Origin of the sequence: Polynucleobacter ibericus, from assembly GCF_018687955.1 — a bacterium.
Lineage (GTDB): Bacteria > Pseudomonadota > Gammaproteobacteria > Burkholderiales > Burkholderiaceae > Polynucleobacter > Polynucleobacter ibericus.
Map to the genome: position 1 here is coordinate 171,079 of NZ_CP061309.1, position 113,383 is coordinate 284,461.

General features: G+C 45.6%; 119 protein-coding genes and 3 pseudogenes (2 of these 122 running past the window's edge). 73 read left to right on the plus strand and 49 right to left on the minus strand.

Features of this window, described 5'->3' with window-relative positions:
- Window positions 1–306 carry the 3' portion of a peroxiredoxin gene (locus AOC20_RS00945; RefSeq protein WP_215360704.1) on the plus strand. Its footprint begins 195 nt before the window's first position, so the window shows 306 of its 501 coding nt (coding positions 196–501); its start codon lies beyond the left edge, outside the window; the stop codon is at window positions 304–306.
- A 49-nt stretch (window positions 307–355) separates the two neighbouring features.
- Window positions 356–1,270, plus strand: coding sequence for a UDP-3-O-acyl-N-acetylglucosamine deacetylase (gene lpxC / locus AOC20_RS00950; RefSeq protein WP_215360705.1), 915 nt, complete (start codon window positions 356–358; stop codon window positions 1,268–1,270).
- Between the two features lie 21 nt (window positions 1,271–1,291).
- Here lpxC and AOC20_RS00955 read toward each other — a convergent pair whose 3' ends face one another.
- The gene (locus AOC20_RS00955; protein ID WP_215360706.1) at window positions 1,292–1,789 is read right to left on the minus strand and encodes a hypothetical protein; all 498 of its coding nucleotides are present in this window, start codon (window positions 1,787–1,789) and stop codon (window positions 1,292–1,294) included.
- Window positions 1,790–1,842: 53 nt separating this feature from the next.
- On the opposite strand from AOC20_RS00955, the gene secA reads away from it, so the two are divergent.
- The 4 genes from secA (at window position 1,843) to AOC20_RS00975 (ending at window position 7,207) form a co-directional block, all read left to right on the plus strand.
- Entirely contained in the window at window positions 1,843–4,608 is a 2,766-nt protein-coding gene (gene secA, locus AOC20_RS00960) for a preprotein translocase subunit SecA (RefSeq protein WP_215360707.1), read from the plus strand.
- Window positions 4,609–4,669: 61 nt separating this feature from the next.
- A complete protein-coding gene (argJ, locus tag AOC20_RS00965; protein ID WP_215360708.1) occupies window positions 4,670–5,905 on the plus strand; it encodes a bifunctional glutamate N-acetyltransferase/amino-acid acetyltransferase ArgJ in 1,236 nt (411 codons plus the stop codon).
- Between the two features lie 15 nt (window positions 5,906–5,920).
- Window positions 5,921–6,778 (plus strand): ATP-binding protein, encoded by an 858-nt coding sequence (locus AOC20_RS00970; RefSeq protein ID WP_433915459.1) that lies wholly within the window; start codon window positions 5,921–5,923, stop codon window positions 6,776–6,778.
- A 12-nt stretch (window positions 6,779–6,790) separates the two neighbouring features.
- On the plus strand, window positions 6,791–7,207 hold the full coding sequence (locus tag AOC20_RS00975) for an NUDIX domain-containing protein (RefSeq protein ID WP_215360709.1): 417 nt from the start codon (window positions 6,791–6,793) through the stop codon (window positions 7,205–7,207).
- On the opposite strand, the gene zapD is transcribed toward AOC20_RS00975, so the two are convergent.
- Genes zapD through AOC20_RS01005 form a run of 6 tightly spaced genes read right to left on the minus strand, consistent with a single transcriptional unit; the run spans window position 7,204 to window position 12,517 of the window.
- Entirely contained in the window at window positions 7,204–7,956 is a 753-nt protein-coding gene (zapD, locus tag AOC20_RS00980) for a cell division protein ZapD (protein WP_215360710.1), read from the minus strand. The genes AOC20_RS00975 and zapD overlap by 4 nt on opposite strands.
- A 35-nt stretch (window positions 7,957–7,991) precedes the next feature.
- Window positions 7,992–8,654, minus strand: coding sequence for a dephospho-CoA kinase (gene coaE / locus AOC20_RS00985; protein WP_215360711.1), 663 nt, complete (start codon window positions 8,652–8,654; stop codon window positions 7,992–7,994).
- On the minus strand, window positions 8,609–9,109 hold the full coding sequence (locus AOC20_RS00990; protein ID WP_215360712.1) for a prepilin peptidase: 501 nt from the start codon (window positions 9,107–9,109) through the stop codon (window positions 8,609–8,611). Before AOC20_RS00990 ends, coaE begins: the two co-directional genes overlap by 46 nt.
- A complete protein-coding gene (locus AOC20_RS00995; RefSeq protein ID WP_215360713.1) occupies window positions 9,109–10,155 on the minus strand; it encodes a type II secretion system F family protein in 1,047 nt (348 codons plus the stop codon). The genes AOC20_RS00990 and AOC20_RS00995 overlap by 1 nt, the downstream gene beginning before the upstream one ends.
- Window positions 10,146–11,225, minus strand: coding sequence for a GspE/PulE family protein (locus AOC20_RS01000; RefSeq protein ID WP_215360714.1), 1,080 nt, complete (start codon window positions 11,223–11,225; stop codon window positions 10,146–10,148). The genes AOC20_RS00995 and AOC20_RS01000 overlap by 10 nt, the downstream gene beginning before the upstream one ends.
- A complete protein-coding gene (locus AOC20_RS01005) occupies window positions 11,222–12,517 on the minus strand; it encodes an HlyC/CorC family transporter (protein ID WP_215360716.1) in 1,296 nt (431 codons plus the stop codon). Before AOC20_RS01005 ends, AOC20_RS01000 begins: the two co-directional genes overlap by 4 nt.
- A 118-nt stretch (window positions 12,518–12,635) precedes the next feature.
- Here AOC20_RS01005 and AOC20_RS01010 point away from each other — a divergent pair, with 118 nt between their 5' ends.
- Window positions 12,636–13,148, plus strand: a complete 513-nt coding sequence (locus tag AOC20_RS01010) for a methylated-DNA--[protein]-cysteine S-methyltransferase (RefSeq protein WP_215360718.1) — start codon at window positions 12,636–12,638, stop codon at window positions 13,146–13,148.
- A gap of 6 nt (window positions 13,149–13,154) precedes the next feature.
- Here AOC20_RS01010 and AOC20_RS01015 read toward each other — a convergent pair whose 3' ends face one another.
- Window positions 13,155–14,129: a squalene/phytoene synthase family protein gene (locus tag AOC20_RS01015; protein ID WP_215360719.1), complete on the minus strand. Its 975-nt coding sequence runs from the start codon at window positions 14,127–14,129 to the stop codon at window positions 13,155–13,157.
- Window positions 14,130–14,247: 118 nt separating this feature from the next.
- Here AOC20_RS01015 and AOC20_RS01020 point away from each other — a divergent pair, with 118 nt between their 5' ends.
- Both AOC20_RS01020 and AOC20_RS01025 read left to right on the plus strand, forming a co-directional pair.
- Window positions 14,248–15,663: a high affinity choline transporter 1 gene (locus AOC20_RS01020; protein WP_215360720.1), complete on the plus strand. Its 1,416-nt coding sequence runs from the start codon at window positions 14,248–14,250 to the stop codon at window positions 15,661–15,663.
- A gap of 100 nt (window positions 15,664–15,763) precedes the next feature.
- Window positions 15,764–16,783: a 2-dehydropantoate 2-reductase gene (locus AOC20_RS01025; protein WP_215360721.1), complete on the plus strand. Its 1,020-nt coding sequence runs from the start codon at window positions 15,764–15,766 to the stop codon at window positions 16,781–16,783.
- An 84-nt stretch (window positions 16,784–16,867) separates the two neighbouring features.
- Here the strand turns inward: AOC20_RS01025 and AOC20_RS01030 are convergent, their stop codons facing one another.
- Window positions 16,868–17,635, minus strand: a complete 768-nt coding sequence (locus AOC20_RS01030; RefSeq protein WP_215360722.1) for a fumarylacetoacetate hydrolase family protein — start codon at window positions 17,633–17,635, stop codon at window positions 16,868–16,870.
- 56 nt (window positions 17,636–17,691) lie between these two features.
- Here AOC20_RS01030 and AOC20_RS01035 point away from each other — a divergent pair, with 56 nt between their 5' ends.
- A complete protein-coding gene (locus AOC20_RS01035) occupies window positions 17,692–18,627 on the plus strand; it encodes a hypothetical protein (protein WP_215360723.1) in 936 nt (311 codons plus the stop codon).
- On the opposite strand, the gene AOC20_RS01040 is transcribed toward AOC20_RS01035, so the two are convergent.
- A complete protein-coding gene (locus AOC20_RS01040; protein ID WP_215360725.1) occupies window positions 18,624–19,628 on the minus strand; it encodes a polyprenyl synthetase family protein in 1,005 nt (334 codons plus the stop codon). The genes AOC20_RS01035 and AOC20_RS01040 overlap by 4 nt on opposite strands.
- A 75-nt stretch (window positions 19,629–19,703) precedes the next feature.
- Here AOC20_RS01040 and rplU point away from each other — a divergent pair, with 75 nt between their 5' ends.
- The 4 genes and pseudogenes from rplU to proB form a co-directional block, all read left to right on the plus strand.
- Complete coding sequence (rplU, locus tag AOC20_RS01045) at window positions 19,704–20,015, plus strand: 50S ribosomal protein L21 (RefSeq protein WP_011902040.1); 312 nt, start codon at window positions 19,704–19,706, stop codon at window positions 20,013–20,015.
- A gap of 19 nt (window positions 20,016–20,034) precedes the next feature.
- The gene (gene rpmA, locus AOC20_RS01050) at window positions 20,035–20,295 is read left to right on the plus strand and encodes a 50S ribosomal protein L27 (RefSeq protein WP_011902041.1); all 261 of its coding nucleotides are present in this window, start codon (window positions 20,035–20,037) and stop codon (window positions 20,293–20,295) included.
- 87 nt (window positions 20,296–20,382) lie between these two features.
- Complete coding sequence (obgE, locus tag AOC20_RS01055; protein WP_215360726.1) at window positions 20,383–21,471, plus strand: GTPase ObgE; 1,089 nt, start codon at window positions 20,383–20,385, stop codon at window positions 21,469–21,471.
- Between the two features lie 21 nt (window positions 21,472–21,492).
- Window positions 21,493–22,263 (plus strand): annotated as a pseudogene (proB, locus tag AOC20_RS01060) (glutamate 5-kinase); the annotation flags it as partial.
- Window positions 22,264–22,283: 20 nt separating this feature from the next.
- Here proB and AOC20_RS01065 read toward each other — a convergent pair.
- Both AOC20_RS01065 and AOC20_RS01070 read right to left on the minus strand, forming a co-directional pair.
- The gene (locus AOC20_RS01065; protein ID WP_215360729.1) at window positions 22,284–22,850 is read right to left on the minus strand and encodes a CNP1-like family protein; all 567 of its coding nucleotides are present in this window, start codon (window positions 22,848–22,850) and stop codon (window positions 22,284–22,286) included.
- Window positions 22,851–22,852: 2 nt separating this feature from the next.
- Complete coding sequence (locus tag AOC20_RS01070) at window positions 22,853–23,446, minus strand: RNA pyrophosphohydrolase (RefSeq protein WP_215360730.1); 594 nt, start codon at window positions 23,444–23,446, stop codon at window positions 22,853–22,855.
- 48 nt (window positions 23,447–23,494) lie between these two features.
- On the opposite strand from AOC20_RS01070, the gene AOC20_RS01075 reads away from it, so the two are divergent.
- Window positions 23,495–25,237, plus strand: a complete 1,743-nt coding sequence (locus AOC20_RS01075) for a proline--tRNA ligase (protein WP_215360731.1) — start codon at window positions 23,495–23,497, stop codon at window positions 25,235–25,237.
- Window positions 25,238–25,273: 36 nt separating this feature from the next.
- Here the strand turns inward: AOC20_RS01075 and ffh are convergent, their stop codons facing one another.
- Complete coding sequence (ffh, locus tag AOC20_RS01080; protein ID WP_215360732.1) at window positions 25,274–26,656, minus strand: signal recognition particle protein; 1,383 nt, start codon at window positions 26,654–26,656, stop codon at window positions 25,274–25,276.
- A gap of 20 nt (window positions 26,657–26,676) precedes the next feature.
- On the opposite strand from ffh, the gene AOC20_RS01085 reads away from it, so the two are divergent.
- The 5 genes and pseudogenes from AOC20_RS01085 (at window position 26,677) to AOC20_RS01105 (ending at window position 33,584) form a co-directional block, all read left to right on the plus strand.
- Complete coding sequence (locus AOC20_RS01085) at window positions 26,677–27,525, plus strand: cytochrome C assembly family protein (protein WP_215360733.1); 849 nt, start codon at window positions 26,677–26,679, stop codon at window positions 27,523–27,525.
- A 3-nt stretch (window positions 27,526–27,528) separates the two neighbouring features.
- Window positions 27,529–28,347: a 1,6-anhydro-N-acetylmuramyl-L-alanine amidase AmpD gene (gene ampD, locus AOC20_RS01090; RefSeq protein ID WP_251373114.1), complete on the plus strand. Its 819-nt coding sequence runs from the start codon at window positions 27,529–27,531 to the stop codon at window positions 28,345–28,347.
- A gap of 331 nt (window positions 28,348–28,678) precedes the next feature.
- Window positions 28,679–31,603 (plus strand): ribonucleoside-diphosphate reductase subunit alpha, encoded by a 2,925-nt coding sequence (locus tag AOC20_RS01095; RefSeq protein WP_433915466.1) that lies wholly within the window; start codon window positions 28,679–28,681, stop codon window positions 31,601–31,603.
- Window positions 31,604–31,647: 44 nt separating this feature from the next.
- Window positions 31,648–32,826: a ribonucleotide-diphosphate reductase subunit beta gene (locus AOC20_RS01100; RefSeq protein WP_215360735.1), complete on the plus strand. Its 1,179-nt coding sequence runs from the start codon at window positions 31,648–31,650 to the stop codon at window positions 32,824–32,826.
- A gap of 321 nt (window positions 32,827–33,147) precedes the next feature.
- Window positions 33,148–33,584: pseudogene (locus AOC20_RS01105) on the plus strand (histone H1-like repetitive region-containing protein).
- Between the two features lie 98 nt (window positions 33,585–33,682).
- On the opposite strand, the gene AOC20_RS01110 reads toward AOC20_RS01105, so the two are convergent.
- The 7 genes and pseudogenes from AOC20_RS01110 to AOC20_RS01135 all read right to left on the minus strand — a co-directional run bounded on the left by AOC20_RS01110 (window position 33,683) and on the right by AOC20_RS01135 (window position 39,373).
- Entirely contained in the window at window positions 33,683–34,642 is a 960-nt protein-coding gene (locus tag AOC20_RS01110) for a carbohydrate kinase family protein (RefSeq protein WP_215360737.1), read from the minus strand.
- Window positions 34,643–34,684: 42 nt separating this feature from the next.
- A complete protein-coding gene (locus AOC20_RS09710; protein WP_251373169.1) occupies window positions 34,685–35,197 on the minus strand; it encodes a DUF3426 domain-containing protein in 513 nt (170 codons plus the stop codon).
- Between the two features lie 96 nt (window positions 35,198–35,293).
- Window positions 35,294–36,214, minus strand: a pseudogene (prmA, locus tag AOC20_RS09715) (50S ribosomal protein L11 methyltransferase); the annotation flags it as partial.
- Window positions 36,215–36,232: 18 nt separating this feature from the next.
- Window positions 36,233–37,597, minus strand: a complete 1,365-nt coding sequence (gene accC, locus AOC20_RS01120; protein WP_215360739.1) for an acetyl-CoA carboxylase biotin carboxylase subunit — start codon at window positions 37,595–37,597, stop codon at window positions 36,233–36,235.
- Window positions 37,598–37,662: 65 nt separating this feature from the next.
- A complete protein-coding gene (accB, locus tag AOC20_RS01125) occupies window positions 37,663–38,130 on the minus strand; it encodes an acetyl-CoA carboxylase biotin carboxyl carrier protein (RefSeq protein ID WP_215360740.1) in 468 nt (155 codons plus the stop codon).
- Window positions 38,131–38,167: 37 nt separating this feature from the next.
- On the minus strand, window positions 38,168–38,617 hold the full coding sequence (gene aroQ, locus AOC20_RS01130; protein ID WP_215360741.1) for a type II 3-dehydroquinate dehydratase: 450 nt from the start codon (window positions 38,615–38,617) through the stop codon (window positions 38,168–38,170).
- A 228-nt stretch (window positions 38,618–38,845) separates the two neighbouring features.
- On the minus strand, window positions 38,846–39,373 hold the full coding sequence (locus tag AOC20_RS01135; protein WP_215360742.1) for a TlpA family protein disulfide reductase: 528 nt from the start codon (window positions 39,371–39,373) through the stop codon (window positions 38,846–38,848).
- 26 nt (window positions 39,374–39,399) lie between these two features.
- Here AOC20_RS01135 and mpl point away from each other — a divergent pair, with 26 nt between their 5' ends.
- The 6 genes from mpl to mtgA are packed head-to-tail and all read left to right on the plus strand — an operon-like array spanning window position 39,400 to window position 46,209.
- Window positions 39,400–40,800 carry a UDP-N-acetylmuramate:L-alanyl-gamma-D-glutamyl-meso-diaminopimelate ligase gene (mpl, locus tag AOC20_RS01140; RefSeq protein ID WP_215360743.1) on the plus strand — a complete coding sequence of 467 codons (1,401 nt, stop codon included), beginning with the start codon at window positions 39,400–39,402 and terminating at the stop codon, window positions 40,798–40,800.
- A 36-nt stretch (window positions 40,801–40,836) separates the two neighbouring features.
- Window positions 40,837–41,571 carry a 3-oxoacyl-ACP reductase FabG gene (gene fabG, locus AOC20_RS01145; RefSeq protein WP_215360744.1) on the plus strand — a complete coding sequence of 245 codons (735 nt, stop codon included), beginning with the start codon at window positions 40,837–40,839 and terminating at the stop codon, window positions 41,569–41,571.
- Window positions 41,572–41,573: 2 nt separating this feature from the next.
- Window positions 41,574–43,625, plus strand: coding sequence for a ribonuclease catalytic domain-containing protein (locus tag AOC20_RS01150; protein WP_215360745.1), 2,052 nt, complete (start codon window positions 41,574–41,576; stop codon window positions 43,623–43,625).
- Complete coding sequence (locus AOC20_RS01155) at window positions 43,609–44,496, plus strand: energy transducer TonB family protein (RefSeq protein ID WP_215360746.1); 888 nt, start codon at window positions 43,609–43,611, stop codon at window positions 44,494–44,496. The genes AOC20_RS01150 and AOC20_RS01155 overlap by 17 nt, the downstream gene beginning before the upstream one ends.
- 54 nt (window positions 44,497–44,550) lie before the next feature.
- A complete protein-coding gene (gene aroE / locus AOC20_RS01160) occupies window positions 44,551–45,456 on the plus strand; it encodes a shikimate dehydrogenase (RefSeq protein WP_215360747.1) in 906 nt (301 codons plus the stop codon).
- Window positions 45,457–45,465: 9 nt separating this feature from the next.
- Entirely contained in the window at window positions 45,466–46,209 is a 744-nt protein-coding gene (gene mtgA, locus AOC20_RS01165) for a monofunctional biosynthetic peptidoglycan transglycosylase (protein WP_215360748.1), read from the plus strand.
- Window positions 46,210–46,226: 17 nt separating this feature from the next.
- Here the strand turns inward: mtgA and pyrF are convergent, their stop codons facing one another.
- Window positions 46,227–47,072: an orotidine-5'-phosphate decarboxylase gene (pyrF, locus tag AOC20_RS01170; RefSeq protein WP_215360749.1), complete on the minus strand. Its 846-nt coding sequence runs from the start codon at window positions 47,070–47,072 to the stop codon at window positions 46,227–46,229.
- 73 nt (window positions 47,073–47,145) lie between these two features.
- On the opposite strand from pyrF, the gene corA reads away from it, so the two are divergent.
- Window positions 47,146–48,111 (plus strand): magnesium/cobalt transporter CorA, encoded by a 966-nt coding sequence (gene corA / locus AOC20_RS01175; RefSeq protein WP_215360750.1) that lies wholly within the window; start codon window positions 47,146–47,148, stop codon window positions 48,109–48,111.
- 28 nt (window positions 48,112–48,139) lie between these two features.
- On the opposite strand, the gene AOC20_RS01180 is transcribed toward corA, so the two are convergent.
- The 3 genes from AOC20_RS01180 to thiL are packed head-to-tail and all read right to left on the minus strand — an operon-like array spanning window position 48,140 to window position 50,211.
- The gene (locus AOC20_RS01180) at window positions 48,140–48,619 is read right to left on the minus strand and encodes a CinA family protein (RefSeq protein WP_215360751.1); all 480 of its coding nucleotides are present in this window, start codon (window positions 48,617–48,619) and stop codon (window positions 48,140–48,142) included.
- Window positions 48,620–48,628: 9 nt separating this feature from the next.
- The gene (locus AOC20_RS01185) at window positions 48,629–49,189 is read right to left on the minus strand and encodes a phosphatidylglycerophosphatase A family protein (RefSeq protein WP_215360752.1); all 561 of its coding nucleotides are present in this window, start codon (window positions 49,187–49,189) and stop codon (window positions 48,629–48,631) included.
- Window positions 49,186–50,211 carry a thiamine-phosphate kinase gene (gene thiL / locus AOC20_RS01190; RefSeq protein WP_215360753.1) on the minus strand — a complete coding sequence of 342 codons (1,026 nt, stop codon included), beginning with the start codon at window positions 50,209–50,211 and terminating at the stop codon, window positions 49,186–49,188. The genes AOC20_RS01185 and thiL overlap by 4 nt, the downstream gene beginning before the upstream one ends.
- A 109-nt stretch (window positions 50,212–50,320) precedes the next feature.
- Here thiL and AOC20_RS01195 point away from each other — a divergent pair, with 109 nt between their 5' ends.
- The gene (locus AOC20_RS01195; RefSeq protein WP_215360754.1) at window positions 50,321–52,642 is read left to right on the plus strand and encodes an NADP-dependent malic enzyme; all 2,322 of its coding nucleotides are present in this window, start codon (window positions 50,321–50,323) and stop codon (window positions 52,640–52,642) included.
- 128 nt (window positions 52,643–52,770) lie between these two features.
- Window positions 52,771–53,391, plus strand: a complete 621-nt coding sequence (locus AOC20_RS01200) for a barstar family protein (RefSeq protein WP_215360755.1) — start codon at window positions 52,771–52,773, stop codon at window positions 53,389–53,391.
- A 33-nt stretch (window positions 53,392–53,424) separates the two neighbouring features.
- On the opposite strand, the gene AOC20_RS01205 is transcribed toward AOC20_RS01200, so the two are convergent.
- Window positions 53,425–54,186: a 16S rRNA (uracil(1498)-N(3))-methyltransferase gene (locus tag AOC20_RS01205; RefSeq protein WP_215360756.1), complete on the minus strand. Its 762-nt coding sequence runs from the start codon at window positions 54,184–54,186 to the stop codon at window positions 53,425–53,427.
- A gap of 43 nt (window positions 54,187–54,229) precedes the next feature.
- Here AOC20_RS01205 and tkt point away from each other — a divergent pair, with 43 nt between their 5' ends.
- The gene (gene tkt / locus AOC20_RS01210) at window positions 54,230–56,221 is read left to right on the plus strand and encodes a transketolase (protein WP_215360757.1); all 1,992 of its coding nucleotides are present in this window, start codon (window positions 54,230–54,232) and stop codon (window positions 56,219–56,221) included.
- Between the two features lie 41 nt (window positions 56,222–56,262).
- Complete coding sequence (gene gap, locus AOC20_RS01215; RefSeq protein ID WP_215360758.1) at window positions 56,263–57,291, plus strand: type I glyceraldehyde-3-phosphate dehydrogenase; 1,029 nt, start codon at window positions 56,263–56,265, stop codon at window positions 57,289–57,291.
- A gap of 136 nt (window positions 57,292–57,427) precedes the next feature.
- On the opposite strand, the gene fur is transcribed toward gap, so the two are convergent.
- Window positions 57,428–57,871: a ferric iron uptake transcriptional regulator gene (fur, locus tag AOC20_RS01220; RefSeq protein WP_215362070.1), complete on the minus strand. Its 444-nt coding sequence runs from the start codon at window positions 57,869–57,871 to the stop codon at window positions 57,428–57,430.
- A gap of 139 nt (window positions 57,872–58,010) precedes the next feature.
- On the opposite strand from fur, the gene AOC20_RS01225 reads away from it, so the two are divergent.
- The 10 genes from AOC20_RS01225 (at window position 58,011) to hemL (ending at window position 68,658) form a co-directional block, all read left to right on the plus strand.
- On the plus strand, window positions 58,011–58,649 hold the full coding sequence (locus AOC20_RS01225) for an outer membrane protein assembly factor BamE (protein WP_251373117.1): 639 nt from the start codon (window positions 58,011–58,013) through the stop codon (window positions 58,647–58,649).
- 71 nt (window positions 58,650–58,720) lie between these two features.
- Complete coding sequence (dapB, locus tag AOC20_RS01230) at window positions 58,721–59,521, plus strand: 4-hydroxy-tetrahydrodipicolinate reductase (RefSeq protein ID WP_215362072.1); 801 nt, start codon at window positions 58,721–58,723, stop codon at window positions 59,519–59,521.
- A gap of 42 nt (window positions 59,522–59,563) precedes the next feature.
- Window positions 59,564–62,236, plus strand: coding sequence for a leucine--tRNA ligase (leuS, locus tag AOC20_RS01235; RefSeq protein WP_215360761.1), 2,673 nt, complete (start codon window positions 59,564–59,566; stop codon window positions 62,234–62,236).
- Between the two features lie 22 nt (window positions 62,237–62,258).
- Window positions 62,259–62,786 carry an LPS-assembly lipoprotein LptE gene (locus tag AOC20_RS01240; RefSeq protein WP_215360762.1) on the plus strand — a complete coding sequence of 176 codons (528 nt, stop codon included), beginning with the start codon at window positions 62,259–62,261 and terminating at the stop codon, window positions 62,784–62,786.
- Window positions 62,787–62,803: 17 nt separating this feature from the next.
- Entirely contained in the window at window positions 62,804–63,865 is a 1,062-nt protein-coding gene (holA, locus tag AOC20_RS01245; protein ID WP_215360764.1) for a DNA polymerase III subunit delta, read from the plus strand.
- A gap of 32 nt (window positions 63,866–63,897) precedes the next feature.
- Window positions 63,898–65,175 (plus strand): glutamate-5-semialdehyde dehydrogenase, encoded by a 1,278-nt coding sequence (locus AOC20_RS01250; RefSeq protein ID WP_215360765.1) that lies wholly within the window; start codon window positions 63,898–63,900, stop codon window positions 65,173–65,175.
- Window positions 65,176–65,197: 22 nt separating this feature from the next.
- Window positions 65,198–65,623: a CopD family protein gene (locus AOC20_RS01255; protein ID WP_215360766.1), complete on the plus strand. Its 426-nt coding sequence runs from the start codon at window positions 65,198–65,200 to the stop codon at window positions 65,621–65,623.
- 43 nt (window positions 65,624–65,666) lie between these two features.
- Window positions 65,667–67,109, plus strand: coding sequence for a THUMP domain-containing class I SAM-dependent RNA methyltransferase (locus AOC20_RS01260; RefSeq protein WP_215360767.1), 1,443 nt, complete (start codon window positions 65,667–65,669; stop codon window positions 67,107–67,109).
- A gap of 65 nt (window positions 67,110–67,174) precedes the next feature.
- The gene (locus tag AOC20_RS01265; RefSeq protein ID WP_071464595.1) at window positions 67,175–67,345 is read left to right on the plus strand and encodes a rubredoxin; all 171 of its coding nucleotides are present in this window, start codon (window positions 67,175–67,177) and stop codon (window positions 67,343–67,345) included.
- Window positions 67,346–67,356: 11 nt separating this feature from the next.
- Entirely contained in the window at window positions 67,357–68,658 is a 1,302-nt protein-coding gene (gene hemL / locus AOC20_RS01270; RefSeq protein ID WP_215360768.1) for a glutamate-1-semialdehyde 2,1-aminomutase, read from the plus strand.
- A 26-nt stretch (window positions 68,659–68,684) separates the two neighbouring features.
- On the opposite strand, the gene AOC20_RS01275 is transcribed toward hemL, so the two are convergent.
- Window positions 68,685–69,524, minus strand: coding sequence for a symmetrical bis(5'-nucleosyl)-tetraphosphatase (locus AOC20_RS01275; RefSeq protein WP_215360769.1), 840 nt, complete (start codon window positions 69,522–69,524; stop codon window positions 68,685–68,687).
- 39 nt (window positions 69,525–69,563) lie between these two features.
- The gene (locus AOC20_RS01280; RefSeq protein WP_215360770.1) at window positions 69,564–71,036 is read right to left on the minus strand and encodes a cryptochrome/photolyase family protein; all 1,473 of its coding nucleotides are present in this window, start codon (window positions 71,034–71,036) and stop codon (window positions 69,564–69,566) included.
- Between the two features lie 76 nt (window positions 71,037–71,112).
- Here AOC20_RS01280 and AOC20_RS01285 point away from each other — a divergent pair, with 76 nt between their 5' ends.
- The 8 genes from AOC20_RS01285 to AOC20_RS01320 all read left to right on the plus strand — a co-directional run bounded on the left by AOC20_RS01285 (window position 71,113) and on the right by AOC20_RS01320 (window position 77,459).
- Window positions 71,113–71,922, plus strand: a complete 810-nt coding sequence (locus AOC20_RS01285; RefSeq protein ID WP_215360771.1) for a YdcF family protein — start codon at window positions 71,113–71,115, stop codon at window positions 71,920–71,922.
- Between the two features lie 127 nt (window positions 71,923–72,049).
- Window positions 72,050–72,589: a YqgE/AlgH family protein gene (locus AOC20_RS01290; protein ID WP_251373170.1), complete on the plus strand. Its 540-nt coding sequence runs from the start codon at window positions 72,050–72,052 to the stop codon at window positions 72,587–72,589.
- On the plus strand, window positions 72,582–72,998 hold the full coding sequence (gene ruvX / locus AOC20_RS01295; protein WP_215360775.1) for a Holliday junction resolvase RuvX: 417 nt from the start codon (window positions 72,582–72,584) through the stop codon (window positions 72,996–72,998). Before AOC20_RS01290 ends, ruvX begins: the two co-directional genes overlap by 8 nt.
- A 27-nt stretch (window positions 72,999–73,025) precedes the next feature.
- Complete coding sequence (gene pyrR / locus AOC20_RS01300; RefSeq protein ID WP_215360777.1) at window positions 73,026–73,526, plus strand: bifunctional pyr operon transcriptional regulator/uracil phosphoribosyltransferase PyrR; 501 nt, start codon at window positions 73,026–73,028, stop codon at window positions 73,524–73,526.
- A complete protein-coding gene (locus AOC20_RS01305; protein ID WP_215360778.1) occupies window positions 73,526–74,473 on the plus strand; it encodes an aspartate carbamoyltransferase catalytic subunit in 948 nt (315 codons plus the stop codon). Before pyrR ends, AOC20_RS01305 begins: the two co-directional genes overlap by 1 nt.
- Before the next feature lie 15 nt (window positions 74,474–74,488).
- Window positions 74,489–75,829, plus strand: a complete 1,341-nt coding sequence (locus AOC20_RS01310) for a glycosyltransferase family protein (RefSeq protein ID WP_251373118.1) — start codon at window positions 74,489–74,491, stop codon at window positions 75,827–75,829.
- Between the two features lie 8 nt (window positions 75,830–75,837).
- A complete protein-coding gene (locus AOC20_RS01315) occupies window positions 75,838–76,740 on the plus strand; it encodes a DUF6492 family protein (protein WP_251373119.1) in 903 nt (300 codons plus the stop codon).
- Window positions 76,740–77,459, plus strand: coding sequence for a glycosyltransferase family 25 protein (locus AOC20_RS01320; protein ID WP_215360779.1), 720 nt, complete (start codon window positions 76,740–76,742; stop codon window positions 77,457–77,459). The genes AOC20_RS01315 and AOC20_RS01320 overlap by 1 nt, the downstream gene beginning before the upstream one ends.
- Window positions 77,460–77,476: 17 nt before the next feature.
- Here the strand turns inward: AOC20_RS01320 and AOC20_RS01325 are convergent, their stop codons facing one another.
- Window positions 77,477–78,535 carry a hypothetical protein gene (locus AOC20_RS01325; RefSeq protein WP_215360780.1) on the minus strand — a complete coding sequence of 353 codons (1,059 nt, stop codon included), beginning with the start codon at window positions 78,533–78,535 and terminating at the stop codon, window positions 77,477–77,479.
- Between the two features lie 3 nt (window positions 78,536–78,538).
- Window positions 78,539–79,483: a glycosyltransferase family 10 domain-containing protein gene (locus tag AOC20_RS01330; RefSeq protein ID WP_215360781.1), complete on the minus strand. Its 945-nt coding sequence runs from the start codon at window positions 79,481–79,483 to the stop codon at window positions 78,539–78,541.
- 21 nt (window positions 79,484–79,504) lie between these two features.
- Between AOC20_RS01330 and AOC20_RS01335 the strand changes: the two genes are divergently transcribed.
- From AOC20_RS01335 to waaC, 6 genes are read left to right on the plus strand one after another with little or no spacing between them, the layout of a single operon-like run.
- Window positions 79,505–80,278, plus strand: coding sequence for a glycosyltransferase family 2 protein (locus AOC20_RS01335; RefSeq protein ID WP_215360782.1), 774 nt, complete (start codon window positions 79,505–79,507; stop codon window positions 80,276–80,278).
- A gap of 57 nt (window positions 80,279–80,335) precedes the next feature.
- Complete coding sequence (gene rfbB / locus AOC20_RS01340; RefSeq protein WP_215360783.1) at window positions 80,336–81,394, plus strand: dTDP-glucose 4,6-dehydratase; 1,059 nt, start codon at window positions 80,336–80,338, stop codon at window positions 81,392–81,394.
- Between the two features lies 1 nt (window position 81,395).
- Window positions 81,396–82,361: a dTDP-4-dehydrorhamnose reductase gene (gene rfbD, locus AOC20_RS01345; protein ID WP_215360784.1), complete on the plus strand. Its 966-nt coding sequence runs from the start codon at window positions 81,396–81,398 to the stop codon at window positions 82,359–82,361.
- A 26-nt stretch (window positions 82,362–82,387) separates the two neighbouring features.
- Window positions 82,388–83,314 carry a glucose-1-phosphate thymidylyltransferase RfbA gene (gene rfbA, locus AOC20_RS01350; protein ID WP_215360785.1) on the plus strand — a complete coding sequence of 309 codons (927 nt, stop codon included), beginning with the start codon at window positions 82,388–82,390 and terminating at the stop codon, window positions 83,312–83,314.
- Window positions 83,314–83,880, plus strand: a complete 567-nt coding sequence (gene rfbC, locus AOC20_RS01355) for a dTDP-4-dehydrorhamnose 3,5-epimerase (protein ID WP_215360787.1) — start codon at window positions 83,314–83,316, stop codon at window positions 83,878–83,880. Before rfbA ends, rfbC begins: the two co-directional genes overlap by 1 nt.
- Before the next feature lie 43 nt (window positions 83,881–83,923).
- The gene (waaC, locus tag AOC20_RS01360) at window positions 83,924–84,985 is read left to right on the plus strand and encodes a lipopolysaccharide heptosyltransferase I (protein ID WP_215360788.1); all 1,062 of its coding nucleotides are present in this window, start codon (window positions 83,924–83,926) and stop codon (window positions 84,983–84,985) included.
- A 17-nt stretch (window positions 84,986–85,002) separates the two neighbouring features.
- On the opposite strand, the gene AOC20_RS01365 is transcribed toward waaC, so the two are convergent.
- Window positions 85,003–86,628 carry a TolC family protein gene (locus AOC20_RS01365; protein ID WP_215360790.1) on the minus strand — a complete coding sequence of 542 codons (1,626 nt, stop codon included), beginning with the start codon at window positions 86,626–86,628 and terminating at the stop codon, window positions 85,003–85,005.
- Between the two features lie 120 nt (window positions 86,629–86,748).
- Here AOC20_RS01365 and AOC20_RS01370 point away from each other — a divergent pair, with 120 nt between their 5' ends.
- Genes AOC20_RS01370 through trmB form a run of 4 tightly spaced genes read left to right on the plus strand, consistent with a single transcriptional unit; the run spans window position 86,749 to window position 89,872 of the window.
- Window positions 86,749–87,594: an undecaprenyl-diphosphate phosphatase gene (locus AOC20_RS01370; protein WP_215360791.1), complete on the plus strand. Its 846-nt coding sequence runs from the start codon at window positions 86,749–86,751 to the stop codon at window positions 87,592–87,594.
- A 35-nt stretch (window positions 87,595–87,629) separates the two neighbouring features.
- A complete protein-coding gene (locus AOC20_RS01375; protein ID WP_215360792.1) occupies window positions 87,630–88,088 on the plus strand; it encodes a DUF2721 domain-containing protein in 459 nt (152 codons plus the stop codon).
- Between the two features lie 36 nt (window positions 88,089–88,124).
- Window positions 88,125–89,060, plus strand: coding sequence for a UDP-glucuronic acid decarboxylase family protein (locus AOC20_RS01380; RefSeq protein ID WP_215360793.1), 936 nt, complete (start codon window positions 88,125–88,127; stop codon window positions 89,058–89,060).
- 5 nt (window positions 89,061–89,065) lie between these two features.
- Window positions 89,066–89,872 carry a tRNA (guanosine(46)-N7)-methyltransferase TrmB gene (gene trmB, locus AOC20_RS01385; protein WP_215360794.1) on the plus strand — a complete coding sequence of 269 codons (807 nt, stop codon included), beginning with the start codon at window positions 89,066–89,068 and terminating at the stop codon, window positions 89,870–89,872.
- Window positions 89,873–89,896: 24 nt separating this feature from the next.
- Here the strand turns inward: trmB and AOC20_RS01390 are convergent, their stop codons facing one another.
- From AOC20_RS01390 to ribBA, 4 genes are all read right to left on the minus strand, one after another.
- Window positions 89,897–91,369 carry an NAD-dependent succinate-semialdehyde dehydrogenase gene (locus AOC20_RS01390; protein ID WP_215360795.1) on the minus strand — a complete coding sequence of 491 codons (1,473 nt, stop codon included), beginning with the start codon at window positions 91,367–91,369 and terminating at the stop codon, window positions 89,897–89,899.
- Between the two features lie 102 nt (window positions 91,370–91,471).
- Window positions 91,472–91,981: a transcription antitermination factor NusB gene (gene nusB / locus AOC20_RS01395; RefSeq protein ID WP_215360796.1), complete on the minus strand. Its 510-nt coding sequence runs from the start codon at window positions 91,979–91,981 to the stop codon at window positions 91,472–91,474.
- A gap of 5 nt (window positions 91,982–91,986) precedes the next feature.
- Window positions 91,987–92,502: a 6,7-dimethyl-8-ribityllumazine synthase gene (gene ribH, locus AOC20_RS01400; protein WP_215360797.1), complete on the minus strand. Its 516-nt coding sequence runs from the start codon at window positions 92,500–92,502 to the stop codon at window positions 91,987–91,989.
- A 47-nt stretch (window positions 92,503–92,549) separates the two neighbouring features.
- The gene (gene ribBA, locus AOC20_RS01405) at window positions 92,550–93,680 is read right to left on the minus strand and encodes a bifunctional 3,4-dihydroxy-2-butanone-4-phosphate synthase/GTP cyclohydrolase II (protein WP_215360798.1); all 1,131 of its coding nucleotides are present in this window, start codon (window positions 93,678–93,680) and stop codon (window positions 92,550–92,552) included.
- Window positions 93,681–93,802: 122 nt separating this feature from the next.
- Between ribBA and AOC20_RS01410 the strand changes: the two genes are divergently transcribed.
- The 6 genes from AOC20_RS01410 (at window position 93,803) to AOC20_RS01435 (ending at window position 97,367) form a co-directional block, all read left to right on the plus strand.
- Window positions 93,803–94,120: a hypothetical protein gene (locus AOC20_RS01410; RefSeq protein WP_215360799.1), complete on the plus strand. Its 318-nt coding sequence runs from the start codon at window positions 93,803–93,805 to the stop codon at window positions 94,118–94,120.
- Window positions 94,056–94,706 carry a hypothetical protein gene (locus AOC20_RS01415; RefSeq protein WP_215360800.1) on the plus strand — a complete coding sequence of 217 codons (651 nt, stop codon included), beginning with the start codon at window positions 94,056–94,058 and terminating at the stop codon, window positions 94,704–94,706. The genes AOC20_RS01410 and AOC20_RS01415 overlap by 65 nt, the downstream gene beginning before the upstream one ends.
- A gap of 71 nt (window positions 94,707–94,777) precedes the next feature.
- A complete protein-coding gene (locus AOC20_RS01420) occupies window positions 94,778–95,032 on the plus strand; it encodes a hypothetical protein (RefSeq protein ID WP_251373120.1) in 255 nt (84 codons plus the stop codon).
- Window positions 94,980–95,603 (plus strand): GspH/FimT family pseudopilin, encoded by a 624-nt coding sequence (locus AOC20_RS01425; protein WP_215362078.1) that lies wholly within the window; start codon window positions 94,980–94,982, stop codon window positions 95,601–95,603. The genes AOC20_RS01420 and AOC20_RS01425 overlap by 53 nt, the downstream gene beginning before the upstream one ends.
- A 17-nt stretch (window positions 95,604–95,620) precedes the next feature.
- The gene (gene ribD, locus AOC20_RS01430; protein WP_215360803.1) at window positions 95,621–96,736 is read left to right on the plus strand and encodes a bifunctional diaminohydroxyphosphoribosylaminopyrimidine deaminase/5-amino-6-(5-phosphoribosylamino)uracil reductase RibD; all 1,116 of its coding nucleotides are present in this window, start codon (window positions 95,621–95,623) and stop codon (window positions 96,734–96,736) included.
- A 16-nt stretch (window positions 96,737–96,752) separates the two neighbouring features.
- The gene (locus AOC20_RS01435; RefSeq protein ID WP_215360805.1) at window positions 96,753–97,367 is read left to right on the plus strand and encodes a riboflavin synthase; all 615 of its coding nucleotides are present in this window, start codon (window positions 96,753–96,755) and stop codon (window positions 97,365–97,367) included.
- 217 nt (window positions 97,368–97,584) lie between these two features.
- On the opposite strand, the gene queC is transcribed toward AOC20_RS01435, so the two are convergent.
- From queC to tolQ, 7 genes are all read right to left on the minus strand, one after another.
- Entirely contained in the window at window positions 97,585–98,328 is a 744-nt protein-coding gene (gene queC / locus AOC20_RS01440; RefSeq protein ID WP_215360807.1) for a 7-cyano-7-deazaguanine synthase QueC, read from the minus strand.
- Window positions 98,329–98,337: 9 nt separating this feature from the next.
- Window positions 98,338–99,069, minus strand: coding sequence for a tol-pal system protein YbgF (gene ybgF, locus AOC20_RS01445; RefSeq protein WP_215360808.1), 732 nt, complete (start codon window positions 99,067–99,069; stop codon window positions 98,338–98,340).
- The gene (gene pal, locus AOC20_RS01450; RefSeq protein WP_215360810.1) at window positions 99,070–99,576 is read right to left on the minus strand and encodes a peptidoglycan-associated lipoprotein Pal; all 507 of its coding nucleotides are present in this window, start codon (window positions 99,574–99,576) and stop codon (window positions 99,070–99,072) included.
- 152 nt (window positions 99,577–99,728) lie between these two features.
- Window positions 99,729–101,033, minus strand: a complete 1,305-nt coding sequence (gene tolB, locus AOC20_RS01455; protein WP_433915467.1) for a Tol-Pal system beta propeller repeat protein TolB — start codon at window positions 101,031–101,033, stop codon at window positions 99,729–99,731.
- A 6-nt stretch (window positions 101,034–101,039) separates the two neighbouring features.
- Window positions 101,040–101,858, minus strand: a complete 819-nt coding sequence (gene tolA, locus AOC20_RS01460; RefSeq protein WP_215360813.1) for a cell envelope integrity protein TolA — start codon at window positions 101,856–101,858, stop codon at window positions 101,040–101,042.
- Between the two features lie 26 nt (window positions 101,859–101,884).
- The gene (tolR, locus tag AOC20_RS01465; RefSeq protein WP_068320508.1) at window positions 101,885–102,304 is read right to left on the minus strand and encodes a protein TolR; all 420 of its coding nucleotides are present in this window, start codon (window positions 102,302–102,304) and stop codon (window positions 101,885–101,887) included.
- 6 nt (window positions 102,305–102,310) lie between these two features.
- Complete coding sequence (gene tolQ, locus AOC20_RS01470) at window positions 102,311–102,967, minus strand: protein TolQ (RefSeq protein ID WP_215360814.1); 657 nt, start codon at window positions 102,965–102,967, stop codon at window positions 102,311–102,313.
- A gap of 76 nt (window positions 102,968–103,043) precedes the next feature.
- On the opposite strand from tolQ, the gene glyA reads away from it, so the two are divergent.
- From glyA to AOC20_RS01490, 4 genes are all read left to right on the plus strand, one after another.
- Window positions 103,044–104,288, plus strand: a complete 1,245-nt coding sequence (glyA, locus tag AOC20_RS01475; RefSeq protein ID WP_215360816.1) for a serine hydroxymethyltransferase — start codon at window positions 103,044–103,046, stop codon at window positions 104,286–104,288.
- Between the two features lie 28 nt (window positions 104,289–104,316).
- On the plus strand, window positions 104,317–104,763 hold the full coding sequence (nrdR, locus tag AOC20_RS01480; protein ID WP_215360817.1) for a transcriptional regulator NrdR: 447 nt from the start codon (window positions 104,317–104,319) through the stop codon (window positions 104,761–104,763).
- Window positions 104,764–105,053: 290 nt separating this feature from the next.
- Window positions 105,054–105,356, plus strand: a complete 303-nt coding sequence (locus AOC20_RS01485; RefSeq protein ID WP_215360818.1) for a type II toxin-antitoxin system RelE/ParE family toxin — start codon at window positions 105,054–105,056, stop codon at window positions 105,354–105,356.
- Window positions 105,357–105,659 carry an addiction module antidote protein gene (locus AOC20_RS01490; protein ID WP_215360819.1) on the plus strand — a complete coding sequence of 101 codons (303 nt, stop codon included), beginning with the start codon at window positions 105,357–105,359 and terminating at the stop codon, window positions 105,657–105,659.
- Between the two features lie 43 nt (window positions 105,660–105,702).
- Here the strand turns inward: AOC20_RS01490 and adk are convergent, their stop codons facing one another.
- The 6 genes from adk to AOC20_RS01520 form a co-directional block, all read right to left on the minus strand.
- The gene (gene adk / locus AOC20_RS01495) at window positions 105,703–106,368 is read right to left on the minus strand and encodes an adenylate kinase (RefSeq protein WP_215360820.1); all 666 of its coding nucleotides are present in this window, start codon (window positions 106,366–106,368) and stop codon (window positions 105,703–105,705) included.
- 124 nt (window positions 106,369–106,492) lie between these two features.
- The gene (kdsB, locus tag AOC20_RS01500) at window positions 106,493–107,257 is read right to left on the minus strand and encodes a 3-deoxy-manno-octulosonate cytidylyltransferase (RefSeq protein ID WP_215360821.1); all 765 of its coding nucleotides are present in this window, start codon (window positions 107,255–107,257) and stop codon (window positions 106,493–106,495) included.
- A gap of 21 nt (window positions 107,258–107,278) precedes the next feature.
- Entirely contained in the window at window positions 107,279–107,458 is a 180-nt protein-coding gene (locus AOC20_RS01505; RefSeq protein WP_215360822.1) for a Trm112 family protein, read from the minus strand.
- A gap of 61 nt (window positions 107,459–107,519) precedes the next feature.
- The gene (gene lpxK, locus AOC20_RS01510; RefSeq protein WP_215360823.1) at window positions 107,520–108,611 is read right to left on the minus strand and encodes a tetraacyldisaccharide 4'-kinase; all 1,092 of its coding nucleotides are present in this window, start codon (window positions 108,609–108,611) and stop codon (window positions 107,520–107,522) included.
- 25 nt (window positions 108,612–108,636) lie between these two features.
- The gene (locus tag AOC20_RS01515) at window positions 108,637–109,104 is read right to left on the minus strand and encodes an ExbD/TolR family protein (protein ID WP_215360825.1); all 468 of its coding nucleotides are present in this window, start codon (window positions 109,102–109,104) and stop codon (window positions 108,637–108,639) included.
- Complete coding sequence (locus tag AOC20_RS01520) at window positions 109,101–109,748, minus strand: MotA/TolQ/ExbB proton channel family protein (RefSeq protein WP_215360826.1); 648 nt, start codon at window positions 109,746–109,748, stop codon at window positions 109,101–109,103. The genes AOC20_RS01515 and AOC20_RS01520 overlap by 4 nt, the downstream gene beginning before the upstream one ends.
- Before the next feature lie 313 nt (window positions 109,749–110,061).
- On the opposite strand from AOC20_RS01520, the gene xseA reads away from it, so the two are divergent.
- From xseA to AOC20_RS01535, 3 genes are read left to right on the plus strand one after another with little or no spacing between them, the layout of a single operon-like run.
- A complete protein-coding gene (xseA, locus tag AOC20_RS01525; RefSeq protein WP_215360828.1) occupies window positions 110,062–111,273 on the plus strand; it encodes an exodeoxyribonuclease VII large subunit in 1,212 nt (403 codons plus the stop codon).
- A 59-nt stretch (window positions 111,274–111,332) separates the two neighbouring features.
- Window positions 111,333–111,575, plus strand: a complete 243-nt coding sequence (locus AOC20_RS01530) for a type II toxin-antitoxin system Phd/YefM family antitoxin (protein ID WP_215360829.1) — start codon at window positions 111,333–111,335, stop codon at window positions 111,573–111,575.
- The gene (locus AOC20_RS01535; RefSeq protein WP_215360831.1) at window positions 111,572–111,835 is read left to right on the plus strand and encodes a Txe/YoeB family addiction module toxin; all 264 of its coding nucleotides are present in this window, start codon (window positions 111,572–111,574) and stop codon (window positions 111,833–111,835) included. Before AOC20_RS01530 ends, AOC20_RS01535 begins: the two co-directional genes overlap by 4 nt.
- Window positions 111,836–111,839: 4 nt before the next feature.
- Here the strand turns inward: AOC20_RS01535 and murB are convergent, their stop codons facing one another.
- Window positions 111,840–112,877 (minus strand): UDP-N-acetylmuramate dehydrogenase, encoded by a 1,038-nt coding sequence (gene murB, locus AOC20_RS01540; RefSeq protein ID WP_215360832.1) that lies wholly within the window; start codon window positions 112,875–112,877, stop codon window positions 111,840–111,842.
- A gap of 132 nt (window positions 112,878–113,009) precedes the next feature.
- Here murB and AOC20_RS01545 point away from each other — a divergent pair, with 132 nt between their 5' ends.
- Window positions 113,010–113,383: the 5' portion of a YajQ family cyclic di-GMP-binding protein gene (locus AOC20_RS01545; RefSeq protein ID WP_215360834.1), read on the plus strand. The gene runs 112 nt beyond the window's last position; 374 of the gene's 486 nt are visible here — the first part of the coding sequence; it begins with the start codon at window positions 113,010–113,012; the stop codon falls past the right edge of the window.

Consider the following 113,383-nt stretch of genomic DNA (forward strand, 5'->3'; position numbering starts at 1 on the left):
CACTACGATGCGATTAAAGCAAAGGGCGTTGATGAAATTTGGTGCGTTTCCGTTAATGATCCATTCGTAATGGGTGCATGGGGACGTGATCAAAAGGTAGGTAATAAAATTCGCATGCTAGGTGATGGTAGTGCTGAATTTACTAAAAAGCTTGGTTTGGAATTGGACTTAACTGCTCGTGGCTTAGGAGTTCGCTCAGATCGCTACGCTATGATTATTGAAGATGGTGTTGTGAAGTCGCTAGACCGTGAAGCACCTGGCAAGTTTGAGGTGAGTGATGCCGCTTCTATCTTGAAGAAGCTGTAATACGAATTTACTCAATAACTAATACCCCTCTGAATTTAGATATCCAAATATGATGAAGCAACGCACTATCGCTACTCCGGTTAAGACCGTGGGGATTGGCTTGCATTCTGGTCGCAAGGTGACGATTTCTATCAAGCCTGCACCAGTTAATTCAGGGGTTCAGTTTGTTAGAGTGGATACGCCTGAACAGTCGGTTGTACCTGCAACCGCCTTGGCAGTCTGCGATACAAGACTAGCCTCGGTAATTCAAAAAGATGGTGTGCGTGTTTCGACTGTAGAGCATTTACTCTCTGCCTGCGCCGGTCTTGGTCTGGATAATTTATTGATCGAGCTTGATGGCGAAGAAGTGCCCATCATGGATGGTAGTGCCGCCTCATTTTTATTCTTAATTGAATCAGCTGGTATTGCTGAACAAGAAGCAGCCCGTCAATTTGTCGTGATCAAAAAACTAGTTGAAGTTCGTGAAGGCGATAAGCTTGCACGCTTAGAACCCTTCTTTGGTTTTAAGTTGGATTTCACGATTGATTTCAAACATCCAGCGGTAGATAAAACTGGTCAAAGATTTGTTGTAGATTTCGCTGAGCATGCATACCGTAGTGAGATTGGTCGTGCACGTACCTTTGGATTTGCGCACGAAGTAGAGGCTTTGCGTGAAATGGGTTTAGCACGCGGCGGTAGTTTGGATAATGCGATTGTTTTGGATGAGCACCGCATTTTGAATAACGAAGAGCTTCGTTATGAAGATGAATTTGTGCGTCACAAAATCTTGGATGCTATTGGCGACCTCTATCTCATTGGCCATCCTATTGTTGGGGCTTATGTTGCCGAGAAGTCAGGCCATGCCCTCAATAACGCACTTTTACGCAAGCTCTTGGATGATCCAAGTGCTTATGAAATTAGCTCTTTTGCCGAAAATAAGGCTCCCGGAGCTTACTCTCAGGAAAATCAGCCCCTCTTTTTCTAAGGGCATCTGAGGCGGTCTTAACTACTTTGGTTTGTTTTTGAGTAGCTTTTCGATTGAGGATCGCAAGCCTGAATCTGGTCCCAATTTCTCCAATAGAGACTCCCAGGACTTTTTTGCGACCTCATTAAGTCCTTTTGGTTTCTCGCGGACCTCTAAACGGGGCTTTACCTCCCAGGCAGATGGAGCCGGTTTAATCCTCACTTTAATGGTTTTACAAGGTAAGCCAGATATAGCTAACTCATTGATTAAGCTAGGTAATATTTGTTGTAGGCGGGTAGCAATACTGGCGCTGTTAACAAGTAAAAAAAGCTCATCTTGGGACCCAGAGCGCCATCCAGCCTCTATTTTTGAGCTTAAGTGTCCTAAATCGAGCTTGGTCAGGGCTAAATTGATTACGACCTTGAGTTTGGCTAGGTCCTCGGTTTTTGCCAGAATTCCCCCAAGACCATCAGATTCTCGTAAGTAATCCATCCAGTCGTGAGCTGAACGCTTGCGTGGTGGTTTGGGGTTAAAGTTCATAAAAATGGGGTTGCGGGTGATAAACTCAAGGACTTAATTTTCTTCAATATCCCATGGTAATCGGTCTTCTTAAAACCCTGGTCGGCAGTCGTAACGACCGCCTCTTAAAACAGTATCGCAAAGTCGTTGCCAAGGTTGGCTCTTTTGAAGCTAGCCTGCAATCTTTGGATGATGCTGCTCTTGCTGCAAAAACTGCAGAGTTCAAGTCTCGTCTTGCTGCTGGAGAGTCTTTAGACGATATCTCTGCGGAAGCCTTTGCGGTAGTTCGCGAGGCAAGTACACGTGTGATGAAGATGCGTCATTTTGATGCGCAGATTCTGGGCGGCTTGGCACTGCATCAAGGCAAGATTGCTGAGATGGGTACTGGTGAAGGAAAAACCTTAACAGCAACCCTGCCGGTCTATTTGAATGCGCTGACTGGTAACGGTGTGCACGTTGTAACGGTCAATGATTATTTGGCGCAGCGTGATGCCGAATGGATGGCTAAGTTATATAACTTCTTGGGTATGAAGGTGGGTGTGAATTTATCCCAAATGGATCACACCACAAAACAAGAGGCTTATGCTGCCGATATTACTTACGGCACCAATAACGAATTTGGTTTTGATTACTTGCGTGACAACATGGTTCAAGATTTGGGCCAGCGAGTACAACGTGGTTTAGCTTACGCAATTGTTGACGAAGTTGACTCCATTCTGATTGATGAAGCTCGTACACCGTTAATCATCTCTGGTCAGGCCGAAGATCATACGGATCTGTACATCAAGATTAATGCCCTACCATCCCATTTAGAACGCCAAATTGGCGAGGAGAAGGCTGATGGTACTGGTGTAGAAAAGCCGGGTGACTATTGGGTTGATGAAAAGTCCCAGCAAGTGTATTTGACTGAACAAGGTCATGACAAGGCTGAAACTGTTTTAGTTCAGTTAGGAGCGCTCAATGATGGCGACTCTCTTTATGCACCGCAAAATATTACTTTGATGCACCACGTGTACGCAGCTCTGCGTGCACACTCTCTGTATCACCGCGATCAACATTACGTTGTTCAAAATGGTGAAGTCATCATTGTGGATGAATTTACTGGCCGTTTGATGCAGGGCCGTCGTTGGTCCGATGGATTACATCAAGCAGTTGAGGCTAAAGAAGGTGTGCAGATTCAGAATGAGAATCAAACTCTAGCTACCATCACATTCCAAAATTATTTCCGCATGTATGGCAAGTTGGCTGGTATGACTGGTACTGCTGATACAGAGGCTTATGAGTTTAAGGAAATTTACAACTTAGAAACCGTTGTAATTCCACCAAATCGTATTAGCCAAAGAAAAGATAAGCAAGATCAGATTTACAAGTCTTCTCGTGAGCGTTATGACGCGGTGATCAAAGATATTGAAGATTGCTATGAGCGTGGTCAGCCAGTATTGGTTGGCACTACTTCAATTGAAAATTCTGAGTTGATCGCAAACTTACTAGATCAACGTAAATTGCCGCATCAAGTCTTAAATGCAAAGCAGCATGCGCGTGAGGCGGAGATTATTGCTCAAGCCGGTCGTCCAAAAATGATCACGATTGCTACCAATATGGCGGGTCGTGGTACTGACATTGTCTTGGGCGGTAACGTTGGTAAACAGTCATCCCTGATTGAGGCTGATAGCGCTCTTGCCGAGGCAGAAAAAGCAGCCAAGATTAAGCAATTGCAGGATGAGTGGCAAAGTATTCATGACCAAGTGCTGGCAGCTGGCGGTTTGCACATTATTGGTACTGAGCGTCACGAGAGTCGCCGTATTGATAATCAGTTAAGAGGTCGTTCAGGCCGTCAGGGTGATCCAGGTTCTTCCCGTTTTTACCTGTCATTGGATGATGCGCTTCTGCGCATTTTTGCGGGCGATCGTTTGCGTGCCGTGATGGACCGACTCAAGATGCCAGATGGTGAGCCGATTGAAGCTGGCATGGTGACCCGTTCGATTGAGTCTGCTCAACGTAAGGTTGAGGGGCGTAACTTTGATATTCGTAAACAGCTCCTGGAATATGACAACGTTGCGAATGATCAGCGTAAAGAAACGTATCGCCTCAGAAACGAAGTGCTTGAGAGTGTTGATATTGGCGACTTGATTGCCAATTTGCGTGAAGACGTTTTGCGCTCTGTTTGCGCGGTCTATGTGCCACTGGAGTCTATGGAAGAGCAGTGGGACCTGGTTGGACTGGAGAATGTTCTCGCTAGCGAGTGGGGTCTTACGGTTGATCTGCGGAATTGGGTTGAACGTGCCGATACCGTAGAAGATGCAGAAATTGTTGAGCGTGTATTACAGGCTGCTAAAGATGCCTACGATGCAAAGGTAGAGCTCTCTGGACGTGAATCCTTTGCTGGTTTTGAGCGCTCAGTTTTGTTGTACAGCTTGGATAGTCATTGGCGCGAGCACTTGGCCGCGTTAGATCATTTGCGTCAAGGTATTCATTTGCGTGGTTATGCTCAGAAGGATCCGAAGCAAGAGTACCGCCGCGAAGCATTTGAGTTGTATGGTGAATTACTCAATGTCATTAAGAATGATGTTGTGAAAAATATTATGTCCGTACAGATTCGTAGCGCAAGCGAGCTGGATGAAGCCTCCGAGGCAATGAATGATGACTTGGCGAAGCTTTCCGACGTTCAGTATCAGCACGCCGATCCAGACAAGGAAGTAGCAGGCTCAACTGGTGACCGCGGCGCTGCAATTGATATTCAGCCGGCTCCTATTCGCACGGGGCCTAAAGTCGGACGCAATGATCCCTGTACTTGCGGCAGTGGTAAGAAATATAAAAACTGTTGCGGTGCACTAGGTTAACGTTTTGTACAGGGATGTTGCATAAGCATCCTTGTAACCGCTCATCTACAATTGTCAAACTATGACAGTTAACTTACCCCTCCCCCAAAAAGCCGAACTCAAGCCTGTAAAAGGTTTTGAAATGGGCATCGCCGAAGCTGGTATAAAAAAGGCAAATCGTAAAGATTTATTGGTCATGACTTTAGCTCCTGGATCACAGGTGGCTGGCGTTTTTACCTTAAATCGATTTTGCGCTGCCCCTGTACAGGTTTGCCGTGAGCACTTGGCACAAGAGGGCCGTAACGGTGAAATTCGAGCCCTGGTAGTGAATACCGGTAATGCCAACGCTGGGACAGGTGAATCAGGTATGAAGCATGCCTTAGAAACCTGCGCAGCTTTGGCAAAAGATCTGAAGATTAATCCTGAGCAAATTTTGCCTTTTTCAACTGGCGTGATTTTGGAGCCGCTCCCAATTGAAAAAATTATTAGTGCTTTACCAAAGTCGGTAGCTAACCTAGGTGAAGACAATTGGTTTGATGCCGCTGAAGCGATTATGACTACGGATACGCAGCCAAAAGCCACATCAGCGACAGTAGATACGCCTATGGGTAAGGTGACTATTACTGGCATTTGTAAAGGCGCCGGCATGATTCATCCCAATATGGCAACGATGTTGGGCTTTATCGCTACTGATGCTGGTTTTGCCCCAGGTCTCTTGAGTAACCTTACTCGTGAGATCGCCGATCTCTCATTTAATGCCATCACCATTGATGGCGATACCTCTACTAATGACTCTTTCATCATCATGGCGACGGGTCAGTCAGCGGTACAAATTAAATCAGTCAATGATCCTAGTTATGCCATCCTGCGTGAGGCATTAATTGCTCTAGCTAGAAAACTGGCACAAATGATTGTGCGCGATGGCGAGGGTGCTACTAAATTTATGACGATTGAGGTTATTGGCGGCAAGACTTCTGAAGAGTGCCGCTTGGTTGCTAAAGCAGTTGCGCACTCACCTTTAGTAAAGACAGCGTTCTTTGCTAGCGATCCCAATTTAGGGCGCATCCTTGCTGCGATTGGTTACGCGGGTATTACTGACTTAGATGTTGGCCGTGTACAAATGTGGTTAGGTGATGTGTGGGTTGCCAAGAATGGTGGGCGCAATCCTGACTATCAAGAGGCTGATGGCCAGCGAGTAATGCAGGCTCCAGAAATTACAGTGAAGATTGATTTGGGTCGGGGTACTGCCGCACAAACTATGTGGACTTGCGATTTATCACATGATTACGTATCTATTAATGCCGATTACCGCTCATAAAAGATTGTCAGAAATATGAATGAAAAACTAGACCGTCTTTTAGATCATCTTGATACATTTTTACCAAAGCCTTTAACTGAGGAACAGTGGAAATCCTCTACCGCATTTAGATGGCGTCGTCGCGATAGTATTTTCGGTAGCATCGGTTTTTTGCAGCCAGTAAAGCACGTATCCGATATTACCTTCGAGGATTTGCAGAATATTGACCGTCAACGTGACGCGATACGTGACAACACTAAAAACTTTATTCAGAAAAAACCTGCCAATAATATTTTGCTTACGGGTGCCAGGGGAACTGGAAAGTCTTCCTTGATTAAGGCGAGTTTGCATGAGTTCGCGAGTCAAGGTTTACGCCTAGTTGAGGTTGAAAAAGAGTACTTGGCTGATTTAGCTGATATTACTGAGTTGTTGGCTGAGCGCCCAGAGCGCTTCATTATTTTTTGCGATGACTTGTCATTTGAGGATGGGGAATCTGGCTATAAGGCTATGAAATCCGCCTTAGATGGCTCTGTTTCTGCCCAAGTCGACAATATCTTGATTTACGCCACCTCCAATCGTCGTCATTTACTACCTGAGTACATGAAGGATAACGAGAGCTATGTGCATAGCGATGATGGGGAAATTCATCCTGGTGAGGTGGTTGAAGAGAAGATTTCTTTATCGGAGCGATTTGGTCTTTGGTTGTCTTTTTATCCACCAAAGCAAGATGAGTATCTGGCAATCGTGGCCCACTGGTTGCAGCATTTTGGTTTGAATGCTGAGCAAATTGAAGCTGCTCGTTCTGAAGCTTTAGTGTGGGCACTGGAGCGTGGCTCACGCTCTGGCCGTGTTGCTTGGCAATTTGCTAAACACTGGGCCGGCTCAAAGTCATAAGACTCTTTATTGATGAGTGAAATACAACGCCCTATTACTGTTGTTGCTGCTGGAATATTGATTGATGCTGAGGGTCGCTATCTCTTGGGACAGAGGCCAGAAGGAAAACCTTATGCCGGATACTGGGAAGTTCCTGGTGGAAAAGTTGAGCAAGGTGAAACAGTTTTTCAGGCGCTTCAACGTGAGCTACAAGAAGAACTCGGTATCGATATTCACTCTAGTGAAGAGTTAACAGTTCTGGAACATGACTATCCACATGCTTATGTGCGTTTGTATGTAAGCATCATTAGGGAATGGACTGGTACCCCTAAAGGATGTGAAGGCCAGGCCTTATCTTGGGAGTTAATTAATGCAGAATCACCTAGCGTAGAACCTTTGTTACCGGCCGCATGGCCAATGCTGGAGTGCCTCCGGAGGGCTTTGGCTTAAAGCTGACAGAGGGTTAATTTGAACGGTACATCGGCATTTACCAATTGTGCCTTTTTATCCCGTTCGGACTTTAAGAAGCGCACAGAGAGTAAATATTTATTAGCGCTAATTTCTGAAAATAAAGAGTCATCTTCGACGGCAATACGCATTAACTGATATATCTTCCCAGAAGGAGCTTGCTGGAAAGACCCATTGTGCGCAACGACATCCTTAGCTTCACCCGATTGGCGAAGTAAACGTAAAAATAATTGACAGGCCTCCTGCCATGGCAGGAGTGGACCAATATATTTCTCTAGTAACTCGCGACGCTCAGTAGTAGGACTATTTTTCCAGGCATGATAACTTGGTAAATCAATCGGACTAGTACCTCCTGGAATATTTAATCTAGTACGAATAGCATTTAGCCATTCACTCTCAGTAATGACTGAGTTAGGCCTACCCGCAGATTGATTGATGCTGCTAGCAACGACATCAATTTCAGTAAGAGTTTGGGTGAGCGCCTCTTGGTCAACTTTTTGTGATGACTTTAATCCATTGAGTGCATATTTTTGACGTTCAAATTCTTTGAGCAGAAGAGATTTAATATCGCCACGAGCACCAATGTCACCAAGATCGAACAAGATAGAGATTGCATTGTGGTGTAACTCAGGGTCATCCGAGCGAACAAAGTGGTTGAAGCGGGCGAACAAATACTCCAGTCGAAGCATGCTTCGAACTAATTCATTGAAGGGGTATTCGTAGACAATCACAAGCCCATATTCTATGACGAACTCGTGAGATCTTTCTAAATCTGTAAGATTTTTTGGTGCAATTTCAATACATCTGCTTTTAAGTCATCCAGGCTACCTTGGTTTTCGATCACCATATCCGCATGAGCAATACGCTCTTGTCTGCTGGCCTGAGCCTGAATGATTCCTTCAACTTCATTTCGGGATAAATTGCTGCGGTGCATCACGCGCTCAATTTGAGCTTCCTCCGGACAATCAACTACCACGAGGTAGTCCAAGAAAGATAACCAGTTGCCGGACTCAATTAACAAGGGAACTACAAAAACAAGGTAAGGAACCTTTGCCTCTATTAGTCCTTTGGCCTGGCTGATGGTTTTTTCCCGAATGAGTGGGTGGGTAATTGTCTCTAAGGCTTTTCTTGCCTCTGGATTGGAAAATACTAGGCTACGCATCTTCACTCTATCCAGCGCTCCACTAGGGTCAATAAACTCTGTGCCGAACTGTTTTTGAATGGAGGGAATTGCCGAACCATTTGGTGCGGTGATCTGATGGGCAATCAGATCAGTATCAACAACACCCGCACCCAATTGAGCGAGCTGATCACTGACAGCGGTTTTCCCGGAGCCAATGCCACCAGTAAGGCCTACAAAGGGCGCATGCCCTTTAAGTGTGCCTAGGCTAGATTGCTCAGAAGAAGGGTTTGTAGGGTCTGTGGCCATAACAACTCAATGATGCCAGCAATAGCAAGAAAGGGGCCAAACGGAAATGCAGAACGATGATTTTGTTTATTCCATTTCAACCAAATGAAGCCCCCAATTAGCCCAACTAAGGATGCCATCAGCAAAATGCCGGGCAAGGCAAACCAGCCAAGCCATGCTCCCAAAGCTGCCAACAGTTTGGCGTCCCCCATACCAATGCCATCCTGCTTTTTGGCTAATCGATAAAGAGAGTTTAAGAGCCAAAGGGAGGCATAGCCTAAGGTTGCCCCAATGAATGAGTCCTGAAAAGAGACAAATCCTTGGTTGGATAGGCCGCTTACCAATAGACTAGATAGGATTAAGGGCAGCGTGATGACATCTGGCAATCGGAAGGTGCGTAGATCTATATAGGCTAAATACATCAAGACTGGGATGAGGACTATTTGTATCCAGTTCAGAAAAACAATGTTGCCCATTAAACAATCTGTCCTAGGTTAAAGATCGGGAGATATAAGATTATGACTAGACTTCCAATAATGAGCCCAACAAAAATAATTAATAGGGGTTCCAAGCTTTGGCTTAAGGTGTTGAGTCGATTGCTTAATTGGGCGCCTAATGTTGATGCGCGTTTTTGTAGCATTTCAGCGAGGGTGCCACTTTCAGACGCTATACGCAAGAGTTGTAATGTCTCCAAATCAAATAGTAGACGTTTGGGATCTGCTCTCACCATGGCATCTCCGAGAGGCCAGCCACGGGTTACTTGCTTGAAGATTTCAGCACTCAGGTCATGGCTAAGCCAGTGGTTAGAAGATTGCGCAGTGACTCGAAGTGCATCTGGCAGGGGTAAGCCTGATTTCAGTAAATGACCAAATGTCCGACACCAATAGGTGAGGGTTGCTAATCTCAGTAGCTGGCCAATGATGGGGATGCAAAAGCTGATTCGATCACACCGTTTTTGTAGGTTAGGAAGTTTTATCCACGCAAGACCAAAGAGACCTGCAAAGCTAGTCAGACACACTACTATCGCAATATAAAATTTTTCAAACCATGAGGATGCCTCAATTAATGCCTTGGTGGGAGTTGGCAGCTCCGCTTGAAAATGGGCAAAAACATCCTTAAAAACGGGTACAACCCAAATCATCATGACGATGATGAGCAGGCAAGAGCTCGTAAGGGTGACGATGGGATAACTCATTGCCTGTTGAATTTTTCGACGCAATTCAATTTGAGCCTCAAGTTGCTGGCAAATCGTTTTCAAAGCTAGATTGAAGTCCCCAGTTCTCTCACTTACACGAATGAGGTTGATAAACTCCATTGAGAATGCATTTTTTTGGGCGCGTAGGCATTGAGAAAAACTTTCTCCCTTTTTGAGTTGCGTGTAGATGCTCTTAACCCAAGAAAGCCAGGCTTTGGGAGCGCTTGAATAAATGAGTTCAATTGCGTTTAAGAGGGGTAGACCCGCCTCCAATAGCGTCACGAGTTGCTCAGCAAAATGAAGTTGATCCTGCTTGCTTAATGCCATGTACCCACTTCTGCATCCAAGGCTGCTTGATTAATGAGGCCTGCATGCATTTGAATGAGCCCAGCGTCTCGCATACTGAGGTGCGAAGCAGATGGGTTAAATAAATTATTCTTACTCAATACTTCATGAATACCAATACGCCCAAAGTAACCGCTACCTTTACAGGCTTGGCATTGAGTCTTGAATGCTTCATTTTGCTTGAGACATTCCAAACAAGTCTTACGTACTAAACGCTGTGAACTTACGCTTAAGAGACAGGACTCGATAGACTCCTGATCAACCCCAAGATTTTTGAGTCTGGGAACTGCGCCAGAGGCATTGCGAGTATGTAATGTGCTCAGTACGAGATGTCCAGTCTGCGCTGCCTGAATAGCTAAATGGGCAGTGGCGGTATCCCGTATTTCTCCAATCATGATGACATCAGGATCTTGCCTCAATAGGGCGCGAATAATAGTTGGAAAATCTAAACCCGCCTTTGGGTGGTAGGCCACCTGGTTCACTCCCGCAAGACGAATTTCAACAGGATCTTCTATAGAGCAAAGATTGCGATGATCTTGATTGAGTTGACGAAGGCAGCTATAGAGCGTTCGTGTCTTGCCGCTACCAGTTGGTCCTGTAACTAAGATGAGTCCATTAGATTGGACGAGCGCTTGCTGAAATATCTCTAGCTGGTCTGAAAGAAGTCCAATTTCTTCAAGATTTAGATCGTCTACGCAACTTGGCAAAATTCGTATAACTGCCTTTTCTCCATGAAGCGTTGGCAAAATCGAGACACGGCAATCAATATTGGGCTTGGAGAAGTCATGACCAATACATAGGCGCCCATCTTGCGGAAGACGTTTTTCTGCAATATCTAGGCGGGCAAGAACCTTGATGCGTGTAATGAGACGGTCATGAAACTCAATGGGATAGTGCGACTGAATTTGCAGTAAACCATCTACCCTAATACGAATCAGGGTAGCCAGTGTTCCTGCCTCTATATGAATATCACTTGCTCTAGCATCCAGGGCATGTGCAGCAATTTCATACCAAGTGCGAATGATTAGTGAGTCATCAGCAACAATGCTCAATCTTGCGCTGGAGTTAGATTGCTGTTGGGACGATAAAGCTTCACTGTTTTGACACCATGCTCATCAAACTGCACGATTTCCATAACGATTCCAGCAATACGAATACTGACATCATGATCTGGAATGGCCTCAAGTTTTTCGAGAATGAGCCCATTCAATGTGCGCGGCCCATCCAGGGGAAGATTCAGATTTAGGAGTCGATTAAGGTCCCTGAGAGAAGCACTTCCAGTTGCCAGGTAGGTGCCATCAGAAAGCCAACGGGGATCGGTTGAAAGATTAGAAAAAGAGGTGGTGAACTCACCAATGAGTTCTTCCACAATATCTTCAAATGTCACCAAACCTAGAACCTCGCCATACTCATTTACTACCAGGCTTAAACGCTGTTGGTTATCTTGGAAAAATTGCATTTGCTGTAAGACAGGCGTACCGCTGGGGATAAAGTAGGGCTCATTCAATAGGGATCTAAAGTCTTCATGTTTTAGATCGGTATCACCCAATAAGGACAATGCCTTTTTGACAGAGAGGATGCCAACAATACGTTCAGAATCTCCATCGCAGACTGGTAATTTATTGTGATAGCAGGTTTCTAGCTGCTGAATGACTTCATCAATCGGTCTTGAAAGATCCAAAACTTCAATCTTGGCTCTCGGTGTCATCACATCATCAACAGTAATGTTTTCGAGGTTAAACAGATTCAGCAAAATATTGCGGTGATGATTGGAAACAAAGCGATTTGATTCCAACACAAGACTGCGTAACTCTTCTTTGCTCATCGCCCTACTATCCGAAGAGGATTGCAATCCAGAAACCCTCATCAGGCCGGAGACAAAGCTATTAATAAACCAAAGCAAAGGTTTAAGAACAAAAGTAAGCGGCAAAATAAACCAGCCGACACTGGAGGCGATCTTTTCGGGGAATGCAGCACCAATCACTTTGGGAGTAATTTCACTAAAGATGATGATGAGCAAGGCAACTACTAAAGTCGCAATCGAGAGAACGAGGCCACTGTCACCAAAAATATGCAGGGCAATGCCCGTTACTAGAATGGGTAAAACGGTATTAATCAGATTATTGGAAATCAGTAGTACTGATAGCAGGGAATCAATGCGCTTTAAGAGTCTTTCGGCGAGCGCTGCACCTGCATTGCCACCATTGGCCATGGCGCGCAGGCGATGGCGATTGGAGGATAGCATGCTGGTTTCTGCCATAGAGAAAAAACCAGAGAGTGCAAGTAAAAATAGGACTAGAGCAACTTGACCATAAAAGGGCCAATCGTCAAAAAAGTTGTCCATGGAGTCTGCCTGAAAAAAGTAAGGATGAGTCAATATAGCAAAGTGGCATATGACAGGCTATAGCTATAGAGTAAAGGACTGTCATCTGTCTTGTTTAATTGTGTCAGAATCAATCGCTATGGCTAGATCATTCCCTTTAAAGCTCGCTGAAGGCGCTAGCTATTGCGTCGTGGAGGCACCTTTTGGGTGTCTTGGAATTTTGACGGAATTGGTTGAGGGCAGTTTGATGATTTCTAGGATTGATTATTTGCCCGCCAATACGGCTTTGATCTCTCCGCAGAACCAATTAGCCAAGGAGGTTGTGCGGCAGTGTAAGGCCTACTTTAAGACCCCTCATTGGCAATTCGATTTACCCACTAAACCAGCCGGGACTGTCCATCAGAGAAAAGTTTGGGCCAACATTCAAGAGATGCCTGCAGGTAAGACGAAAACTTATGGTGAGTTAGCTAAGGAAATTAAAAGTGGGGCAAGAGCGGTAGGTACGGCATGCGGCGCGAATCCTTACCCCATAATTACACCGTGTCATAGAGTGGTGTCAGCCCAGGGAATTGGTGGCTTTATGAAAGAAAACTCCCCTGGTCTTTATCGCCAAATTAAGCTTTGGCTTCTTAAGCACGAAGGTGCTTTATAGGCTTGCTTATTTAGCGAGTGATCTGCTGGTGAAATAGAAAAAACTTTTCATCAGTAAATCACTTCTGACAGCCCACCGTGTGAAGCTATAGAAGCTCATAACAGAGCTTCTTGAGAGCTTTACCTCATCCTTGTTATCAAATTGCTTTTGATTGGCAATCTTCGACAGCGTCATTACCGCTAAGCCAAAGGCTAAAAAACAAAAGCGTCTCATACCCTGTTCTTGTTTGGGGATCAACAGAATGTAATCTAGCGAGTCTTGTAGTTTTTGATAAGCAATGTTCAGGAGGTCTGCCTGACTTACATTCACTGGCTTCCAGGATACGCCGCGCGCTTTATCCTCAGGAGAGTCTTTGAGAATATTGGTCATTTGAAGTGCTTGACCAAATGCGATTGCCAGGTTTTCATGCCCCGCTATTCGGGCTTTAAAGTCAGGGGAGTGATTGCTAAAGATTGTGGTTAGTAGTTCTCCAACGACGCCTGCAACTACATAACAATATTGTTCAAACTCAGCGAGGTCTTGAAGGCCGGTTTGATTCTGTTTTCCATGAAAGTAGGACATACCTTCAGACATGATGGAAACGCAGCGACTCACTGCTTCCTGGTCATGGTTAGAGCAGGTATGCAAAATACGCAAAACAGTTGGCGTATGGGCAATTAAATCTAACTCATCTCGGTTACTGTAATTCTCTAACGCTTCTAAACAAGGCTGAACAAACGTTTCTACAGGGACCTTTTCTAGCACCGCATCCAGAAAGAGCGCCGATAGTGATTGCTTAGCCTGCGCACTTAAGTCTGCCGCATCCTCAATAGTGTCAACAATACGGCAGAGCAAATAGGTATTGCCGACGACCTTTTCGATGTTTGGCGGCAGTAACGGGATAGTAAGGGCAAAAGTGCGTGATACGGAACCTAGAATGGCTTTTTGATAAGCCACGTCGGCGGATTGGCCTGATATCAGGGGTTTTTTAGGGGCTCTCACTCTTGAATTATGTCAGACCGGCGTCTTTTATGGGGTGCTCCAACGAGATGCTTTTTGTTATCTACTAAAAGTGACAAAGCCATATAATTTCATCAAATTTCAGAAGGAGTAATTAGGCGTGCTCATTTGGTTCGTCGTTATTTACTGGGTTATCTCAGTTGGCATTGGCTTGTGGGCTGCCCTTAGAGTCAAAAATACTGCTGACTTTGCTGCAGCTGGGCACAGCCTTCCTTTGCCGATTGTCACTGCCACTGTTTTTGCCACTTGGTTTGGCTCTGAAACTGTTCTTGGAATTCCAGCTACTTTTCTAAAAGAGGGACTAGGGGGCGTAGTCTCCGATCCATTTGGATCTTCCTTATGCTTGATTTTAGTTGGCCTCTTTTTTGCCCGTCATTTATACAACCGCCGCATGCTCACTATTGGCGACTTTTTCCGTGAGAAGTATGGCCGCACTGTAGAAGTTTTAGTAACGCTCTGTATTGTGGTTTCTTATCTGGGTTGGGTGGCTGCACAAATTAAAGCACTTGGGCTCGTATTTAACGTGGTGTCAGACGGTAGTATTTCTCAAACAGGCGGCATGTTGATTGGTGCAGGTAGCGTATTGATTTACACCCTCTTCGGTGGGATGTGGTCAGTTGCTATTACTGACTTTATTCAAATGATCATTATTGTGATTGGCATGCTTTACATCGGCGGCGAGATGACCATGCAGACTGGCGGCGTCGGCGTAGTGATTGAGCATGCGGCGGCTGCTGGTCAATTTAGTAACTTCTGGCCGGATATGAATTTAGCTTCGATCTTGGGCTTTGTAGCTGCTTTGTGCACCATGATGTTGGGATCTATTCCTCAGCAAGACGTCTTCCAGCGGATTACTTCATCCAAAAACGTCAATATTGCAGTGCAAGCAGCCTTACTCGGTGGCGTACTCTATTTTATTTTTGCTTTTGTACCAATGTACTTGGCCTATTCAGCAACCTTGATTGATCCGGATTTGGTGAAGACGTATCTCAACACAGATCCTCAAATGATCTTACCTAAACTGATTCTTAATCACGCTCCACTGATTGCGCAGGTGATGTTCTTTGGCGCGCTTCTATCGGCTATCAAAAGTTGTGCCAGTGCCACCTTATTAGCGCCATCAGTTACTTTCGCCGAAAACATTGTGCGGGGATTTTTTAAGCATTTGTCCGATCATGATTTGCTAAAAGTCATGCGAATTACAGTCTTATGTTTTGCAGTGGTAGTAACTTTCTTTGCTGTGAACTCCGAGCTTTCTATTTTTAAAATGGTGGAGAGTGCCTACAAAGTAACCTTAGTTGCCGCTTTTGTACCCTTAGCGTTTGGGGTGTATTGGTCGCGAGCCAACTCCTTAGGTGGATTGCTAGCAGTGGTGGGGGGATTAAGTATTTGGATTAGCTGTGAAATTTTGGCTCCAAATGCTATTTTGCCGCCCCAATTAGCCGGTTTATTAGCAAGTATTGCCGGAATGATTTTGGGTAGTTTGGTGCCAAAAGATTCATTAAAGGGCATTTGAGGTATTAATTGCTTAAAAATTAGGCAATTAAAATTGCTGCAGCGCAAAATCCCAATTAAAATAGATCTAATTCAAAATTTTTAGTTCTTATGGAGTTCCTATGAAAATCTGTGTGATCGGTGGGGGTGGCGCTATTGGCGGCTACTTAGCTGTCATGTTGGCGCGAGCAGGTAATGATGTAACGGTTGTTGCACGTGGTGCCACTTTGGCTGCAATCAAAGAGCGTGGCCTCGCCTTGATTATGGACGACCAACCAGAACCTTTGGTTGCTCAAGTGAAAGCTGTAGAAAAAATTCGCGATGCGGAAACTCCAGATGTTGTCATTCTGGCAGTGAAGGCCCATCAAGTTGAGCCGATCATCGATGATTTGGCTGCCATCATGGGTCCTGAAACAATTTTGATCCCAATGCAAAACGGAATCCCTTGGTGGTATTTCCAGAAGTTGGGTGGCGAGTATCAAGATCACTCAGTTGAAACAGTGGATGTTGGTGGTGTAGCTAAGAGCTCCATTAATCCAAACAACATCATTGGTTGTGTGGTGTATCCAGCAACGTTTACTCAAGCTCCTGGCGTCATCCGTCACGTTGAAGGTAATCGTTTCCCATTGGGTGAATTGGATGGTAAAACTACCGATCGTATTCAAAAGATGTCTGAGATGATGGGTGCAGCTGGATTCAAATCTCCTATTTTGGAAGACATCCGTTCTGAGATCTGGCTCAAGCTTTGGGGCAACATGACTTTCAACCCAATCAGCTCGCTGACACATGGTACCTTGGAGGGCATCTGCCAATATCCATTGACCAAAGAGTTAGCGCGCAACATGATGGCTGAAGCTCAAACTATCGCAGAGAAGTTGGGCGTGACCTTCCGCGTTGACATTGAGCGTCGTATCGCTGGCGCAGAAAAAGTCGGTAAACATAAAACTTCTATGTTGCAAGACTTAGAGGCTGGTCGCAGCTTAGAGATTGACGCTTTGTTGGGCTCAGTAATCGAGCTTGGTAAGATTACTCAAACTCCAACACCTTGCTTAAACACCGTATTTGCTTTGACTAAATATTTGGATGAAAATGTCCAAGCCTCCAAAGGCAGCCTTGCATTGCCTTCTGTATCCGGTTATTAAACAGTAAATTTAAAGCAACAAAAAACCCTTGCTACTTAACATAGCAAGGGTTTTTGTTTTAAAAGCCGTCAGTTATTGAAGGTGTTATTCGAAGCGATTATCAAGACGGCCTACACCATCAATGATGATGCTCACGTTGCTGCCAGGCTTCATCGAGCCAACGCCAACTGAGGTACCGCAAGCAATAATGTCACCAGCTTCAAGTGGAACATCTTGAGAAATTAAGCTCACTAGTTTTGCGGGCGAGAAAATCATATCTGCAATCGGGTAATTTTGACGTTCTTGATCATTCAGGATCGTCTTAATCGTGAGCTTGCTTGGGTCTACATCGGTAGTAATGTAAGGGCCAAATACACCAAAGGTATTAAAGCTCTTTGCGCGGGTCCACTGTGCGTATCCGGGATCACGATTCAGGATCTCAATAGCGGTGACATCGTTGATGCAGGTGTAGCCAAAGATCGCTTTGCCTGCTTCAGTCTCATCGACTTCATGACAACGCTTTCCAATGACTATGCCAAGCTCCCCTTCATAAACTACTTTTCCAGAGTAAGACTTTGGCGTCCGAATGACTTGGTTTGCTGCCAAGAAAGAATTATTTCCCTTGAGGAAGTACAAAGGCTCTGCTGGCACAGCATGCTCAAGCTTGGTTACCAATGCATGAAAGTTATCCACCATGGCAACCATTTTTGAGGGGGTGCAAGGGATGTCGATAGTGACGTCGGCTAGTTGGAGAGTTTCGCCGGTAGCCTTCGGTCCTTTGAATAAATCCCCCTCATATACGGCGATTTGCTTCCCCTGCACTTGCCCTAAACCACTTTTTCCTTGATGCTGAAATCTAAGCCACTGAGCCATAATGAGTTCCTATGAAGTTAAATATTTGATATGCAATATCTTACAGGGGTGGATTGATGTTTAAGACTTCTGAGCTTGCATTTGCACCAGAACAGGATCAGCCGGTTCGTTACATGGAGCGAACCCGTAGCTATTACCTCGGCTTGGGCTATGAGAATCCATATGTATGGGCCCACTTCATTGATGTGCCATTTACCCCTCTTAAGAAGTCACTTTCTCAGTCTGTGTTGGGCTTAATTACCACCGCTGTTCCCTATAACTCGGAAAAGGGGGATCAAGGCCAGGGGGCGCCTTATAACGCATCAGCAAAGTTTTATCAGCCTTATCAACTCTCGATCGATGGCAATATTGATTTACGAATCGCTCATGTTGGAATTGATCGTCAGAATGCCAATATGACAGATGCCAATTGCTGGTTTCCGTTGGAAGCAGCGAAGAGGGTAGTTACTGCAGGTAGGGTAAAGATGCTTTCACCAAACTTGTATGGATTGCCCACTAATCGTAGTCAACGCCACACTCTGGAGATTGATGCCCCTCTTGTGTTGGAAATGCTTCAAGCGGATGGTGTGGATGTGGCCGTATTAATCCCAAACTGTCCGATATGTCATCAGAGCCAAAGCTTGTTGGCACGATATTTAGAGGCTGCAGGAATTTCTACAGTAGTGATGGGTGCTGCTAAAGATATTGTTGAGTATTGTGGTGTGCCGCGATTTTTATTTAGTGATTTTCCATTAGGTAATGCAGCTGCAAAGCCAAACAATATTCCATCACAGGACTTCAATTTTGACTTAGCCTTGCGCTTGCTAGAGTCAGCTCCCGCTGCGCGTACGACTATTCAATCCCCGTTGGTATGGTCAGTTGATCCATTGTGGAAATTGGATTACTCAAATCTAGAGAACTTATCTGCGCAAGAAATGATGCGTTTACGTGAAGAGGCAGAACAGGCGCGGATTACTGCGCGTGAGCTCAGGGCAAGCAGTTTGGGGACTTAAGTTTGTCTTGTAAGAGAGTAGGCACATAGTGCTTTTAGTGCCGCACTTGCTTCATTCTCTGGAAACTCTTTCAGGCAGTCTAAAGCCAAATCTGCTTCACGTTTTGCGGCTGCTTGCGTGTAGTCTAAGGCACCAGAGTTTTGTACGGCAGCCAGAATTTGTGCAAATACATCATCTGGTAAATCTTGGTTTTGTTCAATCGCTGCACGAACAAGAAGACGTTCCTCATTGCTGCCATTTTCGAGCAAGTAAATCAGTGGCAGTGTCGGTTTTCCTTCGCGCAAATCATCACCTGCATTTTTCCCCATCTGCGCAGCATTGGCTGTGTAGTCGAGTAAATCGTCCATGAGCTGAAAAGCGGTGCCGATATGACGGCCGAATGCAGCGGCTTGTTCTCGATGTGCATCGCTAGCATTTGCCAGAATGGCGCCAAGTTCTGTAGACGCCTCAAATAATTTAGCGGTTTTATAACGGATGACTTGTAGGTAGCTAGCTTCATCTACCTCTGGATCGTTCATATTCAGAAGTTGTAAGACTTCGCCTTCGGCAATCGTATTAGTTGCGTCGGACAAAATTTGCATAACCCTCAGATCATTTGGACCCACCATCATTTGGAAAGCTCTGGAATATAGGAAGTCACCCACTAAAACGCTAGCCGCATTACCAAAAGCAGCGTTTGCGGTCTCGCGACCTCTTCTGAGGGTAGATTCATCGACGACGTCATCATGAAGCAGGGTAGCCGTGTGAATAAATTCGACGACAGCGGACATTTCTAGGGTGTGGGGTATCTTCTTGCCATTAGCCAAGGCTTTGGCTACCAGCATCAACAGGGCAGGTCTTACCCGTTTGCCCCCAGCCTGGATGATGTAGCCCGAGATTTGGTCGATTAAGGCAACTTTTGAGGCCAAACGCTGACGGATAACCTCGTCTAAAGCCTTGAAATCTAAGGAAATTGGGGCCAGAATTTGGCTTAAGTCATTGATTTTGACAGTGCTCGGCATGCAAGATATAATAATGGGCTTAGCTGGTCCAGGGTGGATTAGCTTAAATGTAGATATTAATTGAGGTTTCAAACCATGTACGCGGTCATAAAAACCGGTGGCAAACAGTATAAAGTTGCTGCAGGCGAAAAATTGAAAATAGAACAGATACCAGCGGAAATCGGCAGCGAAATCACTCTTGACCAAGTCCTCGCCGTTGGCGAAGGCGCTTCACTGAAATTAGGTGATCCATTGGTTAATGGTGCAGCTGTGATGGCCACTGTCGTCTCCCAGGGACGTCACGATAAAGTGACAATCTTTAAGATGCGCCGTCGCAAGCATTATCAAAAGCACCAAGGCCATCGTCAGAATTTCACTGAAATTTTGATCAACACGATTAAAGCCTAATTCAGGGTAGGAGAAAGATATGGCACAGAAAAAAGGCGGCGGCTCAACACGAAATGGTCGCGACTCAGAATCGAAACGCTTAGGCGTTAAGGTATTTGGCGGCGAGCATATTAATGCTGGCAGCATCATCATTCGTCAACGTGGCACACGTGTACATCCAGGTGCTAACGTTGGTATTGGTAAGGATCACACTTTGTTCGCCTTAATTGACGGCCAAGTGGAATTCGGCGTTAAGGGTGCTTTGAAGAAGGCCCAAGTTTCAGTCTTGCCTCGTTCATAAGGCGCCTGACTGAGACACGTTTGATTCAGATTTACTCCGAATTTAACTCTTAGGAACAGGCCTCGCTAAGCGAGGCCTTTTTTATTCATGAAATTTATAGACGAAGCACGTATCGAAGTGATTGCCGGACAAGGCGGTGCCGGAAGCGCCTCTATGCGCCGTGAAAAGTTCATTGAATTTGGCGGCCCTGATGGTGGTGACGGTGGTAAGGGTGGAAGCGTATGGGCGATTGCCGATCGCAACATCAACACCTTGATTGATTACCGTTATGCCAAAACGCACACCGCAAAGAATGGTGAGCCTGGACGTGGTGCCGATTGCTATGGTCGCGCAGGTGATGATATTGAACTGCGCATGCCGGTAGGTACGATCATTGCGGACTATGAGACTGGTGAGCCAATCGCTGACTTAACTACGCATGGCGAGCGTCTTTGTTTGGCCCAGGGTGGTGTTGGTGGTTGGGGCAATATTCACTTTAAGAGCAGTACGAATAGGGCGCCACGTCAAAAGACCAATGGTAAAGAAGGTGAGCGTCGTAAGCTAAAGCTTGAATTAAAGGTATTGGCTGATGTTGGTTTGCTAGGCATGCCTAATGCAGGTAAGTCCACCTTGATTACCGCCGTATCGAATGCGCGTCCGAAGATTGCTGATTATCCATTCACTACTTTGCATCCAAACTTGGGTGTAGTGCGTGTGGGTAATGAGCGCAGTTTTGTGATTGCTGATATTCCCGGATTAATTGAAGGCGCTGCTGAAGGTGCGGGTCTAGGCCATCGCTTCTTGCGGCATTTGCAACGGACAGGCGTATTACTGCATTTGGTTGATATTGCTCCATTTGATGAGAACGTAGATCCAGTTGCCGATGCGAATGCAATCGTCAATGAGTTACGTAAGTACGACGAAGCCTTGGTAGAGAAGCCACGTTGGTTGGTTCTGAATAAAGTCGACATGATCCCAGAAGAGGATCGTCAGAAAGTCGTTGCGGACTTTATCAAGCGTTTTAAGTGGAAGGGCCCTGTATTTGAGATCTCCGCTTTAACAGGCCTGGGTTGCGATAAGCTTTGTTACTCTTTACAAGATTATTTGGATTCTGTGCGTCGCGACCGAGATGATGCTGATGAGCGTGCACAAGATCCTCGCTATCAAGACCAATTAGAAGATAAAAAACCAGATTAAATATTCGATTTGCTCTTTGCCATGAATGCTAAAAAAACTCAACGGATTGTTGTCAAAGTAGGTTCTAGTCTAGTCACCAATAATGGTGAGGGTTTAGATCATGCTGCGATTGCTATGTGGGCTGAGCAAATGGCAGGCTTATTAAAAGCAGGTCATGAAGTTTTGATGGTTAGCTCAGGGGCTATTGCTGAAGGCATGCAGCGCTTGGGTTGGTCTAAACGCCCTCAAGAGATTCATCAACTGCAAGCTGCAGCTGCAGTAGGCCAGATGGGTTTGGTGCAGGTTTATGAGAGCTGTTTCGCACGTTTTAATTTGCGCAGCGCCCAGATCTTATTAACCAATGCAGATTTAGCAAATCCAGAGCGCAATGAGAATGCTAAAGCTACTCTCGATACTCTATTGAAGATGGGTGTTGTTCCGATTATTAATGAGAATGACACCGTGGTTACTGATGAAATTAAATTTGGTGACAATGACAATCTTGCTGCATTGGTAACCAATTTAATTAACGCAGATCTCTTGGTTATTTTGACGGATCAAGGCGGTCTTTATACTGCGGATCCTCGTCAGAATCCAAATGCCACATTGTTAGTTGACGCCGTGGCTGGCGATCCCGCTTTAGAGAAAATGGCTGGTGGCGCTGCTAGCGAATTAAGCAAGGGCGGCATGCTTACTAAGGTCTTGGCTGCTAAAGTTGCGTCCCAAACCGGTGCTACTACTGTTATTGCCTCTGGTCGAGCGCCTGAGGTGCTTACTCGCCTTTTGGCTGGCGAATCTATTGGGACTTCACTTACTCCACGTCCTACTTCAGATTAATCCATTACCCCAAAAGAATTCGTTGGCTTAGTGCCACCGGTAAAGCCATTTGGGTTGAGCGATTGCAGGACTGTTTTGATACTTTTTTCTTGTGTATTAAAGTTACAAAATGCTCCTTGCGCCAAAGCGGCTTGGTAGCGATTGGCTATGTTGCTCTGAATTGTTCGCCAGCTGGACAAGGGATTTTCTTTCCAAACATCATTAACTAAGGTGCCATAGAGACGCCATTGAAATGAGTCGCAGCGGATACCCTCATATTGGCTTTGTGAACTACCATTTGGGCTCGTAGCCACCACAATATAGCGTGTGACTCCATCTGCACCAATCAGTATCGAGTCAGTATCGACGGCGAACTTAAAAATAGTGGTTTGAGATACATAAAATGGGACTAAGGTTTTTGGGTTTGGAGGGTTCAAAGGCATGGTGGTCGTGCCCTCCTTAAATACCATCGGAGCAAAGGGATCCAAGCCGCTTTGAAGTGGGTCTCCAGCGCAGCCTGCTAAGCCTAAAGCCAAGATGGAGCAGTTTAGGTAAATAGCAAATTTGGAAAATATTTTTTTCATTTTTATTCGTCTGATATTTCTGAAGACTTAGGTTGATCCTCATTCCCGGCGTAAAAAGACTGGAATATATCTAGCGGCGTTCCCCATGCTAGTTGCTGCATGCGGATGCCTCTTGAAAGATAACGTGCTAATTCCGATAGGGCTAGTTGATAGACTTCGCGCTTAAAACCAATCACTGCATCTAATTGGATCCAGAAGGGCACCCAGCGCCAAGCATCAAATTCAGGGTGTTCTGAGGCACGCAATTGGATATCGCTATCTAGACCCACTAAACGTAATAGAAACCAAATTTGTTTTTGCCCGCGATAGGCTGCTCGATGAATACGATTGGAGTTTTGGCGGCGCAAGTATTCCTCAGGGACGTCGTAGCGAAGCCAATCCCTGGTGCGTCCAATAATTTGGACATGCTCCGGCAGTAAGCCGACCTCCTCTTGCAATTCGCGGTACATAGCCTGTTCAGGGCTCTCACCATGCTGAATCCCACCCTGCGGGAACTGCCACGAATGCTGCCCAACGCGTTTTCCCCAGAAAACCTCGTTACGGCTGTTGAGGAGGACAATGCCGACATTCGGGCGATACCCTTCACGGTCAAGCATGATCGTGCCTCAAATCCTTTAAAATCAACGATTTGATTATATCCATACATGAAAGCCTCACAATCATTTCTCGCCACGCTAAAAGAAGCTCCCTCCGACGCTGAGGTGGTTTCGCACAAACTCATGGTGCGTGCAGGTTTAATTCGCAAGCTCAGCGCAGGTATTTATAACTATTTACCGCTGGGCCTGAAAGTCATTCGCAAAGTGGAAAATATCATTCGCGAAGAAATGAATCGTGCTGGCGCAATTGAATTGCTCATGCCGATGATTCAGCCGGCCGAATTATGGCAAGAGACTGGTCGCTGGGAGAAGATGGGTCCAGAGTTACTCCGCATCAAAGATCGTCACGATCGTGATTTTTTGATTCAGCCAACTTCTGAAGAGGTCATTACTGATTTGGCTCGTAATGAGATTAAGAGTTACAAGCAATTGCCTGTGAACTTCTATCAAATTCAAACTAAATTCCGCGATGAGCGCCGTCCTCGTTTTGGCATCATGCGTGGTCGTGAGTTCAGCATGAAAGACGCTTACTCATTTGATCGTGATGTAGAGGGTCTCAAGAAGTCTTACCAAATCATGTTTGATGCCTACACCCGCATCTTTAAGCGTATGGGCCTGCAGTTCCGTGCAGTGACTGCGGACAATGGCGCCATCGGTGGGTCTGGCAGCCAAGAGTTCCACGTGATTGCAGATACTGGTGAAGATGCCATTGTTTATTGCCCAAATTCTGAGTACGCCGCCAATCTTGAGGCTGCTGAGTCATTGGCTTTAATTGCTGCTCGCGCCGCAGCAACTGCTGCAATGACAAAGGTGCCAACGCCAGATAAAACAAATTGCGCTGACGTAGCAAGGTTCTTAAATATTCCGCTTGAGTCCACAGTGAAGTCTCTTCTGTTCGCTGCCGATCAAAAAAATGGGCCAGCCAAACTCTTTATGCTGCTGCTGCGCGGTGACCACGAACTCAATGAAGTGAAGGCTAGCAAGATTCCTGGTATGGCAGAGTCACGTTTTGCCACTGAAGCTGAAATCAAGCAAGCTTGTAATGCACCAGCTGGTTATCTGGGCCCTGTTGGTGTGAGTGCTGATGTGACTGTAGTTGCTGATCGCACTGTTGCCAATATGGCCAACTTTGTGTGTGGTGCGAATGATGCTGGTCATCACTTAACTGGCGTGAACTGGGGCCGTGATCTACCCGAGCCATTGGTAATGGATATTCGTAATGCGGTGATCGGTGATCCGTCTCCAGATGGCAAAGGTGTTGTCGATATTTGCCGTGGGATTGAAGTGGGTCACGTATTTCAACTGGGAACACGTTATTCAGAGTCGATGGGTTGTACTTACTTGGATCAACAGGGTAAAGCGCAGCCGATGGTGATGGGTTGTTACGGTATTGGCGTCACACGCCTGCTTGGTGCTGCGATTGAACAAGGGCATGACGAAAAGGGCATTATTTGGCCAATTTCAATGGCGCCATTTGAAGTTGTGATTTGCCCGATGGGTTACGAGAAATCCGAGGCGGTCAAAGCAGCATGCGATCAATTGCATGCTGAGCTCTTAGCCGCTGGTATTGATGTGATTCTGGATGATCGCAATGAACGTCCGGGCGCGATGTTTGCCGATTGGGAGTTGATTGGCGCACCGTTCCGAGTCGTCATTGGTGATCGTGGTTTGGCAGATTCTCAAGTGGAATTCAAGGGCCGCACTGATGCGGAGTCTCAGAACATCCCAATTGGCGAGATCAAGGCAAAAGTGATTGCTGCAGTACAGGCTGCCAAACAAGCTATCGTTTAAGTAATTGCTTGCTTAAACCTTACTTTTTGGATTTTATTATTTCTTAAAGAGTCCGCCAATGCCCTTGGCGGCTCCTTTAGCAGCCATGCTGGCCATGGTGCGCGCCATCTTCCCACCTTTGAATTGCTTCATCATGGTTTGCATTTGCTCGAATTGAGCTAGCAAGCGATTGACCTCTTGCACCTCTACTCCAGAGCCTGCAGCAATACGGCGCTTGCGACTCGCTTTGAGCAGCTCAGGTTTTCTACGCTCTTGCGGTGTCATGCTGTCAATAATTCCACGCATGCGCGTAGTTTGTTTATCGGCGTTACTGAGATTTGCTTTGGATGCTGCTTGCGCAACTTGGCTCGGCAACTTATCCATCAGGCTAGCCATGCCACCCATCTTTTGCATCTGCATCAGTTGATCTCGAAAATCTTCAAGATCAAAGCCACCCTTGGAAATCTTGCTTGCTAACTTTTCTGCTTTGGCTACATCAACGTGTTGTTGAGCTTGCTCTACCAAGGCCAGAATATCGCCCATGCCCAAAATACGATTGGCCATCCGTTCAGCATCAAATGCTTCTAAGCCATCCATCTTTTCGGCAACGCCGATAAATTTGAGTGGCACACCCGTAACCTGACGAACAGAAAGCGCTGCACCACCGCGGGAATCACCATCTAGCTTAGTGAGGATCACGCCAGTCAATGGTAGAGCTTCATGGAAGGCCTTAGCTGTATTCACGGCATCTTGGCCGAGCATGGCATCCACTACGAATAAGGTTTCAATTGGGTTGAGGCTGGCATGCAAAGTTTTGATTTCTTGCATGAGTGCTTCGTCAATGCCTAGGCGACCCGCGGTATCCACTAAGACAACATCAAAATAATGACGACGCGCCCAGTCCAGGGCAGCAATAGCAATGTCATTTGGTTGTTGACTAATATCGCTTGGGAAAAATTCGGCGCCCACCTGCTTGGTGACGGTCTCTAATTGTTCAATCGCGGCTGGACGATAAACGTCACAAGAAACGGTTAGAACTTTTTTCTTCTTTTTCTCTTGCAACCATTTGGCAAGCTTACCAACAGAGGTCGTTTTACCTGCACCCTGTAAGCCCGCCATCAAAATTACTGCTGGAGGTTGGGTGGCTAGGTTGAGTTCACCGCTTTGCAAAGTATCGCCACGCATGACTTGAGCAAGTTCACGTTGCACAACGCCCACCAGAGCTTGGCCTGGGCTGAGGCTGCCAACCACTTCCTCACCAAGGGCTTTAAATTTAATTTGTTCCAGCAGAGATTTCACCACTGGCAGGGCTACGTCAGCCTCCAGTAAGGCTAGACGGATTTCCCGCAGCATTTCTGCAGTATTTTCTTCGGTCAGGCGTGCCTGACCCCGCATTGTTTTAACAACGCGTGATAGACGGTCGGTGAGGTTTTCTAGCATTTATCGATTAGACTTTCCAGATGGATATTTTAGGTTACTCAAGTTACGGATGGCTTCCTTCCGCACTTTATTTGGTGCTTTTGCTTATTTTGAGCTTTAAAGCCAAGAGCGGCGTGGAGTCTAGGCTTTCAAGTACTTTGGTGCAGGCTGCAATTTTTGTAATTTTGGTGATCCATGGGGTGCAATTGCATGACTCTGTATTTACTTCTCAGGGTTTTGTATTTGGTTTTGCACAAGATTTATCCCTGATTGCTTGGGTTGGCCTAGCTTTTTATTGGTTTCAGTCTTGGTTTTTGCCTATTTCCAGTCTGCGCTGGATGGCCTTAATGTTTGCGCTTATTTGTGCATTCTTGCCCACCGTTTTTCCGGGAACATTGATTTCTCCAAAGGCTGTTTCAGATCCGTGGTTTAAAGGCCACTTTGTAGTGGCAACTGTTTCAGTGGGCTTACTAAGCCTGGCAGCAATGCATGCCATGCTGATGAGTGTGCAGGATCGAGCCCTACATCGACAACTGGCTATTATTCCAAATAGTCGCTTTGCTCATTGGTTAGAAGATTTACCCCCGCTAATGACCATGGAAAGTCTGTTATTCAACTTGCTTTATGTTGGTTTTGCACTGCTGAGTTTGACTGTGTTCTCAGGCTTGCTCTTCTCGCAAACCTTGTTTGGCAAACCGCTGATGTTTGATCACAAGACGATTTTTGCTTTGATCTCTTGGTTTTTGTTTGCAGGTCTATTGATAGCCCGTTGGCGTGTCGGTTTGCGTGGCAGGGCTGCCATTCGTTGGGTATTAAGCGCTTACACTGCCTTGTTACTTGCTTATGTTGGTAGCCGTTTCGTAGTTGAAGTCATCCTTCAGAGGGTTTAATACTTGTTTAAGTGGCTTTTATTGTTTGCTGGTGCTGGCCTTATATATTTATGGATTAAAGGTAAAAAGCAGGCCGGTCTTGATGCCATGAAATCCCCTAGGCCCAATCAAAATAAGCCTGAGAAGGCAGTGCTGCCTGAGGTCATGGTGCAGTGCCAATACTGTAAAGTGCATCTTCCGCAGTTAGAAGCATTCTCTTTTGATAAGCGCTTTTACTGCTCAAAAGAACATCTTCAGACATTAGATGAAGCCGGTTGGGTCGGTGATGCACACTGGAGAATTTCGCCAAATCAAGACTCTAGGCCAGAAAATGTACAGGCTGACTTAGCGGTAATTCACCACATTAGTCTTCCGCCAGGTGAATTCAGAAAACAAGTATCTAGTCACCATATTGTTAATTTCTTCCAAAATAAACTTGATCCAGCTGGCCACCCTTATTTTGCGGAGATTGCAGATCAAAAAGTCTCCAGTCATTTTTTAATTACGCGTACGGGAGAGTTGATTCAGTTTGTATCAACCCACAACAAAGCCTGGCACGCAGGTAAATCTCATTTTCAGGGTCGTGAAAAGTGCAATGATTTTTCTATTGGTATCGAGTTAGAAGGTGATGGCGATACGCCATTTGAAGCATCCCAGTACCGAACCTTAGTCAATCTCATTCATCAATTGACCAGCACTTATCCTCAATTGCAATTTGCTGGACATAGCGATATTGCGCCCGACCGCAAAACAGATCCCGGGATTTCCTTTGATTGGAAAAAGTTCCAAAAAGAGACAGCGATTTCGCTTGAAAAGCTACCTTTTGGCCTGGACCCTCGATAGGCTCATTTTTGTATGTAAGCGTACGCTTACTTTTTTAGCCTTTGTCTAAAAAGGGCTGCAAATTTCGCACCAAAATGACCCCAAAATAAGTGGATAACTTAGTAAAAATACTAATAAATATTTGTAATAAATAGCTTACCAAATATCAAATATTTCCCTATACTTAGTGCCTAATGCACTTCAAGACACTAGATGTAGTGTTTGAATCCAGCAATACCCCATTGTTTTTTAACGATATTTTGTCCAAATAACTATATATAGAAGCAGGAGCAACATGACATACGCTAATCCACAGACAGCAGGCCAACCAGCTGGTGCGAATAACCCAGGAATGAGTCCTGCAGGGGCAGTAAATCAAGCCCCTTCTGCCAGTTTCGTGGCAGGTGGTGTTGGTGGTACCCAGGCAACCCAGTTGTCTGATTACAAAATTATTCGCCGCAATGGTTCAGTGGTTGCGTTTGAGCCATCAAAGATTGCTATTGCTGTAACTAAAGCATTTTTAGCGGTTAATGGTGGCCAAGGTGCCGCATCCGCGCGTGTTCGTGAGCAAGTTGAGCAGTTGACTCACGCGGTTGTGCGCGCTTTGTTGCGTAGCCGACCAAATGGCGGAACTTTCCACATTGAAGATATTCAAGACCAAGTTGAATTGGCTTTGATGCGCAGTGGGGAGCACAACGTTGCTCGTGCCTATGTTCTTTATCGTGAAAAGCGTAACCAAGAGCGTGCCGCTCAACAAGAGGTTTCTCAAGAGGCGCAAACAACAAACCAGGCTGGTGAGTCTGGTATCAAGGTAACGGATAACGGTGTTGAGAAATACCTCGACATGGCCGCTTTGCGCACAGTGATTGAGGCTGCATGCGAAGGCTTGGGTACCCACATCGATGCCACTCCGATCATTACCGAAACGATTAAGAATTTGTACGATGGTGTGCCAATGGCGCAAGTCTATGACTCTGCGATCTTGGCTTCCCGTACTTTGATTGAAAAAGATCCTGCGTACAGCCAAGTGACAGCGCGCATCTTGATGCACGTCATTCGTAAAGAAATTTTTGGCAAGGAAGTATTGCAAGGTGATACGCAAGCTGAGTACAGCACTTATTTTGCGAAGTACATCAACGAAGGTATTTCTGCGGAGTTGTTAGATCCACGTATGCGTGAGTTTGACTTGCCACGCTTAGCTGCTGCCTTGAACGCTAGCCGTGACTTGCAGTTCAACTACCTCGGCTTGCAGACTTTGTATGACCGTTATTTCTTGCATATTGAAGAGCGTCGCATTGAAATGCCACAGGCATTCTTTATGCGCGTTGCAATGGGCTTGGCTTTGAATGAGATGGATCGCGAGCGTCGCGCTATTGAGTTCTATGAAATCCTTTCTACATTTGATTTCATGTCCAGCACGCCAACATTATTTAACTCAGCAACGACTCGTCCGCAGCTCTCTAGCTGCTACTTGACGACTGTGGATGATGATTTAGATGGTATTTACGAAGCCTTGAAAGAAAATGCTTTGTTGTCTAAGTTTGCTGGTGGCTTGGGTAATGACTGGACTAATGTTCGTGCATTGGGAAGTCACATCAAAGGCACAAACGGTAAATCACAAGGTGTGGTGCCATTCTTGAAAGTAGTAAACGACACTGCAGTTGCTGTGAACCAAGGCGGTAAGCGTAAAGGTGCGGTTTGTGCCTACTTGGAAACCTGGCACTTAGACATCGAAGAGTTCTTGGAGTTGCGTAAGAACACTGGTGACGACCGTCGTCGTACTCACGATATGAATACCTCTAACTGGATTCCTGACTTGTTCATGAAGCGCGTAATGGAAGGTGGCGATTGGACTTTGTTCTCGCCATCTAACACTCCAGATTTGCATGATAAATTCGGCAGAGCGTTTGAAGAAGCTTATGTTGCCTATGAGCAAAAAGCTGACCGTGGTGAGTTGAAGCCATTCCGCCGTATTCCAGCGCAGCAACTCTGGCGCAAGATGCTCGGTATGTTGTTCGAAACTGGCCACCCATGGATTACTTTTAAAGATCCTTGCAATATCCGCAGCCCTCAGCAGCATATTGGTGTAGTTCACTCATCTAACCTCTGTACTGAGATCACCCTCAATACAAATGAGACTGAGATTGCGGTTTGTAACTTGGGTTCTGTGAACTTAACGGCTCACATGACAACTGATGCCAATGGCAAGATGATTTTGGATCACGAGAAACTCCAAAGAACCGTCCGTACTGCGATGCGTATGTTGGATAACGTGATTGATATCAACTATTACGCAGTGGCTAAGGCACGTAATTCGAACTTGAAGCACCGTCCGGTCGGCATGGGCATCATGGGCTTCCAGGATTGCTTGCATATGCAGCGTATTCCTTACGCTAGCGATGAGGCTGTGAAGTTTGCGGATTCTTCTATGGAAGCGGTTTGCTACTACGCTTACCAAGCATCCAATGAGTTGGCTGAAGAGCGCGGCGTTTACAGTACCTATAAAGGTTCTTTATGGGATCGCGGCATCCTCCCGCAGGACTCAGTAGCGATGTTGGCGGCTGAGCGCGGTGGTTACGTAGAGGTAGATAACTCTTCCACTATGGACTGGAGCGGTTTGCGTGCACGCATCAAGCAATACGGTATGCGTAACTCCAATTGCGTGGCGATTGCGCCAACAGCAACGATTTCAAACATCATTGGTGTTTCTGCTTGTATCGAGCCGACATTCCAGAACTTGTTCGTGAAATCTAACCTTTCAGGCGAATTCACAGTGGTAAATGAGTACTTGGTGCGTGATTTGAAAGATCGCGGCCTCTGGGACGAAGTGATGATTGCCGACTTGAAGTACTTTGATGGCACTTTATCTAAGATTGATCGTATTCCACAAGATTTGCGTGATTTATACGCAACCGCCTTTGAAGTGGAGCCAAGCTGGTTAGTGGAAGCAGCTTCTCGCCGTCAGAAGTGGATCGACCAAGCACAATCACTCAACATCTACATGGGTGGTGCTTCCGGCAAGAAATTGGACGACACCTACAAGTTGGCTTGGTTACGCGGCTTGAAGACCACTTATTACCTCCGCACTATGGCTGCCACTCACGTTGAGAAATCAACCGTTGCTAGTGGTCAGTTGAACTCAGTTTCTAGTGGCGGCGGTGTAAATGGTACGGACGCAGCTGCTGCAAGCGCTGCCGGCGGAGTTGAAGCTGACGGCCCAGTTTGCACAATGCGCCCAGGCGATGCTGGTTTCGAAGAATGTGAAGCATGCCAATAAGCCATTCGCTTATTGGCCATAAATAGAATAATTAGGAGAGAGTTATGTTGAATTGGGAAGAGGAAGTTGCTCCAGCACTAGCGAAAGCAGGCATTGCACCGCAACCGGTTGCAGTCGAGCCACAACGCCCACAGCCAGATCAAGTGGCAATGGCACCACAAACTGCAGCGCCTGTAGCGGCTGCTAATTTATCTGGTGGCGCAGCCTTGCGCGTAAACGCTGCTGATAAGCGCGTAATTAATGCCAAGACTGACGTTAATCAGTTGGTTCCATTTAAATATAAGTGGGCTTGGGAGAAGTATTTGGCTGGTTGTGCAAACCACTGGATGCCACAAGAGATCAATATGAACCGCGATATCGCGCTTTGGAAAGATCCTAATGGCCTGACAGAAGATGAGCGTCGTATTATTAAACGCAATCTCGGTTTCTTCACAACAGCTGATTCTTTGGCTGCGAACAATATTGTTTTGGGCACTTATCGCCACATTACTGCTCCAGAATGCCGCCAATACCTATTGCGCCAGGCTTTTGAGGAGGCAATTCATACTCATGCGTACCAATATATTGTGGAATCTTTGGGCTTAGATCAGTCCGAAATCTTCAACGCGTATAACGAGATTGAGTCAATCCGCGCTAAAGACCAGTTCTTAATTCCGTTTATTGACGTATTAACTGATCCAAATTTCAAGACTGGCACATTAGAAGCTGATCAAAAATTACTTCGTTCGCTGATTGTTTTTGCTTGCGTAATGGAAGGTTTGTTCTTTTATGTTGGTTTTACGCAAATACTTGCAATGGGTCGTCAAAACAAAATGACGGGTGCTGCTGAGCAGTATCAGTACATCCTTCGCGACGAGTCTATGCACTGCAATTTTGGCATTGATTTGATAAACCAAATCAAGCTGGAGAACCCGCAGTTATGGACTTCCGAGTTCAAAGACGAGATCAAATCGATCTTCGAAAAAGCAGTCGAATTAGAGTACCGTTATGCCGAAGATACGATGCCTCGCGGAGTGCTCGGATTGAACGCTCCGATGTTCAAAGGCTACCTAAGATACATCTGTAATCGTAGATGTTTGCAAATAGGACTTGACGCGATGTTCCCAAATGAAGAGAATCCATTTCCATGGATGTCAGAAATGATTGATCTGAAAAAAGAACGAAACTTTTTTGAGACACGCGTTATTGAGTATCAAACCGGTGGTGCGCTTAGTTGGGAGTAGTAAAGCGCATAACTGGCTAAATAGGAGATTAGACGGTTGGATAGTTTTAGAAGTCAGCAAAACCAGACTCAAATCCGAAAACCCTTGCTCAAGGGTGCCTGGGCTATTCTCTCTATTTTTTCCAGCACATTTAAGAAGCCGTTGTCCTTTGGGGCCACGGCTTTTTTTCCAGGATTCATTAGCGTGCAGCACCTAGTATCAAGCCGTGCGCCGATGAATGGCTCGCTCGTCAGATCCAATCGGTTGCAAAACCAGGCGGAAATGAGTGGTCGGGTCTTCTTAATGTAGTTTGTACTAATCCTCACGTGAAGGAGCAATACTATGGCAATCGCCAAGAAAAAACCTGCTGCAAAGAAACCAGCTGCTAAGAAAAAAGTAGCCGCTAAGCGTCCAGCTGCTAAAAAAGTAGCTAAGAAGCGTCCTGCTGCTAAAAAAGTTGCTGCTAAAAAGCCAGCTGCTAAAAAAGTAGCTAAGAAGCGTCCAGCTGCTAAAAAAGCTGCTGCTAAGCGTCCTGCTGCTAAAAAAGTAGCTAAGAAGCGTCCAGCTGCTAAAAAAGCTGCTGCTAAGCGTCCAGCTGCTAAAAAAGCTGCTGCTAAGCGTCCAGCTGCTAAAAAAGTAGCTCGTAAAGTAGCAAAAAAAAAGTAAGTAAGCCTGCTGCGAAGAAAGCGGGCGCTGTAGTAAAAAAGCCCGCGGCTAAGAAAGCTGCAATAGCAACAACCGCCGCTGCTTGGCCCTTCCCAACTGGCACACGTCCTTAATCAGACGGGTGTTACTAGAAGGGGTCTCTCACGAGACCCCTTTTTTTATTTCTAAATTTGAAATGAGTAATCCTAGAAAGATCTGGGATCGTTTGGGATTAAAAGTTAAAACCAAACGCTGCTTTGAAATGTTCAGCGATCTGATCTTTGCTCAATTGGTGGTTTTGTGGTCCTTGATGGGTAATCTTGATAGATCCCAACAGGCTGGCCAAACGACCAGTAGTTTCCCAGTCCATGCCATTTTCTAGGCCAAACAGTAATCCACCGCGAAATGCATCACCGCAACCAGTTGGATCAACTACTTTTGCTGCTGGTACCGGTGGAATGGCAATGCATTTACCTTCATAGTAAATATCAGCACCTTCGGCGCCTTTGGTAACGATGAGTGCCTTCACGCGCTCCGCTACTTTTGCCAGGCTTAAACCTGTTCTTTGCGAAAGCATCTCTCCTTCGTAATCATTTACCGCCAAGTAACTCGCAATATCCACTAGCTCCAGAAGTTCTGGGCCGTTAAACATCGGCAAACCCTGGCCTGGATCAAAGATAAATGGAATATTGGCATCAGCCAATTGATGGCAGTGTTCCCACATCCCTTGGCGACCATCGGGTGCAACAATCCCGAGCTTGGCCGATCCCTTTGCGTTCTTACTGCGTTCTGCTACAACAGCGGAAACTTGATTGAGATGAGATTCCCCCATCGCGCCCGGATGAAAAGCGGTGATCTGATTATTGGCCTGATCAGTGGTAATCATGGCTTGTGCGGTAAAAGCATTGTCGATCTGGCGAATATGGCTTGCATCAATTTTGAGTTGCTCAAGACGACTCAGGTAAGGTGCAGCATCCCCGCCGACGGTAGCCATGATGATGGGATCGCCGCCCAAAAGATTGAGGTTGTAAGCAATATTGCCGGCGCAACCACCATACTCTCGTCGCATTGTTGGTACCAAGAAGGCCACATTGAGGATATGAATCTGTTCGGGCAGGATTTGATCGGCAAATTTGCCTTCAAAGTTCATGATGGTGTCGTAGGCGATAGAGCCACAAATCAAGCTAGCCATAAATTACTTTCTGTAAGGGGTAGATGGTGGGAATGAATCAATTTAGGGATAAAGCACTCGAACGCGATAGCCAGCAGCATTCGGTGGCAATGCAATAGGTAATTCAACTTGAAGCATTTCGCCAGAAGGAATACCTCTTTTTAAAAAATCAGGATGTGTCTCTTGCCAAGCTTCGGGTAACCAATCTTGTGGAGTGAATTGCAAAGATTTGATTTCGGATTCTTCTGCATCAGTCAAAGAAATTTCTAAATTGGGAGCTAAAACTGCAATCGCAAGACGATTTTGTATCTCAACTTGCAGCAGAGATTGATTTGCAGCGTTTTTAAGCCCTTCTCGCGCATTTTCTGGTGCAAGTGTGGCTGAGATTATTTTCCACGCGGAAAAATCGCTCACGGTGCGATCTAGACATCCTAGTGCACGACAAAGTTTCGCATCAATACTTTGTAATAAATGAAAAGCACGCACAGAAATTGGATTCGATGTGCCGTCTACTTGTGGCGCCAATGCTGGTAGCAATGAATTTCTAGAGAGATGCTCTCCAAAAACAAGTAACACCAGTAATAGCAGCGTGTAGAGGGCTAACTTAAGACTTTTTTTTTGAGCAGGTGCAGCAAATGGCGTGTCTTCATTGCTTGGCTGCTGCTGGGTTAGGGTGCCATGCAGGCAAACCCATCCCTCACTCTCTTTCCAGACGGAAAGTTTGAGCCATTGGCTATAGGTGGCAATCACCTCTTCCGCTTGGCGAGCGAGCACTCCCGATAAAACAATTCTTCCGCCTGCTTTTATCTTGTTAACGAGTGCGGGGGCGAGAACTTGTAGTGGGTTTGCCAAAATATTGGCCATCACGATGTCGTATTTGGTTTCTGCAGCAAGTTCTGGAGCGTTTTCGTTGGGGAGAACAAAGCGAATAACAGTGTTATTAATTTCTGCATTGCTCCGTGCTGCAACCATCGCCTGAGGATCAATATCAGTCCCAATTACCGGGGTGCAACCCAGTTTTGCAGCGGCAATTGCCAAAATTCCTGAGCCGCAGCCGTAGTCGAGCAGGCTTTGATTCTGTAAATTATTTTGTTGCTCAAGCCACAGTAGGCATAAGTGGGTAGTAGGGTGACTGCCTGTACCAAATGCGAGCCCTGGATCAACAGCGAGACAAATCGCATTAGGATCGGTAGGTGCATCGTGCCAAGAGGGCACTACCCAAATTCGTTCGCCAATTTGAATAGGAGCAAATTGGCTTTGCGTCAGCCTTACCCAATCCTGCTCTTCAACGATTTTCTCTTGCGGGGAACTTAGATGAAAACCAGCTTCTTTGAGTGATGCAAGTAAATCAGGAATAAATTCTGCGCTAGCTGAAGCATCTATATCAGGATTAAAGAGAGCAGTAACTGCTGATCTATCCCATGCCTGCACTTCTGGTGAAAGACCGGGCTCACCATAAAGTGGATTTTCATCGTAGCCACCAGCAGCGTCGTCTTCAACAGTGACGGACAGGGCGCCCAAATCCAAAAGCGCATCACCCAAAGGTTCAGCGGTTTCAGCAGCTACCGTGAATACTAGTTCACGATAAGACATGAGGTACTCGCATCAAAATTAAGGCTTACCGCGACTTGCAGCTTGCTCTTCTAGGCGATGCTCCAAGTAGTGAATGCTCGTGCCACCTTCAATAAAGTTCGGATCGAGCATGAGTTCACGATGCAGCGGGACATTGGTTGTAATGCCATCAATCACCATCTCGGAGAGTGCAATTTGCATGCGGCGAATAGCTTGCTCACGGGTATTGCCGTAAGAGATCAATTTGCCAATCATGGAGTCATAGTTTGATGGAACAACATAGCCGCTATAGGCATGTGAGTCTACTCGAATGCCGGGGCCACCAGGCATGTGAAATGAACCAATTTTGCCTGGGCTCGGGGTGAACTTAAATGGATCTTCAGCATTAAGACGGCATTCAATGGCGTGGCCACGGAAAATAATGTCTTTTTGGCGATAACTTAATCTTAAGCCGGCTGCAATTCGAATCTGTTCTTGAACAATATCTACACCGGTAATCATTTCGGTAACCGGATGCTCTACCTGAACGCGGGTATTCATTTCAATAAAGAAAAATTCACCGTTTTCATAGAGGAATTCAAACGTGCCAGCCCCTCGGTAACCAATCTTGCGACAGGCTTCAGCGCAGCGCTCGCCAATTTTGGCAATCAAGCGACGATCAATGCCAGGAGCAGGCGCCTCTTCAATTACTTTTTGGTGGCGACGTTGCATAGAGCAGTCACGCTCGCCCAGCCAAATGGCGTTGCCATGAGTGTCAGCCAAAATCTGAATTTCTACGTGGCGAGGTTTTTCTAAAAACTTCTCCATGTAGACCTCGGGATTACCAAAAGCACGGCCAGCCTCTTCTTTAGTCATATTGACAGCGTTGAGGAGCGCGGCTTCGGTATGAACAACGCGCATACCGCGACCACCACCACCACCAGCGGCTTTGATGATGACCGGGTAACCTACTTTTTTGGCAGTTGCGATGATTTCTTTTGGATTATCAGGAAGCGCACCCTCTGATCCAGGAACACAAGGCACACCCGCTTTAATCATCGCGCGCTTTGCAGAAACCTTGTCGCCCATCAGACGAATAGATGCGGCAGTTGGCCCAATAAAGGCAAAACCAGACTTTTCAACACGTTCAGCAAAGTCGGCATTCTCAGAGAGAAAGCCATAACCAGGGTGAATCGCTTCTGCATCGGTAACTTCTGCTGCAGAAATAATGGCTGGCATATTGAGATAGCTCAACGGGGATGGTGCTGGCCCAATGCATACAGCTTCATCGGCAAGCTTTACATATTTCGCTTCTTTATCTGCTGTGGAATACACCACAACAGTTTTAATTCCCAACTCGCGGCATGCGCGTTGGATGCGGAGAGCAATTTCTCCCCGATTGGCAATCAGAATCTTATCGAACATGTCGGCTCTGAGTTAAGTAACGGTGAATTGGAATTGATCTAAATGCAATCAAGGGTGATTGTTGATTAAGCAATGATGAAAAGTGGCTGGTCAAATTCGACGCCTTGACCGTTTTCACAGAGAATTTCTTTGACCACGCCAGCATACTCAGATTCAATCTCATTGAGTAGCTTCATCGCTTCAATGATGCAAAGTGTTTGACCGACTTTTACGGTATCACCAATATTGACGAAGTTTGGGGACTCTGGATTTGGGGCGCGGTAGAAAGTGCCTACCATCGGAGAGCGTGCTACAGAACCTGTTTCAACAGCAGGCGCCTCAACGGCTGGTGCCGCTGGATTCGGAGCGCTAGCGACGGGTGTAGCTTGCATAGCTTGAGCTGGTGCGGGGTTGGCATAAATCACCTGACCGGCCGGGGCTGGGGAGCCGGCATTCACAATGCGAACGCGATCTTCACCTTCATTTACCTCTAATTCTGAAATACCTGATTCAGAGACTAGGTCGATCAAGGTTTTAAGTTTTCTCAGATCCATACGAGTGCTTCCTCTCTTGTAATTCTTTTAAATAATGTTATTTCTGTAAACGAGTAATGGCTGCTTGCAGTGCTAATTCGTAACCAATGGCGCCAAGACCACAAATCACTCCAGTTGCAATATCGGACAGGTAGGAGTGCTTACGAAATTCTTCGCGTTGATGAATATTGGATAAGTGGATTTCTATAAAAGGAATGGCTACCCCAGCCAGAACATCCCGTAAGGCAACACTAGTGTGTGTAAAGGCGCCTGGATTGATGATGATGAAATCAACCCCTTCTTGTTTTGCCTTTTGAATTCGATCAATTAGCTCGCCTTCATGGTTGCTTTGATAGGTACTTAGCTCTACTGATTGTGCTTTTGCAAGCTCACCGAGCTTGTAGTGGATGTCTTCTAGGGTGGTTTTACCGTAAACATCAGGTTCACGGGTTCCTAATAAGTTGAGATTTGGGCCCTGAATTACGAGAATTGAAGCTTTTTTCGACATAGATCCCTATTTTTAGAGGCAGTTAAGCGTAAATTGCTAAATTACTTCATGCTTGATTGCTTATGAAGGAAGTATACCTTTTTTAAAGACTAGTAGAGGCTAAAAAATACCCTAAAAATTGGATTTTTTTCAACTTTTAGATGCAGATGCTGAAAAATACTGGCTTATTGCTTAATAATTAGGCATAAATGAATCAATAGATATTCTATAAATATACGTTAAAAATTATTATAAAGCCGATTTAATCGCACTTCTGATGTCATCTTCGCTTATCTTTCCTAATTTGCTGTAAGTTGCCTTACCTTTAGCATTGATGATGATGGTGTAGGGAAGTGCGCCTTGAGAATTTCCCAGCTGCTTGGAAAGATTGCTGCCCTCGAGTCCGCCGATCACAATCGGATAGGAAACAGGTGTATTTGAGAGAAATTCACGAATATTAGAGGGTGAATCGATGCCAATGCCAACAAATAAGACATTTTGCCGCAAAAACTCTTGCTGAAGCTTGTCTAAAGTGGGCATTTCTTCTACGCAAGGGGGGCACCAGGAGGCCCAAAAGTTCACTACAAGGACTTTCCCCTGCCATTTTTCAGTATCGACCGTTTTTCCATCTGGACTTTGCCAAGAATTCGCAAAAAATGCTTTTACAGCGGGGTCGCTAGCTAAGCCAGTTTTATAAATCCATTGCGAGGTCAGCACCCCCGCAAGGAGAGCTAAAAGACTAATTGCGACGATGATGATCCATTGTCTGCGGTTCATTGCAACTCCTTCGCTAAAATTCATTCATGCATATACATATCTTGGGCATTTGCGGTACTTTCATGGGCGGCATTGCCGCCATTGCTAGACAAGCTGGACATCGCGTTACGGGTTGCGATGCCAACGTGTATCCACCAATGAGTACGCAGCTTGAAGCTCAAGGCATTGAACTGATCGAGGGATTCTCGCCCGATCAATTATCTCAGTTTGAGACCATGCCTGATTTATTTGTGATTGGCAATGTGGTCTCTCGGGGCAATCCTTTAATGGAGGCAATTCTCAATCAAGGGCTGCCGTATATTTCTGGGCCGCAGTGGTTGGGTGAGCAAGTCTTGTACGGAAGGCATGTTCTAGCTGTGGCTGGTACACATGGCAAGACAACTACCTCGGCGATGCTGACTTGGATTTTGGAATTCAATGGCTATCAGCCTGGATATTTGATTGGTGGCGTTCCGCTCAATTTCACAGTCTCTGCGCGTTTGGGGCAGAGTAAATATTTTGTCATTGAAGCTGATGAATACGACACTGCTTTCTTTGATAAGCGCAGTAAGTTCGTGCATTACCGACCACGTACGGCCTTACTAAATAATTTAGAGTTTGATCACGCCGATATTTTTGCTGACCTTGCGGCGATCGAAACACAATTTCATCATTTAGTACGCACTGTTCCGGGTGATGGTTTGTTAGTGGTGAATGGCGAAGAGCCGGCGCTATCAAGCGTGATTACTCGTGGTGCATGGGCGCCTGTAGAGCGCTTTGGTCAAGAGCTGACAAATGAGTGGTCTTTGATCTCTCAAGAGGCTGATGGCTTTATTGTGCGTAAGGGTGGTAATGAAGTGGCCACAGTAAAGTGGGCGCCTGATTCAGGTGTGATGGGGAGACATAATCAACTCAATGCGCTTGCAGCGATTGCCTCGGCAAATCATATTGGCATCTCTCCAGCAAATGCCGCCCTGGCATTGGCTGAGTTTAAGAATGTAAAGCGTCGCCTGGAAATGATTGGCGTTGCCAATGAGATTACAGTTTATGACGATTTTGCGCATCACCCAACAGCGATCACAACTACTGTTGATGGCTTGCGCCGACGAGTTGGCAAAGCCCGCATCTTGGCGGTATTAGAGCCACGCTCGAATACGATGAAGCTTGGTGTGATGAAGGCCCAGCTTCCAGGGAGCTTGGAGGCTGCCGACAAAGTTTTTGCTTATGGCGCTAATACTGGTAAAGAATCCTTGGGCTGGGATTTAACTGAGGTCTTGTCTCCATTAAATGCAGGCGAGCAAAATAAGGCTCATGCTTTTGAAGATCTTGAGAAATTAGTGAGAGCAGTTGCGCAAGAAGCCAAGCCGGGCGATCACATTTTGGTCATGAGTAATGGCGGTTTTGGCGGAGTGCATCAAAAGATATTGAATGCCATTTCGGCAAAGTAAAAAGCAATAATAAAAAGTAAATATAGAAAGCAAAAAATGGGCGATAGATTAAAAGATAAAGTAGCCATCATTACCGGCGCCGCCAAAGGTATTGGCTTTGCTACCGCCCAGCGCTTTGGACAAGAGGGTGCTAAGGTCATCATTGCCGATATCAGCCCAGAAGCTGTGAATACGGCCGCTGCACAAATACCTAATGCAGAAGGTTACGCCATGAATGTGACTGATCGCGCGAGCATTCAGTCCGTTGTAGATCATGTCATGCAAAAACACGGGCGTATTGATATCTTGATTAATAACGCTGGTATTACACAGGATGCGCGCTTAGTAAAGATGACTGAGGCGCAGTTTGATACGGTAATTGATGTCAACCTCAAGGGTGTCTTTAATTGCACCCAATTAGTCGTACCTCATATGCTAGAAGCAGGCTCTGGCGCAGTGGTGAACGCATCCAGCGTAGTAGGTCTTTATGGCAATTTTGGCCAAACCAATTACTCGGCTACCAAGTTTGGGGTCATTGGCTTTACCAAGACATGGGCGCGTGAGCTAGGTCCCAAAGGGATTCGAGTTAATGCCGTATGCCCAGGCTTCATTGCCACTGAAATGGTCAAGGCGATGCCAGAAAATATTTTGCAAGACATTGAAAAGCGCAGTTGGCTTGGACGTCTAGGTACCCCTACTGAAATGGCCAATGTGTACTTATTCTTAGCCAGCGATGAAGCCAGCTATGTTAATGGAGTGGCATTAGAGGCCAGCGGCGGGATCTCGCTCTAAGCATGAATCTTTTATATGAAGAGGGTGGCGATATTAAGATCGCCACAGTCCAGTCTGCTTCAGGTGCTGGGGATGCGGAGTCTTGGCAAGCCACTAGCCTTTCTGGAAAAAAGATCAAACTTAAAGCTAAAGAAGTATGGCTGCGTTTTGAAAAACCAGAAGCTCAAGCGGCAATGGACGAAGCTAATGCTCTCACCGCCGATATTGATTTGCAGTTTCTTTGGGATTGCGCACCAGACGAAGAGTTTGGTCTGGTGGATGTGGCGCATGAGTACTTTGGCTCACAAGCAAGTATTGCCCAACAAGTTGCACTAGCGATTGCTTTACAAGGTGCACCAGTATTTTTTCGTCGCAAAGGGCGGGGTCGTTTTCAGAGGGCGCCAATAGAGCAGCTGCAGGCTGGGCTAGCTGCTTTAGAACGCAAGCAAAAAGAGCTAGAGCAACAATCACTTTGGCAGCAAGAGCTAGTTGCTGGCGCCTTTCCTGAGGTATTGAAGTCTTCCGCTAAGCAATTACTTTTTTCTCCAGATAAAAATACTTCTGCTTACAAGGCATTCATCGCCGCTTGCACTGAGACTGGCGAATCCCCAGCTCAACTCATGATTCGATGTGGCGCAATTGATTCGCCTCTGGCATACCACCAGGGGATGTTTTTGAAGGCGCACTTTCCGAATGGTGCAGATCACAATCCGGCTATCGGGGTCGACCAAGCTGCTTATGCTTCTGCTCTTGCCGAGTTGCCGCTTGCCCAGGTGAAGGCATTCTCCATCGATGATTCGGGTACAACTGAAATTGATGACGCCCTCTCAGTCACGCCAATTGAGGGTGGTTATCGAATAGGTATTCACATTGCTGCTCCAGGTTTGGCTATTTCCAAAGATGATCCATTGGATCAAGTGGCTCGTAATCGGATGTCGACAGTGTATTTTCCAGGCGACAAAATTACGATGTTGCCTGAGTCGGTGATTAAGCAATTCTCACTGGATGAAGGTAAACCTAGGCCGGCCTTGTCGATTTACGTAGATATCGATGCAGATGGTATTGCCGATCGAGCTACTCTGCAGATGCGTACAGAGATGGTGCCAATGGCAGCCAATTTACGCCTCGAGGACATTGAGCATCTTGTCAGCGAGGAGAGCTTGCTGGATGAAAGTGCTAGCTACCCGTATCGCAAAGAGCTGGCGATTTTGTGGTTGGCGGCCAAACTTCTTCACGCGGGTCGTCAAGAAAAGCGTATTGCAAACGGCCTGCGTGCTGAGCAATTGGGCCTGATTGACCCTAATGCGTTAGCAAGAGACTTTCATTTCCAGATTCGCGCTATTGATGGTGTGCCACGTGTTGAAATCATCCCCCGTCAACGTGGATCTATTTTGGACACCATCGTTGCTGAATGGATGATTTTCTGTAATAGCGCTTCTGGTCAGCTTCTAGCTGACCATGGTCTTCCGGGTTTATTTAGAACTCAAAAGGGCTGGGGTCCTTTGCGTACCCGAATGCAAACTACCCCTGGCCCACATGAGGGCTTAGGTTTGGACTATTACGCCTGGTGTACCTCACCCTTGCGCCGGTATTCCGATTTAGTGAATCAATGGCAATTAATTGCACTTGCAAAGCATGGCGTTACTGCCAAGATGGTTGCGCCTTTTCCACCGCGTGATGCCACGTTAATGGGTATTGCTGCTGACTTTGAGTCTTGTTATCAAGCTTATGGCGAGTTCCAGGATAGATTGGAAAAGTATTGGTGCTTACGTTGGATTACTCAAGATGGTGAATCCAAGACGGTTCAGGTTCGTCACTTCAAGGAGGGGATGTCTAGAGTGGAGTTGGTACCACTGCATTTACCGATTCCTGAATTGGCAACCCATCCCCGCATGACTCGTGCAGAGGTCGTGATATCGGATGTAGATTTATTGCAACTTAGTGCAGGCGTTCGAGTTCTAGAAATTGAAGCAAAGGTGGAGGCTCCTGAAAAGGAGTCAGCCGACCAAGCCGTAGAGTCAGAGCTAGAGCAAGAGCCATCAGACAAACCTGAAGAAGATGCTAGCCCAGATTAAGTCGCTGGAATTTCCATGTCCTGAGGGGCTTGGTAAGGTCTTGCGTTATTTGCGCAGCGCTTGGAATCGCTATCCATTTCGATTTGCCTTGTGCGCTTCGATACTTATTCATATTCTTTTCCTATCGTTTCGTTGGGGGATTGGAGAGATTCAGACTCGCAGGCTTAATACTCCCTTGAGTGTTGTTTTGGTCAACGCCAGCAACAAAACACCTCCTCAGAAAGCAAATAAGTTGGCGCAAGCTGATTTGCAAGGCGGCGGTAAAACTGAAAATCAAGAAGCTACTGCAATGCATCGCGCCAGATTGGGGGCACAGGCTAGGCTTGAGGTTTTAGAGAAACAGCAAAAGCAAATGCTTGCCAAGTTAGATGAACAGCGTAGTCGATCTGGCGGCCGCAAGAGTGGCGACGAGCAAAAAATTACTCCACAACTCAATTCTTTAGAGGCTGAGCTAGCTAAACGGCTGCAGACTGATGGCAAAGAGCCTAGACGCAAAGTATTGACTGGCGCTAGTACTAAGGCGGTTACCTTTGCGCATTATTACGATGCAATGCGCCAAAAGATAGAGGCTTACGGCAGCGCGTTTTTCCCAAGGGCAAATGGACGTCCTTTATACGGCAGTCTAGTGATCGTAGTGAGTGTGGACAATCAAGGCAGGATCACTTCGAATGCCCAAGGAAAAGACGGACTGTCGATTGGGCGCAGCTCTGGCAACCCAGAGTTGGATAGGCAGGCGATAGCAATCGTCAGGGCCTCAGCGCCGTTTGGCCCTTTCCCCTCAGAAATGCGCAATCAAATTGATGTTTTGGATTGGATCTCTACTTTTGAGTTCACCCGTGATGGGGTGGATCGGTTAGAGCTGCGCCAATAGCGTAGTTCAAAACAATTCCGAGAAGTTTATAAATTCGCTTATTCTGTGGTCATCATGAGTCCTACCAATTCACCCGACCTACATATTGATCCAGGACTTTTTCCTGGTGTGGCTGTCTATGCCGTTGCAGGCAATCCAATTTCTCACAGCAAGTCTCCGGTAATTCACCAGCACTTTGCAGAGCAAGCTAAGCAGCGTATGTACTACGGTCGTCTTCAGCCTGAGTTGGATGCATTTGCGCAGGCGGCAAAAGCATTTTTTGCTGCCGGCGGTAAGGGCATGAATGTCACTGTGCCATTTAAGCTGGACGCTCAAAATTTGGCGGATGTTTTGACGCCTCGCGCGCAACTAGCGGGAGCCGTGAATACTTTGTGGAAGACGGAAGGCAAAATTTTTGGCGACAACACGGATGGTGCTGGTCTGGTGCGTGATCTATTGGCACAAGGCATTGCGCTCCACAGTGCCCGCATATTGTTACTTGGCGCTGGTGGGGCTGCCCGGGGCGTGATTGGCCCCTTGCTAGAGCAGTCGCCTAAGTCTCTCATCATTGCCAATCGTTCCAGCGCAAAGGCAGATGAGTTGGTCAAACTATTTGCTGATTTGGCTGGATCTAAAGAGGTAGCGCTAGAGTCTCGGACCTTGGCTGATTTGGAAGACTCCACAAAAACACAGTACCCATTTGATTTGGTGATTAATGCCACTGCAGCTGGATTAACTGATGAGTCTCCTTTGACACCAAAGGCAGTAGGCAATGTCTTTGTACCGAGCTCTTTTGCTTATGACATGGTCTATGGCAAAACGACCACTTTTATGCAGCAGGCCTTGCAAAGAGGCGCTCGGGTTAGCGATGGCCTGGGAATGTTGGTCGAGCAAGCTGCCGATGCATTCTTGCTATGGCGAGGTGCGCAATTAGCATCTGCCATCGATCCACGTGCAGTCTTGGCAGAATTACGCAGTTAATTTACTCTGATGCGCTGGCTTCTTTACCCAGTGAAATGTTTGCTTGCAGGGTTTATAGCAATGCAAATCTTTTTCGCAATCCAAATTGCTTTATGGATTGCCTTAGATCCTGGTAGCACTGCGTTTCAGAGAGCAGAGCGTTGGCGACTATGTACTTGGCATTGGACTTGTGCAGTAGAGTCCAGATGGGTACCTTATGACAAGATCTCCAATAATCTCAAGCGAGCCGTTTTAGTCAGTGAAGACGATATCTTCTTTCAGCACAAAGGTGTCCGGGTTGAAGATATGCAAAAAGCTTGGCAGAAAAATCAACAAAAGACTCAAGCAGGTAATAAATCTAAAACTGCTTTGCGTGGCGGATCGACCATTACTCAGCAATTAGCTAAAAATTTATTTCTTTCTTCAGAGCAAAACTATTTACGTAAAGGACAAGAGCTCATCATCACTGGGCTTTTGGAATTAATGCTTTCTAAACAGAGGTTATTGGAGATTTATCTCAATTCGGTAGAGTGGGGTGAAGGTGTCTTTGGAATAGGCGCCGCCTCTCAGCGCTATTACGCTACAAGCCCAGCGGGGCTGGATCGGGACCAGGCCGCAGCACTTGCGTCTGCCTTACCTGCTCCCAAGTGTTTTGATAAGCAGCAGTACTGTCGTAAGGGAAGTATTAACTACGTAGCCCGCCAAGAATTCATCCTGGAGAATATGGATCGGGTGGCTTTAGCCCCTTATCCGAAGAGCGGCTCGGGTAAATAATTTCTTGTTTTACTGCTTTATTTCTTTGCAGCAGCTCTCAGTGCGTCCCGAGTAGTGAGAGCTGCTGCTCTGGCAGCCCCCGCAAAATCAGCGCCTGAGCTGGCATACAAAATGGCTCGTGAGGAGTTGATGATCATGCCGGCTCCAGGTTTATCTGAAATTTTCCCTGCATTGACTGTGGCATCAATATCGCCACCTTGAGCACCAATTCCTGGAATCAATAAAGGCATATCGCCAACAATTGCGCGTACTTTGGCAATTTCTTCTGGGAACGTTGCGCCAACTACGAGGCTAATCTGACCGGAGCTATTCCATTGTTGGGCTGCGAGTTTGGCCACATGAAGATAAAGCGGCTCACCGTTCGGCGCGACATTTAAAAACTGTAGATCTGATCCCCCAGGATTAGAAGTACGGCATAAGACGATGACACCTTTGCCTGCATGTTTGAGGTAGGGCTCAATTGTGTCAAAGCCCATATAAGGGTTCACTGTCACTGCATCGGCATCATAGCGATCAAAGGCCTCCAGAGCGTAATGGTCCGCAGTACTGCCGATATCACCACGCTTGGAATCCAAGATGACCGGAATATGGGGGTATTTGTCTTTGAGGTGCTTAATCAACTTCTCTAACTGAGCCTCTGCTCTTTGGGAGGCAAAGTAGGCAAACTGGGGCTTAAAGGCGCAGACCAAATCCGCAGTCGCATCAGCGATTTCGCGGCAGAACTCATAGATACCCTCGGGATTTCCTTGTAGGGAAGGGGGTAAGCGTTTAGGATCAGGGTCAAAGCCAACACACAGCATGCTGCCTTGGGAAGCCCATGCAGACTGGAGTTGCTGGTTAAAGGTATTTGAGCGAGAGTTCATTGGATTTGGCTTATTTTAGTGAAACTGTCATGCTCTATAGGATAAACTAGCGCACATTCCTTAGGAGTTCACCATGATCAACTTGTTCGTCCTGCAAAATGGCCGCCTCTCTCAAGAGCAAGTCGAAGATCGCAATGAATTGTTGCAATACGCTAATCCTATCTGGATTGACGTGGTTGATCCAGAAGAAGAGGAATTAATCTGGATTAAAGAGGCTTTTGGCGTACTCTTGCCCGAGTTGGATGACTTGGGCGACTTAGAAGCATCTGCGCGTTATTTTGAGGCAGATGATGGCCACCTCCATATCCGTACTGATTTCTTATTGGATGAAGAAGAAACTTCTCGTAACGTTCGAGTCGCTTTTGTTCTTACCAAGCAAGTGTTGTTCTCTATTCATGACGAAGATTTGCCAGTGTTCCGCTTGGTCCGTTTGCGCGCACGTTTGCGCCCCGGATCAGTGAGCAATGCAAAAGACGTTCTTCTTGATTTGTATTCCACTGATGCCGAGTACTCTGCCGATGCTTTGGAAGAGGTTTATGAAAACCTTGAGCAGGCCGGTAAACGGGTTCTATCCGATAGCATTAATGATGCGGATGCTGCCGAAGTTCTGGAGACTATTGCAAAAGAGGAAGATACCAACGGACGTATTCGTCGCAATGTGATGGATACCCGTAGAGCCTTATCTTTTCTAATGCGTAGCAAGTTACTGTCTGATGAGCAGCAAGAAGAGGCGCGTCAAATTTTGCGTGACATTGACTCTCTTGAAAACCATACCGCTTTTTTATTCGACAAGATTAACTTCTTGATGGATGCTACCGTCGGTTTCATTAATTTGAACCAATCTAAAATTATCAAGATCTTCTCGGTGGTATCTGTAGCCTTGATGCCGCCAACTTTGCTTGCCAGTATTTGGGGTATGAACTATAAATATATGCCTGAGTTGGATGCAACTTGGGGTTATCCGATGGCGATTGGTGCGATGGTAATTTCTGCCATCATCCCGCTGGGCTACTTCCATAGCAAAGGCTGGATGAAGTAATTGGTGGCGGGTGGTACCCCACTAGTATTTAACTTCTCAGAAGAGCGATTAACTCAGCAAGTGCAAATTCAGCAGCTTGTTGTCTGATCGTTTGACGACCCCCTTCAAAGTGCATGGTTTTAGTTAGGACCTGATTCTCGGTAGCCCAGCTAAAACAAACTGTACCCACCGGTTTTTCTGCTGATCCGCCTGATGGTCCTGCCACGCCAGTGATGGAAATTGCGACATTGCTTCCTGAATTGATTCTGGCGCCTTCAGCCATGGCCTTTGCTACTGGCTCACTGACTGCTCCATGGGATGCAATTAGCTGAGCCGGGACGTCTAGACATTCCGTTTTGGCCTCATTGCTATAGGTGATGTAACCACGTTCAAACCATTCACTAGAGCCTGCCAGCTCGGTCAAGGATGCGCAGACAAGACCGCCTGTGCAGGACTCAGCTAATGACACTGTCCAATTTTTGGAAAGCAAAATCTGCGCCAAGGTTTTAGTGAGATCGTTAGTGTTCATTGGAGTTCATTATTTAATTAAGAACTGAATTAAAGCCATCACGAGTAGCGTACAAAAGGCAGCAGCAAGATCGTCGACCACAATACCAAATCCGCGCCAATAGATCTGTAGATAAGTTGAACGCTGGACACTGTCGCCCGTGGTGTTTTTAAAATGACGATCAATCATGCCAATAGGGCCAGGCTTCATGGCATCAAAAAATCGGAAGAGTGCAAAAGCAATTACCTGCATCCAAATATTAGTAGGCATGATGAAGATCAGCACCAACCAAAAAGCGATGATTTCATCCCAAACAATTCCACCAAAATCTTTTTTACCAAGCTCTTCGCTGACATACCCGCAGATCCAACAGCCCAGCAAAATGCCGCCACCGATAACCCAGAGAAAGTCTTCGGTGCTGAGAAAATATTCACCGATTAGAAAAGCTGCCCAGGCCCAGAGGGTGCCAGTAGTGCCAGGCGCCACGGGGCTTAAGCCACTACCAAAGCCGAAGGCAATAGTGCGACTGGCAGTTTGAAACACCCATTTCAAGTTTGGTTTCACTTCGGCAGAATGTTGCATATTTGTCATGATGCAAAGTGATCAAATGAGTTTAGAAAAGGTGCCGCCTCTGAATTGCTGAGTTCTATGCCAGAGGCATCTAATAAATGTATTCTTACTTCGACATCTTTTTTCGGAAGTATTTTTCCAATGAGCGTCAGCGGCAAATTGAGTATCTTACTAATAGTGTGAATCTTCTCACGTTGAGTTGAGGGTGCTGTAAAGCAAAGTTCATAATCATCACCGCCACTCGCGGCAAATTGATTTTGAATGCCAATGCCTTGTTTTTGCAATGTGATCGATTTTGGCAATTGGTTTAATTGAATTTCTGCATCAACCTGTGATTGCTTCAGAATATGGCGCAAGTCACCTAATAGGCCATCGGATACATCTAGGGCTGCACTTGCTATACCTCGCAGTTGAATACCTAGTTCAATTCGTGGAGTTGGTTGATGCATGCGGTGTGCAATATTTTGTAAATCCGCATTGGGCAGATTTAATTCATGACGCAGTGCAGCAAGAGCGAGTCTGGCATCTCCCACTGTTCCAGATACCCAAATATCGTCGCCCGCTTTTGCCCCTGATCTTCGGATGGCTTTTCCAGTGGGGGAGCTACCGAATGCCGTAATGGATATGGTGAGGGGGCCAGCAGTGGTGTCACCACCAATGAGGGGGCAAGAATAGTCATAGGAGGCGGCAAAAAGGCCCTTAGAAAAGGCTTCTAGCCATATCTTGTCCACCATGGGTAGAGCAATGGCTAGAGTAAATCCCAGGGGTTTGGCGCCCATCGCAGCCAGGTCTGAAAGGTTGACTGCTAGAGCTTTGCGGCCCAATAGTTCGGGATCAGCGCCTGCAAAAAAATGCCTACCCTCTACTAACATATCGCTTGTGATCGCAATTTCTTCATCGGCTGGAGGCCTAATCAGGGCGCAGTCATCCCCAATGCCTAGAGCAATTGCTGAATCTGCGGTTGTACGCAAGGAATTCGCACCCGTTTTAAAAAAACGTTCAATTAGGTCAAATTCACCAAGGGATTTGGAATGAGAAGACATGCCCCATTTTATGGCTGTTATGTGATGACTGTCCGAGAGGAATAGAATTAAGCTCTTAATAAAAGTCTTATATCAAATGTAGATAAGACAGAACTTAGCGAGTTAGTGGATGAGCAAAGAAAATAATAAAGAACAACAAATCGCAGCCTTAAGAGAGGCAGCCCTTCAGTACCATGAATTTCCAACGCCGGGCAAAATCGAGATTGCCCCTACAAAGCAACTGACGAATCAACGAGACTTAGCGCTGGCTTATACGCCAGGCGTTGCTGCTCCCTGCGAAGAAATTGTTAAAGATCCAGCGAATGCTTTTAAGTACACGGCGCGTGGAAATTTGGTTGGTGTGATTACAAACGGCACTGCGGTTTTAGGTTTGGGCAATATCGGACCTTTAGCAAGTAAGCCGGTAATGGAGGGTAAAGCAGTTCTTTTTAAGAAGTTTGCTGGCATTGACGTTTTCGATATCGAAGTGAATGAAAACGATCCCGATAAGTTAGTAGAAATTATTGCGGCATTAGAGCCAACATTTGGCGGTATTAATTTAGAAGACATTAAAGCACCTGACTGTTTCGTAGTTGAGCGTAAGTTGCAAGCACGCATGAAGATTCCGGTCTTTCATGATGACCAACACGGTACGGCGATTGTGGTGGCAGCCGCTATTCTCAACGGCTTGAAGGTAGTTGGCAAAAAAGTGGACGAAGTAAAGCTCGTTACTTCGGGGGCTGGAGCCGCAGCCTTAGCCTGTTTAGATTTATTGGTTGACCTAGGTATTCAGCGTAAAAATATTTGGGTTACCGACTTGGCTGGAGTTGCCTACAAAGGTCGCAAAGAATTAATGGACCCTGAGAAGGAACCATTCTGCCAAGATACTGATCTACGCACGCTTGATCAAGCGATTGAAGGAGCAGATATTTTCTTGGGCCTTTCAGCTGGTGGTGTACTCAAGCAGGATATGGTTAAGAAGATGGCACCAAAGCCATTGGTATATGCCTTGGCAAACCCAACCCCAGAAATTCTGCCAGAAGAAGTGAAGGCTGTTCGTCCAGATGCTGTGATGGCAACAGGGCGTACTGATTATCCAAACCAAGTAAACAATGTATTGTGTTTTCCATTCATTTTCCGCGGCGCTTTGGATGTGGGTGCAACGACCATTACTCGTGGCATGGAGGTCGCTGCAGTAAAGGCTGTAGCCGAGTTGGCTCAAGCTGAGCAGAGCGAAGTGGTTGCTTCTGTTTACGGCATTGAGAACCTCTCCTTTGGTCCTGAGTATTTAATTCCTAAGCCATTCGATCCACGTTTAATTACTGTGATCGCCCCAGCTGTTGCTAAAGCAGCAATGGATGATGGCGTAGCCTCGCGTCCGATTAAAGATTTCGATGCCTATCGCAATCAGCTTCAACAATTTGTGTACCACTCTGGTACTTTGATGAAGCCGCTCTTTAGTATTGCTAAGCGTGTGCCGGCAAATCAAAAACGGATTGTGTTTGCCGAAGGTGAAGACGAGCGTGTATTGCGTGCGGTGCAGATCATCATCGATGAGCATCTCGCAACCCCAATTCTGATTGGCCGCCCAGCTGTGATCGAGCATCGTCTCGAGAAATTTGGTCTCCGTATGAAGGCTGGTGATGACTTTGAAATCGTCAATCCAGAGAACGATCCACGCTTCCGCGATTTCTGGCAAACCTACCTTGGTTTAACCGAGCGTAAAGGTGTCACCGAGTCCTTTGCTAAGCTGGAGATGCGTCGCCGCAATAGCTTGATCGGCTCAATCATGATCATTAAGGGTCAAGCAGATGGCATGATTTGCGGTACGGTTGGTAATTCAGCGACTCATCTCAAATATGTTGATGAGGTAGTAGGTCATGAAGCTGGTGCTAATGTATATGGTGCAATGTCTGGTCTGATCTTGCCAGGTCGCCAAGTATTCTTAGTAGATACCCATATCAATATCGATCCAACTGCTTGTGAATTAGCTGAACTCACTTTGATGGCCGCTAGTGAAATGCGTAAGTTAGGACTCGTACCTAAGGTAGCACTTCTTTCGCACTCTAATTTTGGTTCCAGTAATGCGCCTTCCGCAGTCAAAATGCGTGAAGTATTGGCTTTAATTCAAAAAGCGGACCCAACCCTCGAGGTTGATGGTGAGATGCACGGTGATAGCGCTTTGGATGAAACCATTCGCGCAGGAGCAGTGACTTCATCACCATTAAAGGGCGATGCTAATTTATTAGTTTTGCCAAATATCGATGCTGCGAATATTTCCTACAACTTGCTAAAAACAGCGGCAGGTAATGGCATCGCAATCGGACCATTGTTGTTGGGTGTTGCTAAGCCAATTCATATTCTGACTCCGGCTGCAACCGTGCGTCGTATTGTGAATGTGACAACTTTGGCGGTTGTTGAGGCAGCTAGCAATGCAAGAGGCATTAACTAAGTAATTATAAATTATGTAAGTTAGCAATAACTTACATAATTTATTTCTATATAAATCAGTGCTTTACATAAAATGCACTGTATTTGGGCTTGATTTGATAGCGTGTTAAGGGTAACCTAGCACCCATCATGAATAATCGCTCTGAAAACAGCAATACAGTCAGTTTCGATGAACACAGCCGGGCTGAAAGTTGGGATAGTAATGATCGACTAGAAACCGAGTCATCCGCTGCCAACATTTATGCTGAAGGTGGTTTATCTCGTTTACAAACCTATGCAGCAAATCAAGTTTCGGGGAAAAAAGTGACAGCTTCTTGGCGTGCCGCTTTGGCCGTTCGCGATGCCGGACCGCCGGCAATGTTGCGCAGTGTGCGCCCTAATATCGTGCAATCCATTCGTGCTTTCCGTACTCCTGACTTACAGGAAGCGGCTACAGAGTTGGGTCAACACTTCATTTATGCCAATTGCGCTAACGCAATGACAAAGGGTGAGGTTTTGGAGTCCATTGCGATTGCATACTCATTTACTAAGCAGCAGGCTAAAAATTACGATCCTTTGTTGGATGCTTTGACTACGACAGTTGATAAGTCTGGCCCACAACCAGGGTTTGTTGTTGTGCTTGAGGGCTTGCCTTGCACTCAGAAATTTGACAAAGAAGCTCGTGAAACACTTTTAGACGTGTTCCGTGATGCCGTTGATTTCTGGGCTGAGCGCCGCACTCCTTATCGAGTTTTCTATTCTTTCGCTTAATCGCTAAAGTCTTCGGAGCTCTACAAATCGCCTCTACTTGAGGCGATTTTGCATTTCAGGGTTCCACACGCTATGAACGGCTGTAATAGCCACTACACCAGCGGTTTCAGTTCTCAGCACCCGTTCACCTAAAGAAACCAATTGATAGCCAGCAGCCTCGGCCTGAGCCTCTTCCTCAGGGGAGTGACCTCCTTCAGGTCCGATCATTAAGACGATATCTTGAGGATTATTTTCAAGTAGCACTGAATACATGCTTTTGGTTGCTTCGGGACTCAGCAATAGTTTTAGAGCGGGTTTTGGGCTAGCCTTTAAATAGGCCTCAAAGGTTTGAATTGGTTCTAGGCTTGCAAAAACAGTTCGGTCGCATTGTTCACAGGCCGCTTGAATGATGCCTGCCCAGTGAGCGAGACGTTTTTGGGCGCGCTCTAGGTCGCTTGAGCGAGTGAGCTTCAGGATAGAGCGCTCACATTGCATGGAGGCGATATTCTGCGCACCAGTCTCAACGGCTTTTTCAACAATCCAGTCCATTTTGTCCCCACCAGCAAGCCCTTGGGCCAAAGTGATGGCATAAGGGGTTTCGCGATGGGTGTCTGTGCGGATTTCGCTTAGCTGAACTTGGCCTGTTTTTCCGCTCAAAGAGAGGAGCTCACCCTTGGCTATTTGACCTTTTCCATCAAATACCGCGAAGAATTCTCCGGCTTGGACGCGCCTTACGCGCAAATGGTGGGCAACCTCAGGGGTGAGGGTAGTTGGCTTTTGGGACTCCCATGGTCCGGGAAGATAAAATTGAGGCATTACTGAAATATAGCCAATTAATTTTCCAGAGACCACTTTTACGATGTCAAACCTTCAAATCCGTATGGCCAATGCCATTCGCGCTTTATCCATGGATGCAGTACAGCAAGCAAATTCAGGGCACCCTGGGATGCCGATGGGTATGGCAGATATTGCTGTTGGTCTTTGGAATGAACATTTAAAGCACAACCCAACAGACCCACATTGGATTGACCGTGATCGTTTTGTTTTATCCAATGGTCATGGTTCGATGTTGTTGTATTCCTTGTTGCATCTTTCAGGTTACGACTTGCCAATCGATGAGTTAAAAAATTTCCGCCAATTGCATAGCAAAACTCCAGGACATCCAGAGTACGGAATTACTCCGGGAGTGGAAACAACCACTGGTCCATTGGGCCAGGGAATTTCTAATGCAGTGGGAATGGCTCTCGCAGAAAAATTATTAGCAGAAGAATTTAATCGTCCTGGTTACAACATCGTTGATCACTACACGTATGTGTTTTTAGGTGACGGTTGCCTGATGGAAGGCATCAGTCATGAGGTTTGCTCTTTAGCAGGCACACTCAAGCTTAATAAGTTAATTGCCTTATGGGATGACAACGGTATATCGATCGATGGCAAAGTGGTTTCTTGGTTTAATGAAGATACCCCTAAGCGCTTTGAAGCTTATGGTTGGAATGTCATTCGTGATGTGGATGGTCACGATGCCGAAGCGGTATCTGCTGCAATTACCAAAGCCAAAAAGAGTGACAAACCTACCCTGATCTGCTGCAAGACGGCGATTGGTCAAGGCTCGCCGAATATGGCGGGTAGCGACAAGGTCCACGGTTCACCATTGGGCGCTACTGAAATTGCAGCTACGCGTGTTGCACTCAATTGGCCATATGCCCCATTTGAAATTCCGAAAGATATTTATGCGGCATGGGATTTTAAAAAGCGCGGTCAAGCTGCTGAGCATGAATGGAATAAAGAGTTTCAAAAATATAAAAACAAATTCCCAGAACTTGCTTCTGAATTGCAACGTCGTATGGCAGGTGAATTGTCAAAAGATTTCTCATCCACATTAAATGCCTATTTAAAAACTTGCCAAACTAAAGCCGAGACTATTGCTACGCGCAAAGCCAGCCAAAATGCGATTGAAGCTTTGGCTCCTGCTTTGCCTGAATTTATGGGCGGCTCTGCTGACTTAACTGGATCTAACCTTACCAATTGGTCTACATGCAAACCGGTACGTGGTGATCAATGGGGTAATCACATTAATTATGGTGTGCGTGAATTTGGCATGAGCGCCATCATGAACGGTATCGCTCTGCATGGTGGCTATATTCCATTTGGCGGTACGTTCTTAACCTTCTCTGATTACAGCCGCAATGCCTTGCGTATGGCGGCGTTGATGAAGTTACGTAGTATTTTTGTATTTACTCACGACTCGATTGGTTTAGGCGAGGATGGTCCAACTCACCAGTCTGTGGAGCACGTAGCAAGTTTGCGCTTGATCCCAAATTTAATGGTTTGGCGCCCTTGCGACACCACTGAGAGCGCCGTGGCTTGGGGTTCAGCGATTGAACGTAAAAACGGTCCTAGCGCCTTAATCTTTAGTCGTCAGAACTGCCCGTTTGTCCCTCGTAGTGCTGCGCAAATTAAAGATATTGCACGCGGTGGATACGTATTGCGTGACCCCACCGGCAAGATTGATGCGGTCATTATTGCTACTGGTTCTGAAATTGCACTCGCATTACAAACTGCAGAACGCTTAGGTGAAGAAGGTTTAGGAATTCGTGTTGTTTCAATTCCGTCAACTACTGTCTTTGACCAACAAGATGCCGCCTACAAAGCGAAAGTATTGCCTGCCAATATTCCACGCATTGCGGTTGAAGCAGGGGTTAGTGATTTCTGGTGGAAGTATGGATGCGCAGCTGTGCATGGCGTAGATACTTTTGGAGAGTCAGCACCAGCACCAGTGTTGTATGAATATTTTGGCTTAACAGTTGATCAAATTGCAAAAACTGTTAAGCAATGCATCGTCAATAGATAAGCAAAGTACGTAATAAATTCAATATTAGCAAGGGGAAATAAATGACAATTCGCGTCGCAATTAATGGTTACGGACGTATTGGCCGCATGGTCTTGCGTGCTTTGTACGAAGATCAGGCAAATGGTAAACCACGTCGTGATATCAAGATCGTCGCAATTAATGCGATGGGTGATATTGCTATCAATGCGCACCTGACCCAATATGATTCAGCCCACGGCCGCTTTCCAGCTGAGGTTTCAGTCGATGGCGATTGCATGGTGGTAAATGGCGATCGCATCAAAATGTTCTGTACACGTAACCCTGCGGAAACTCCATGGGGTGAGCTAGGTGTCGATTTAGTGTTGGAATGCACGGGTAAGTTCACTTCCAAAGAAAAAGCCATGATTCATATCCAGCAGGGCGCTAAGAAAGTATTGATTTCAGCTCCCGGCGAAAAAGATGTGGACGCAACGATTGTGTATGGCGTAAATCAAAACGTATTGAAGCCAAGTGATGTAGTCGTTTCCAACGCAAGCTGCACAACAAACTGTTTGGCTCCGTTGGTTAAACCGCTTCTAGAAAAGATTGGTATTGAATCTGGTTTGATGACAACGATTCATGCATTTACAAACGATCAGGTATTGACTGATGTGTATCACAAGGATATGCGTCGTGCGCGTTCTGCTGTTTCAAGCATGATCCCCACGAAGACTGGCGCTGCTAAAGCGGTTGGTTTAGTGCTCCCGGCATTAGCCGGTCGCTTTGATGGTTTCGCAATGCGTGTACCAGTAATTAATGTTTCTGTTGTTGATTTAACTTTTGCAGCCAGCCGAGCTACCAGCGTTGACGAAGTGAACTCAATCCTGAAGGATGCTAGCGAAGGCGAACTCAAAGGCATTTTGGGCTTTAATACTTTGCCTTTAGTGTCTATCGACTTTAATCATGACCCACGTCCTAGTATTTACGATGCCTCTCAAACTCGCGTTTCAGCAGATGGCAAGTTGGTGAAGGTATTGGCTTGGTATGACAACGAGTGGGGTTATTCAGTGCAGATGTTGAATGCTGCTGAAGCTCTGATGGCGGTAAAGTAATTAAATGCTTTTAAAATAAGCTAAAAGTTGCTAAAAAACGCTTAAATCTACTTTTTAAGCTTAATTTTGTAAAAAAGACCTCAAATTGAGGTCTTTTTTGCTTCGAGAGAGCTAAAAACTGCTTATTTGCTCTGTTTTATTTGGGCTGTTTGTTGCGGCAATTCTTCTTCTGGCATTGGCCATACATTGCCAAAGAATGCTCTTGAAGCTTAAAACCGAGGTTTTTAGCGATATCTCGCTGCCTTTTCTCAATAGCTTCATCTACAAACTCTTCAACATGACCACAATCAATACAAACTAAATGATCGTGGTGTTGGCCCTCATTGAGCTCATAAATCGCCCTGCTATCACCCTTGCTGGATTCAAAGTGACTCCGAAGGAGAAGGCCTGCCTGCTCAAACTGGGTAAGAACTCGATAAACCGTTGCTAAGCCTATCTCTTTGTCGTCCTTGGCTAGGGCCATAAAGACGTCTTCGGCGCTAAAGTGAGTGCCACCGTTTTGATGAAAAAAATCGAGGATTTTCATCCGTGGCCCGGTTGCTTTTAGGCCGATACCGCGTAAATCTTCAGGGGTAGGGATTTGGGTCATATTTATGGCATTGGGAGCTAAAATCAATGTCTTAATGATACGGCCAGCCATGCAAAATTGCCTTGAACTTTTTTCCCGCTTTTTAAACCCTGTTTTAAGGGGGACGTTCTCACCTATTCGATTGGGAATTGTGGCTCTCGCCCTGTTTGGATTGTTGGGTGCTGTGGGGTGCACCTCTGCAGTTGATGAAACCCAACGCGCTTGGATGAATAAGATTTTTAGGCCATATGTTCCTGACGTTGTTCAGGGTAATTTTATTTCAAGCGAGCAATACGCCAAGTTGCAATTAGGGATGAGTCGCGAACAGGTGCGTCAAATTTTAGGAACTCCTTTATTGGCAAGTTACTTCCATGCAAACCGTTGGGATTACATTTTTGAATTTAAGCGCTCTGGTCAACCGATTAGTAAAGAGCGTCGCGTCACAATCTTCTTTAATGGCGATAAGGTGGTTAAGTTTGAAGGTGATGCACTCCCAACTGAAATTGAAATGGTTGCTGAGATTGATAACTACGCAAAAACAAAGCGCTCGTTTTGGGATGTCGTGACTGGGGCTAATAAGCCACCAGTTACTCCGCCATTGCAGCAACCAGAAGTGTTAGTACCAAGCAAGACGGATAATTTAGCAGCAGGTACACCCATACCGCCGGCCAATACCAGCAGTTCGTTCTGGGACTTTTTTGGTTCTTCAAAAAAGGGTGCAGATACACCATCTCCGCAGTTAGGGCCCGGCACATTAAATGATGTGCCAAAGCCAGCGGATCCCAAATAATAGAAATCATTTTTATATTGATGCCAAAAAATCGTTTTGGCTCACTTAATTAAGAAGCGAAGAAACAGATGATGAAAATTGCAATTGCAGGCGCAACAGGTCGTATGGGGAAGATGTTGATTGAGGCTGTTCTCAATACAGCGGATGCGCAATTGGTTGGAGCGTTAGAACATACTTCTTGTCCACAGTTGGGTGAAGACGCTGGTGCGTTCTTGGGTAAAAAGACAGGAGTATTGATTTCTTCTGATGTGATTCAAGTATTAACAAATGCAGAGTTCTTAATCGACTTCACTAGGCCTGAAGGCACAATGGCGCATTTGGCTGTTGCTGAAAAGACGGGTACCAAAATGATTATTGGTACTACCGGTCTGACTACTGAGCAAATTGCCAGCCTGAAAAAAGCCTCTACTAAATTGGCAATTGTGTTTGCGCCAAATATGAGCGTGGGTGTCAATGCAACTTTTAAGCTCCTAGAGATCGCTGCCAAGATGCTCAATCAAGGCTATGACATTGAGATTATTGAAGCCCATCATAAGCATAAGGTAGATGCTCCTTCCGGTACTGCACTGAAGATGGGTGAAGTCATTGCAGATGCTCTAGGTGAAAAGCTCGATGATGTTGCGGTGTATGCGCGCGAAGGTCATACCGGCGAACGTAAAGAGGGGTCGATTGGTTTTGCAACTATTCGTGGTGGCGATATTGTCGGAGATCACACTGTTTTATTTGCTGGCGATGGCGAGCGAATTGAAATCAGTCATAAATCTTCAAGCCGTCAGTCCTACGCACAGGGATCACTGCGTGCAGCACGTTTCTTACAAAATCAAAATGCTGGTTTATTCGACATGCAAGATGTGCTTGGTTTACGCAAGTAAACAGTCAATCAATTAAAAATAGAAGAAAAGAGTTGTTTAAGAATGAGTAAGGATTACGACTACCGCAGCATTGAAGCGGCAGCGCAAGCTGATTGGGAAGCTGCGCAAGTCTATCAAGTATCAGAGAACGTAGTTGATGCACAAGGTAAGCAAAAGCCAAAGTATTACGCCTGCTCGATGTTGCCTTATCCATCTGGGAAATTGCACATGGGTCATGTGCGCAACTACACGATTAATGATGTGATGGCACGCCAGCTACGCATGCAGGGCTATAACGTTCTCATGCCTATGGGTTGGGATGCATTTGGTATGCCTGCAGAAAATGCTGCGATACAGAACAATGTTCCACCAGCGAAGTGGACTTACGACAACATTGCATACATGAAGAAGCAAATGGCTGCGATGGGTTTAGCCATTGACTGGTCACGTGAAGTTGCAACTTGTAGTCCTGATTACTATCGCTGGAACCAGTGGCTCTTTTTGAAGATGTTGGAAAAAGGTATTGCCTATCGCAAGACTCAAGTAGTAAATTGGGATCCAATTGATCAAACTGTTCTAGCAAATGAACAAGTGATTGATGGTCGTGGCTGGCGCTCTGGTGCATTAGTTGAGAAGCGCGAGATTCCAGGTTATTACTTCAACATCACTGCTTATGCGGAGCAATTACTTTCTGGTTTGGATGGCTTAGGCTGGCCCGAACGCGTCAAGACCATGCAACAAAACTGGATTGGCAAAAGTCGCGGTGTACGTTTTGCTTTTAAACACGATATTGCTGACGACCATGGTAACTTTATTCAAGATGGTCAGTTGTATGTTTTTACTACACGAGCAGACACCATCATGGGTGTTACTTTCTGTGCGGTAGCGGCTGAACATCCTTTGGCAACTAAAGCAGCAGCCAATAATCCAGAGCTCGCCGCATTTATTGAGAAATGCAAAACCGGTAGTGTGATCGAAGCCGATCTAGCTACCCAAGAAAAAGAAGGTATGTTTACCGGTTTGTATGTCACACATCCTTTGACACATGAGCCGGTCCCTGTCTGGGTTGGGAACTATGTATTAATGTCTTATGGCGATGGCGCTGTGATGGGTGTGCCCGCACATGATGAGCGTGACTTCGCGTTTGCCCTGAAGTATGACTTGCCAATTAAACAAGTGATTGCCCTCAAGGGCGAGTCGCCAATGTTTAATGCGACTCGTTGGGAAGATTGGTATGCCCAGAAGGAAGGCGTAGTTTGTTTCAATAGCGCTCAGTTTGATGGGCTATCACATGACGAAGCAGTCAGTGCCGTTGCAAAGGAGTTGGAAAAACTCGGTATTGGTGAAATGAAGACGACTTATCGTTTGCGTGACTGGGGTATTTCTCGTCAGCGTTATTGGGGTACGCCAATTCCGATTATTCATTGCGGCGATGATAGTAAGCCTGGATGCGGTGCAGTACCGGTGCCCGAGGCTGATTTGCCAGTGGTTTTGCCAGAAGATTGCGTACCAGATGGTAGTGGCAATCCGCTTAATAAACGTGCAGACTTTTTAAATGTGAATTGTCCGAAGTGTGGCAAACCTGCTCGTCGTGAAACTGACACGATGGATACCTTTGTGGATTCTTCTTGGTATTTCATGCGCTATACCGGTCCGAATGCGAAGACTATGGTGGATGAGCGCAATGAATATTGGATGCCAATGGATCAATACATTGGCGGTATTGAACATGCAATTTTGCATTTACTCTATGCGCGTTTCTGGACCAAGGTGATGCGTGATCTCAATCTCATTACCTTTGACGAGCCTTTTCAGAATTTGCTCACACAAGGCATGGTTCTAAATGAGACCTACTATTCTGAAGATGCTTCCGGTAAAAAGACTTGGCTTAATCCATTGGATGTGGAGTTAGATCTTGATGAAAAAGGTCGCCCTCAAGGGGCTAAGTTAATAGGTGACACCTCTAATACCCCGGTAGTGATTGGTGGCGTTGAGAAGATGTCTAAGAGTAAGAATAATGGCGTTGATCCTCAGGCTTTGATCGATCAATATGGTGCTGATACTGCTCGTTTATTTGTTATGTTTGCAGCTCCCCCTGAGCAGCAGCTTGAATGGTCTGGCGCTGGTGTGGATGGCGCCTCCCGCTTCTTGCGGCGAGTATGGATGTATTCAAGCAGTCAAGCCGGCTTACTACGCGATGTAACCGATAGCTTGCCTGGTAACTTGAGTGATGCTGAGAGAGAGTTGCGTCGTGAAGTCCATGCGATCTTGAAGCAAGCTAATTTTGACTATCAACGTCGCCAGTACAACACTGTCGTATCGGCTGCAATGAAGATGCTAAATATTCTTGAGCCAATTAAGTTAGATCAAAATGCCGCGATTAGCCCACCAGTCTTGCGCGAGTGTTTGAGTATCTTGTTGCGTGTACTGTACCCAGTAGTCCCTCACTTGACCCATGTGTTGTGGAAAGACTTGGGGTATGAAAAGTCTTTTGGCCCTCTACTCGATGCTCCTTGGCCTGCTGTAGATGAAGCTGCTTTAGTGCAAACAGAGCTTACTTTGATGTTGCAAATTAACGGTAAATTGCGAGGAGATATTAAGGTGCCCGCTGATGCCAGTAAAGAGCAAGTCGAAACTTTGGCACTTCAAAGTGAGTCTGCACAAAAAGTATTAAATGGAGGCGCTCCTAAAAAAGTCATTGTGGTGCCTGGTCGTTTGGTCAATATTGTTGCCTAACCTATTTATAGAAACTAAAGCGATGAGCGTAAATCAACTTCGACGTGCAATGCTGGGTTTAATTGCCACTGCACCTCTTGGCGGTCTGATTGCTTGTGGTTTTCGTTTGCGGGGCATGGTCGATTTACCATTTAAGGTGATTGCAATCACCGGTAATCCTTCTCCTCCCCTGAGGGCTGATTTACAAACAGCAATTTTGACGGGTACTGACGCAAAGGTTGCTATTAATCCTAAGGATGCTGATCTCATCCTGGAGATCACGAATGACATTAATGGTCGTGAGATCCTAGCTTATAACTCTACTGGCCAGGTATCAGCCTATCGCTTAAACATTCGTGTTGGCTTTAGAGCTTTTGATTTGACTGGAGCTGAAGTGGTACCAGAAGCTGAGATTTACATGACTCGCGATATGGACTTTAGCGTTTCAACTGTATTGGCAACAGATGTGCAAATGCAGCAGTTCTTGGCGTTAATGCGACGTGACTTGGCAATTCAGATTTTGCGACGTGTTGCAGCTACTGCTAAATCACCACAATCTAGAGCGTTCTAAGGTATATCCAGATTCGCATGGTTAAGGTAGATGCCCTGCAAGTACACCTCAAGTCCCTGAGTTCGGGCGGGGCCTTGTTGCCGCTATATGTATTTAGTGGTGATGAGCCCTTGCTCATGATGGAGGCTATGGATCAACTGAGATCTGCCGCCAAGAAGCAAAACTTTACTGAGCGTGAAGTCCTGTTGCAGGAGCGTGGATTTGATTGGAGTGCCCTGTTAAATGCAGGCCAAACCATGTCTTTGTTTGGTGATAAGCGTTGGGTAGAATTGCGCATACCGACTGGAAAGCCTGGGCGTGATGGTGCTGATGCCCTGAAACAGTTTGCATCTCAAATCGCTTCGCAATCAACGGGTTCAGAAGGTCCAGATACCGTGGTTTGCATTGTCCTACCTCGCTTAGACGGCAAGACAAAGACCTCTGCATGGTTTAGCGCTATAGACGATGTTGGCATGGCTATTCAAATTGATTCTTTGGATCGTAGTCACTTGCCTCAGTGGATTGCTGGGAGATTAAAGCGCCAAGAACAAGCAGTTGAAGCTGGTCCAGAAGGTCAACGTGCACTGGAATTTATTGCCGATCAGGTTGAGGGTAATTTAATTGCAGCCCACCAAGAAATTCTGAAGCTGGGTTTGTTGTACCCCACCGGAAAGTTAACTGAAGAGCAAATTCGTTCTTCTATCCTAAAGGTGGCGCGCTATAACGTCTTTGAATTAACCGAAGCAATGCTTGCCGGTGATTTAGCTCGGTTAAATCGGATGCTAGATGGCTTAAAAGGTGAGGGCGAGCCACTCGTGTTGATTCTGTGGAGCGTAACAGAAGAGCTTCGGATACTATCTAAGCTCAAGGTAGCAAGCGATGCTGGTGAGTCTGTGCAAAATCTGATGCGGGCTAACCGTATTTGGGGAAATAAAGAGCGTTTATACCCAGCAGCATTAAGAAGGGTGCAGCCTCTCAAGTTACGCAGAGCAATGCAGGTTGCTGCAGGCTTGGATCGTCAGGTAAAGGGCTTGTATGCACCAGATTTGCCTGCAGATCCCTGGGATGGTTTGCGTTTGGTCGGAAATTTGTTGCGTTAAGCAGAGTGAAACTAGACACAAGAGATTAAGAAATGAGTTCAGCTATTAAAGAAATGATGCAGGATATCGGGATGCGAGCGCGAGCTGCATCGCGTGCAATGGCGCGTGCATCTAGCGAGCAAAAGAATCAATCGTTATTACACATTGCTAAAGTCGTTCGTCAAAAATCAGATGAAATACAAAAGGTGAATCAAGTAGATGTAGAGCGTGCTAAGGCTAATAGGCAAGATGCTGCCTTTATTGATCGCTTAACCATGACTCCAAAAACTATTGAAACGATGGCGCTCGGGCTAGAGCAAATTGTTTCTTTGGAGGATCCGATTGGAAAAATTACGCCATTACAAAAGCAAGCCTCAGGAATTGAACTTGGTCAGATGCGAGTTCCGCTCGGTGTGATTGGCATTATTTATGAGTCTCGTCCTAATGTCACCATTGATGCAGCTGCCCTCTGCTTAAAGTCAGGTAATGCAGTGATTTTGCGTGGCGGTTCAGAGGCAATTGATTCTAATACCCTGTTAGCTCAAATTATTCAGGATGGCCTAGCTGCCGCTGGATTGCCTAAAGATGCGGTACAAGTAGTGACGACAACGGATCGCAGTGCGGTGGGTGAGATGATCACCATGACTCAATATATTGATGTGATCGTGCCACGTGGCGGCAAGAGCTTGATTGCCCGATTAATAGCTGAAGCGCGCGTTCCAATGATTAAGCATTTAGATGGTATTTGTCATACCTATATTGATGCTGAAGCTGATATAGCAATGGCTGTGAAGGTTTGCGATAACGCCAAGACCCAAAGATATGCCCCATGTAATGCGATGGAGACCTTGCTAGTAAATCAAGAGATTGCTAATCAAGTATTGCCAATTTTGTGCAAGATTTATCAAGATAAGGGCGTTGAGCTACGGGTCGATCAATTAACTCGTAAGACTCTTGAAGCTAATGGCTTTCAGAATTTAGTTGATGCCAAAGAAGAAGATTGGCAAACAGAATATTTAGCGCCAATCTTGTCTATCAAAACGGTAGCCAATATTGATGAGGCCATGAATCATATTGAGCAATATGGCAGCAAGCATACGGATGCCATTATTACGAATAACAAGGCCAAAGCTGATCGTTTCTTGCGTGAGGTAGATAGTGCGAGTGTGATGGTGAATGCCAGCACGCGCTTTGCCGATGGCTTTGAATATGGCTTGGGAGCTGAAATCGGGATTTCAAATGACAAGCTACATGCTCGTGGCCCTGTTGGTTTAGATGGTTTGACCTCCTTGAAATATATCGTCATGGGTCATGGCGAGATTCGCACTTAAATTTAATTAGAGTAAATTCACTATGAGCAATGCCTACCTCTGGGTTAAAACCTTTCACATCGTATTTATTACCTCTTGGTTTGCCGGCTTATTTTATTTACCGAGAATTTTTGTGAATCTGGCTGAAGAGAAAAATACTGAGGCTTATGCTCGTTTACTGGGTATGGCTGACCGACTCTTTCGGTTCATGACCATTTTGGCAGTACCAGCAGTATTGCTGGGCCTAGCACTTTGGCTTCATTTTGGTATTGGTCGTGGCGATGCGTGGATGCACGCCAAATTATTTTTTGTAATCTTGGTAATCGGCTACCACCATGCATGTTTAAGCTTGCTCAAGAAATTCCGTATCGGCATCAATAAGCGATCAGGCGTTTGGTTTCGTTGGTTTAACGAAGTTCCGGTGATCTTGCTGGTCATTATTGTGGCTTTGGTGCTGTTTAAGCCATAAACATAATTTATATTTTTAATACCTTTTTAAGACTGTTAGCCCCATGAGATTTTTTGTAGTTTGCCCAGGCGGTTTGGAAGTTCCGCTTGCACAGGAGCTGGCAGAGATTGCTGGACGCCCAGAATGTAAGGCATTGGGAGCATGGGTCATTGATCCCACCCCAACTAGTCCTACAGGCGGTGTTGGCCTTGCCGCACCATTATCAGCTGCCATGGCGCTGAACTTGCATTCACGGATTGCAAGCCGTGTACTGTTGCAAATGGCGCAATCCCCTTATAGGCAAGAAGAAGACCTATATAAGTTAGCTAGTGGTTTGGCATGGGAGGAGTGGTTTACCTCTAAGCAAACTTTACGCGTGGATGTCACAGCGCATCGCTCTCCATTAAAGAGTTTAAATTTTGCAACACTCAAAATTAAAGATGCGATTGTGGATCGCTTGCGTGATGTAACAGGTGATCGACCCAGTATTGATACTGCTTTTCCGGATGTTCGGGTACAAGCCCATTTAACGTCAACCCAAGTCACAATCTATCTAGATACCTCAGGTGAAGCCTTGTTTAAGCGCGGTTGGCGTGATGAAAAAGGAGATGCACCCCTAAAAGAAAATTTAGCTGCAGGTATTCTTTCAATCACTGCTTGGAAACCTGGCCAGGCTTTATTTGATCCGATGTGCGGTAGTGGCACCTTTTTGATTGAAGCTGCCCAAATGACTTTGTCCATTCCGCCAGGTGCGATTCGTGCGGGAATGTATGGTGATGATGCCAAGCCAAGTCGTTTGGCTTATCGCCCACTGGTGACCTCTGCCCACGGTTTCGGGTTTCAAAGGTTGAAGCCTTTCAATGAAACTACTGAGCAAAAGCGCTGGGTAGATTTAAAAGAAGCCGTACTTGCGCAGATGCTAGAAAAGCGTAAACAATACCCGAGTGTTGATGCATTAAAAATTAGTGGCGGCGATATTAATGAAAAATTAGTATCGATGTTCAAGGGTAATTGGCAAAGAGCGCAGTTACCAGATCAACCGGCAGTTCGCCAGGTTGATGCTTTAGCTGCCAAGCCACCAGGCGGTATTAGTGAGGGTGTGATGTTATTAAATCCTCCCTATGGCGAGCGTCTGGTGATTAAGGGTGGTCGGGGACAAGACCGTGCTTCTGCTCAAAATGAGCAATACGATGATGTTGATGAGCCTGAAAATCGCTTTGAGATGAATCTAGAAACAGGGCGTCAAAGCGCTAAGCGTTCAAGTCGTGAGTCTTTGAAGAAGTTGCAAGCACAAGAAGAGCAGGATCCAAAGTTTGTTGAGTTTTTACGCCAGTTTGGACAGCATCTTAAGGACGATTTTGGTGGATGGAATATATTTGTTCTGACTGCGGATATGGCTCTGCCGGGACAATTGCGTATTAAAGAATCCAAGCGCACACCTTTATTTAATGGCCCGCTTGAGTGTCGTTTATTCAAGTTTGAAATGCATGTCAAGCGACCGGCTTAAGTGACCATAAAACCGTAAAATAAGTAATAAGCTAAAACAAGCAAAGATAAGCGGAGAGAAAAGCGATGGAATTTAAAACGTATATGTGTTTGATCTGCGGTTGGGTTTATGACGAAGCCGCTGGATTGCCTGATGAAGGCATTGCACCAGGAACACTTTGGAAAGATGTGCCGATGAACTGGACTTGCCCAGAGTGTGGTGCTCGTAAAGAAGATTTTGAAATGATGGCAATTTAATTAAAATAATAATGGCAAAAGTAGATCAAAACGAGGCGCTATTTGAGCGTGCGCAAAAGACAATTCCTGGGGGAGTGAATTCTCCAGTGAGAGCTTTCCGTCAAGTAGGCGGAGTTCCCCGTTTTGTTACTAAAGCTAAAGGCCCCTACTTTTGGGATGCCAACGATCAGCGCTATATCGACTTGATTATGTCTTGGGGTCCTATGATTGTGGGCCATGCAAATCCAGAAGTAGTAGCTGCGGTACAAAAAGCAGCTGAGACTAGTTTTAGTTATGGTGCACCCACTCAAGGTGAGATCGAATTAGCTGAGCGCATTTGCGCTTTGATACCAAGCGTTGAGCAGGTACGCATGGTTTCGAGTGGAACAGAGGCAACAATGAGCGCCTTGCGTTTAGCTCGTGGCTACACCGGTCGTGATTTGATTATCAAGTTTGAGGGTTGCTATCACGGTCATGCCGATAGTCTTCTAGTAAAAGCGGGTTCTGGCTTATTAACCTTTGCTGACTCCACACAGAATGCACCGTCCTCTGGTGGCGTTCCACAGGATTTGGTAAAACATACCTTAGTTCTGCCTTACAACGATGTGGCTGCAATTGAAGAGGTATTTAAAAAACAGGGCGATCAAATTGCTGCAGTGATTATTGAACCAATTGCAGGCAATATGAATTTGATTCAGCCTTCAAAAGAATTCTTATCTGCTATACGTCATCTGACTAGCAAGCATGGCAGTGTTTTAATTTATGACGAAGTAATGACCGGCTTTAGGGTAGCCCTAGGCGGTGCTCAATCCTTGCAAGGCATTACTCCGGATCTGACTTGCTTGGGCAAGGTAATGGGTGGAGGTATGCCGATGGCAGCTTTTGGCGGCAAGAAAGAAATCATGTCTAAGCTTGCCCCGTTAGGAAATGTTTATCAGGCGGGAACCTTATCTGGCAATCCAGTAGCGGTCGCTGCAGGCTTGAAGACCTTGGAGATTATTTCTCGGGAAGGTTTCTTTGAGTGTTTAACTGGTCAGACAGAAAAGTTGATGGCAAGATTAAAACAAGCAGCTGATAAGGCAAGTGTCCCTTTTGCAGTAGATAGTGTTGGCGGTATGTTTGGGTTTTACTTTGCCGATCAAGTACCAACTACATTTGAAGCAGTCACTAAAACCAATATTGATGCTTTTAAGAAATTCTTTCATCTGATGTTAGATGAAGGAGTGTACTTAGCACCATCAGCGTATGAAGCAGGATTTACTTCGATTGCCCATGACAATGCAGTGATTGATGCTATCGTTACTGCTGCTGAAAGTTCATTCAAAAAACTATAAATAAGCTTTTGGTCACAAGTGAGCTTTCACATTCTGAGTGGGTGGTCATAGCCACTCACCTGAATGATCTCTAAATTTTTGGAGTCTTTATTTGAGTCTGCTATTTCAAGGGCAGTGAGCTTTCCACCCCAAACACAACCTGTGTCTAGGCCGATGACATTGTGCTTGCGGAGTAAACCCAATGTGGACCAGTGCCCAAAGTAAATTAAGGCATCAGCAGTTTTTCTCTTGGGAGCCATGAACCAAGGGGTATAGCCTTTCGGGCCATCCTCTAGACCTTCCTTGCTCTCAAATTCCATTTGACCTGTCGGGCTGCAAAAACGCATTCTAGTGAGTGCGTTGGTGATGACGCGTAAGCGTTCATAACCTTTTAGGGAATTACTCCACTTGTTGGGAGTGTTGCCATACATATTGCCTAAAAAGGTTTTGTAAGACTTGCTACGAAGCGCCTTTTCCACTTCTTGAGCACATTCAATCGTTTGTTGTAAATCCCATTGCGGCAATACACCTGCATGCACCGTCAGAACCTTGCCATTAGAGAGTGCCATAGGGCGCTGCCGAATCCAGTGAATCAACTCGGCACGATCGGGGGCATGCAAAATAGGTTCTACAGTATCCAGTCCTTTGGTTTTACGAAGACCAGCATCAATAGCCAGAAGGTGTAAATCATGATTGCCTAAAATGCATTCAGCACGACCAGACTCTTGCAGGGTCTTGAGTTGCCGCAAAGCCCCCAATGAATCAGGACCACGATTAACCAAGTCTCCCAGAAAAATCATTTTGGATTTCGGTGGAAGTTTTTTGACTAAAGCCTTTAATGAGGGTGCGCAGCCTTGTACGTCACCTACGGCATATATCTTGCTCATACCTTATCTTAAAGCGGAAATACAAAGATATTGCTGGGGCTAAGCAATTTTTTTGACGACGCTATATCGCACCAGAGTCTTTTTACGCGCTTCATCATGATCAACCACCGGTAAGGGGTAATCTCTTCCCATAACGATGCCTGCAGCCTCGAGCTCTATATGACCGGCTTTCCAGGGGGCATGAATTGTCTTCTTGGAAAGCTTATCGAGCTGAGGAAGGTAGCGTTTGATGAACTTACCTTCAGGGTCAAATTTCTCTGATTGGGTAATGGGGTTAAAGATTCGGAAATAAGGCTGAGCATCACAGCCTGATGAAGATGCCCACTGCCAACCACCGTTATTAGAAGACAGTTCAAAGTCATTGAGGTGCTCTGCAAAATAAGCCTCGCCCCAGCGCCAGTCAATACCAAGATCCTTTGTAAGAAAGCTGGCCACCACCATCCGTAAGCGGTTGTGCATATAGCCACTTTGATTGAGTTGATGCATTGCTGCATCAACAAGTGGGTAACCCGTTTTACCTTCACACCAAGCCGTAAATAATTTCTTGGCTGAGGCGCCGCTCTCCCAGGCAATATTGTCGTAATCAGGCTTAAATGATGCGCCCTGTGCAAGGCGCGGATGATTGGCCAGAATCATGAAATAGAAATCGCGCCAGATTAATTCACTTAACCAAATCGTTGCACCCATGCTGCCAGCCAGCATACGGCGATGTGCTTCGCGTACTAACCCCCTGATAGATAGCATGCCAAAGCGTAAATGGGTGGAGAGGTAACTCACTCCCTTAATTGCTGGAAAGTCTCTACCTACTTGGTACTGGTCTATACGAGTGAGAAAGTCTTCTAAAAAAGCTTGACCACCGTCTGAGCCAGGTGGCAAATAGCTCTCAATACCGGTAGAGCAAAAGCCCATTGACTCTAGCGAGGGGAGTGGCTCATTCAGTTTTTTGGGAATGGCTGCAAACTGACCTGGTTTTGGTTTGCATGCATAAGCTGCCAGATCTTTTTCTTGCAGCGTTTTGAGCCAATTATTTTTGTAAGGGGTAAAGATGGAAAAGACGGTATTCGAATTGGTGAGAATTTCTTTCTTCTCAAAGATCACCTGATCTTTAAAAGTCTCAAAACCAATACCTTGTTTTTCTAATTGTGCTTTAACGATCTCGTCGCGTTCGATAGCTGAAGGTTCATAGTCGTGATTGGTAAAGACGGTGTTTACACCCAAATCTTTGGCAATTTCTGGAATGCATTGGGTTGGCTTACCAAAGCGGACAATCAGCCCCCCGCCTTGTTTTCGTAGTGCATCGTCAATTTGCTTGATACCTTGCCAAATGAAGTCAACCCGACGGTCGTGCTTTAGCCCATTGGCCTCTGGCTCACCTTTCAGTAGGGGTTTGAGAATATCGGTATCAAAAATGAAGGCAAGCCAAACCTGGCCACATTCTTTGAGGGCGTGGTGAAGGGCGGCATTGTCATAAAGACGAAGATCGCGGCGGAGCCAAACAAGTGCTTTTTGCATAGCCCATATATTAGGGCTTATTCGGCCAAAGTGCTGAAGGCCTAATGGCTAGAACAGGTTAAGATCAATAGTAAATATGGATACGATCTTTTTTATTCTTGCAAATGTGGTGCAGTTTTGTATTGAGCCATTAAATTGGCTTTTGATCTTCTTGCCACTGAGTCTACTTTTTCTATCCCTCAGAAAGCCAGCGCTTTGTAAGCGGTTTCTAGTATTGGCGCTACTCGACCTGGTCCTTGTTGGCTGGATACCGAGCGCGGAGGTTTTTTTAAGGGCGTTAGAAGATATAGTGCCTAAAACTACGATTTCCGAACTTTCTGAAAAGGATATTGGTGGGATCATTATTTTGGGTGGTGCAATTGAAGGTGGCCAGATTTCAATTGATAGGGGGGAGGTGTCTGTTGGGTCCTCCGCTGAGCGCATCACCAAGGCATTTGAGTTGATTCGTAAATACCCTGATCTCCCTTATATTTTTAGTGGTTACTCAGGACGTTTGTTGCCTCAGGGCCTATCTGAAGCAGATGCATTTAAACAGCTTGTTCAAGAGCAGGGCCTGAATCAGGCTATGGCGCACTATGAGAATCGGTCCCGCAATACTTATGAGAATGTCCTTTTCATAAAGCCTATGATTGCAGAATATGGATCTAAGAGTGATTCTGATCAACCCAAACCTTGGCTTTTAATAACCTCAGCAAGTCATATGTATCGATCGGTAAAAATTTTTCAGAAACAGGGAATTCAAGTTATTCCAGTGCCAGTGGATTACCAAACGGCCAATACCCCGCACTGGTGGAGGTTTGATCTGGAGGATGGAGCTGAAAATTGGAATAAATTGGCTCATGAAGTCATTGGTCTTATAGGTTACTGGGTTACTGGAAAGATCTAGATATTCGGTAAAATGGGCTCATATGACCTCGGCTAAAAAAGCACCCCTTGCTTCAGATACAGCGCCTTCGCCAGAGTCAATAATTTCTTTTTCTGCAGACCACCTAGCCAATCAATTTCTGATTGCAATGCCAGGTATGGTGGATCCTAATTTTGCGGGTTCTGTAATCTATCTTTTTGAGCATACCCAGAGAGGGGCGATGGGGCTGGTAGTGAATAGACCTACCGAAGTTGACCTAGCTACTCTGTTTGACAAAATAGAACTCAAATTAGAAATTGCACCTTTGCTAGAACAGCCAGTGTATTTCGGTGGTCCAGTGCAAGTTGAGCGTGGCTTTGTTTTGCATGAATCCAATCCCAATCTTTCTTACAGCTCTTCCTTGGTAATTCCTGGTGGCTTAACTATGACTACCTCTAAGGATGTTCTTGAGGCAGTTGCTGTAGGTAACGGCCCCAGAAAATTTTTGATGACTCTTGGGTATGCTGGTTGGGGTGCTGGGCAACTCGAGGAAGAAATTACTTTAAATGGCTGGATGAATGTGCCACTTTCGCGTGAGCAAATGAGTGAAATTATTTTCAATACGCCTTTTAGTCAGCGCTATGAAAAAGCCATGAGCCATCTTGGTTTTGATTTATCTCATCTTTCTGGTGAGGCGGGACATGCTTAAGTCGAGCCCTAATTCAGCTGCAGTCCCAGGGACTGTGATGGCTTTTGATTATGGTCTGCGGCGGGTAGGGGTTGCGGTTGGCAATACTGTGACTAAACTGGGTCAGCCCCTCAGGACTATTGCCGCTCCCAATGCAGATGGTTTGTTTCGTGAAATAGAGTGTCTTCTAGGGGAGTGGGCCCCCAATCAGCTGGTGGTTGGACTTCCCATGCACCCAGATGGCGCTGAGCATGAAATGACCGCTAAAGCTAAGCGCTTTGGCAATCAGCTTCATGGTCGCTTTGGTTTGCCCGTAAGCTGGGTGGACGAGCGATATACATCAGCAGTTTTAGAGGGCAGCTCTCAGATGCGGGACAATCTAGATGCGCACTCTGCCGTGTTAATTTTGGAGCAATATTTTGCTGGGTAAAAGAAATAATGGTGTTAGAACTAAATCATGAATGCTGAATTGTTATATGAAAAGCTACTAGCCAAACTGCGTAATAGAGCGCAGGTTAGTTCATTTGAGTTAGCTGGCCTGGCGATGGGCGGTGCATGGATTGCAGAACGATTGGCAAAAGATTTGGGTTTGCCGCACTACGGCGTCCTTAATGTCGCTTTTCATCGTGATGATTACGCCGAAAAAGGTATGACGGCATTACGTACTGCCAGCACCATGACGACTCATCTGCCATTTGATGTCAATGGCGCAAATGTAATTTTGATTGATGATGTTTTGTTAACAGGTAGAACAGTTAGAGCGGCCCTCAATGAGTTATTTGATTTTGGCCGACCCGCGCAAGTTGAATTAATGGTTCTTGCTGATCGCGGTAAACGAGAGTTACCAGTGAGCGCTGATTTTGCAGCGGAGCAAGTACAGGTTCCTGAGCAACAAATTTTGGTATTAGAAAAAGATGCCGCTGGCAAGTTCAGCTTTCAGCTAGAGGAGCGAGTTTAATGAACCAATTTAATGCTGCCGGTGAATTAACTCACCTTCTGACTTTAGAGGGTCTGCCAAAAGAACAAATTCTGCATATTTTAGATACCGCCCAGCAGTTTGTCAGCGTGACAGATCCTTCGCGTGAGGTGAAGAAGGTGCCTTTGTTACGTGGCAAAAGTGTATTTAACTTATTCTTTGAAAACTCTACGCGCACGAGAACGACTTTTGAGATTGCTGCTAAGAGGTTGTCTGCCGATGTGATTAACTTAGATATTTCCACCTCTTCGACCGCTAAAGGCGAGAGCTTGTTGGACACCATCGACAACTTGGTTGCGATGCAGGCAGATATTTTTGTGGTACGTCATGGCGTATCTAAAGCACCCATTGAAATAGCCAATCATGTGCCTTCACATGTTCACGTTGTGAATGCGGGCGATGGAAGTCATCAGCATCCAACCCAAGGCTTGTTGGACATGTATACGATGCGCCACTTTAAGCAAAATTTCAAAGGCTTAAAGGTAGCTATTGTGGGCGATATTGTTCATAGCCGTGTTGCTAAATCGAACATTCATGCACTTACGACCTTGGGCTGCGAAGATATTCGTGCGATTGGCCCTGAAAGTTTGTTGCCTAGTGATTTAGATATGTTGGGAGTGAAAGTGTTTCATTCCATGGAAGAAGGTCTTAAGGATGTCGATGTGGTGATGACTCTGCGCATTCAGAAGGAACGCATGGAGGCTGGCCAGGTTCCAGAGGGTGATGCCTTCTTTAAACAATATGGTTTAACGCCGGGCCGCTTAGCTTTAGCTAAGCCAGATGCAATCGTGATGCATCCAGGCCCAATGAATCGTGGTGTAGAGATTGATTCAGCTGTAGCAGACGGTCCACAATCAGTTATCTTGAATCAAGTCACCTTTGGGATTGCTGTGCGGATGGCTGTGATGTCAATCGTTGCTGGTAATTAAGCATTCACCAATTTCATGCCCGCGGACAAATTAATGAATAAGCGGTGGCTAATTTTGTCGCATGGCTTCAATATGGATGGACGTGCATCCAGCCAGACGATTACAGACAAGATGCCTTATCTATTGGATGATGGCATAAAGCCTATAGTCTTTAGTGCAATTACTGGCATTAAAGATCAGCGCTTTCCGCATCGTCAATTTCTAGCATGGGGTCCTGCAGCATTTCGTTTTGACTTTCGTCATTGGATTGCAAATCAATATGGACGTGGGTTTGTTTACAAGTTACTGACGAGGACCGTTTCGGTCTTATTGGCGCCATTTATTGGCCTTGAAAAGTTGATCTTGGGGTACTCGAGTCAATGGTCATGGGCAATGCCTGCATTTATGCATGGATATAAATTAATCCGTGAGGGGCAGATTGATCTGGTGTATTCCACAGGCGGTGCATGGTCTGCACATCTGGCTGGCTTATGGTTGAAGAAGGTGACTGGTGTGAGGTGGATTGCTGAAATTCACGACCCGTTGGTGATCCGCAAAAGTCCGGTTGATGAGGGTATTGAACAACCCAAAAATAGAGATGCGCGCTTTCGGCATTATTTGGAAAAGCAAATCGTTCGCTTTGCTGATTTTGTATGGTGGTTTACCGATGGTGCAGTTCATTATGCAAAAGCAAGAAATTCAAATTTAAATACACCTGGGAACGCCCATGGATTTATGGTGTTACCAGGCGCGGAACCTCCGGGCGGTTTAAGTGCGGCCAAGACACATCTTTATACGGATACATTAAATTTATCCCACTCAGGCTCTTTAGCTAAAGATCGATCACTCTCTACGATTTTGAATGCACTCCATTCTTTGTTCCAGAAATATCCACAGGCTCGCGAGAAGATTCGAGTTCATGCCTATGGTGCTGCATTGGATGAATTAACCCTTGGAGCAATAAAGCAATTTTCTTATCAGGATGTGCTCATTGCCCATGGCCGCCTAGAAAAAGATGCTGTAACTGGTAAGTCCGGTCGCGAAAGAGTAGTTGAAAAAATGCAGGAAGCAGATGTGTTGATTTTGCTTCACGGTAATGATGAGTGGTGCGCTGAATATATTCCTTCTAAGTTTTATGAATACCTTTGGACTGGACGTCCAATCTGGGGAATTACCCATCGCAATCCTCAGCTCGATGAAATGCTCTCGGAGCGTGGTGCTTACCTGAGTCATGAGGGCGATAAAATTGGCATTGAAATGGCTCTCGAAAGAATTTGGTTAGACTGGCAGGAGCGCCGGCTAATTGAGCCAAAATGGCTACCCTTGGGAGTAAATCAGGCGGTTGCGCAGATTCTGACTGAGATTCAATACAAATAGGAAGCCCATTGAAAGATTTTGTCCTCTATTGCAAGTCCTATCGCAATGACTTTCTGCGCCTAAAAAGACTGCTTTCATCCATAGAGCAGTTTAATCGGGACCATTTACCTTTTTATATTTCCACCCCTAGAGCGGATCAAGATCTATTGGTCCAGGTGCTGGGAAATGAAGCTAGCTATGTGTGGATTGCGGATGAAGATATCGTAAGGGCTAACCCAGATGCCTCTCTGGAAAAATATCAGGCAATGCCAGGTGGTTTGTCGCAAGCAATTGTGAAGTCAGAGTTTTGGCGACTGAGTTTGGCAAAAAATTATTTATGCCTTGATTCTGATTGTGTTTTCATCCGACCATTTTTCATGGACGATTTCATGGGCTCTGATGGGGTTCCATTTACAGTGCTCCATCAAAATAAAGAGTATTTCCAGCTAGCTCAGAATCGCGGTCAGTCTGAGGTCCAGCGTAATCTGCAGTTAGAAGCTAAACGCGTGCAGGCTTTATTTGGTAGAGTGGGCCCAGAATTTTATTGTGCTCCAGCTCCTTTTATATGGTCCGCAAAGGTTTGGGAGTCATTAGATCAGCGCTACCTAAAGCCTAAGGGGCTCACTCTTTGGGATATGGTGACACCTGATTACCCCGAGACATTGATTTATGGCGAGGCATTACTTAATTACCGGGCCATTCCCTTAATCGCAATTGAGCCCTTATTTAGGGTCTATCACTACGATTGGCAGTATTACTTGATGAGACGTCTTGGTGAGAGCGATGAAAAGCTCAAGTCGAATTACCTTGGGGTTCTGTATCAGTCTAATTGGGAGTCGAGTATGAGCGCAGGAGGCGATCAGAAGTCCTTGCCTTCCCGAGTTTTAAAACGGACAAAACGTTTTTTACGTTACTTACAAAGCTATCTCTAATGCCAGAAATTCAGGGTTTAGTTATTTCATTGGCTGGTTCAGAAGTTCGCCAGCAAAAGGTGAAATCAGAGTTGGATAAAACCAACTTGCACTGGCGTTTTTTAGACGCCGTGCGGGGGTCTGCACTAACGAATACCCCTAAAGAGTATCAACCAGGAAAGGTAAAAAATTTACTAGGATTTGAATTAACCCCAAATGAACTGGGATGTTTTTTGTCCCACAAAAAAGCCTGGCAAGATTGTGTCGACAAAAATATTCCAACCATTATTTTTGAGGATGACTTTTGCTTGCTACCGCACTTTGAGAAAGCAATTCATTTTTTAGTAAATGAATCGACTAACTGGGATGCGGTAAGACTCCAGGGCTTGAGTACTGTTCCTCAAGAGAAAATTCAAGGCAATGCTGAATTTTCTTTGGTGAGAAATATTGGGGATGCAGTAGGGGCAACAGCCTATCTTTTAAAGCCAAGCGCTGCCCAAACTTTGATTGATGCATCTAGTGATATTTATGAGCCCTTAGATCACTTCTTAGAGCATCACCAAAAGCACCATCTGGAATTCCTGGCAATTAGTCCTTATCCAGTCGATATTACTGGGGTAGAGACGACTATTGCAGACAGGCCAAGCAGATTGCCAATACGCGGTTGGCATAAGACAAAAAGATCTATTTTGCGTGCTTTAGATCGTTGGTTTTCAAAGAACCCTTGGTTCCCAAGCTAAGTTAATCCCACCCCAGCTTACAGATAGAGCTTCTTTTGTAAGTTACGCAACTTACGCTTAAGCCGATACTTTTGAATCACAATGCGATCAATCGCTGAGAGTTGAATCTCGCTAAGATTTTTTCCTTTAATGAAGACATCATTAAATTGGCGCATGATAACTTTTGGAGAAAAATTCTCTGAATAGGCGTCCCAATTTTTCTCATGCTGTACTCGGCGGGTAAAGTTGCTAAATATTTCCGCTAACTCTTTCTTGCCCCTATAGAGAATTGCTTTGTCTCCTAAAATCTCTATATGGCTGCGCTGAGGGGAGAGAGCATAGGTAATGACAGGCTTTCCCTTGATAGAAAATTCACCGCAAGCTAGCCCAAAGCTTTCACCTATTCCTCTGGCATGCAGCATCCCATCGCAAGTATTAATAAACTGTACTTTGTAATTAAGATCGGAATTGCCAGGTAAAAATATCAGTCTTTCATGCTGCGCAAAAGGATCCATATTCATAAATAGGAAGAAGAGATCACTACGCTGCTCTACAGCTGATAAGACAGTTTCTTTAACAAAGTCAAGATTGAAGCTATCCGAACCTCCATACCAACCCAATACTGTGGCCGTTTCAGGTATGCCTAGGCTAGAGCGAAGATTGCCAGCCACCTCTGGCAATTCAATCATGTGGGGCACAAAAGGGATTTTGTTATTGGAATATTCTTTTGAAAGCCACTGAGAAACAAAAGCGTATTTATCCCCATGAAATTCTTCAGGCTTAGTTGGAAAGACCGCATGAATTAAAGATGGCGAGCTTTCACAAATGGCATCGTCACGCTCCCCGGATTTGATGAAGTAGGTTAAATCAATTTTTTCCCGCTCAATCAAGCGGTTCAGTTCAACTGGTCCATCATACGGATACAATTTAAATTGTTGAGAAAACTTTTCTAAAACAGATTGAACAACATTATTGTTCTTACGATAGAAGATGACCGATTCATTCCCGAGTAGTTTTTGATTGTGATGTGCATAATCGTATAGGGCAATTTCCGTTCCCCGCAATGAGAGCCCATTAGTATGAAAACCAAGCTTCATTTTTTAAGAGATGGCATCTTCAAGAATACGTTTTGCAAAATCCCGAAAGGGCAGAATACTCGGAGCTTTTAATAATAAGGCTTGGGAGGCGTAATCTTGCAGTGCTTGGGGTGAGTTGATTATCTCAGTCAGAGGTGCATAATTGCACCATGACATTGGCCCCAGATTGATAAAGGCATAGGGGTTAAAGTCAACCTTGACGTTTTCATCGGTCCATGTAATCGGTAAACAATCGGCAAAGAAAGCTTCTGGAATTTTTTCTGTGTAGTAGCCAGGGTACATGCCATTCTCAGGGCAGAGATTAAAACCATATTCTTGAAGTAATTCATATTTCAAGAAACCGCTGAGGTGATGATTTTCAATAGTCTTATCAAAGTGCGCACCAAATCCTGTGATAGGCATGACTTTTTGGACCGCCTCATACAACGTTTTTCTAGGCTCTCTAATGTGTGAGCTTAAAAAAGCAACACGATGATTCTTTTCTAAAAAGCGATTACCTAATGGTTGCATCAGACGTTTGATATCAATCAATTTGCCATAACGCGGATTTAGGTTGCCAATAATTCCCTCATGCGACCAATCAATCATCTCCATCCAGTAGGGCAGTCGAAAATGTTGCTCTGAAGAAATATTTAAGTCAAAAGAAATACTGTAATCCGCTGCTACGGTGTCATGACGCAGGTTCTCTGCGCTATGGAAAACCCTAAGTGGTGAGATTTTGTTGGCTGGCGCTAAATTGAGTACTGAATTTACTGCGGGCCGAAGCGGTTTGGGGCACCATTTGAGCCTCTTAGAATCAGGCTTAATAAAAGGCCCCAATATCAGCAAATCTGCTTGATTTGGAGTAACCCAATCTAACTGATAACCAAGGCTTTGAGCGATAATTGGAAGCAAGCCTTGTGAATAGTCACTTGGGCAGCCAGCAGTTGAAATTCGTACACTTCTCATTCCCTAATACTAATTTATTTTATGTCTGAGTTTTCAGTCCAAAACCCATATTCGGTAGTCATCACTACTTTTGACAAGCGATTTGAAACCTATTTGGTGCCTTTGCTTGCTCAGATCAAGGCTCAACGTCCAGACATTGAAGTGATTGTGACAATCAATGGCCCTGCCAAAGGAGCTTTTGATGAAGACTATCGCTCCAACATTCTGTCTTATATCTCGAAATTTCCGCAGGTATTTCCGACGATGTTCCCAAGTTTTCAGTCGCTGGCCAAGCTATGGAATCGTGGTGCGTTGACGGCTAGCCACCATCGTGTGTTGATATTGAACGACGATCTGGAGCTTAAATCAGAAAATGGCAGCTGCTTTTTTGATCTTCTAGAAATCGCATTAGCGAAAAATACTGGAACTTTCAAGATCAATGGCAGTTTTTCTCATTTCATCTTGGATAAGCAAGAACTAATTGAAGTCGGTTTTTTTGATGAACGTCTTCTGGGTCTTGGTGAAGAAGATGGGGATTTTTACTGGCGTTTCTATAAGAAGTATAAAAAAGAAATTCCTAGTGTAGATATTGATTTAATTGATAATGTGCAATCTGATTTAGCTGATGATGGCTACACCAAAGGTATCCGTACCGCTTCTAAATTTAATCGCGATTTTATTCAAAACCAGAAATATAAGATAGCTCTACTAGGTGGTTATCGAGGAATGTTTGATAAAAAAGTTAATCAAATACTTGAGGATGAAAAGCAATATCCATACGAGTCCTTCTACTTGAAAAACAAAGACAAACTCTAGATATGTCAATTTAAGTGTTAGATATTTACTAATAGAAATGGCTAAAAAAGGTTAAGCATGATTCTAGTGACTGGAGGCGCTGGTTTTATTGGCGGCAATTTCGTTTTAGATTGGCTGGCCAATCCAAATGCCGAAGGCATTATTAACCTCGATAAATTGACCTATGCCGGTAATCTACATACTTTAAAGCCTCTTCAGGGTGATTCCCGCCATATATTTGTTCACGGTGATATTGGTGACAAAGCGTTGGTTACCAAATTATTAAAACAGTATAAGCCACGCGCAATCGTGAACTTTGCTGCTGAGAGTCATGTGGACCGATCTATTCATGGGCCTGCGGATTTCGTTGAGACAAATATTGTTGGCACATTTAATTTATTAGAGTGTGCGCGTGAATTTTGGAATGCTCTCGAAGGAAAGGCCAAGGAAGAGTTTCGCTTTCATCATGTATCAACTGATGAAGTGTATGGGTCTTTATCAGCAACTGATCCCGCCTTCACGGAAACCAATCCTTATGAGCCAAATAGTCCTTACTCTGCCTCTAAAGCAGCGTCAGATCATTTGGTTCGTGCTTGGTTTCATACCTATGGTTTGCCGGTAGTAACTACAAACTGCTCTAATAACTATGGCCCTTATCACTTCCCAGAAAAACTAATTCCATTAGTGATTTTGAATGCCCTAAATAGCAAGCCATTGCCAATTTATGGTGATGGTCAACAGATTCGGGATTGGCTCTATGTGGGCGACCACTGCTTGGCAATTCGTGAAGTATTGGCTAAAGGCAAATTGGGTGAGACCTACAACATTGGCGGTTGGAATGAAAAGGCCAATATTGATGTTGTGAAAACCATTTGTAGTATTTTGGATGAGCTTAAGCCTCGTGCTGACGGTAGAAGCTATGTAGAGCAAATCACTTACGTGAAAGACCGCCCTGGACATGATCGTCGTTACGCGATTGATGCCAGCAAGGTTGAGCGTGATTTAGGCTGGAGACCAGCGGAAACTTTTGATACTGGCATTCGTAAAACAGTGCAGTGGTATTTGGATAACCACGTCTGGATTGACGGGGTGGTTAGCGGTTCTTATCGCGACTGGGTTGAGAAGCAATATAGATAATATGAGAATTCTTGTTTTTGGCAAAGATGGACAGCTGGGCAAAGCTTTCAAGACTTTTCTGAACGAAGAGTCCCCCATCTTTTATGAGAAGCCAAGTATCCAGTTTGTGGGGCGGTCTGAGTGTGATCTCGTAAATTCATCAAATCTTCTTCAGTTACTTGAGAGTTATAAGCCAGAGCTGATTATTAATGCCTCTGCCTATACGGCAGTAGATAAGGCCGAGTCTGAATCAGACCTTGCATATGCAATTAATGCAAAAGCACCTGAGTTAATGGCGCAGTTTGCTGTCAGCAATAATGCTTGTCTTATGCATTACTCTACGGATTATGTATTTGACGGCGAGAAATATGGTTTCTATCTAGAGGATGATTTATGCAATCCTCTAGGGGTCTATGGCAAGAGTAAGGCTGCAGGCGAAGAGGCTATCGCAAAAGTATTTGCGACTTCTACTCAAGGGCAATACGCCATTTTTAGAACCAGTTGGGTCTATGGCAGTGGTGCAAACTTCATTCGTACAATTTTGCGTTTAGCAAAAGAACGAGATCAGCTAAATATTATTACGGATCAGTATGGGGCGCCTACCTGTGCTGAGTGGCTGGCCAAAGCGAGTCTAAGTCTGGTATTGAATGAACGTGGTGAGATTAAAGCATTTCCATCCGGGATTTATCATGCCGTACCCTCTGGCGAGACTACTTGGCATGGCTTGGCCTCTTATGTCGTCAATACTGCCCTAGAAGCCGGCGTTCAGTTGACGGTGCGCCCAAGTGAGGTTCGAGCAATTTCGACCGACGAATACCCTTTGCCAGCTCCTCGCCCTATGAATTCAAAGATGTCTACCAATAAGCTTCAAGCTGCTATGGCAGCATCAGATACTTATAATGAGGCTATTGAGTTCCCCGGCTTTATAGGCTGGGAACAAATGGTTCATGAGTACATTCGCAAGCTTGCTTCTGGCGGGCTTATTTAGGCGTTCTGAAACAACAGTGGGGCTGTATGACAACTAATCGTAGGGGAATTATTTTGGCTGGCGGGTCTGGAACTCGTTTATACCCAGTCACTCAAGCAGTTTCCAAGCAATTGATGCCAGTGTATGACAAGCCCATGGTGTATTACCCGTTAAGTACTTTGATGCTTGCGGGTATCCGGGATATCTTATTAATTTCTACGCCTCATGACACACCGCGCTTTACAGAGTTGCTTGGTGATGGTTCGCAGTGGGGTCTCAATATTGAGTATTGTGTGCAGCCGTCACCAGATGGTTTGGCGCAGGCATTTACTCTAGGTAAAAGCTTTGTTGGTAATAATCCCAGCGCATTAGTGTTAGGCGACAATATTTTTTATGGTCACGAACTCGTTGATCAACTCAATAGTGCGGATGAACGAAAAACGGGTGCAACCGTGTTTGCTTATCACGTGAATGATCCAGAACGTTATGGAGTAGTGGAGTTTGATAAAGACTATAAAGCCCTTTCTATTGAAGAAAAGCCATTAAGCCCAAGAAGTAATTATGCAGTTACCGGCCTATATTTTTACGACAATCAAGTTTGTGATATCGCTGCTTCCATTAAACCGAGTGCCAGGGGTGAGCTAGAGATTACGGATGTCAATCGCGTGTATCTGGATAAAAATGAATTGAGTGTTGAAATCATGGGTCGTGGGTTTGCTTGGCTTGATACCGGTACTCATGATTCATTGTTAGATGCAGCGGGCTTTATTGCAACTTTACAAAAGCGCCAAGGCCTAATGGTCGCTTGCCCCGAAGAGATCGCTTATCGCCAGGGTTGGATTAGTGCTGAAACAGTGCAAAAGGTAGCCGCTCAATTGAGTAAAAATAGCTATGGTCAGTATTTGGGCAAGATTTTAAAAGAACTTAATAGCTCCGCTCAGCCGATCTCCTTAACTACAAAGAAGTCGAGCTAATGAGTGCGCCATCTAAATTAAAAGTAACGCCTACAGCAATTCATGATGTGCTCGTTATAGAGCCTCAGGTGTTTGGGGATGAGCGCGGTTGGTTCACAGAGTCATTTAATGCGCAAGATTTTGCTAATGCTACCGGTCTTGATGTCGAGTTTGTTCAAGATAATCATTCTTTTTCTCGTCAATGGACTTTGCGTGGACTGCATTATCAATTAGAAAAGACCCAAGGCAAATTAGTACGGGTAGTTTCCGGACGCGTGTTTGATGTGGTAGTAGATATACGTAAAGATTCCTCCACTTACGGCAAGTGGGCCGGTGTTGAATTAAGCGCGCAAAATCACAAGCAACTTTGGATTCCTCCACAATTAGCCCACGGTTTTCTGGTACTCTCTGAAGTCGCTGAATTTCTCTATAAGACTACTGACTACTACCATCCCCAAAGCGAAGCTTGCCTTGCTTGGAATGACCCGTTTGTGGGTATCGAATGGCCCTTGCCAACTGGCATCTCGCCTAATATGAATGCCAAAGATACTGCGGGTCTAGAGTGGGACCTTGCACCTAAGTTTTAGGGTGCCTAAAAAGGTTTTCTATAAAAAATAAGATGATCCTTTGATGATTAATACATTGGCACAGCCAGCGAATCCAAAGATCTTATTGGTCAAACTCTCCTCATTAGGCGATGTATTGCATAACCTGCCAATTGTTTGGGATCTGCGGGCGCGTTTACCTGATGCTCAAATTGATTGGGTGGTGGAGGAGGGGTATGTCCATCTGCTAACACCCTTACTCTCTAAAGAGGGTAATGACGGCTTTAAAGGAATTGATCGCATCATTCCTTTTGGTTTACGCCGCTGGAAAAAGAACCTACTCAAGCTATCTACCTGGAAAGAGTTTTTTGCATTTAAGAGATCGCTCCAGCAAGTTTCTTATGACGTCATCATTGAAACCCAGGGATTGCTCAAATCAGCTCTTGTTTGCTCATTAGCTAAAAAGAGTCCAACTGCAGTGGTTGCGGGATTGGCTAATGCAACGGAGTTCTCTGGATATGAGCCAGTGGCGAGAGCTTTTTACAACCAATCGGTGCAAGTGCCTACTCAGTGCCACGCTGTTGATCGTTCACGTTGGGTGATGTGTTCAGCCTTAGACTGGGCGTTACTGGAGCGTTCAAGCGCTCCGCAGTTTTATCCAGTTCAATATATTCAATCTTTGCCATCGCCTACCCAGGCTCTTTCTCAGCAGTTGGTGGCGCCTTATGTGTTGTGTTTTCACTCAACAGCGCGAGAAGCAAAGCGCTGGCCCAATGGCCATTGGATTGCTCTAGGTCAGAAACTCTCTAGCCGCGGCTATCAAGTAGTTTTACCCTGGGGCAATTTAGCGGAGCGGGCAGTAAGCGAAGAAATTGCCGCGCAAATTCCGAATGCCTTAGTACCGCCCGCTTTTTCGATTGAAGATGCATTTGCGGTAATTGCTGGCGCTGCTTTGACAGTTGGCGTAGATACCGGCTTAACCCACTTAGCAGCCGCCCTAAATAAACCCACTGTTGAGATTTATTGTGATTCGCCCCTATGGAAAACGGAAGGATATTGGTCTAACAATATTCGTAACGTGGGGGATATTCAAAAACCACCAAAAGTAGCTGAAGTTCTACAAGCTACTAATGAGTTATTGCCCTAGATTTAAGTGATTCCTACTTAGCGCAGTAATGTATTTATCGCAACTAAGTCTTCATCGGTTAGTGCCGCAGCATGCGCTTTTAACTTAATCGCATTCAGAATGGTGTTGTAGCGAGCTTGTTGCAATAAAGAACGTGTATTGATTAAGGAGTCCAAAGCAATCAACACATCAATATTAATTAAGGTACCTACCTGAAATCCAAGCTTGCTAGATTCAAGAGCGGATGATGTAGAGCGCTCTGCAGCTTCATACGCTTTGACGCTCGCTAAGCCCCCATAAAAACCAGTAAAAGCAGCGCGTGTGTTTTGTGCTGCTGTACGACGATAGTTATCGTAGTTAGCCTTAGCAGCATCGACAAGAGCAGCGTTTTGACGAATGACCGAGCTGTTGTATCCACCAGAAACCAGTGGAATAGTCATTTGTAGTGCCACCGTGTTGTTATACACATTGGTATTTGCAGGCGTGTAGCTATTGGGTGTACCGTTTGAAGTGTTATAGCCTGATGTGCCTATAAAATTAATTGTTGGGTAATTTAAGGCTTGTGCCCCGCGGTAAGTGCTTTCTGCAATGCTGATCGAGAGCTGGCCAGCCAGGACGTTAAAGTTAGATGCTTCTGCTTGATGAATCCAGTCATCCAGTGTTTGTCCTGGTGGTAGGCTGGGATTAGCGCTTTCAGCAATGGGATTTCCTTTGGAGTCCTTGCTCTTGCTGCGCGGGTCCTTTAGTACACCCTCAATTTTGGCATCTTTAATTAATGGCTTTAATGCACCTACGGGACGTCCAACAATTTGCTCTAGCGCTCCACGTTTCACAATGAGGTCTGCTTGAGCGGCAATTTCTTGAGAAGTAGCTAAATCCATAGCTGCTTGTGCAGTATTGACATCGACAATGGTTGCTAGACCTGCATCAAACTTCGCTTGCGCAACTTCTAGTTGTTGTTTGATTAAATCTTTTTTGTTTTTGTAAAGTGCAACGTTATCTTGGCTTGTGAGCGCATCAAAGTAAGCTTGCGATACTCGTAAGATTAGATCTTGTTGCGCCAAGAAAAAGCGCATGTCAGCTAATTTCGTATTGAAATCACCTTGTTTAAAAAGCTCTAAAGCAGCAATATTAAAAACAGGTTGGGTAAGGGTGACGGTATAACTTTTTTGGTCAAATACCCGTGAGTTACCTGCATTATTTGAAACTACCGTACTGCCGGCACCATGCTGGTAGTAGCGTGTGCCTCCCGGTGTCGCATTAGCTTGCGGCATTAATAATGAGAATCCTTGCCAATAGAGTTCTTTACTGGCTTGGTAATTAAAGCGAGCTGCAGTTAATACTGGATCGCTAAATGCTGCCTCTTGATACAGCTGAATGAGGTCGTTGAGCTGACCTTTGGTTTCTGTGCTTTTGCTGCCCGTCACATTTGAGGGGGCAGAAACTGAAGGGACAGCAGGTTTGCTAGGCGGCGGCGCGATTTGGGGTGGTTGCTCAAGCCCAATCAGGGTAGATGCGCTCATGGGCGTCGGTAAGGCGGGCCTTGCAGCAGCGTTGGGGCTTTGCGCAAAGGCATTGAAAGACCCTGCGCCAAGACCTAGCGCTTGACTCAGGATCAAACCAAAGGCGGTAAGTCGAGAGAGTCTAAAGCGTGCTGGAGTCATGTAATTCGGATACTTTTCAATGTGCCATGCAGTTTAAGGCTAATTTCTTCAAAATGCTCATTTAGACACTATTTTGCCAAATCCACTGGGTTAGCTCTATATACCTATAAAATTTGGCCTATGGATCTAATTTTGTTATTCAAAGCAGTCATTCTGGGAGTAGTAGAGGGATTAACCGAGTTTTTGCCGATTTCTAGCACTGGGCATCTCATTTTGGTTGGAGATTTACTCGACTTTAATGATGAGCGCGGTAAAGCCTTTGAGGTGATTATTCAGTTTGGCGCTATTTTGGCAGTTTGCTGGGAGTTTAGAGAAAAGCTTATTAAAGTCGCCAGTTCTTTCATGAGCAGTGCGATTGCTCGTCGTTTTGTTTTGAACTTATTAATTGCCTCTATTCCGGCTATGGGTCTCGGTTTTTTATTCGGCAAACATATCAAGGCTGTGTTGTTTTCTCCCATTCCGGTTGCAAGCGCTTTTATAGTGGGCGCGCTCATTATTTTTTGGGCTGAAGGTCGGCAGAAAAAAATGACTACCTCTGTAAGTCACATTAAATCAGTAGATGATTTAAGCCCCTTGGATGCGCTCAAGGTTGGCTTGGCACAATGTGCCGCTTTGATACCAGGTACTTCACGTTCTGGTGCAACCATTATTGGAGGGATGTTATTTGGTTTGCCGCGTGCTGTAGCAACGGAATTCTCTTTCTTCTTAGCCATTCCGGTCATTGGTGGCGCAACTGCTTATGAGTTATTAAAACTCTGGAAGGCACCCGTTGCGTTTTCTGGCGAATTCACCTTAGCTATTTTTGTAGGCTTTATTGCAGCATTTATTTCGGCTTTTATCTGTGTGCGCTGGTTAATTCATTATGTGGCTCACCATAACTTCATTCCATTTGCTTGGTATCGAATTGCATTTGGGTTGTTGGTTCTATTTACTTCCTACACTGGCTTAATCGCCTGGTCCCATTAACCTATATAGAGATTTAACAAGTTCAGGAAATACCCATGGATTCATCTATAGACGCAATTACCAATAATATTCAGCTGGCATTAGCCCCAGTATTTTTGTTAACGGCTGTGGCTACCTTAATTAACGCCATCTCCGGCCGTTTGGCTCGCTCTGTAGATCGTATGCGTGCCATACGTCAATCCATTGATCGAGGTGATGTAAAAGATGCAAAGCTATTACAGCATATGAATAAAGAAGCTGATGAAGCGCAAATTCGTGGTCGTCTTTGTACGGCCGCCATCTTTTTCGATGTGCTCAGTGGCGTATTTATTTCCTTGACTGTATTAGAGCTGTTTTTCTTTCAGGCGGGTGCCGTTCGCTCGCTACAGGCAACCTATGTCATTTGGACTTTTGTACTCGGCCTGGTCTTCTTTATGACTTCTCTCTCCATCGTATTGACAGAAGTAGTCTACGCCTACCGATCTGCTGGCTGGAATACTCCAAAAGTAGATTAGTAGCCGATTTAATTCATTTTTATAAAGCGATTTAACATGAACAAAATCCTCATCACCGGTGGCGCAGGCTTTTTAGGATCACACCTTACTGAGAAGCTCCTCAAAGAGGGTAATGATGTGTTGGTGGTAGATAACTACTTCACAGGTTCTAAAGAAAACCTGGCCCACTTATTACCCAATTCTCGTCTAGAGCTCATGCGTCATGATGTGACTTTTCCACTCTATGTCGAAACCAATCAAATCTATAACTTAGCCTGCCCAGCTTCTCCGGTGCACTACCAGTACGACCCAGTACAGACTACCAAGACCAGTGTGCATGGTGCTATCAATATGCTAGGCCTTGCCAAAAGGACTCGGGCGCGGATCTTGCAAGCCTCTACTAGTGAAGTCTACGGTGACCCCGAAGTGCACCCCCAGCCAGAAGAGTACTGGGGTAAGGTAAATCCCATTGGTATTCGCTCTTGCTACGATGAGGGTAAGCGCTGCGCAGAAACCCTCTTTTTTGACTACAACCGCCAACACAATTTAGATATTAAAGTCGTGCGTATTTTTAATACCTACGGCCCACGGATGCACCCCAATGATGGTCGGGTAGTGAGTAACTTTATTGTGCAAGCGCTGCAAGGTAAAGACATCACGATTTATGGTGATGGTCAGCAAACCAGAAGCTTTTGCTATGTCGACGATTTAATCGATGCCATGGTCAAAATGATGAACTCTGAACAAGGGTTTACAGGACCAGTCAATATTGGTAACCCAGGGGAGTTCACTATGCTGCAGTTGGCTGAAACTATCCTCAAGCTCTCTGGTAGCAAGTCTAAGATCATTCATCAACCATTGCCATCAGACGATCCAAAGCAACGTCAACCGAATATCGAGCTAGCCAAAGCAAAGCTCGGTTGGCAGCCTAAGGTTCATCTTGAAGATGGTCTTAAAGAGACTATTGCTTACTTTAAGAAGGTTGTGGGGTAAGTGCATTGACTAAAGTAGAGGGCGCACTACCAGGGAAGCATTTTGATCGTATTCGTTCATTTGTCCTCAGGGCTGGAAGAACAACTGCTGGACAGCAACGAGCGATTGATGAGCTTGGACCCCAATTTTTAATCTCATTTAAAGATACTCCTCTTAATTTAGTAGATGCATTTGGTGGCTCTACAAAACCAAAAATTCTAGAGATTGGTTTTGGCATGGGTGAAACCACTGCCAAGATTGCAGCTCTCAGAGCAGACGATGATTTTTTGGCAATTGAAGTTCATCCACCGGGGGTTGGCGCTTTGCTCAAGCTCATTGGGGAAAACCAACTCACTAATTTGCGCTTAATTCGACATGATGCAGTTGAAGTCCTTGAAAGAATGATTGCCCCCAATAGCTTGGATGGTATTCATATTTACTTTGCAGATCCATGGCACAAGAAGCGCCATCATAAGCGCCGCCTCATTCAGGCAGATTTTGTTAGGTTGCTAGTGAGCAAACTAAAAGCTGGCGCTTACTTACATTTAGCTACTGATTGGCATAATTATGCAGAGCAGATGTTGCTCGTCTTAAATGCAGAAACTGCTTTGCAAAATACATCCAATGAATTCATTAAGGTAGAAACATTCGCCGCTGAAGATGCCGCTAAGCCAGGAGTGACTTCTAATGAATTTAAGCCTTCTCTAGAGCAGCTTCATGGTGAACATAAGGGGTATGTGACCAGACCGGCTTATCGTCCTGTAACCAAGTTTGAAAACCGCGGCATCAAGCTAGGCCACGGCGTATGGGACTTGGTTTACAAGAAAAAATAAACCAATCAAAATCAATTCAGAGGCTTATAAACCTACGCAGACGTATTTCATCTCGAGGTACTCATCCATACCAAAGGCGCTGCCTTCACGACCCAAGCCTGATTGCTTGATGCCACCAAAGGGCGCTACTTCATTGGAGATAAGACCTGTGTTGACGCCTACCATGCCGTATTCCAGGGCTTCAGCCACTTTCCATACCCGTCCAATATCGCGGCTGTAGAAATACGATGCCAGACCAAATTGACTATTGTTGGCTAGCTTAATGACCTCTTCATCACTTTCAAAAGGAATCACTGGCGCTACGGGACCAAAAGTCTCCTCGTAAGTGATCAGCATGTCGCTATTCACATTTGCCAAAATCGTCGGTTCATAAAAGTTCTTGCCTTCAATCGCTTGCTTACCACCAGTAACCAGTTTTGCGCCTTTGCTGATTGCATCAGCGACGTGCTTTTCAACTTTTTCAAGAGCGGCAGTTTCAATGAGTGGGCCTTGAGTGATGCCAGCGTCCATACCATTGCCAACTTTAATCGTGGCAAGTGCCTTGGCAAACTTTTCTACAAATTGATCATGTACTTTTTTATGAACATAAAAGCGATTCGCGCAAACGCAGGTTTGACCCGAGTTTCTAAATTTAGAAGACATGGCGCCGCTCACGGCCGCATCAATATCAGCATCTTCAAAGACAATGAATGGCGCATGTCCGCCTAACTCTAGGGCAAGTTTTTTGACGGTTGGAGCGCATTGCTCCATTAAGAGGCGACCAACCTCGGTAGATCCCGTGAAAGACAAGTGACGTACTGTCGGGGATGAGCAGAGTGTTTTACCAATCACAATCGACTGCGCTGCATCCGCAGTCACGATATTAATGACACCATCTGGAATGCCAGCACGCTTCGCTAGCTCCGCAAGGGCTAGGGCTGACAGAGGGGTAAGTTCAGCTGGCTTAATGACAATGGTGCAGCCTGCAGCTAGTGCTGGCGCTATCTTGCGCGTAATCATGGCGATTGGAAAGTTCCAAGGGGTAATCGCAACACAAACACCAATGGGCTGCTTTAATACCATCAGGCGTTTATCACTCCATGTCGTCCCCAGAATGGATCCTTCAACGCGCTTTGCTTCCTCTGCAAACCACTCTACAAATGAGGCGCCATAGACTACTTCACCAGCTGCTTCTGGCAAGGGCTTTCCTTGCTCAAGTGTCATGAGGGTTGCTAAGTCTTGCGTATTTTCAATAATGAGATCAAACCATTTGCGCATAATTTGCGCGCGCTCTTTAGCTAATTTGCCGCGCCACGCTGGGAGCGCTTTTTCAGCAGCGGCGATAGCCAGTTCAGCATCGCGTGTTTCGAGATTCGCAACTGTTGCAATAAGTTCATCAGTTGCTGGATTGGTAACCTCAAATGTCTTTTGGGAAGTTATCCATTTACCATCGATAAAAGCATCTTGTTTAAAGAGATTGGAGTCTTTTAATTGAGTTTGAATATCTACTTTTGGCATGATGACTAACCTTGTAATTGATAAAAATGATTTTATCCTCTCTAGAAACAAAAAACCTCCAAGCTTTTAGGTTTGGAGGTTTTGCTATCAAGGGTTACTGAATTAGCCTGTTTGAGTTTCCGCAGTTCGGAGTTTTTGGGCTAATAAGTCCAATACCCCATTCACATATTTATGCCCATCAGTCCCACCAAAGGTTTTGGCCAGCTCGACGGCCTCGTTGATGGCTACTTTATAGGGAACAGAGAGGTCAAGCGCTAGTTCATAAGTGCCGATGAGAAGGGCAGCATGCTCAACGGGAGAGAGTTCATTAATAGGGCGATCTAAAGCGGGAGTGATGATGGCTTCCAATTCATCGGTGCGAGCCAATACACCATCAAAGATGCCTTGAAAAAGATCAAGTTGGCAACGACGAAATGCAGGGTCCTCAGAAAGTTGCTTAGCAATAGCAGCACCATTAGGGATGCTGCCAGCACGACGCATGACTAGACTTTGATAAACGCCTTGGAGTGCATACTCACGAGCGCGACGACGAGGAGTGAGCGAGCGTTTTGGTGCTGGCTTTGCTTCTTTCTCAGCAGGTGAATTAAAAGGATTTTGATTGGCGTTAGACATAAGAATTATTCTTCTTCACTCGAATTGATTTCTACATCGAAATCAGGCGTCAAGGCTAAAGCTAGGTTCGCCATTTCCACTACTGCCTGAGCACATTCAGCGCCTTTGACTGCAACGCGGGCATGCGCTTGTTCGTCAGTGTCGCAGGTTAATACGCCATTGGCGATAGGTAAGCCTGAATCAATGGATATGCGCGTAATACCTGCAGCAGATTCATTGGAGACCAATTCAAAATGATAGGTCTCACCACGAATAACAGCGCCTAAGGCAACCAAACCATCAAACTCGCCGGTCTCAGCCATCTTTTGTAGGGCAAATGGAATCTCAAGTGCGCCAGGTACGGTTACCAGTTTGATATCGGATTGAGTTACGCCAAGAGAAAGGAGTTCGTTGATACAAGAGTTTGTTAAAGCAACGCAATGATCTTCATTAAAGCGTGCTTGTACTACGCCAATGCGTAAATCCTGACCGTTGAGATCTACCTCGAGGACGCCTACAAAATCATTAGTGGAGCTAGTCATATTCATTCTCTAAAAATATTTAATGTCACAGTGGATATTGGGAAGCCTCAGGGAATGTAAGGCTTATAGCCAGTCACTTCGAGCTTATAGCCAGATAGGCTCGGGACAGGGCTTGGGTTGGCAAGTAAACGCATTTTGCCCACACCAATATCCTTCAGAATTTGTGCGCCAATACCATAACTCCTAAAGTCCGTTTTTCTGGCTAATGGCTTCTTGGCCTCATCGTGTGACTGGTTCAGCTTTTGAAATTGCGCTAGCCAATCAGAATCATTTGGAGCAGCAACACCCGAAGCATTCAGAAGAACCGCAACGCCAGCGGGTGCTGAGGCAAGTTCTTCTAGGGCTTTAGCTAAAGGCCAAGAGTGAGTGCTGATATTAGAGTCCAGAAAATCAAGAACAGTCACTGGCTCATGCACGCGGACTAAAGTCTCCTGAGCTTCAGAGGGTTTGCCATGAATCAATGCAATATGAATACATGAGCTGGGAGTATCACGATAAATAATGCCCTGAAATTTTCCCCAAGGCGTTATGAATTCTCTGCTGCCTTCACGCACCACAATACTTTCATGCTGGCTACGATATTGAATGAGATCGGCAATACTGCCAATTTTTAATTGATGCTCTTTAGCAAACTCTAGAAGATCGGGGAGGCGCGCCATACTGCCATCGTCTTTCATGATTTCGCAAATCACCGAAGTGGGTGAACATCCTGCCATGGCAGCTAAGTCACAGCCTGCTTCAGTATGACCAGAACGAATCAATACACCACCTGGCTGAGCCATCAGCGGAAAAATATGGCCAGGCTGGACTAAATCACTGGGTTTGGCGTTTGGGGCAACAGCCGTTTTGATAGTGAGCGCACGATCAGCAGCAGATATACCGGTGGTTACACCACTGGCTGCTTCAATCGATACGGTGAAGTTGGTACCCATGGATGTACCGTTATCTCGAACCATCAGTGGAAGGTTCAGTTGCTGGCAGCGCTCGCGGGTCAAAGTGAGACAAATTAGGCCGCGACCATGCTTTGCCATGAAGTTGACTGCTTCAGCAGTGACATGATCGGCTGCTAAGACTAAATCCCCTTCATTCTCACGATCTTCTTCGTCAACGAGGATCACCATCTTGCCGGCACGCAGCTCGGCAATAATTTCTTCGGTGGAGGCTAGAGTATTTGGCATAGCCATCTATTTTAAGCGCAGGAACTACTTGTTGTTCGGTCTTACTGCAATATCCCATCTTTCTGACGGCAAGAGCCTTGGGTATGAGTTTTGACTTTGAACCCATCCTTTGAAAATAAGGCATGTCAGCCTGCAAGCACCCCGACGCTAGAGGGATCTCCGAGAACTCCCTGGGATTCATTTTGTTAGAGGTTTTAGTGGCCATGAGCATGATTTTGGGGGTCTGGATTACCTCGGTAGGGGCTTATCAGCGCCTTGCTTTAAGTCTGACTCAGCAAGAAGCTAAAAGATCTCAACTTCGAAAGGAATTAGATGCTTTTGAAATGCAAGAGTACGACAGGCTTAATCTCAATTCGCCGGCTAAGGTTTTAAGGAATGACACTACTCGAGTGCCTGGTGGGAATCGCTCTATGCGCACTCCTCCTCAATCCACTTCTTAAGACAAGCGCTGATTTGGTAATCAAGCAAATTGAATATGAGAAAACGCAATCCTTGGTTTCTGAAGCAGATCGCGGATTTGAATTAATTGGCCGCGCAATTCGTATGGCAGGTTATCGCAATATTCAATCTCAAAGTTTGCCAACAAAAAATGTAAAGCATTCATCAAGCAACACTTTTATTGAAGTGAGTAAAAAATCTGGTTTTCGAGGATCAGATTCTTTAACGATTCGCCATGAGTTATCAAGTGGTATTGACTTTGATTGTATTGGTAATGTAATTACAAAAGAGCGCACAAAAAATCAGTTGGCATTGCAAGGATTTTTAGTGGATCATCAGGCAGCCATTTCAAAAGGTCAGAGGGTGAATGGTGGATCCTTAATATGTCAATCTTTAGATCGTCAGGGTCGAATACAAAATACGACATTAATGAATGGGGTAAATGGGCTTTTTATTGAGGAGATAAATAGCTCTCAATCCCAAGCTGTAAAAGGGCCCAGACTATTTAAGGTAAAGCTACAAATGACCGATGGAACTAAGCTCAATATAGAGCTAGAGCGAATGTTTTCAACTCGGAATTTCTTGTGATTCTGGCTTGGGTAGTTTCTCTGCTCTTACTCTGTTCATCTCTCATCACTTATTTAGAGAGATTAAGTGCTTTGCGAGCGATTGAAGTAAAGACCATGCAAGTGGCTCATCAGCATTTTATTGCAGCTGAAAAAGTAATATTAGATTGCGAGAAAAGCCTCACCACTCTGGCGGAGTTAAAAGACATCGCTTGCGTTGTTCAATCAGTCGGCAAAAATAGATGGTTAATTTCTAGCAAAGAAAAACCAGCCATCCAAATTGGCGTGGTGATTGATGAAAAAACAGGTATTGCAACACGCGTTAATTGGCGGCAAGTCTTTGAATAAATCTAATCCATACTTAGGGCTAGGATTTCAATCTCAATTGGGATTCAGTCTTTTAGAATTAATGGCGGTAGTGTTGATTATTGCCATTGCTGCCATGATGACAATGCCGCTATTGCAAGCACAACTTGCTGCACGAGAACTCGACACTATCGCCAGAAGATTTATTGCCCACGCGCACTTTGCCCGTCAACAAGCGCTGTATTTGGGTGAGCCCGTTCGCTTACTGCCAAGCTCAGGAGATGGGTGGGAAGAGGGTTGGGTTGTACAAAGTGGCTGTATTGGGAAAGCGCTCCAGACAGCTTGTACTGAAAAACACTGGTTTGCCCAGGCAAGCATTGACCCTATTTATTTCAAAGGGGGCGGTAAGCAATTCATAGACCCCAATTCAGGTAGGAGGGGTATTTTGTTTAATGCCGCCGGAGCAGCAAAAACGGCTCAGGGCGGCTTTGTAGCCAATCGCCTTATTCTGGGTCACCAGAGAGCTCCCAAGCTCGAGCGTCAAATGATTCTAGGGAGTGGAGGGCGTTGGCGGATCTGTGACCCAGCTAGAGATGCAAAGCGTTGCCATTGAATGGTTTAATAGACCCCATGTACAGCGCAGTTGACCACCAGTTTATGAGTGAGGCTTTGGCCGAAGCTCAAAAAGCACTTTATTTATCTAATCCCAATCCCAGAGTGGGATGTGTGATCGTTCAAAATGGTCAAGTCATTGGTCGTGGATTTACACAGAAGGTGGGCGGTCCTCATGCTGAAGTACAAGCCTTAGCTAATGCAAAAGCGCTCGGTAATGATCCAACTGGATCGACCATGTACATCACCCTTGAGCCCTGTAATCACACCGGACGCACACCACCCTGTGTAGATGCCTTGATTGCCGCTAAACCTGCTGCTGTTTTTATAGCAATGTCCGATCCTAATCCCTTGGTTGCTGGTAAAGGTTTAGAGCGCCTGAAGGCCGCGGGCATCAAAGTCTATTGCGGTCTCATGGAATCAGAAGCGCAAGCATTGAACCCAGGATTTATTTCTAGGATGACACGTGGTTTGCCTTGGGTACGTATGAAAATCGCGGCAAGTCTTGATGGCAAAACCGCTTTACCAGATGGCCGCAGTCAGTGGATTACTGGACCACTTGCAAGAGCAGATGGACATCATTGGCGCGCACAAGCTTGTGCCATAGTCACTGGTGTAGGCACCGTGAAAGAAGATGATCCCAGTTTGAACGTGCGAGATGTAAAAACTGATCGTCAGCCATGGCGCATCATCGTCGATTCCAAATTGGAAACGCCGCTTACTGCAAAAATATTGAATCACCTTGATCAGTCTGGTGTCATGATTGTTTGTGCCAGTCTCGAAAGCTCTGAAATGCAGCAAAAGGCCAAGACGTTTACTGAGCGTGGCATCGAAGTCATCGCGATGGCCAATGCATTTGGCAAAGTCGATCTACCAGCACTATTTTCCTATCTCGCCAAAGAGCGTGAGATGAATGAGATTCATATTGAGTCGGGCTTTAAGCTGAATGGCTCACTACTGAGAGAAAATTGCGTAGACGAGCTCTTGCTCTATTACGCACCATTCTTTATGGGCGAGGGCATTGGTATGGCCAATGTCTCGCCGCTGAAGGCTCTGGATGATAAACAGGAATGGAAGTTAATTGATCAGAAGCTCTTTGGTTCTGATCTGCGGCTACGCTTCATCAAAAATTAACCATTAAAATTACGCCATGTTTACTGGAATCATTACTGCAGTTGGTCAAATTACAAGCGCTCAAGCAAAGGGCGATGGCTTGCATTTAGTAGTTGAGGTTCCTGTGGGTTATTTAGATGATGTAGTTTTGGGTGACAGTATTGCTATTCAGGGTGCGTGCATGACGGCCACTCAATTGGATAGCAATAGTTTTGCTTTAGACATTTCTCGTGAGTCTTTGAATAAAACCGTTGGCCTCGATAAAGTGGCTCCAGTGAATTTGGAGAAAGCCATGCGTCTTAATGATCGTCTGGGCGGCCACTTAGTGAGTGGACACGTAGATGGTGTTGGTAAAGTCGCGCACTTTTCTCAAGTGGCAAATGATGCCTATGGCTCTTGGTTGCTCCGTATCGAGGCGCCAAAAGAATTAGCGCAATACCTGGCTTACAAGGGCTCTATCGTTGTTAACGGCGTCTCCCTTACCGTGAATCAAACTGAAGATACACAAAATTCTTGCATTATTGATATCAACATCATTCCCCATACCTTGCAAAACACTACGCTAGGCAATTTAAAACAGGGTGATGCAGTGAATCTCGAGGTGGACTTAATTGCGCGTTACGTGGCAAGAATGCTTAATAAAGATATTTGAGGTAGGTTAATGGGGGAAATCACTTCAATTTATAACGATCTTGAGTATGAAGATGCATTAAATGAGATATCTAGTTTTTTTGACAATCCACCTATGCTAGAAAGTCAGGAGGCTACTAGATTTGAGTCTTTACTGAAATTAATCGAAGCTTACGAAACTGCAAATTTTGAAATTTGAATTAGTCGTCTACGACTAGTAATTTAGAAAATAATATTTCTTATTTATTTTTCTGATAGCGCGTTGGATCGCTCACATTCGCCTGTTTAAAGCCTTGTTGTCTTAAGCGACAAGACTCGCATTCTCCACAGGCTTCACCCAAATCATTTGCTTGGTAGCAAGATACTGTTTGGGAGTAATCAACGCCTAGGGTGCTACCCAGTTGAATGATTTGTGCCTTGGTGAGGCTGATGATCGGTGCATGCACCCGAAAACGGTTCTGATCATTAATAGCCTCTACACCTGCTTTAGTTGCTAGGTTGGCCATATGCTCAAAAGAGGCGACATACTCCGGGCGGCAATCCGGGTAGCCGGAATAGTCCACTGCATTAGCTCCGTAGAAAACATCTAGGCCGCCCAAGGACTCTGCCCAGCCTAAGGCAAGTGATAGCAAGATCGTATTGCGAGCGGGTACATAGGTAACAGGGATCTCTTGATCTTTGCCCGGGGTGATGGGAATTGCGATTGTGGAGTCAGTTAAGGCGGATCCTCCAAAACGAGTGAGATCCAAATTCACTACCTCATGACGCGCCACACCAATTTGCTTGGCAATATGTTTAGCTGCTGCTAGCTCTGAAGAATGGCGCTGACCATAGCCTACAGATAGCGCATAAGGCGTGTATCCAAGGTCTTTAGCAAGCGCTAGTACAGTCGTAGAGTCTAGGCCGCCAGAAAATAAGATAACCGCTGGAGCGCCTGCTTTACAAGGCGCGAGTGATTCAAATGCAGCGGACAGCTTGGACATAGGTGATGATTACTTCGTACTAGCAATAAGTTGCTGTGCTTCTTTAGCAGCCTCAGTATCTGGGTACTTGGCAATGATGTCGCTAAATGTTTTCTTAGCTGCCGCCTTATTGCCACTCTCTAACTGAGCATTACCTAAAGTCACCATCGCTGCAGGAACACGTGGATGATTAGGGTAATTCTTTATCAGACTTTGGAGTTGTTTAATAGCGCCGGCATAATCTTTATTGGCGTATTTGCTATTACCACCCCAGTAGAGTGCAAGCGGTAAGTAAGGACTCTTGGAGTACTTGGCTGCGAAAACAGAAAATCCTTCATCAGCTTTCTTGAGGTTGCCCGCTTGAAAAGCTTTCAAGGCATCGTCGTAAGCTTTTTTCTCACCAGGCTGCACTACGCCAGAGACGCCTTCAATCGTTACAGTACGCGGCTCAAAATTACCAAGGCGGGTATCAAGATCTTGGTAGTAGGTTTTCTGGCTAGTGTTGATGTCTTCGCCTTGCTTCTCCAGCTCTTCTACCTTGCCGCGTAGCTCAGCATTCTCAGTTTTCAGTTTGTCGATTTGCCCTTGCAGTTCAAGCTGGGTGGTGGCTAGAGACTTACGTAGATCCAGAATGGCTTTGCGGGCTTCATCGTCTGAGAAGAGGGCCCAAGCGCTATTCGATGCACCAAGGCAAATGAGGGCGGCACTTAAACAAAACGCTCGTGAGAGCGTTTGTTTTACTGAGTGAGAAAGCGCCATCATTTAGTTCGTGATGTAAACAATATCAGCGCGGCGGTTTTGTGCCCATGCTGCTTCGTTATCACCTTCAGCCTTTGGCTTTTCTTTACCAAAACTTACCGCTTCCATCTGGTCATCAGAAACGCCCATTAAGTTAAGTGACTTGCGAACAGCATCTGAACGACGTTGGCCAAGTGCCAAGTTATATTCAGCTGTGCCACGTTCATCAGTATTACCTTGGATGATGACTTTCTGTTTGGGGTTGGCCTTCAAGTAACTTGCATGAGCAGACAACATTTTTTGGTATTTAGTCTGAACGGTGTATTCATCAAAGCCAAAGTAAACACTCTTATCGAATAAGGGGCTATTAGGATCATTCCATGGCTGTGAACCAAATTTGCCGCTACCACTGCCGCTGCCATTAGCGCCATCAGTCTCATCCAACTTCACGCTTGAACACGCTGCCATGAGAAGTGCTGTGGCGCCGATGATGGCAAATGTCGCTGCGCGACGTGCGATAGAAATCTTCATAATCTTTCCTTTTTCCTACAGGCTGAACGACAAATTAATTAATAAAAGCTGCTCCACTGGAGCCAATAACTAATATTATGCCCCCAAGAACATCAAAAGTGACTATTTAGACCCTTAAAAAGGGCTTAGCTATATGGACTTGGGCTTCAGCCTTAGTCCATAAATGGTCCCCAGGATGGCTGACGAACATCAGATCCTGGAATGCTCAGTACCTGTTTTGAGTTGCCATCGACTGAAACTGCTGCTAGCACCCTCTTGCCGCCGACTTTGGTGGAGTAGAGAACATAGCGACCGTTAGCAGCAAAGGATGGTGATTCATCACTAGTGCCATCGGTCAGTGCTTGAGCATCACCCGTAGCCAAGTTCAAGATATACAAACGATACGCACCACCAATATTGGCGATATAGGCTAAATACTTACCATCAGGAGAGATGCGCGGTGAAGTAACAAAGCCTTGTTTGAAGGTAACGCGTTTTACACCTTCCGCCTGTTCGCCATCAGCACTCATGCGATAGATTTGTGGATTGCCACCGCGATCACTCGTGAAGTAGATGTAGCGTCCATCTGCAGAATATTGTGGCTCAGTATCAATCGTGTTGCCACGAGTTAAGCGTTGCAAACCAGTTCCATCAGCATTAATGCCATAAATCTGTGTATTGCCATCTTTAGACAATGAGATAGCTAATTTCTTACCATCAGGCGACCAGGCTGGCGCACTGTTATTACCCTTTTGATTTGAGAGGGAGATACGACGACCCGTTGCAAGTTCGTGTACATAAATGACTGGCTTGCGATCTTCAAATGAAACGTAAGCCACTTTCTTGCCATCAGGCGACCATGACGGAGAAATAATCGGCTCACCACTGTTCATGGCATTGCGGATATTTTGTCCATCAGCATCCGAGATCACCAGGCGATAGCGCTTGCCATCCTTGATGACATAGGAGAGGCGGGTAGAGAACACGCCACGTTCACCCAGTAATTTAAAGATGATGTCATCTGCAATTTTATGAGCGGCTGCTCGTAAGTTATCAGCGCTGGAATTCAGATTTAAACCACCCAGACTTTGCGACTTACGAATATCAAATAACTTATAGTGAATCTCAAACTGAGAACCATTTTGTACAACCGAGCCAACTACGAGTGCATCAGCACCACGTGCTGCCCATGATTTGTAGTTTGGAGTGCCTTCATCACTTTCAACTGCATTGCCATTTTCAGTGTTCTTGAAATAGCCACTGCGTGCCAAGTCTTGACGGATGATTTCAGTAACGCTCGTTGGTAACTTGGTCTCATCTTTGAAGCGCATTACTGCAATTGGATAGAGTGATTGACCAACGCCAGTGATTTCAATATTCATTTGCGCGAATGCTGGCATTGCCATGCTGACAAGCAATGCAAATACCACCACACCGTAAGACATTAATCTGGATTTCAATCGAGTTACCAAATGCAGCATGCTTTAGTCCTTGGGTTTAAAGGTCAGTTTTACTTCGCGTTGTGGAATTTTGCCATTGTCGTCTTTCGGCAGGCTTTCTGCGCGAGATAAAGCAAGCAAGACCGCTCGATCCCAGCCAGCATTACCGCTGGAGGACTGAATACTCGTACTCAAAATAGCCCCATCTGGAGCAAGGTTCACCAAAATGACTGCAGCAGGGTTGCCGCTGATGGATTCTGGGTTAAAGACAATCAGTGGTTTAACTTTCTTAATGACTTTGTCTGTCCAGCCTGGAGGTGCGTTACCTCCGCCACCAACACCACTTCCGACCGTGCCACCACTGCCGCCCTCAGCACCCGCTGCAGCACGTAAGCGGGCTAACTGATCTGAGCGTGCTTTTTCTGCAGCAGCATTGGCTTTAGTTTCTGCGGGTGATTGAGCTTTCGGAGCTTCTGCTTTTTTCGGCGGCTCTTCTTTCTTTGGTTTTTCCTTCTCCTTTGGTGGAGGAGGCTTTACTACTTTTGGCGTTTCTTTAACTTCTTTTTTCGGCGGCTCTTTTTCTACCTTCTTTTTCTTGACGGCAATATCAGCAGCTTCTTCTTTCACTTCAGTTTTGAGTTCAGGTTCTGGTGGAGTGACTACTTGCGGAGCTGAATCCCATAGCTCCACTTCAACACCAGAAGAGCTCGTGTTATTCCAGCTAATACCAATCATCAAGAAGGCGAGTAAGCCTAGATGAACTACTAGTGAAAATGTAAAAGCGCGCTTAGTACTTTCTGCTTTCGTAACTCGACCTCGTTTAAAAGGCGATATGGGAGATGGAAAAGTAGATGCGCTATTCATGGGCAATTAAAACAAGCCTCTAAGCCTTATTGGGTCTTCACGGCCAGGCCAACACGCTTCACACCATTCTCTTTAAGCTTAGACATGACTTCCATCACGGTCTCATATTTGATGGACTTATCTGCAGCAATAACGATGGGTTGATCGGCAGACTTTTCAGCTTGTGATCGAGCGAAGGCGCCGAGTTCAAATTTATTCAGAGTTTGAGTTGGGTCACCATCTTTTTTCACAATGACATTTTCGTTTGCATCAATCGTTAAAAAGACGGGTGGTAGTGATTGCACTTTTGCGCCACCAACGGTGGGTAGATTCACCACACCTGGATTAACCATAGGAGCAGTGACCATGAAGATCACTAGTAATACCAACATCACATCGATATACGGTACGACGTTAATGTCAGACATTGCCCGACGTTTATTTTTGCGTAATGAAGATCCGGCCATAATTGTTTAGCGACCTGATGTTTGACGCTGCAAAATATTGGTGAACTCTTCGATGAAAGTTTCAAAGCGAATGGAGAGGCGATCCACATCTGTTGCAGCGCGGTTATAGGCCACCACCGCCGGAATCGCCGCAAACAAACCAATGGCGGTTGCTACCAGCGCTTCTGCAATACCCGGTGCTACTGCTGCCAGGGTGGCATTTTGAACGTTAGCCAAACCACGGAAGGCGTGCATGATGCCCCAGACGGTGCCAAAGAGGCCGATGTAAGGAGAAACCGAGCCCACGGATGCCAGGAAAGGTAGATTGGCCTCTAGGAGGTCCATTTCACGTTGGTAGGTGGCTTTCATGGCGCGGCGGGCTGCATCAATCTCACGACCCTTTGTGAACTCCTGCATGCCAGCTTCAAAGATGTGTTCTAGGACGGCATCGCTACGAGTATTACGCTGGGCGGCCTCCAGGAGGACTTTAAGGTCTCCACCAGCCCAAAAGTCACGCTCAAAGCGCTCGGTATCCAGGCGGACCCCCCGTAAAACAGCTGTTTTCTTGAAAATAATGGTCCAGGAGGCGATGGACATACCCAGTAATAACAACATTACCAACTGGACTAATAGGCTGGCATTGAGGACTAGGGAGAGGAATGAGAGGTCTTGTGTAGAGGTCATGGTGGATTTTGTATGATGTAGGTTGATTTTACTAAGTTAATTCACTCAGCAATCCAACTTCTTCAGGATTATTACCATGTTTGACCGTCAGAACACTTTAGCCAAAACCGATCCCCAGCTGTGGGAAGCCATCCAGAATGAAAATAAGCGTCAAGAAGACCATATTGAGCTCATTGCTTCTGAGAACTATGCCTCACCAGCAGTCATGCAAGCACAGGGCTCTCAGTTGACCAATAAGTATGCTGAAGGTTATCCAGGCAAGCGTTATTACGGTGGTTGTGAATTCGTGGACGTAGCTGAGCAATTGGCGATTGATCGTGTGAAAGCACTTTATGGTGCTGAAGCAGCGAACGTGCAGCCGCATTGTGGCGCCTCCGCTAACCAAGCAGTTTTCTTGGCTTTCTTAAAACCTGGCGATACCTTCATGGGTATGAGCCTTGCTGAAGGTGGTCACTTAACGCATGGCATGGCACTCAATATGAGTGGCAAGTGGTTCAATCCGATTTCTTATGGTCTCGATAAAAACGAAGTGATCGACTATGAGCAAATGGAGCGTTTGGCGCGTGAGCACAAACCCAAATTAATTATTGCTGGTGCATCTGCCTACTCTCTCAAAATTGATTGGGAGCGTATTGGAAAATTAGCAAAAGAAGTCGGTGCCATTTTCATGGTGGATATGGCGCACTACTCTGGCCTGATTGCTGCTGGTGTTTATCCAAACCCAGTGCCTCATGCAGACATTGTTACTTCTACAACCCATAAGAGCTTGCGCGGTCCCCGTGGCGGCATTATCTTGATGAAGGCTGAGCACGAGAAGGCGATTAACTCCGCAGTGTTCCCAGGCTTACAGGGTGGCCCTTTGATGCATGTGATTGCTGGAAAGGCAGCAGCATTTAAAGAGGCGCAAGAGCCTAGCTTTATCGATTATCAAAAGCAAGTTATTGCGAATGCAAAAGCACTTGCAGAAACTTTGATTGCTCGTGGCTTACGGATTGTTTCTGGTGGTACAGATTCGCATGTGATGTTGGTAGATTTGCGTGCCAAGAAAATGACTGGCAAAGAAGCTGAACGTGTATTGGGTGAAGCCCACATTACTTGTAACAAAAATGGCATTCCGAATGATCCAGAAAAACCAATGGTGACAAGCGGTATTCGTTTAGGTTCACCAGCGATGACAACGCGTGGATTTAAAGAAGCGGAAGCGCGACAGGTTGGAAACTTTATTGCAGATGTTTTGGACAATCCAAATGATCCAGAGAATATCGCTAAAGTACGCGCGCAAGTTTCTGAGCTGACCAAGCGTTTCCCGGTTTACGGTTAAGCAACGAACCAAAGTAAAGAAGAGCTAATTGCGCTGCCCTTTTTGCCATAACGAAGATACCCAGGTTTTAGATACCCGTGTGTCGGACGAGGGCGATACTATTCGCCGTCGTCGCCGTTGTGCCAAATGCGATAAGCGTTTTACAACTTATGAGCGCGTTGAATTAGCACTTCCTGCCATCGTGAAGAAGAATGGCAGCCGAGTTGAATACAGTCACGATAAATTGGCAAGCTCCATAAAGCTCGCCTTGCGTAAGCGCCCAGTTTCTTCAGATTCAGTTGATGAGTCGATTGCCCGGATTGAGGAAAAGCTTCTCAGCCTGGGTGAAAAAGAGATACCCAGTGAGCGCGTAGGAGAATTGGTGATGCGTGAGCTTAAGCGCCTAGATAAAGTGGCTTACATTCGCTTCGCCTCTGTTTACAGAAGTTTTGCTGACATTGAGTCCTTTGAGAGTGCCCTCAAAGAGTTGAAGTAAATCCCTGGGGTTTTAGTTTTTTTGATTTTGTTGTGCTTACACTTTTTATTTCCTTGGCGCGATTTTCAATACTTCTAACTGATTCCAATAGTTCAGACGTACTCAGCAAGCCGCTTTGATGAAGCCCTCGCAAGGTTTCGATCATTTCAGAGATGATTCTGCTTCTCATTTTTTTATCTCCCATGCAGTAAATTTAGCATCCCAAGCCAACCCTTAAAAGTTTGTTAAATGGCTATTTTCATTAAATGGTCTTTGCATGTATACTGTAATCGATTGGTTACAATTGAAGCATGTATGAAATCAATAAAACAGTTGAATTTGACGTCTGGCTGAAGGCTATTCGAGACCCTTTAACTCGAGGTAGATTATTGACAAGACTGCGTAGGGCTGCATTGGGAAATTTGGGTGATGTTGCCCCAATAGCTGACGCAAATGGAATTTGGGAGATGCGAGAGCATTTTGGTGCCGGCTGGAGAATGTATTACCTAAGGCGTGGAAGGGTAGTCATCTTAATGTTGGGTGGTGGTTATAAAGCAACTCAAAATGCTGATATCAAGAAAGTTAAGAGGCTACTTCTAGCGATGGAGGATTAAATGAAAAATACAAAAAAGATCAAAATAAAAGATTTACCTAAATTTGATGTTGTAGATTATTTAAAAACAGAGGCGGATATCGCTGGATATTTGACTGCTGTATTGGAAGATGGAGATCCTGCATTATTTGTTGCAGCAATTGGCGACATTGCTAGGGCAAAAGGAATGACTGCCATTGCCAAAAAGAGTGGGGTAACTAGGGAATCCCTTTATAGAGCCTTGAAAATTGAAGCACGCCCACGATTTGAGACGGTAACCAGAGTCATACATGCCTTGGGTATGAAATTAAGTGTTCATGCATAAAAAAAGGACTGCAATGCAGTCCTTTTTGCTGATGCCGATTAAATTACTTCAATTGAGCAAAAATGGAAGCTGTAATATCTTCAACATTACCAGTACCACTCACCTTGCGATAGGCTGGTGCTTTTACCTTATCTGCTGGATTGGCTTGTACAGCCCAAGAAGAGTAGTACTCAACTAGAGGGCGGGTTTGGTCATCGTAAACTTGCAAACGCTTACGCACTGTTTCTTCTTTGTCGTCATCGCGCTGAATTAAATCCTCGCCAGTCACATCATCCTTACCAGCCACTTTTGGTGGGTTGTATTTGATGTGATAAGTGCGGCCAGAAGCCGGATGAACACGACGTCCGCCCATACGATCAATGATGGCATCAAACGGTACATCGATTTCTAAAACGTAATCGATTGGGACGCCAGCATCTTTCATGGCTTGCGCTTGTGGAATGGTTCTTGGGAAACCATCAAACAAATAACCTTTGCTGCAATCAGGCTGAGTAAGACGATCTTTCACAAGGCCAATGATGATGTCATCGGAAACCAAGCCGCCGGCATCCATAATTTTTTTGGCAGCAATACCCAGTTCAGTTCCTGCTTTCACCGCAGCGCGCAACATATCACCTGTGGAAATTTGTGGAATAGCGAACTTCTCGCAAATAAACTGAGCTTGTGTGCCTTTTCCAGCACCTGGTGCACCGAGCAGAATTAACCGCATTGTTTTCCCCTTAGAAGAGCTGACATTGTCCCGTATTTTGTTGGGATCTTAATTGCTTATTGCCTAGGATTATCCCCGAGAAGCATGGCAATAATAATGATTTTGTTTTGAAGTCTGAATCAGACTAGGGGCGGCCCAGTAACTGACGCACTCTTTCCAGGTCTTCTGGGGTATCAACGCCTGCTGGAGGGGCCTCTGGCGCAATATGAACCGCAATACGGTATCCATTCCAAAGGGCGCGCAGTTGCTCTAGGGCTTCCGCTTGTTCTGGGGGAGCTGGCTCAAGGCGGCTGTAGGCTTGTAAGAAATCCGCTCGATAGCCATAGATCCCCAGATGACGTAAATGCTCGGTGGTTTGCTTAACTTGAGCATCTCTGACAAAAGGAATGGGCGCTCTTGAGAAATAAAGTGCCTCTCCAGAGCGATTCAGGACAACTTTCACCACATTCGGATTATTAATCTCTGTAGCATCGGTAATTGGAACGGCGACGGTGGAGATTGCGCACTCCGCATGCTCTGCCAGAGTGCTGGCAACTTGATTGATGAGCTCTGGCGGAATCAGCGGTTCATCACCCTGAACATTGACTACCAAGGCATTGCTGGGAAGTTTGAGTAATTGCGCGACTTCCGCAATGCGATCAGTGCCAGTTGGGTGTTCAGCACTAGTGAGCAAGCATTCAATCCGAAACTCATTACAAGCCGCTTGAATTTCTGGTGAGTCAGTAGCTACTACAACGCTGTGTGCGAGAGACAACTTGGCACGCTCTGCCACTCGAATGACCATCGGTTTACCGCCAATATCCGCTAATGGTTTGCGCGGCAAGCGAGTGGATCCCAGTCTCGCTGGGATGACCACTAAAAAATCTGGAGCCTTAAGAGAAGCGTTCATTGAGGAGCTGAATTCAATCTATCAGGCGAACTCATCAGCACTTAGGCTGCGCGCTTCATCCACTAACATTACCGGCACATCATCACGAATTGGGTAAGCCAAACGATCTGCCTTACAAATAAGCTCATGCTTGTTAGCATCTAAATGCAATTGGCTTTTACATAAGGGGCAAACCAAAATATCGAGTAGTCGTTTATCCATGATGTCTTTAGTGGGAGATAGATGAAGGGGATTACACAGTGTAGTGCTATCTGCGTTAAACCTACAAGGTGTAACGATAAGGGTCTGGTCTTTGTAGTATGGATTGCAACCATTGGGCAAAACTATCTGGGAGGTGTAGTGTCATTGGTGCTACCCAAATGCGCTCATCGGTAATACCTGCACACTTAACAGCATCTTTTTCAGTAATTAGGATGCATTGGGCATTCAGGCCCTCAAAAAACTCAGGAGTGAAGGTAGCGTGATCTGGCAAAGGAATAGATTTGCCAGCAATGCCTTGAGCGAGAAGGTCATCAAAAAAGCGCTGAGGGTTGCCTAGAGCTGCAACGGCAGTGATCTTGTTAGGTATATAGCTATCAGCAATTTGAGAGAGTGTTTGGTGATTGCTTGGATTGATGAGTTGATAGGCGTTACCCAAATTACCTAAAAGTGAGAATGCGCGACGCCCCAGAAAGTATTCATCTTGCTGACCAATCTTGTGGATGCTATCTTTTGCTTTACCGGTAAATAGGGTTGCATCACGTTCACGTGTAGCGGGTTCACGCAAGGGGCCTGCTGGTATTAAGAAACGATTACCTTCACCACGCCCATCGCGCACCACCAATTCGATATCACGACCGCCTTCACGAGCGGGCCAACGAGCCAAGCCAGTATGTTGCAGACCATCATCACTAATGATGACATTCACATTGGGGGAGTGCTTTAGCAAAGCTCGAATACTCTGCCGACGTTTCGGAAAAACCCAAATGGGAAATTGATTATGTGTACGTTTAGCAATTAACACTGGCTCATCACCGACCAATGCGGGATCGGAATCACTCTTGACTTGAAGAGGGGCTGGTTGTGAGGAAGAGCCATAACCTCTACTGATAATTCCGGGACTCCAGCCTAATTGTTGCAAACGTTCTGCTAATGCAATCACGATGGGCGTCTTACCAGTGCCGCCCACTCGAATGTTTCCTACGATGATGACGGGCGCAGGAGCTGGGTACTGTTTGATGAAGCCTGTATCCAAAACCAATTTTCGAATACGGAGCACTAGACCATACAGCCAAGACAAGGGCCACAAGATCAAACTAGTGGGACCACGTCTTTCCCAGAACTTAGGTGCTTTACGGAAAAAAGAAAAGGACATGAAAATAGGTTTCTGAGTGCGTAGCTTATTTCTTGGTTTGACTGCTAAACACAACATTAGAGAGGTTGGCATCTCGCGCAGCTTCGAGTGCGCTCATTACCGCTTGATGTGGTGCTCTTGCATCGGCATCAATATTGACTTGTAAGTTACTTGCTAAATCTTTCTTATTATCAGTTTGCCCACTTAATTGCATGAGGGCGCTACTGAGTTGAGAGCGATCAGTTACTTTACCGTTAATTGCAAAGCGCCCATCTCGGCTAACAGCGATATGGATCTGCTTAACTTCTGCTTGGCTCTCGCTGCCGTTGGCAGTTGGCAATGTAATGGCTAATTCTTGATAGCGCGTGAAGGTGGTAGAAATCATTAAAAAGATCAGTACCACTAACAACACATCAATAAAAGGAATCAGATTGATCTCTGGCTCTACAGGTGCGGTAGTGGCTCCTAGAGAAAAACGTTTGCGCGCATGCGCATGTGTTTCTAACCAGCTCATGAAGCGGAATCAGTCGGATACAGTTTTTTAAAGATTTGACGAGTAAATTCTTCGCACTCGCGTTGACGTTGATTTGCCATAGCGCGCAAACCTCGCCATGCCGCTAATGCAGGAATTGCAATCAACAATCCAAAGGCAGTGTTATATAAAGCAACAGAAATGCCATGAGCTAATTGCTGAGGGCTGCCGGCTGCACCATTGATCGCGCCTTGACTACCGAAGATCTCAATCATGCCAACTACAGTGCCAAATAAACCGAGTAAGGGTGCAATAGTGGCAATCGTAGCCAGTGCACCAAGATAGCGATCTAACTTCAGCCAAGTGCTTTGAGCAGTTGCTTGAAGTTCTTCTAAAGCGCTTTCAGCGCTGCTGCCACTGAGCTTTTCTCTGAGAGTGCATGCCAGCAGTGGACTAGCTGGAGAGAGTTGCGCTAACTCAGCTAACTGTAACTCGCTTACTGTAGAGCCAGCTTTAGAGTTAACCATTTGATTGGTAAGGGAAAAGGCGGTTTCTAGACAGTTTTTGGGAAAAATATGGGTCTGACGTAGATACCAGCAACGCTCCAAGGCGATTGCTAAGCCCAAAATAGAAATAACAAGAAGGGGCCAAATAGGCCAGCCAGCGGATAGTAAGATGGAGTACATAAGCTCAGTACTTTAGCTGAATTAAAAAGCCTGTTTCGGAAAGCGTGCCTGTGGATAACTCTGTGCAAAACTTTTTTGGATTTGCGCTGTAAGTCCTTGATTGATGGTGAAACCAGTGATTAATTGCTAGAACAGCGTTTTTTGAAGTTGATTAATTATTATATAAATCAAGGGCTTAGTATTGCTTTGTTGGATTTATGAGACGTTTTGGGTCAGTAATTACTTACTTATGAGTATTCAACCTAGGGCGTATTGGTGTCTGTGGATATTTATTGGCGCCTAAGCCTGATGGGTGCGAGATTGAAGAGAAAAAATGTCGGAAATATCAAAGGAAATTCTGAGTGTTGGCGATCTCAACCGCGCCATTGCCGCATCTTTGGAGGAGCGCTTTGATACGGTCTGGGTAAGCGGGGAGATTTCGAACTTCAAGGCTTATGACAGCGGCCATTGGTATTTCTCTTTAAAGGACGAAGAAGGTCAAATTCGCTGCGTGATGTTCCGGGGCCGTAATGGCCAGGTTGGGTTTATGCCGCAATCCGGAGATTTGGTTGAAGTCAGCGCTAATCTGGGCATGTATGTCCCGCGCGGAGATATACAGCTAACCATTCATACCCTGCGTCGCGCAGGCATGGGTGGTTTATACGAAGCCTTCCTCAAGCTCAAAGCCAAACTTGCCAAAGAGGGCTTATTTGATGAAGACCGTAAACGAGAGATTCCAACGCATCCTAGATCAATTGGCATCATCACATCTCCTCAAGCCGCAGCGCTAAAAGATGTCTTGAGTACATTAGCAAGAAGAGCGCCACATATTCCAGTTGTGATTTATCCAACGCTTGTGCAAGGTCCAGACGCACCCGCCGGAATTATTGCCGCACTAAAAGCAGCTGAAAAAGAAAATGTGGTGGATGTCATTTTGCTGGTACGTGGTGGTGGCAGCATTGAAGATCTCTGGGCATTTAATGATGAGCAATTGGCGTATGCAATTGCAGATTCATCGATACCAGTAGTCAGCGGTGTTGGTCATGAGACTGATTTCACAATCGCTGACTTTGTATCTGATCTGCGTGCACCTACACCAACGGGCGCTGCTGAATTAGCGGCACCCCGCAGAGATCAAATGTTGCAAGAGTTAGATGCCATCATGCAAGCATTGACACAACGCATTAACCAGCGCGTAGAACGTGAAGCACAAACCTTGGATCAATTAGCCCTGCGACTTAGTCATGCCTTACCTAATCCAGATCGTATGCGTGAGCAAATACAAGGTTGGCAACAACGCCTGAACCAAGCCTGGTCTGTACGCATGGATAACTGGAAACGCAATCAAACGCATTATCAATCTCAATTAGAAATGCTGAACCCTCAGAGAACATTAGAGCGGGGATATGCGGTGATATTGAGTAAAGAAAACGATCAATTACATGCTGTACGCAAACCAAGCGAGCTTAATACAGAGCTCGCCTTTGAGATAAAGCTAGCCGAGGGTCAAGCGGAGGTCCAGTTCTCAGAAGTGCTCAGAAAATAGTCATATTGCAGTCTTGACAAAGCGTACGCTTTTACGTACTATGTGCTCTGGAGGTCATTATGACAACTATCACTGCAAGTGAAGCTAGAGCAGGACTTTATCGCTTGATTGATCAGGCGGCAGAGTCCCATAAACCTGTGACGATTTCTGGAAAGCGGGCTAACGCCGTGCTGATTTCTGAAGAGGACTGGAGTGCCATTCAGGAGACGCTATATCTCATGGCGATACCTGGAATGCGTGAGTCCATTAAAGATGCGATGGCCGAACCATTATCAAAGAGTAAAAGGGTATTGAAGTGGTGACTTGGAATTTAGTTTTTTCCAAGTACGCAATAAAAGATGCCAAAAAATTATCTGCCGCTGGATTGAAAGAAAAGGCCCAGTCTTTACTTGAAGTTTTAGAGATAGACCCACTACAAAATCCACCACCTTACGAGAAATTAGTAGGAGATTTAAAGGGTGCGTATTCTCGGAGAATTAATATACAACATCGTTTAGTTTATGAAGTTTTTCGCAAAGAAAAAACAGTTCGAGTATTGAGAATGTGGACTCATTACGATTAAGTATTTAAAAAATATTGGGCTCAATGTGTAAAGTCACGCCAAACTGGTCGTGCACTTTATCTTGAATACATTTAGCAAGACCCAAAATATCTTGGGCTGTGCCACCACCATAATTCACTAGCACTAGAGCTTGGTTTTCATATACGCCAACAGCACCCATGCGATTACCTTTAAAGCCGCACTGATCTATCAGCCATCCAGCGGCTAGCTTACGCTTGCCTGGTAAATCGGGGTAAGACACTAGGCCCGTATAAGTCTTGAGAAGGGTCTCGTATTGCTCGTTAGGAATCACCGGGTTTTGAAAGAAACTACCAGCGTTACCAATTACTTTTGGATCGGGAAGTTTTTGTGTACGAATTTTACAAACTGCCAAGAAGATATCTTCTGGACTGGGGTCGGCATTAACCGCAAACTGCTTGGCAAGATCTGCGTAATGAATGCGGGCTTGCCAAGCTTTAGGCATTTTAAAAATAACCTTTGTCACGATAAAGCGACCGGGGTTTTGCTTAAAGTAGCTATCGCGATACGCAAAGCAGCATGCTTCTTTTGGCAGAGTGACAAAGGCATGGGCTTTGGCGTCAAAGGCTTCGATGCGATCAATGTATTCGCCGATCTCAACACCATAAGCGCCAATATTTTGTATGGGAGCAGCACCAACAGTTCCCGGAATTAAAGCCAGGTTTTCAAAACCAGGCAGATCGTTCTCTAGAGTCCAAGCAACTAGCTCATGCCAGCCCACTCCAGCACCAACCGATAAATAAGTGGCATCTTCATCGCTGGAGAGGATTTCTTGCCCCAGAATGTTTATCAAGAGGGTCGCACCAGGAAGTGCGCTTGGCAAAATGACATTACTGCCACCACCCAATACTCGCCATTGCAGTTTTTGGTCGGCAATCCCCAACATCACTGCCGGAACTTGCTCTGGGGTGCTAATTTCATAGGCGAGTTCAGCTACGGCATCTAGGCCAAAGGTATTGCGGTGCTTGAGCCCTAAATTCGGGATCAATTTTGCAGGGGTGGACGCATTTGGGGCGCGAGTCATGCCACAATCTTATTCGTAAACGAATCTAGGGCGGTTTTTTTGGTCATAGAGCAAGAAACTCTAGCCATGAGCATTAGAAATTCGCAAAAATAGAACTTAAACCAAATAAGCAAGATTATTGAAGGAGTTGAGATGCCAACATTTGACGTTGTTTGTGAGCCGGACATGGTGGAGCTCAAAAATGCGATTGAGCAATCAAATAAAGAAATTAGCAATCGTTTTGACTTCAAGGGCTCCGATAGCCGTGTAGAGCAAAAAGACGAGACTCTCATTTTGTTTGGCGACGATGACTTTAAGTTGGGTCAAGTGCGTGATGTTCTGATTGGCAAAATGGCAAAGCGCAATGTGGATGTGCGCTATCTCAAAGATGACAAAACAGAAACGATTGGCAGTGATAAGCGCAAGCAAACTATGAAGATTCAAAAAGGGATTACTTCAGAGTTGGCTAAAAAAGTAGTACGTATTATCAAAGACAGCAAGCTCAAAGTGCAGGCAAGCATTCAGGG

Coding starts and splice junctions, on each gene's coding strand:
- lpxC (WP_215360705.1), top strand. CDS start 356: ATGATGAAGCAACGCACTATCGCTACTCCGGTTAAGACCGTGGGGATT.
- AOC20_RS00955 (WP_215360706.1), bottom strand. CDS start 1,789: ATGAACTTTAACCCCAAACCACCACGCAAGCGTTCAGCTCACGACTGG.
- secA (WP_215360707.1), top strand. CDS start 1,843: ATGGTAATCGGTCTTCTTAAAACCCTGGTCGGCAGTCGTAACGACCGC.
- argJ (WP_215360708.1), top strand. CDS start 4,670: ATGACAGTTAACTTACCCCTCCCCCAAAAAGCCGAACTCAAGCCTGTA.
- AOC20_RS00970 (WP_433915459.1), top strand. CDS start 5,921: ATGAATGAAAAACTAGACCGTCTTTTAGATCATCTTGATACATTTTTA.
- AOC20_RS00975 (WP_215360709.1), top strand. CDS start 6,791: ATGAGTGAAATACAACGCCCTATTACTGTTGTTGCTGCTGGAATATTG.
- coaE (WP_215360711.1), bottom strand. CDS start 8,654: ATGGCCACAGACCCTACAAACCCTTCTTCTGAGCAATCTAGCCTAGGC.
- AOC20_RS00990 (WP_215360712.1), bottom strand. CDS start 9,109: ATGGGCAACATTGTTTTTCTGAACTGGATACAAATAGTCCTCATCCCA.
- AOC20_RS00995 (WP_215360713.1), bottom strand. CDS start 10,155: ATGGCATTAAGCAAGCAGGATCAACTTCATTTTGCTGAGCAACTCGTG.
- AOC20_RS01005 (WP_215360716.1), bottom strand. CDS start 12,517: ATGGACAACTTTTTTGACGATTGGCCCTTTTATGGTCAAGTTGCTCTA.
- AOC20_RS01010 (WP_215360718.1), top strand. CDS start 12,636: ATGGCTAGATCATTCCCTTTAAAGCTCGCTGAAGGCGCTAGCTATTGC.
- AOC20_RS01025 (WP_215360721.1), top strand. CDS start 15,764: ATGAAAATCTGTGTGATCGGTGGGGGTGGCGCTATTGGCGGCTACTTA.
- AOC20_RS01030 (WP_215360722.1), bottom strand. CDS start 17,635: ATGGCTCAGTGGCTTAGATTTCAGCATCAAGGAAAAAGTGGTTTAGGG.
- AOC20_RS01035 (WP_215360723.1), top strand. CDS start 17,692: ATGTTTAAGACTTCTGAGCTTGCATTTGCACCAGAACAGGATCAGCCG.
- AOC20_RS01040 (WP_215360725.1), bottom strand. CDS start 19,628: ATGCCGAGCACTGTCAAAATCAATGACTTAAGCCAAATTCTGGCCCCA.
- rplU (WP_011902040.1), top strand. CDS start 19,704: ATGTACGCGGTCATAAAAACCGGTGGCAAACAGTATAAAGTTGCTGCA.
- rpmA (WP_011902041.1), top strand. CDS start 20,035: ATGGCACAGAAAAAAGGCGGCGGCTCAACACGAAATGGTCGCGACTCA.
- obgE (WP_215360726.1), top strand. CDS start 20,383: ATGAAATTTATAGACGAAGCACGTATCGAAGTGATTGCCGGACAAGGC.
- AOC20_RS01065 (WP_215360729.1), bottom strand. CDS start 22,850: ATGAAAAAAATATTTTCCAAATTTGCTATTTACCTAAACTGCTCCATC.
- AOC20_RS01070 (WP_215360730.1), bottom strand. CDS start 23,446: ATGCTTGACCGTGAAGGGTATCGCCCGAATGTCGGCATTGTCCTCCTC.
- AOC20_RS01075 (WP_215360731.1), top strand. CDS start 23,495: ATGAAAGCCTCACAATCATTTCTCGCCACGCTAAAAGAAGCTCCCTCC.
- ffh (WP_215360732.1), bottom strand. CDS start 26,656: ATGCTAGAAAACCTCACCGACCGTCTATCACGCGTTGTTAAAACAATG.
- AOC20_RS01085 (WP_215360733.1), top strand. CDS start 26,677: ATGGATATTTTAGGTTACTCAAGTTACGGATGGCTTCCTTCCGCACTT.
- AOC20_RS01095 (WP_433915466.1), top strand. CDS start 28,679: ATGAGTCCTGCAGGGGCAGTAAATCAAGCCCCTTCTGCCAGTTTCGTG.
- AOC20_RS01100 (WP_215360735.1), top strand. CDS start 31,648: ATGTTGAATTGGGAAGAGGAAGTTGCTCCAGCACTAGCGAAAGCAGGC.
- AOC20_RS01110 (WP_215360737.1), bottom strand. CDS start 34,642: ATGGCTAGCTTGATTTGTGGCTCTATCGCCTACGACACCATCATGAAC.
- accC (WP_215360739.1), bottom strand. CDS start 37,597: ATGTTCGATAAGATTCTGATTGCCAATCGGGGAGAAATTGCTCTCCGC.
- accB (WP_215360740.1), bottom strand. CDS start 38,130: ATGGATCTGAGAAAACTTAAAACCTTGATCGACCTAGTCTCTGAATCA.
- aroQ (WP_215360741.1), bottom strand. CDS start 38,617: ATGTCGAAAAAAGCTTCAATTCTCGTAATTCAGGGCCCAAATCTCAAC.
- AOC20_RS01135 (WP_215360742.1), bottom strand. CDS start 39,373: ATGAACCGCAGACAATGGATCATCATCGTCGCAATTAGTCTTTTAGCT.
- mpl (WP_215360743.1), top strand. CDS start 39,400: ATGCATATACATATCTTGGGCATTTGCGGTACTTTCATGGGCGGCATT.
- fabG (WP_215360744.1), top strand. CDS start 40,837: ATGGGCGATAGATTAAAAGATAAAGTAGCCATCATTACCGGCGCCGCC.
- AOC20_RS01150 (WP_215360745.1), top strand. CDS start 41,574: ATGAATCTTTTATATGAAGAGGGTGGCGATATTAAGATCGCCACAGTC.
- AOC20_RS01155 (WP_215360746.1), top strand. CDS start 43,609: ATGCTAGCCCAGATTAAGTCGCTGGAATTTCCATGTCCTGAGGGGCTT.
- aroE (WP_215360747.1), top strand. CDS start 44,551: ATGAGTCCTACCAATTCACCCGACCTACATATTGATCCAGGACTTTTT.
- mtgA (WP_215360748.1), top strand. CDS start 45,466: ATGCGCTGGCTTCTTTACCCAGTGAAATGTTTGCTTGCAGGGTTTATA.
- pyrF (WP_215360749.1), bottom strand. CDS start 47,072: ATGAACTCTCGCTCAAATACCTTTAACCAGCAACTCCAGTCTGCATGG.
- corA (WP_215360750.1), top strand. CDS start 47,146: ATGATCAACTTGTTCGTCCTGCAAAATGGCCGCCTCTCTCAAGAGCAA.
- AOC20_RS01180 (WP_215360751.1), bottom strand. CDS start 48,619: ATGAACACTAACGATCTCACTAAAACCTTGGCGCAGATTTTGCTTTCC.
- AOC20_RS01185 (WP_215360752.1), bottom strand. CDS start 49,189: ATGACAAATATGCAACATTCTGCCGAAGTGAAACCAAACTTGAAATGG.
- thiL (WP_215360753.1), bottom strand. CDS start 50,211: ATGTCTTCTCATTCCAAATCCCTTGGTGAATTTGACCTAATTGAACGT.
- AOC20_RS01195 (WP_215360754.1), top strand. CDS start 50,321: ATGAGCAAAGAAAATAATAAAGAACAACAAATCGCAGCCTTAAGAGAG.
- AOC20_RS01200 (WP_215360755.1), top strand. CDS start 52,771: ATGAATAATCGCTCTGAAAACAGCAATACAGTCAGTTTCGATGAACAC.
- AOC20_RS01205 (WP_215360756.1), bottom strand. CDS start 54,186: ATGCCTCAATTTTATCTTCCCGGACCATGGGAGTCCCAAAAGCCAACT.
- tkt (WP_215360757.1), top strand. CDS start 54,230: ATGTCAAACCTTCAAATCCGTATGGCCAATGCCATTCGCGCTTTATCC.
- gap (WP_215360758.1), top strand. CDS start 56,263: ATGACAATTCGCGTCGCAATTAATGGTTACGGACGTATTGGCCGCATG.
- dapB (WP_215362072.1), top strand. CDS start 58,721: ATGAAAATTGCAATTGCAGGCGCAACAGGTCGTATGGGGAAGATGTTG.
- leuS (WP_215360761.1), top strand. CDS start 59,564: ATGAGTAAGGATTACGACTACCGCAGCATTGAAGCGGCAGCGCAAGCT.
- AOC20_RS01240 (WP_215360762.1), top strand. CDS start 62,259: ATGAGCGTAAATCAACTTCGACGTGCAATGCTGGGTTTAATTGCCACT.
- holA (WP_215360764.1), top strand. CDS start 62,804: ATGGTTAAGGTAGATGCCCTGCAAGTACACCTCAAGTCCCTGAGTTCG.
- AOC20_RS01250 (WP_215360765.1), top strand. CDS start 63,898: ATGAGTTCAGCTATTAAAGAAATGATGCAGGATATCGGGATGCGAGCG.
- AOC20_RS01255 (WP_215360766.1), top strand. CDS start 65,198: ATGAGCAATGCCTACCTCTGGGTTAAAACCTTTCACATCGTATTTATT.
- AOC20_RS01260 (WP_215360767.1), top strand. CDS start 65,667: ATGAGATTTTTTGTAGTTTGCCCAGGCGGTTTGGAAGTTCCGCTTGCA.
- AOC20_RS01265 (WP_071464595.1), top strand. CDS start 67,175: ATGGAATTTAAAACGTATATGTGTTTGATCTGCGGTTGGGTTTATGAC.
- hemL (WP_215360768.1), top strand. CDS start 67,357: ATGGCAAAAGTAGATCAAAACGAGGCGCTATTTGAGCGTGCGCAAAAG.
- AOC20_RS01275 (WP_215360769.1), bottom strand. CDS start 69,524: ATGAGCAAGATATATGCCGTAGGTGACGTACAAGGCTGCGCACCCTCA.
- AOC20_RS01280 (WP_215360770.1), bottom strand. CDS start 71,036: ATGCAAAAAGCACTTGTTTGGCTCCGCCGCGATCTTCGTCTTTATGAC.
- AOC20_RS01285 (WP_215360771.1), top strand. CDS start 71,113: ATGGATACGATCTTTTTTATTCTTGCAAATGTGGTGCAGTTTTGTATT.
- AOC20_RS01290 (WP_251373170.1), top strand. CDS start 72,050: ATGCCAGGTATGGTGGATCCTAATTTTGCGGGTTCTGTAATCTATCTT.
- ruvX (WP_215360775.1), top strand. CDS start 72,582: ATGCTTAAGTCGAGCCCTAATTCAGCTGCAGTCCCAGGGACTGTGATG.
- pyrR (WP_215360777.1), top strand. CDS start 73,026: ATGAATGCTGAATTGTTATATGAAAAGCTACTAGCCAAACTGCGTAAT.
- AOC20_RS01305 (WP_215360778.1), top strand. CDS start 73,526: ATGAACCAATTTAATGCTGCCGGTGAATTAACTCACCTTCTGACTTTA.
- AOC20_RS01310 (WP_251373118.1), top strand. CDS start 74,489: ATGCCCGCGGACAAATTAATGAATAAGCGGTGGCTAATTTTGTCGCAT.
- AOC20_RS01320 (WP_215360779.1), top strand. CDS start 76,740: ATGCCAGAAATTCAGGGTTTAGTTATTTCATTGGCTGGTTCAGAAGTT.
- AOC20_RS01325 (WP_215360780.1), bottom strand. CDS start 78,535: ATGAAGCTTGGTTTTCATACTAATGGGCTCTCATTGCGGGGAACGGAA.
- AOC20_RS01330 (WP_215360781.1), bottom strand. CDS start 79,483: ATGAGAAGTGTACGAATTTCAACTGCTGGCTGCCCAAGTGACTATTCA.
- AOC20_RS01335 (WP_215360782.1), top strand. CDS start 79,505: ATGTCTGAGTTTTCAGTCCAAAACCCATATTCGGTAGTCATCACTACT.
- rfbB (WP_215360783.1), top strand. CDS start 80,336: ATGATTCTAGTGACTGGAGGCGCTGGTTTTATTGGCGGCAATTTCGTT.
- rfbD (WP_215360784.1), top strand. CDS start 81,396: ATGAGAATTCTTGTTTTTGGCAAAGATGGACAGCTGGGCAAAGCTTTC.
- rfbA (WP_215360785.1), top strand. CDS start 82,388: ATGACAACTAATCGTAGGGGAATTATTTTGGCTGGCGGGTCTGGAACT.
- rfbC (WP_215360787.1), top strand. CDS start 83,314: ATGAGTGCGCCATCTAAATTAAAAGTAACGCCTACAGCAATTCATGAT.
- waaC (WP_215360788.1), top strand. CDS start 83,924: ATGATTAATACATTGGCACAGCCAGCGAATCCAAAGATCTTATTGGTC.
- AOC20_RS01365 (WP_215360790.1), bottom strand. CDS start 86,628: ATGACTCCAGCACGCTTTAGACTCTCTCGACTTACCGCCTTTGGTTTG.
- AOC20_RS01370 (WP_215360791.1), top strand. CDS start 86,749: ATGGATCTAATTTTGTTATTCAAAGCAGTCATTCTGGGAGTAGTAGAG.
- AOC20_RS01375 (WP_215360792.1), top strand. CDS start 87,630: ATGGATTCATCTATAGACGCAATTACCAATAATATTCAGCTGGCATTA.
- AOC20_RS01380 (WP_215360793.1), top strand. CDS start 88,125: ATGAACAAAATCCTCATCACCGGTGGCGCAGGCTTTTTAGGATCACAC.
- AOC20_RS01390 (WP_215360795.1), bottom strand. CDS start 91,369: ATGCCAAAAGTAGATATTCAAACTCAATTAAAAGACTCCAATCTCTTT.
- nusB (WP_215360796.1), bottom strand. CDS start 91,981: ATGTCTAACGCCAATCAAAATCCTTTTAATTCACCTGCTGAGAAAGAA.
- ribH (WP_215360797.1), bottom strand. CDS start 92,502: ATGACTAGCTCCACTAATGATTTTGTAGGCGTCCTCGAGGTAGATCTC.
- ribBA (WP_215360798.1), bottom strand. CDS start 93,680: ATGCCAAATACTCTAGCCTCCACCGAAGAAATTATTGCCGAGCTGCGT.
- AOC20_RS01410 (WP_215360799.1), top strand. CDS start 93,803: ATGTCAGCCTGCAAGCACCCCGACGCTAGAGGGATCTCCGAGAACTCC.
- AOC20_RS01415 (WP_215360800.1), top strand. CDS start 94,056: ATGACACTACTCGAGTGCCTGGTGGGAATCGCTCTATGCGCACTCCTC.
- AOC20_RS01425 (WP_215362078.1), top strand. CDS start 94,980: ATGAAAAAACAGGTATTGCAACACGCGTTAATTGGCGGCAAGTCTTTG.
- ribD (WP_215360803.1), top strand. CDS start 95,621: ATGTACAGCGCAGTTGACCACCAGTTTATGAGTGAGGCTTTGGCCGAA.
- AOC20_RS01435 (WP_215360805.1), top strand. CDS start 96,753: ATGTTTACTGGAATCATTACTGCAGTTGGTCAAATTACAAGCGCTCAA.
- queC (WP_215360807.1), bottom strand. CDS start 98,328: ATGTCCAAGCTGTCCGCTGCATTTGAATCACTCGCGCCTTGTAAAGCA.
- ybgF (WP_215360808.1), bottom strand. CDS start 99,069: ATGATGGCGCTTTCTCACTCAGTAAAACAAACGCTCTCACGAGCGTTT.
- pal (WP_215360810.1), bottom strand. CDS start 99,576: ATGAAGATTTCTATCGCACGTCGCGCAGCGACATTTGCCATCATCGGC.
- tolA (WP_215360813.1), bottom strand. CDS start 101,858: ATGAATAGCGCATCTACTTTTCCATCTCCCATATCGCCTTTTAAACGA.
- tolR (WP_068320508.1), bottom strand. CDS start 102,304: ATGGCCGGATCTTCATTACGCAAAAATAAACGTCGGGCAATGTCTGAC.
- tolQ (WP_215360814.1), bottom strand. CDS start 102,967: ATGACCTCTACACAAGACCTCTCATTCCTCTCCCTAGTCCTCAATGCC.
- glyA (WP_215360816.1), top strand. CDS start 103,044: ATGTTTGACCGTCAGAACACTTTAGCCAAAACCGATCCCCAGCTGTGG.
- AOC20_RS01485 (WP_215360818.1), top strand. CDS start 105,054: ATGTATGAAATCAATAAAACAGTTGAATTTGACGTCTGGCTGAAGGCT.
- AOC20_RS01490 (WP_215360819.1), top strand. CDS start 105,357: ATGAAAAATACAAAAAAGATCAAAATAAAAGATTTACCTAAATTTGAT.
- adk (WP_215360820.1), bottom strand. CDS start 106,368: ATGCGGTTAATTCTGCTCGGTGCACCAGGTGCTGGAAAAGGCACACAA.
- kdsB (WP_215360821.1), bottom strand. CDS start 107,257: ATGAACGCTTCTCTTAAGGCTCCAGATTTTTTAGTGGTCATCCCAGCG.
- AOC20_RS01505 (WP_215360822.1), bottom strand. CDS start 107,458: ATGGATAAACGACTACTCGATATTTTGGTTTGCCCCTTATGTAAAAGC.
- lpxK (WP_215360823.1), bottom strand. CDS start 108,611: ATGTCCTTTTCTTTTTTCCGTAAAGCACCTAAGTTCTGGGAAAGACGT.
- AOC20_RS01515 (WP_215360825.1), bottom strand. CDS start 109,104: ATGAGCTGGTTAGAAACACATGCGCATGCGCGCAAACGTTTTTCTCTA.
- AOC20_RS01520 (WP_215360826.1), bottom strand. CDS start 109,748: ATGTACTCCATCTTACTATCCGCTGGCTGGCCTATTTGGCCCCTTCTT.
- xseA (WP_215360828.1), top strand. CDS start 110,062: ATGTCGGAAATATCAAAGGAAATTCTGAGTGTTGGCGATCTCAACCGC.
- AOC20_RS01530 (WP_215360829.1), top strand. CDS start 111,333: ATGACAACTATCACTGCAAGTGAAGCTAGAGCAGGACTTTATCGCTTG.
- murB (WP_215360832.1), bottom strand. CDS start 112,877: ATGACTCGCGCCCCAAATGCGTCCACCCCTGCAAAATTGATCCCGAAT.